Origin of the sequence: Citrobacter meridianamericanus (assembly GCF_041320245.1) — a bacterium.
Classification (GTDB): Bacteria; Pseudomonadota; Gammaproteobacteria; order Enterobacterales; family Enterobacteriaceae; genus Citrobacter; species Citrobacter meridianamericanus.
The window spans coordinates 2,471,592-2,586,934 of record NZ_CP101036.1 but is presented as its reverse complement, the minus strand read 5'-3'; the positions used below and the strand labels follow the sequence as shown (position 1 = coordinate 2,586,934).

Genomic DNA, 115,343 nt, shown 5'->3' with positions numbered 1-115,343 from the left:
CAGAGCAATGACAAAATAGCCCAGGTTGGCCAGCGTCACGTGCCAGGACTTCAGCATATCCACTACATCAAAGTTGGCCTCTGCTGCATGTGGCATAACGATGCCAAATGCAATCCACGGGTTACCCCGGTTGTACATCATTACCAGGCCAATAATCGGCAGCACAATAAACAACAGATAGATAACCAGATGCCCGAGATGCGCCATCCCGGTCATCATCGGCTTCGGTTTTGGCACAATCGGCGGTGCTGGATATTTGAGCCTGACCAGCAAGCGCGCCACCATCAGCGTTAAAATGGTGATACCGCAGGAGACGTGCACCATATTGAACACGGGGCGATAGCTGCGCGGGAAAAATCCGCGAAACTCCATGGCGCTGTAGGCCACAATGACCAACAAAAAGACCAGCCAGTGAATACCAATTTGCAGGCCAGAATACTTATTCCCCATAACATTTCCTGAATAAAAACAATAATGCGTCAACATAACGGGCTTTTGTTAAAAATTCATTAAGTTTTGTTCACCTATTTTCAGTCAGTTGCGTTTAACCTCAAAACAGCTATTGGCGCGGATGCACCGCCAGGTGTAGAGTAAAACTCAGGACTGCAGATAGACCACCTGCGTTTGCAGATATTCACTCAGACCATGTTTACCGTCTGCCCCACCAATCCCGGACTTGCGCCAGCCCGCATGGAACCCCTGCATCGCCTCGAAGTTTTCACGATTAATGTAGGTTTCGCCAAACTTCAGCCCTTTAATCGCCTTCATCGCCGTGTTCAGGTTTTGCGTGTAAATCGATGAAGTCAGACCATAGTCACTGTCATTGGCCATTGTCAGCGCTTCTTCCAGCGTATTAAACGCCACCACCGGCAGCACCGGGCCAAACGTCTCCTCGTGCATAATCGCCATCTCCTGGCGCACGTCTAACAGTAACGTCGGCGGATAGTAATAACCTTTGCCGGCAACGGCTTTACCGCCCAACACCAGTCTGGCTCCTTCCTGCACCGCGCGTGCAACTTTCTGCTCAACACGCGCCAACGCAGCAGCGTTAATCAGCGGTCCCATTGCAATGTCATTGCGCTCGGCCGGATTGCCAAACTGCACAGCTTTCATCGCCTCACCCAGACGATTGACGAACTGGTCATAGATGCCTTTCTGCACGTACACACGCTCTGCACAGTTGCATACCTGTCCGGTATTGATCACTCGCGAATCAACAATCGCCTTCACGGCCAGTTCAAGGTCAGCATCATCCATTACTATTGCAGGCGCTTTGCCACCCAGCTCCAGACAAACTTTAGTGATGTTTTTAGCCGCCGCGGCCATAATTTTCTCGCCCGCGCCGACGCTGCCGGTCATACTCACCATCGCTACCTTCGGATTTCCAGCCAACTCCTGACCGACCGTTTCACCGCGTCCGAGCACCAGATTAAATACGCCGCGCGGCAAGCCGATATCATCAACAATTTTGGCAAAGGCGATGGCGTTATTCGGTGTGAATTCACTCGGTTTAATAACAATGGTATTCCCCGTCAGCAATGCGGGAGCCAGCTTGCGGGCAATCAGGAAAAACGGAAAGTTCCACGGCAGAATGCCCGTGGTCACGCCCAGAGCGCGCTTAAACAACAGAATATTCTCGCCCGGACGATCGCTTTGCAGGATCTCGCCTTCATAGCGACGCGCCCATTCCGCCATGTAATCGATATAGTCGGCGGTAAATGAGACTTCAACCTCAGCCAGTTGCTGGATCTTTCCACCTTCCGCCACAATCAACGCACTGATTTCATCGGCTCGCTGGCGGATGCCCGCAGAAATTTTGCGTAACCAGTTCGCCCGTTCAATGGCAGGCAGGGCTTCCCATTGCGGCTGAGCACGCTGCGCGGCATCGATCGCTTTACGCGCATCTTCGGCACGTCCATCGGGAATACGTGAGATTACCTCTTCCGTGGCCGGATTGACGACATCAATCCAGGCGTCATCGTGCCAGGTCACAAACTGCCCATCGATATACATAGGATGTTGTACGGGTACTGACATGCGGTTCTCCTGTGATTGATTTGTTTTTAACAAGTGAAACTATTGTTAATTAATATCAATCATGCATGTCAGATTATGGCTGTCATCGCTGTTCTGTGAGCGGCTTCATAAAAGCGTTTGGTAAAGTGATGATAAAGGGAAAAAAACAGTCGGGATTTCTGCCCGTTTGCCGCAAAACGCCGACAAACGGGCAGCAGGCGTTACAGAGAGCGGCTCTCCAGTAAGTCAGTCAACGCAGTGTCATTTCGCAACTGCTGCCAGGCTTGCTCAATATTCTGAGGAATATCAACATGGGCGATAAAATCGCGGCCGCAAGGCCCATAACCATCGGCATCGTCACGCAGGCGCGGAAGCTCACCGGTAATGAGAGACAGATAGCGATCCACCGACCAAAGGCCTTCTGCGGCGGGTACAAAATCCACGCCGTTTTGCTGTTGGACCAGTTCGGGGCTGAAACCAGGGAAACTCAGCCAGCGCGGCGCATGCAGATCATCACGGGTTACGCGCTGAAACGTCGCCATCGTGCGACGTTGCATAGTAGGATCCTGCACCACAATAACGGTATGAATGTTTTCTGCCGCCTGATTCAACAATGCACAGCTAAACCGGGCATTCTCACCGCAATTTGTTGACTGGTCTTCCACCCAAATCTTCTCACCCGGAATCAGCCAGAACTGGTGAGCGATATCGGCAAGAATCGCGGCTTCAGCACGTCCGGTAGTGCGAATGATGTTATAGCGAGGATGCTGAGCAATCGCGTCATACAGAAAGCGCGTAGAATGACCGATGCCACCGCTAATCAATAAGGGAACCTGTTGTTCTTTCGCGATCCGACAAGCAGCGTCGATGGTCGGAATAACCGCGTTGCCCGCCAGAATCACGCAGTCTGACTGAACGGTGACATTTTCCATAAAATCATTCTGCGCCAACCATTGCCCTACGGTATTTATAGCCGCAAGGGTGGCTGCGGAAAGTATCGGAAACTGACTCATACTCATACTCCTGGTGTTTATTCTTTACCGGGTACAGATGCCGGATGGCGACTATGCCTTATCCGGCCTAAGGTCCAGCACCGTGTCACCCCGTAATCTGCTCCATCGCTTGCAGAATACGTTTATCGGAGATCGGATACGGCGTACCAAGCTGCTGGGCAAAATAGCTGACGCGCAGCTCTTCTATCATCCAGCGGATCTCTTTGACATCATCATCTTCACGCCGCGCGGGAGGTAGTTTATTGAACCACTGCTGCCAGGTCTGCTGCACGCTATCTACTTTCAGCATCTGTGCGCGATCGCGATGCGGATCGATAGCCAGCTTTTCCAGACGTTTTTCAATAGCCTGCAAATAACGCAACGTATCGCCCAGACGTTTGAAACCGTTGCCAGTAACAAACCCACGGTACACCAGCCCACCCATCTGTGATTTGATATCCGCAAGTCCCAGCGCCATGGTCATATCCACGCGCCCTTTCAGACGTTTATTGATATTAAACACTGCAGTCAGGATCTGTTCGACCTGCTTCGCAATATCCACCACCGTATCGTTCAGTTCAGCCCGAACTTTTTCATGCAGTGCCGCAAACCCCTCTTCGGTCCACACCGGACCGCCGTTAGCGTCAATCAGTTGATCCACACCGCAGGAGATACAGTCGTCAATCAAATCCAGCACTTTACCGTACGGGTTAAAATACAGCCCCAGCTTAGCTTTATTAGGCAGCTTCTCATGCAAATATTTGATTGGAGATGGAATATTCAACAACAACAGGCGGCGTAAACCGCACCACATCGCCTGCTGTTGCTCCAGCGGATTATCAAACAGTTTGATAGCAACGCTGTCACGCTCATCTACCAGCGCTGGCCACGCTTTTACCTTATAGTTACCGCGTTTTTGCTCGTAACTTTCCGGAAGGTGGCCGAAGCTCCAGATGTGCAATCCGCTCTGCTCGATACCGTCATCTGCCACCGCAGACAATGTTTCCTGAACTTTACCCTTTAGCGCATCTTTCAAATCCTGCAGCGAACGCCCTTCCTGCAGCTTCTTGTTCTTATCATCCACTACCCGGAAGGTGATTTTTAGGTGATCGGGCACCTGATCCCAATGCCAGTCTTCACGGTCAACGGTAACGCCCGTCATTCGGCGCAATTCACGCTCCAACGAGTCCAGTAACGGCAATTCCAGCGGCGTCACTCGGCCTAAAAACGCTTCCGCATAGTTCGGTGCAGGCACGAAGTTGCGTCGAACGGGTTTCGGCAGCGATTTAATCAGGGCGATCACCAGCTCGCGGCGCAGCCCCGGAATTTGCCATTCAAAACCGCTCTCTTCGATCTGGTTAAGCAGCGGCAACGGAATATGTACGGTCACGCCGTCCGCATCGGCTCCGGGTTCGAACTGATAACTCAGGCGCAGTTTGAGATTGCCCTGATGCCAGAAGTTCGGGTAATCCAGCTTACTGATCTTTTCCGCGCCCTCTTTGATGAGCATACTTTTTTCAAAGTTGAGCAGATCGGGCGTTTCACGGCTGACCTTTTTCCACCAGCTGTCAAAGTGACGAGCGGAGACCACATCATGGCTGATGCGTTGGTCGTAAAACTCAAACAGCGTCTCATCATCGACCAGAATGTCGCGACGGCGTGATTTGTGTTCTAACTCTTCCACCTCAGCCCGTAGCTTCAGATTGTCACGGAAAAACGCATGGCGCGTTTGCCAGTCGCCTTCCACCAACGCATGGCGGATGAACAGTTCACGCGACAGCACTGGATCAATCTGGCTGTAGTTCACCTTACGGGCGGCCACAATCGGTAAGCCGTAAACGGTGACTTTTTCTGTCGCCATCACTGCGCCCTGCGCGCGTTCCCAGTGAGGTTCACTGTATGAACGTTTGATCAGATGCTGGGCAACCGGCTCCACCCACTCGGGATCGATACGTGCGGCAATACGTCCCCACAGGCGGCTGGTTTCCACCAGCTCGGCAACCATCGTCCATTTCGGTGGTTTTTTAAACAAACCAGAACCAGGGAAGATCGAGAAGCGTGCGTTACGCGCCCCGGTAAATTCTTGTTTATCGGCATCTTTCATCCCGATATGTGAGAGTAATCCGGTCAACAGCGCAACGTGAACTTCCCGATACTCAGCAGGTTCGCTGTTAACCGGAATACCCAACTCTTTCACTACCTGGCGCAGTTGCGTGTAGATATCCTGCCACTCTCGCACGCGCAGGTAGTTCAGAAAATCAAGTTTGCACTGGCGACGGAACTGGTTTGACGACAGCGCTTTTTGCTGCTCGCCGAGATAGTTCCACAGGTTTACAAACGCAAGGAAATCAGACTCTTTGTCGTGGAAACGGCGGTGCTTCTCGTCGGAAGCCTGCTGCTTATCCATTGGACGCTCGCGCGGATCCTGAATCGACAGCGCCGAGGTAATGATCATCGCCTCACGTACGCAGCCATGCTTTTGCGCTTCCAGCACCATGCGCGCCAGACGCGGGTCCACCGGCAGTTGCGACAGCTGACGCCCCAACGGCGTTAACTTATACGCGGTTGCCTGTTCATCGGTGGTTATCGCCCCCAACTCTTCTAGCAGGCGTACCCCGTCCTGAATATTGCGTTTATCCGGTGCTTCAACGAACGGGAATGCCGCGATATCACCCAGCCCCAGCGCAGTCATCTGCAAAATAACGGATGCCAGGTTGGTACGCAGGATCTCCGGGTCGGTAAACTCCGGGCGTGACAGGAAATCGTCTTCGGAATACAGACGAATACAGATCCCTTCCGAAACACGACCGCAGCGGCCTTTACGCTGGTTGGCAGAAGCCTGCGATACCGGCTCAATCGGCAAACGCTGAACTTTAGTACGGTAGCTGTAACGGCTGATACGCGCAGTGCCCGGGTCGATCACATATTTGATCCCCGGCACGGTTAGCGAGGTTTCCGCCACGTTGGTCGCCAGCACGATACGGCGGCCGCTGTGCGACTGGAATACGCGGTTCTGCTCACTGTTGGAAAGACGCGCATATAGCGGTAGCACTTCGGTATGGCGCAAATCCAGCTTATTCAGCGCATCGGCAGTATCGCGAATTTCGCGCTCGCCGCTCATGAAGATCAGAATATCGCCCTGGCTTTCACGGCCTAACTCATCTACAGCATCAAAAATTGCCTGCAGTTGGTCACGTTCCGTGTCATCTGCATCTTCAACAATCGGGCGATAACGCACTTCTACCGGGTACGTTCGACCGGAGACTTCGATAATCGGCGCGTTATTGAAATGCGTTGAAAAACGCTCCGGGTCGATGGTCGCCGAAGTGATAATAATTTTTAGATCCGGACGGCGCGGAAGGAGTTCTTTCAAATAGCCGAGCAGAAAATCGATATTCAGACTGCGTTCATGTGCTTCATCGATGATGATGGTGTCGTACTGCATCAGCAGCCGATCCTGCTGGATTTCCGCCAGCAGGATACCGTCGGTCATCAGCTTAACCATGGTGTTGTCACTGACATGATCGCTGAAACGGACTTTATACCCGATACAGCCGCCCGGCTCAGTTTGCAACTCTTCCGCAATGCGGTTCGCCACGGTGCGCGCCGCCAGACGACGCGGTTGGGTGTGGCCAATCAGCCCTTTCACCCCGCGCCCCAGCTCCATACAGATTTTCGGCAACTGAGTGGTTTTACCAGAGCCGGTTTCCCCGGCAACAATCACCACCTGATGGTCGCGAATGGCTTCCAGAATATCCTGCTTTTTCTGACTAACAGGCAGGTTTTCCGGATAGGTAATCTTCGGACGAGCCGCTTCGCGCAGCACGACTTTACCTGCTGCCTGCGCGATCTCTTTTGCCATCTCCTGGTAAATGGCCTGTTGTGCATCAGGATTTTTAACCTTCTTCACGCCGTGGAGGCGGCGAGCAAAACGCTGTCTGTCGCGCAGCATCAGTGAGTCCAGCTGTTGCTGCAGCATGTTGAAGGTTAATTTTTGTTGTTCTGTCATAGCGTTAAAAGGCAGTGTTCTGCCGGGTTAAATCTCTTGTAGATGATAGGTATAGAGTACCACATCGGCGCTTTTCATGTGTTGTTCAATAATTTCGAACATAGAATTCGATATATTGCGCTATCACTGCGACAGGATTGTGAATAAAGTGTCAACAAGCAACGGGGCCTCCCCCTTCAAACACATAAAAGGAAACACCCATGAGCAAGGTATTAGTTCTTAAATCCAGTATTCTGGCAGGGTACTCTCAGTCTGGTCAGTTGTCTGATTATTTTGTTGAGCAGTGGCGTGAAAAGCATTCCGCTGATGAAATCACCGTCCGTGACCTGGCTGCAAATCCTGTTCCGGTGCTGGATGGCGAACTGGTGGGTGCGATGCGCCCGAGCGATACGCCGCTGACGCCACGCCAGCAAGAAGCGCTCGCGCTGTCCGATGAGCTGATTGCAGAACTGAAAGCGCATGATGTGATTGTTATCGCCGCGCCGATGTATAACTTCAACATCCCAACGCAGCTGAAAAACTATTTCGACCTGATTGCCCGTGCTGGCGTGACTTTCCGTTATACGGAGAAAGGTCCGGAAGGTCTGGTGACCGGCAAACGTGCGGTGATCCTCTCCAGTCGCGGCGGTATTCATAAAGATACCCCAACCGATCTGATCGCTCCGTATCTGAAAGTTTTCCTCGGCTTCATCGGGATTACCGATGTGAACTTCGTGTTCGCCGAAGGGATTGCTTATGGCCCGGAAGTGGCATCCAAAGCACAATCCGATGCGAAAGCCGCTATCGACAGCGTCGTCACTGCCTGATAACTCACCCTCTCACCATGCGGTGGGAGGGTTTTCATCTGTAGTTACTTCTTTACCTGCACTCGAACCTGCTTGCCGTGAATGCGGTTAATATCACGCCAGATGGTTGCATAATCCCTGCACTTTGCCAGATTCTCTTCCCAGCAATGGCGCAAAAACTGTTCCGGTTCAGCGACATCCCGGCTTAACAGCTTGAATACCCAACGATTCCAGACATACCACTTGAAAAGCCACATGATGTCACTCCGCGACGCGATCGGTGTTGAACTATATCAGCCTCAGTTTGATGCCGTGTGGCAACTATTGCGATGTCGATGAATAATCCTGACAAACGCTACATCAATAGCGCCAACCAGACAGCCCACAGAACCACAACCAGAAACAGTGTTTTTCGACATTGCTGCAATGCGCCAGACTGGCGTTCAGCCAGCGTTAACGTTTTCAACCGTTCGCGTCGCCAGATAAAACACAGCGCGCTTCCGGCCAGCTCATTGTTTTGCGTATTAATCAGCGAAAAATAACGCTCATCGAGCCACAGTCGCCAACAACCAAACCAGACTACAGCACATAGCAACGCTATGATGGCACGCAGTACACCTGATGGAGCAACAAACAGCACCCACACCATCGGCGGGAGGGAAAACAGCAGAATAAACCGCCAGCTTGCCAGCGTATGTCGGAGCAAACCATGCTGAAGTGCTTCACTATTTGTTACGTTGTCACTTTCCGTTGCCACTGTTGCAGCATCTCCAGATGTTTATCAGTCAGTACCACTTGCGGTCGACTCGTCCGAATCTGCGCTACTGCCTGCTCTACCGTTGTCGAATGACCATAGTGTAACAGCCACGCCGCTATCACCATTGCGCTGCGCGACAGTCCTAACGCACAGTGAACCAATACCGTGCCCTGTGCCTCACGCAGAGTCTCCAGAGTGCCTACCGCCTGCTGAAGTTCAGCTTCATCCGGGATCACTAAATCCAGCATCGGTACACAGTGATACATACGCGAGGCCGTCGCCCGCCCACGCGAAAACTCAAAAGTCACGTCGAGCACCGCTTTTTGCGCGGGCACAAAGCGCGGAAAACTACCAAGATAGACGCCATGTGCTACCGAACATGCCGCGGGCAAATGGCGGGTAAACCAGCGCATTGACAGCCACATTCCTGCACGCCACGGTAATGACAGCCAGTAAACGGTACAAGGCAGTCGGCCCTGCGAATTTTTAGCCATCACGGCCGCGCCGAATCCAGCGTAACCACAGCCGACCATCAAGAGGGCCAGTGCAGGCCATAACAACCATGCCGTCAGCGACACTGCGGCAATAGAACATAATGCCGAGCCCAACAGGTACCGGCGCATCAGCCTCAGACGCGCGGCATCCGGCTTACACCAGCGCCAGCGACGCTGTTCCGGTACCAGCCAGTCAATCAGCATTCCTGCCGCCAGCCCGGTGATAACGTCAATAAAATGGTGCTGCCAGGTGGTCAGCACCGATATCGCGATCAGTAAAGACCAGCCATCACACAGTCTGCGCCAGCCGCCGGTCAGGTGGCGATTGAAATGCCGCCACAGTAGCCAACAGAGAATGATATGTAGCGACGGCGACTGGTTATAGGGCAAATCGAACTGTTCAAGCTGTGCAAATAACCACCCCGCCGCCCCCGTCACTTCGGGGCGGGTAAAGCTAAACTGTAGCGGGAACAGTAAAAACCCCGCGCAGGCAATCACCGATGCCAGTACCAGCCTGAGCACCAGCCGACGCTGCTCGAAACGCGTGGTGCAAATAAACAGGGATAACCCGTAAAACAGATCCAGACTCCAGTAAGGGAGAATAGTCCACGGAATAAACGGAATGGCAGACTCCCAGCTGAAAACGATACTGCCAACGTTCTGATACTGAGCGTCCTGCCAGGCGGTAAACTCATTCACCTGGCCGTACGTAAGGAAAAAAAAAGGTGCCAGCAGCAATAACCAACCCACGGCCTGCACCATGACTTTACGCTGTTCAGGAAGCACGACGCACCGCCATGGAAACGGTGAAAATACCCCACTCATCAATCAATTGTGTGCACTTATCAAAGCCCGCTTCTCGGACCAACGCATCCATTTCGCCCTGCGTACGCACGCGCATCACCCACGCTTTGCCATCTTTATGACTGGTCAGCGACCAGGCAATCGTTTTAAGCTGCGGATGCCACGGCTGACCGGTGTAAATCAATATGCCCCCAGGCGCTATCGCATCAGCCAGCCCGGCCAGAGAGTTTTTAACCAGCGAATTCTCAGGAAAGAGCTCGTACAAACCGGATACAATCCCCAAACCGGGACGAGGTTCCAGCGCAGCCAGTTGTTCACGGTTGAAGGCATCGCCCTGTTCAAAACGCGCGATGTCAGTCATACCTCTGCTGGCGATCATTTCGCGCCCCTTAATCACGTTCAGCTCGCTGTAATCACGCAGTAAAATTGAACGTACAGCCTTTTCACCTTCCAACGCATCAAGCACATATCGTCCATGTCCGGCAGCAATATCCACTACATGTACCGGCGTGCCCTGCTCCGCCAGTTGCGCGACCGCCTGACCGATCAGCATCTGCAGATGGATCTTACGCTGACGGATCCCTTTCCAGCCCACGCTATTAAGGTAGTTTTTGTCAATCAAACGTCCCAGCGCGCTGCTGCCCTGCGGCTGATTACGATAGACGTAATCCAGCGTGCTACCGGAATCAAAACCGGTTTCGAATCCCAAACGAACGCCCGTCGATTGTGTGCCCAGGAGCTTCATTCCATAGCGCAAGCCACGGTATGCAATGTCGTCGAGAGAATACGGCGCGGGTCCCCCGCTGAGCATCCGCCAGGTATCAGCACCAGGGCTCCAGCGATCTTCATTGCTATAATCAAAACGCTGTGGCGCCATAGCGTAAAGCGTGGTGATAAAATCACGCATTTTATCGAACGCCAGATGCCGGTCTTTTTCTCCCAACGTATCGTGGTAAAACCCTGGCAACACGTGCAGCTCTTTGAGCGGATTCCTCAAGCGCTGATAAAAATCAATTTGCGGCTGGCGATGCACAACAAAATCATCTCCGGATACCAACAACTGCACAGGCATCGTAATGGCGGCGGCATCACTGACAATGCGTTCTGCCGTTTTGTAGAGATCCAGCAGAATGTTCACCGCAATGGCCCGGGTAATCTGAGTATCAAGATTAAAGCTCGCCACACGCTCGGCATCGTGCGTCAGGTATTTTCCCTTAACATAAGAGTTAACAAAAAACAGGCCGCGCAATCGGTGCATTAACGCCAACCCTTGGCGCGCAAACGGCACATACAATTTTACTTTAAACGCCGGTGACGCCAGCACTAACCCGCGAATGGTGGGCGCATAGTCGTGAGCCCAGGTCGCAGCCAATACCGCGCCTACGCTCTGAGCTACCACCACCACATCTTCCATTGCTGCATGACTGTCAGCGGCGGCAAAACGCACAAACTCTTCAACATCCTGCACCGAACGCGCCAGCGAAGGACTGTAGCCACGCTGGCCCGGAGAGTGGCCGTGACCGCGCGCATCCCAGGCATAGAATGCGGTGTCAGGCATCGCCAGCTCATCGACGATATGTTGCAGTCGTCCGGAGTGTTCGTGACCGCGATGGAACATGACAATCACTTTCGGTGTCGCACCCGGCGCAGTTGCCGGCCAGTGACGGTAAAACAGCTCGGTGCTGTCGCTGGTTACAAATTGTTGTTCCTCAGGTACTCGAATATCACTCATGAGAATGCATTCCTTTAGTTTGTTGCTCCAACAGCAACAGTTGTTGCTTTAGTTCATCCATGAAGAGGTGTTTATCACCATGAAAATTCAACGTGCAGCCAATATTGACGTCTATAAACAGCGGCAGCGGTATGCGATTCCCTTTCGCCATGACAGATTCAGTGCCACGTAGCCAGACGGGAATGATCGGTACCTCCGGCACACGCTGACTGAGATGCCACAATCCAGATTTCAACGGCGACAATATTCCTGGCTCGCCCCGCGTACCTTCAGGAAAGAGGATCAGGATCTTACCGTTGCGTAATGCCTGTTCACACTGCGCCAGCGGATTGATTTCTCCGCCCTTTCGCGAAATGGGAATAATGTTGAGAATATTTAGCGCAAACCAGGCCATTGCTTTATTACGCAGAAAATAGTCTGCGGCAGCCACTGGATGAACTGACGACTGACGGCACAGCGGAAAGAGCGAAAGCAACGCAAAAACATCCATATGGCTGTTGTGATTGGCGACAATAATTGCCGGGCCTCGTGTGGGCAAACGCTCTTTATGCCTGATACGCAGCCCAAGCCACAGCCAAATCACCGGCCAGACGATGCATAACGTAAACAGCATTCTCAGAATTGAGTTCAGCATAAGTTAATAGCAAAAGTAGCGAATGAAATGGAAAAATACCGGCGCGGTGAAGATCAGAGAATCCAGCCGATCAAGGATCCCGCCATGACCTGGCAGCAATGTTCCGCTATCCTTCACGCCGATATCGCGCTTGATTGCCGACATCACCACATCGCCACAAAAACCACTGATGCCGATAATCAAACCCGCTAACAGCGACAGCGGAATGCTTAGTGGTGTCATCAACGGCCCAAGCAGCGACGCCACCAGCGTGGTAGTCGCTACGCCGCCAACCAATCCCGCCAGCGTCTTATTAGGACTGACTCTGGGCGTTATTTTGATGCGCCCAATCGATTTACCCCACAGATACTGCGCAATATCGTTGAATTCCGTTAAGCCAACCAGAAACAGCACCAGCAATGCGCCAGTTTGCATGCCATCATCAGGCAGAACCAGTAAAAAAGCGACATGACTGAAGGCAAAAACGGTGGTCATCAGGCTCCAGTGATGCTGCGAAGCATAGCGCAAGAAACCCTGGGTATCGCCCGCAATGACCATCCGCACGGGTAAGAATAAAAATGCGTAGACCGGGATAAACACCACAAACATGCCATACCAATTGATGCCAATCAGCCAGTAGTTAATCGGAATAGCAATGAACATCCACAGCAGAGGCATGCGATCGGTCTGACGCGACGGCGCCAGCGTCAAAAACTCCTTTAACGCCATAAAGCTCACCAACGCAAAAAAGGTCAGTGCCAGCCAGTGTGGACTTAAAATAGCCAGAGAAAACAGGATGATGATGATCCACCAGGTACGAATACGTAACGTCAGTTCCCGCCAGTCTTTGTCCGGTCGTCGCCACACCAGTAATCCATTCACTGCCGTTGCAACCAGCAGCAATGCAAAAATGACTGCGAGCGACTTCTCCAGCAGCATCATTTCCCCTCCGCTTCGCGTAATGCACTTTTACAGCGATTAATTACCGTCCATAGCAGCAGGAGCGTAGCAACGCCCCACACCAGATTGTTCCATTGCACAAGCTGCGGCCACAGAACCAACGCCAGACCCCAAGCGCCAAATACCAGCGCTCGATCACTTTTACCCAACGGCCCGGCATAGCTGCGAACGCCATTAATCGTTTGTGCCAGGACGCCGCAAAACTCAGTCATTACTGCAGAGAACAACATCACCATAACCAGTATTACGTTACTGTCTGGGAGCAGCATAAACGGCAGATAAAGCGCCAGATCGGACAGAATATCCCCACTCTCGTTCAGAATAGCCCCAAGGCGTGATTGTTGGTGACATTCACGTGCCAGCATGCCATCGAGTGCATTAAGCGCCATTCGAATAAACAATACGATTGGCAGGAGAACAAAAAATTCAGGTTGGGAGAAAATCGCCAGTACGACACCGGTCACAATAGAAAGCGCCATCGCGGCGAGGGTAACGTGATTTGCTGTGACGCCTTTCTTATGGAGCCAAAACATCAATGGACGTAACAGCGCTTGAAAGGCGGGTTTGATCTGATAAAGCGTCATCATCATTCCTTGATAATATGTCTGTTTGACTATAGTAGATTAATCACTCCCCGCCTGCCTGATAGTTTTTTCGACTGAACTCAAAATCAGACTTTACTAACAAGTCAGGTTATTCTTTCCGTAACCACTTACCATTGATGCCCTGGACGTACTCTCCCGGTTTAGCGCGGGCAACCAGCTTTTGTCCGGCCATTTTCGCCACTTCATCAGCCGGAATGTTGTTGCTCTCAGCCAGTTGCTGATAGCTGGCGCTTCGCGCTTTATTAATTTCACTCACCAGCGCCTGCGTTTCGGCATCGGTTTTCAATGCCACCAGATAACCATTAAGCGTTTCGCCAACCCGCCCCTGAGTTCTGGCTTCATTCAGAGTTAAGGCCCACACATTGCCGCTGAGTAAACTCAGAGCCACCAGGATCACTGCAAGCTGTTTTTTCATCGTAACCTCAGAACAGATCGCTGCGCGATTTCAACAAGCTCTCAACGTCTTTATCGACTTTGATATGGATCTCGTGTTCGATTTTGACGTTCATATTAATCGTGATCGGTTCTTTTGGCGCAGCCACTTCGATTCTGGGTGTGCACCCGACCAGCAGAGATGACGCCAGCAAACCCAGCATCGCAGCTATCGTTTTCATTGTTGCTCCTCACATTCCTTGCCTTCCGTGCAATGGTTTTTCGGCAGCGCTGCATTTTGTTCAAGCCATGCCTGTAAATTGTCGCCAAAACGCAAACTGCGCCATAGCGTAAAGACATTTTCCTCGTGGGTGTAATTCAAATTAACCGTTCCCACTTTGCCATCCACCCGACTGTTGCCGGTCACCGTTGCCTGCATAGTTAAAACACCGAGGTTATCCAGATTTATTTTCGTCCAGGAATGGCTTATTTCCATATAACGCAGCCAGTTAATGGCCGCACCCGCCGTCATATTATCTTTGACGACGGCATCCGCCGTGTCCTTGTCAATACGCAGCGTCATGGGGCCGGGGTTGGTCAGCCAGCCGTCTTTGATGATCCACTTTTCGTTATCCAGCCATAACGGCAACGCGCCGCTGACTGGGCCAGACATGGCGAATTGTTTGGGATTAACCGCGCTGATAAGCTCGCTGGAGGATATATTCTGCACCCGCAATAATGCCGGATCGTGCTGCGGCATTCGCAGTTGTTGCATGATGACTTTGCCCCCCAGCAGTTCAGCGCTGACATCGCTTAACAGCAACGGATTGTCTTCACTCCAGGGATACGCCCCCTGCAGATCGGCGGCAATATTTTTCACCGTCACCTGATTCACCACTTCCGCGATACGCAGTGAAATAGGTCCACGGGTGCCAAGTTGCCACGCGCTTTCACTAAATCGAAACGGCAACACAAAATCGACGCCATTGATTTGGTTATCGGGCATCCAGGCGCTACCGCCTTTTAATACCCCATGACCACCCGCTTCAAAACCCTGCTCCGGAGCCGCTGAAAATGCGACCTGAGCATACAGCTCACCTTCGCGCAGCTTCATTTTCCAGTCAGGTGGGATGAGCGGTTGGAAAACGGTGAGCGATTGTTTTGGCCACCAGGCCTGACCGCGCAGGCGGATCCCGTCCCAGCGGCCATTAAGTTGTACGGGTCCAATCGCCCCCGCGTGAAGCTGGCCTTTGAACTGGAAAACTGTCGGGTCGGTACCTTCCACGCTAAATTTCAGAGTTGATGGCGGTAATACGCTTCCTCCAGTGAAGGTGGTGTTCCCTGCATCCAGCGACAGCGCGCCACTGAATGTCGGTTTGCTGGCATCTCGTACCCACACGATCGGTTCATCCATCACCAGACGCGGATTTTCCACCTGCATGGTGCCGTATTGCAGATGGTCAAAGCCGGTGGAGAGATCAAACAGCTTCAGGGTGTTGTCATGCCATTCCCCTTTACCCGCCACATCCCAGCGGGCATGCATCGGCGTAAAACTGCCTTCGCCCCAGTATCGCCACTGCCAGCGCCCCGCGTCAGGAAGAAAATCATTGGCCAGACCATCCAGATGCAGCTCAAAACCGCCCATCTGATTTTCATGCGCGCGCAAAATAGCCTGCAGACGGCCATCCACACCGCGTTGCGTTACTTTTACGCCCGCCAGCGGCCAGCGAATTTCGTCAATATCCAGCGAGTCAATCACACGTCCACTCGAACGCAGCAATGCTCCTGGCTCGAAAGCCAGCTGCGGATCGCTCAGGCTTCCGGTGAGTCTGGCAGGTAACTTGGCGTAGAAGATCAGGTCATCCTGTTTCGCCTCGCCGATCAGCTGCAACGGCATGTCGCTACTATCCACACCGAGCTTACCCGGTCCCAGAGTTAATACGGCGTTTCCTTTACCAGCATCGCCTTGCGTCAGAATGTTCAGTCGCCCGCTCACCATCGCATTTTCCAGCCCGGCCTGCCAGTTTTCAACTTTCATTCCCAACCGTCCACTGAGCGGGAATCCTTGATAAGGCCAGTTCCAGCGACCGTCGCTAATGGTGAGTTGCTGACGGGTTATTTCCCACGGAAGATCGAGCAGCGGATCGGCATTATCGCGGGCCATGACGATCAATTGCCCGCTGTTTTCTTGCCACTCCAGTTCGACGTCAACCAACGAAGGTTCCTGCGGCAAACTCAGAGAAGCAACCGCATGACCGCTCACCGGTAGTCCATCAGGAACCAGCGGCATAGTAAATTCACCGACCAGTTTTACCGGCGGCTGGCCTTCAAATGCTGCGATATCCAGCGCATTTACCGTGAGATTTTGCCCGTGCAGACGCCCCTGAAATTTAACTTTTTCACCCTGATAGCGTAGTTGCTGGGTCGAAGGCGTAAGCGAGAGAGACAGTTTCCCCTGCCACTCCTGCCAGGGAGAAAGAATAACGTTGTCGATGTTAATCCAGGTATTAGGTAGCATCGATTGCCATTCTGCCAGCGTTTTTGGCGCAACCGGAGAAGGCTCAGCCTGCGGCAATTTGGCCAGGCAAGCCGAGTCGAGCTCAATTGTCCCGACATTAAGCAACCAGCGGCTGGGATGAGAAAGATCCGCCTGAGTAACACGCGCTAGTGGGCAATCATCGACCAAATAGCGAAGCTCCGGGATATGCAGCCCATGCCGTGTCAGCCGTGGGCTCTCATCCAGCGCGATGCGCGTGCCGACAGGCAACCAGACGCCCACCAGCGTGGGAACCCACAGGCCAAGCGTCATGACCAGCGTCAACGGCACGAGAATCAATAATAAGAGAAGTGCCAGAACGGCTTTATATTTACCCTTCATGGGTAGTTAATATCCTGATTTAGCAAAAATTTAAGCCGGTTTAGGCCAGTATTGTGGCATGTTTACCTGGATATGCCCACATTAAGAATAGATGCCTAAGAGACATATGTATTATCTATGACTTTTTGGATCGCTAAGGAAATTAATAATTATTCAATAAGATAGACTATTATTTCATATGGCACGCTGTCACACGTGCCGTCTGACAGATAAAGATTCGGACTTAATGAGACCTCATTTGTCCATCGCTATGTTTAGGTCCTATACGGCCCGCTTCGATCAGAATTTCCTCAATAAGTTCTTCCAGGCACTCCCTACCGTGATGATCGCAGACCAGATGTACCTGTCGGGAAATCTCGTCAGGTTTCATACCATCACATAATGCCGCCTTCAGCATTAAGGTGGCCCATCGTTTTGCTTCAGAGTGAGTTAACATGACTCCTCCCGATATTTGCTACCTGTATAAGCGTAGCTGCCTGGATGTGATTCGGCTGGCTTTTTAACCACGTTGTATTGACCGTCATGAGCTGGATGAAAATTCTCCAGTTGTTGAAAACGCGTAATCTGCCCACACTAACCAGATATGCGTTGGAATTATTCATTACGTCCATGACTATCAATAATTTTTTATATTTTGTAAAATAATTTTAATTGAATTAATGTGACGTCAAAATCACTGGAGAAAGTCTTATGAAACTCGCCATCTATAGTACAAAACAGTACGACAAGAAGTATCTGCAGCAGGTTAACGAGACTTTTGGTTTTGAACTTGAATTCTTTGACTTTCTGCTGACGGAAAAAACAGCTAAAACCGCCCATGGCTGTGAAGCCGTGTGCATTTTCGTCAACGATGATGGCAGCCGCCCTGTTTTGGAAGAGCTGAAAAAGCATGGCGTGAAATATATCGCGCTGCGTTGTGCCGGGTTCAACAACGTCGATCTCGACGCGGCAAAAGAGCTGGGTCTGCAGGTAGTACGTGTACCAGCCTATTCACCGGAAGCCGTCGCTGAGCATGCGATTGGCATGATGATGACGCTGAATCGCCGTATTCACCGTGCCTATCAACGCACCCGTGATGCCAACTTCTCTCTTGAGGGGCTGACCGGTTTTACCATGTATGGCAAAACGGCTGGGGTGATCGGTACCGGTAAAATCGGTATTGCGGCCCTGCGGATCCTGAAAGGTTTTGGTATGCGCCTGCTGGCGTTTGATCCCTATCCAAGCGCTGCTGCGCTGGAGTTAGGCGTTGAATATGTCGATCTGAAAACGCTGTTTGCGGCGTCCGATGTTATCTCCCTGCACTGTCCATTAACGCCGGAGAATTATCATTTGCTCAATCACGAAGCCTTTGAGCAAATGAAAAATGGCGTGATGGTTATCAACACCAGTCGCGGGGCGTTGATCGATTCGCAAGCCGCTATCGATGCGCTGAAAAACCAGAAAATTGGGTCTCTGGGTATGGACGTGTATGAAAACGAACGTGATCTGTTCTTTGAAGATAAATCCAATGACGTGATTCAGGATGATGTGTTCCGTCGCCTGTCGGCCTGTCATAACGTGCTGTTCACCGGGCATCAGGCGTTCCTGACAGCCGAAGCTCTAACCAGTATTTCTGAGACTACGCTACAGAATCTGGCACAAATCTCCAAAGGCGAAACCTGTCCAAACGCCCTCTCCTGATTTCCGTGCTCCCCTGGCTTCAGGGGAGCATTTTCAGACAATCACCGATGATAAAACACACAGTATCATTATTATATTGAATGTTTCCCCGTCACAAACCCAGAGAAATACAATGAAGAAAGTTGTCACGTTGATTGCGCTCAGCATGCTGATGGCTGGCTGTGTGAGCAATGGAAAAGTTTCCGTCAATCGCGAACAGTTGCAGCACCACCGCTTCGTTTTGCAGAGCGTGAATGGTAAAGCCGTCACCATCGCTAATAATCCACCCGAATTAAGTTTTGGCGAAAACATGACGGTATCGGGAAAGATGTGTAATCAATTCCACGGTCAGGGCAAGCTGTCCGACGGCGAGTTGAAGGTCAAAGATATGGCAATGACCCGCATGATGTGCGCCGATCCACAGCTTAACGCGCTCGACGGGATCGTCAGCGACATGTTTAAGCAAGGCGCACAGGTCGATCTGACAGCTGACCAATTAACGCTGGCGACAGCGGAACAAACGCTGACGTATAAACTTGCGGATTTAATGTAGGAAACGCGGTGGCTTAATAGTTGCCACAGCTTCCGGCGGCAAGCGACTGCTCACTACAGCGTTTGCCGTTGGGTAACGCACACATGCCGATGGCTGAACCATCCAGTTGGCGTGCAACGGAGAGCGAACCTCCAATCATGGCGCAATTTGCCTCTCCAGAACTGGACATTGCGGCCTTCATTCCCGGTGCGACATGAGCGGCGGTCGCCTGTTGAACAGGTTCATTGCTACAAGCCGATAATAATAACGCGGCACACCCTACCCAAAACGCTGCGCGCATTTTACTCCCCTCTGAATATTAACCAAACGACACAGCCATAAATAATAGGCAGCGGAAACACTGCCGTCGAGAGGCAAAATGCGCATTTATGCGCGTTGTTTACATTTTCTGGCAATTTTTTGGCTGCTCCTTTGATCAAACCATTCATTCTGATTATTCCCAGGACACAAAAGCGAAAATCTGTCTTTAGCGCTTTTGCTAAAATAGAAAGATATAACTACAGGATTCGCCGCGGTTATGCGGGTCCCTCTTTTTGCGCAATGTAAGGGTGTCAGTATGATCACAATTGACGGTAATGGTGCGGTTGCTTCGGTCGCATTTCGTACCAGCGAAGTTATCGCCATCTACCCGATTACGCCCAGTTCGACGATGGCTGAACAAGCGGATGCCTGGGCCGGGAACGGGCTTAAAAACGTCTGGGGGGATACTCCTCGCGTCGTAGAAATGCAGTCGGAAGGCGGTGCGATCGCGACCGTTCACGGCGCATTGCAGACCGGCGCGCTCTCTACATCGTTTACTTCATCGCAGGGCCTGTTGCTGATGATCCCGACGCTGTACAAACTGGCCGGTCAGTTGACCCCGTTTGTACTGCACGTGGCGGCACGTACGATTGCCACTCACGCGTTGTCGATCTTTGGCGATCATTCCGATGTAATGGCGGTGCGCCAGACGGGTTGTGCGATGCTGTGTGCCAGTAGCGTGCAGGAAGCACAGGACTTTGCGCTCATTTCGCAAATGGCCACCCTGAAAAGTCGGGTTCCGTTCATTCATTTCTTTGATGGTTTCCGTACTTCGCATGAAATCAATAAAATTGTGCCGCTGGCCGATGACACGATCCTCGGACTGATGCCGCAGGCGGAAATCGATGCTCACCGCGCCCGCGCGCTTAATCCGGAGCATCCGGTTATTCGCGGTACATCTGCAAACCCGGATACCTACTTCCAGTCGCGCGAAGCGACAAACCCCTGGTACAACGCGGTTTACGAAAACGTCGAACAGGCGATGAACGACTTCGCCGCGGCGACGGGCCGCCAGTATCACCCCTTTGAATATTACGGTCATCCGCAGGCAGAACTCGTCATTATTTTGATGGGCTCGGCAATTGGCACCTGCGAAGAAGTCGTCGAAGAGTTGCAGGCTCGCGGCGAGAAAGTCGGCGTACTGAAAGTGCGTCTGTTCCGCCCATTTTCTGCCAGACATCTACTGCGCGCCCTGCCGGAAACCGTACGGAGCATCGCCGTTCTGGATCGCACCAAAGAGCCGGGTGCCCAGGCAGAACCACTGTATCTGGATGTGATGACCGCGCTGGCGGAAGCCTTTAATTGCGGCGAGCGGGAAACCCTACCACGCGTGATTGGCGGACGTTATGGACTTTCTTCCAAAGAGTTTGGACCGGACTGCGTCATGGCGGTCTTTAATGAGCTGACTAGCGCGAAGCCGAAACCTCGCTTTACGGTCGGTATCTATGATGATGTCACCAACCTGTCACTACCACTACCGGAAAACACCCTACCCGGTACCGCGAAGCTTGAAGCACTGTTTTATGGGCTGGGCAGTGACGGTAGCGTGTCGGCCACCAAAAACAATATCAAGATTATCGGTAACTCGACACCGTGGTATGCGCAGGGTTATTTCGTCTATGACTCGAAAAAAGCAGGCGGTCTGACAGTTTCTCACCTGCGCGTCAGCGAGCAACCTATTCGCTCTGCTTATCTTGTGTCACAGGCCGATTTTGTTGGCTGTCATCAGTTGCAATTTATCGATAAGTATCAGATGGTCGAGCGCCTGAAACCGGGCGGTATTTTCCTGCTAAATACGCCGTACAACGTGGATGAAGTCTGGGCGCGTCTGCCACAGGAAGTTCAGGCGGTTCTGAATCAAAAGAAAGCGCGTTTCTACGTTATTAATGCGGCGAAAATCGCCCGCGAGTGCGGTCTGGCTGCGCGTATTAACACCGTGATGCAGATGGCATTCTTCCATCTGACGCAAATCTTACCAGGTGACAGCGCGCTGATTGAATTGCAGGGGGCGATTGCCAAAAGCTATAGCAGTAAAGGTCAGGACCTGGTTGAACGTAACTGGCAGGCGCTGGCCCTGGCGCGTGAGTCGGTCGCCGAAGTGGCGCTGCAGCCGGTTGATCCACATAGCGCTAACCGCCCACCGGTGGTTTCTGATGCCGCGCCTGATTTCGTGAAAACCGTCACCGCTGCAATGCTCGCCGGCCTGGGCGATGCCCTCCCCGTTTCAGCGCTGCCGCCAGACGGCACCTGGCCGATGGGCACCACGCGTTGGGAAAAACGCAATATCGCCGAAGAGATCCCCATCTGGAAAGAAGATCTGTGTACTCAGTGTAACCACTGCGTTGCCGCCTGTCCGCACTCGGCTATCCGCGCCAAGGTCGTCTCACCAGAAGCGATGGAAAACGCCCCTGCCAGCCTGCACTCTCTGGATGTGAAATCACGCGATATGCGCGGTCAGAAATATGTTCTGCAGGTTGCGCCAGAGGATTGCACCGGCTGTAATTTGTGCGTCGAAGTGTGCCCGGCGAAAGACAGGCAAAACCCGGAGATCAAGGCCATCAATATGATGTCGCGGCTTGAGCATGTTGAAGAAGAAAAAGTTAACTATGACTTCTTCCTTGATCTGCCTGAGATTGATCGCACTAAACTGGAACGCATTGATATTCGTACCTCGCAGTTGATAACGCCGCTGTTTGAATATTCTGGTGCCTGCTCCGGTTGTGGTGAAACGCCGTATATCAAACTGCTTACGCAGCTTTACGGCGACCGCATGCTGATCGCCAATGCGACCGGCTGTTCATCGATTTATGGTGGCAACCTGCCCTCAACACCGTATACCACCGACGCCAACGGCCGTGGACCCGCGTGGGCAAACTCACTGTTTGAGGATAACGCCGAATTCGGTCTGGGCTTCCGTCTGACGGTGGATCAACACCGTGTGCGCGTTATGCGCTTACTGGAACAGTTTGCCGATAACATTCCGGCTGAACTGAATGACGCCCTGCACGCCGAAGCAACGCCAGAAGTACGTCGTGAACAAGTTGCCGCGCTGCGCCAGCATCTGAAAGATGTCGAAGGCGCGCAGCAACTGTTAACCGATGCCGACGCACTGGTCGAGAAATCCATCTGGCTGATTGGCGGCGATGGCTGGGCTTACGATATTGGTTTTGGCGGCCTGGATCACGTCCTGAGCCTGACCGAGAACGTCAATATTTTGGTACTGGACACCCAGTGCTACTCCAACACGGGTGGACAAGCGTCGAAAGCCACACCGCTCGGAGCCGTCACCAAATTTGGTGAACACGGCAAGCGCAAGGCACGTAAAGATCTTGGCGTCAGTATGATGATGTACGGGCACGTGTATGTTGCACAGATTTCTCTGGGGGCGCAGTTGAATCAGACGGTGAAAGCGATTCAGGAAGCGGAAGCCTATCCAGGTCCGTCGCTGATTATCGCCTATAGCCCATGTGAGGAACATGGCTACGACCTCGCGTTAAGCCACGATCAGATGCGCCAGCTCACGGCAACCGGATTCTGGCCACTGTATCGCTTTGATCCGCGCCGTGCAGACGAAGGTAAACTGCCGCTGGCGCTGGACTCTCGCCCGCCGTCAGACGCGCTGGCTGAGACATTGATGAACGAGCAGCGCTTCCGCCGTCTGAATGCACAGCAACCGGAAGTGGCCGAGCAATTGTGGAAGGATGCGACCGCTGATTTGCAAAAACGCTATGACTTCCTGGCCCAACTGGCAGGGAAAGCGGAAAAAAGCAGCACCGATTAATACGTGTCGTTAAGTATTAGTCGAGGATAAAAAAAGCCCGAACAGTTTGTTCGGGCTTGTCAATTTATTCGCTGGCTAATCAGTCCTGAGACAAATCCCCCAACGAAAAACAAGAAGTGACAATAAAGGCATATAACCCGCGCAGAATAACTCAACACAATTCACTTGTATAATTTTTATTTTATATATATCCATTTTATATATTCATCGTAATTATCACCATTTCTGTAGAATTATTTATTTAAGGTTATACTTAAGGCGTAACAATTCATATTTATCCCTTTACGGAACTTATCCTTTAGCATGCTTTTACTCCCCGTATGGGTAGTCACAGGTAAATAAAAAAACTAAAGGATTATTTCAATGAACAGAAAAGTACTGGCTCTCGTCATTCCTGCCCTGCTGGCTGCAGGCGCAACTCACGCTGCTGAAGTTTATAATAAAGACGGCAACAAATTAGATCTCTACGGTAAAGTAGATGGTCTGCGTTATTTCTCTGATGACGCCAACAAAGATGGCGATCAGACCTATGTTCGTGGCGGTTTCAAAGGCGAAACTCAGATCAACGATATGCTCACCGGCTACGGTCAATGGGAATATCAGGTCAATGCCAACACCACTGAAAGCAACCGCAACAACAACTTCACACGTCTGGCCTTTGCAGGTCTGAAATTCGGCGACTACGGTTCATTCGATTACGGTCGTAATTATGGCGTACTGTACGACGTAGAAGGCTGGACCGATATGCTGCCAGAGTTTGGCGGCGACTCCTACACCTATGCTGATAACTTTATGACTGGCCGTGCTAACGGCGTAGCAACTTATCGTAACACTGACTTCTTCGGTCTGGTGAACGGCCTGAACTTTGCATTGCAGTATCAGGGTGCGAACGAACAAGCGGGTGATGAACAGGAAGGCACCGGTAACGGCAGCGATCGTAACGTTCAGAACTCTAACGGTGATGGCTTCGGTATCTCCTCTACTTACGATCTGGGTATGGGTGTAAGCTTCGGTGCGGCATACTCTACTTCTGACCGTACTAACGATCAGGTTAACGCAGGTAAAGCTGGTGGCAACGTTGCCGGCGGGGATACAGCTGACGCGTGGACGACCGGCCTGAAATACGATGCCAACAACATCTACCTGGCAACCATGTACTCCGAAACCCGTAACATGACACCGTACGGCGACAGCGGCGTAGCCAATAAAACCCAGAACTTCGAAGTCACTGCACAATACCAGTTCGACTTCGGTCTGCGTCCGGCTGTATCTTTCCTGATGTCTAAAGGGAAAGACCTGAACGCTACCGACGGTGACAAAGACCTGGTTAAATATGCTGATATCGGCGCTACCTACTACTTCAACAAAAACATGTCCACCTATGTTGATTATAAAATCAACCTGCTGGACGAAGATGACAGCTTCTACACTCGTAACAACATCTCTACTGATGATGTTGTCGCATTAGGTCTGGTTTACCAGTTCTAATCCGTCAGCCCGCTGGCAACAGCGGGCTATTCTTTCTTTGGTAACCAATCTGTTTTATTCAGATCGAAATATTATATCTATTGTATTAAAACACCTCTTTGATAGATGATATCTTCATTAAGACCTGTAGTAGAGGATACCTGCAATGAATCATCATCCTGTAAAATCATCCCGTATTGCATCCGTCGGCTATGACGAATCCTCTCACACGCTGGAAATTCGCTTTCACCAATTGGCTACCCTGCAATATCAGCATGTCCCTGCGCGTATTTTTCGTGATTTCCTGAGCGTGGTCTCTAAAGGTCGATTTTACGACGGCGTAATAAGAGGCAAGTTTCCTGAAATCAAAATAAAGTGATGCCAAAATGTGATCTTTGTCATTGTACATAAAGTGCCATTACGCGGTAAGCTTTAGGTGGATGCTTAAACAGGAGGTTTTATGAACAGAACGATTCTTGTACCCATCGATATTTCAGACTCAGAATTAACTCAACGCGTTATTGCCCATGTTGAAGCGGAGGCCAAAATTGACGATGCGCAGGTCCATTTTCTGACCGTTATTCCGTCACTGCCCTATTACGCTTCCCTGGGTTTGGCCTACTCAGCAGAGTTACCGGCCATGGACGATCTGAAAGCCGAGGCAAAATCTCAACTGGAAGAGATTATCAAGAAATTCAATATCCCAACGGACAGAGTGCACATTCATGTCGCAGAAGGTGCACCGAAAGATAAGATTCTGGAGATTGCTAAAAAATTACCGGCTGATATGGTCATTATTGCCTCACACCGACCTGACATCACCACCTACCTGCTGGGCTCTAACGCCGCAGCGGTGGTACGTCACGCGGAGTGTTCGGTACTGGTAGTCCGCTAAGCTGTCTGGCCCGCACATCGCTGCGGGCTTTTTATTTCTACCACTTATACCTCACGATTCCTGCCCTAAATGTGCTGACATTTTTCCCGCTTATCCGTACCATACACGCCACTGTTTTCATATCAGACTTTTTTTGCCGGACTATCCGGCGTGATGCATACTCTTCTGATGCCACACTATGAATTGAGCCTCTATTAAATGTCGCAAAATCAAGATATTAGCAAGAAAGAACAATACAACCTGAACAAGTTGCAAAAACGTCTGCGTCGTAACGTGGGCGAAGCCATTGCCGACTTCAATATGATCGAAGACGGCGATCGCATTATGGTGTGCCTTTCCGGAGGGAAAGACAGCTATACCATGCTGGAGATCCTGCGCAATTTGCAGCAAAGTGCCCCAATCAGTTTTTCCTTAGTTGCGGTTAATCTCGATCAGAAACAACCTGGTTTCCCGGAGCACATCCTGCCAGAGTATCTGGAACAGCTGGGCGTTGAGTATAAGATTGTCGAAGAAAATACTTACGGGATTGTCAAAGATAAAATCCCTGAAGGCAAAACGACCTGCTCACTCTGCTCTCGCCTGCGTCGCGGTATTCTGTATCGCACGGCAACTGAGTTAGGCGCCACCAAGATCGCGCTCGGGCACCATCGTGACGACATCCTGCAAACGCTGTTTTTAAACATGTTCTACGGCGGGAAAATGAAAGGCATGCCGCCGAAGCTGATGAGCGATGACGGTAAGCATATCGTTATTCGTCCACTGGCTTACTGCCGCGAGAAAGATATCGAGCGCTTCTCCGAAGCGAAGGGTTTCCCGATTATTCCGTGCAACCTGTGCGGCTCACAGCCGAACCTTCAGCGTCAGGTCATTGCCGACATGCTGCGCGACTGGGACAAACGCTATCCAGGGCGCATTGAAACCATGTTCAGCGCGATGCAGAACGTTGTACCTTCACATCTAAGCGATATCAATCTGTTCGATTTTAAAGGCATCAGGCACGGTTCAGAGGTTGTGGACGGTGGTGATTTAGCGTTCGATCGTGAAGAGATCCCGCTGCAGCCTGCGGGCTGGCAACCAGAAGAAGATGATGCTCAACTGGATGAGTTGCGTCTGAACGTGGTGGAAGTGAAGTAAGTCGAGAATGCCAGATGGCGGCATAAACGTCTCATCCGGCCTACAATGTGCATACGCGCCTGTAGGCCTGATGAGCAAAGCGCCACCAGACATTTCAGTGGGCGTTTATTTCAATAAACGAACCCGGCAGGTTTTGCCTTTAATTTTACCATTTTGCAATTGCTTCCATGCCTTATGCGCTACAGTCTGACGAACAGCGACATAAACATGCGCCGGATGAACGGCAATCTTACCGATATCGGCACCATCCAGTCCAATATCACCCGTCAGTGCACCCAGAACATCGCCGGGACGCATTTTAGCTTTTTTACCGCCATCAATGCATAACGTCGCCATCTCTGCTTCAAGAGGCAGAACCGAGACGTTAGCGGGCGCAGGCAGCCAGTTCAGCTTCAGTTGCAGCATTTCTGAAAGAATATTGGCTCGCTGGGCTTCTTCTGGCGCACAGAAGCTAATCGCCAGACCGCTGTTGCCGGCACGCGCGGTACGTCCGATACGATGGACATGAACTTCCGGATCCCACGCCAGTTCGAAGTTAACCACCAGCTCGAGTGATTTAATATCCAGGCCACGCGCAGCGACATCGGTGGCAACCAGAACGCGTGCGCTGCCGTTGGCAAAACGCACCAGCGTCTGGTCGCGATCGCGCTGTTCCAGATCGCCATGCAGTGAAAGAGCACTTTGCCCCGCCGCATTCAGTGCGTCACACACGGCCTGACAGTCTTTTTTGGTGTTGCAAAAAACGACACATGAAGCAGGCTGATGCTGGCTGAGCAATTTTTGCAGCAGCGGAATTTTGCCGTGGCTGGAGGTTTCGAAAAACTGCTGCTCAATCGCCGGTAGCGAATCAACGGTATCAATTTCAATGGTTAATGGATTTTGTTGCACCCGGCCACTGATGGCGGCAATGGCCTCCGGCCAGGTCGCAGAAAACAGCAAGGTCTGGCGAGAAGCAGGCGCAAAGCGGATAACATCATCAATCGCATCGCTAAAACCCATATCCAACATACGGTCGGCTTCATCCATGACCAGTGTATTCAAAGCATCCAGAGAAACGGTGCCTTTTTGCAGGTGGTCGAGTAAACGCCCCGGCGTGGCGACAATAATATGAGGCGCATGCTGCAGAGAATCACGCTGTGCACCAAAAGGCTGCCCACCGCACAACGTTAAGATCTTGGTGTTTGGCAGAAAGCGGGCTAAGCGACGCAGCTCACCCGCCACCTGGTCGGCAAGCTCACGCGTCGGACACAGCACCAGCGATTGTGTCTGAAACAGTATGGCATCAATATGCTGTAATAATCCGAGACCAAAAGCCGCCGTTTTGCCACTGCCGGTTTTAGCCTGCACGCGAACATCTTTACCTGCCAGGATTGCCGGTAATGCAGCAGCCTGAACAGGCGTCATTTCAAGATAACCCAGCTCGTTAAGATTCTCGAGTTGGGTAGCAGGTAGAACATTCAGGGTTGAAAAAGCAGTCACAATTTAATCTCGCGATAAAAACTTACATTCAGCAGGCGCGTATCCTCGCAGATCTGCGCCCACGATGCGACAATTTAATCGGCTCTTCGTCCGGTGGCGGATCCGGCATTGGCTGCGGACGAGGAATGGGATCGGGAATGGGAACCGGATCGGTCGGTAGTGAATCAGTGTGTGGCGATACAATCAGACAACTCATATACCCCTCCAGTTATTGAGACTGACTCTTTTAGGGTAGACGTTGATTTCCTGCAGGCAAAAAAAAGCCGACTAATCTAAGTCGGCGTCGTACGAATCAATTGTGCTATGCAGTAATTCAAAAAAGGAAGTAAGACAATATGGAGCGCAACGCCCATCGCTTGACGTTGCATTCACCTGCGAGAGAGATATTGCCCCGAATAGGTAGATGGTTTATTGACTTCGCTCAAAAACCAGCACGTTTTCATGCGCAAAAGTCACTAAAAAACGTTGTTGTTACAACCATTTACTACGATGCAACCATAAAGTAACACCACCAATCAGGACCACTAACAGAATACAAAAAAGTGAGAAGCCAAATTGCCAGCCACCACCAGGGATACCGCCGAGGTTAACGCCAAACAACCCGGTTAAAAAAGTGCTGGGAAGAAAAACCATTGCCATCAATGACATTGTATAAGTTCGGCGAGCCAGAGACTCCTGCATCACCTGCGCAATTTCATCTGCCATAATACCGGTCCTGGCAATACAGGCATCGATTTCATCCAGCCCTCTCCCCAGCCTGTCAGCAATATCCTGCATCCGTCGCCGATGGTCGTCAGTCATCCAGGACAACCGTTCGCTCGCCAGACGGGCATAGACATCACGCTGTGGTGCCATATAACGGCGCATCACAATTAACTGCTTACGCAGTAATGCCAAGAAGCCACGCGGCGGGATCTGCTGATCGAGCAGGTTATCTTCCAGATCGATAATTTTGTCGTGCAACTGTTCGATAAATTCGCTGGCATGATCGGTCAGTGCATCACAGACATCCACCAGCCAACCGCCACAATCAGCTGGCCCTGTACCTTCCTGGAGGTCGCTGACTACGTCATCCAGTGCCAGCACTTTGCGCTGACGCGTTGAGACAATCAGACGTTCATCCATATATAAACGCATCGCTACCAGTTGGTCAGGCCGCTCGTCTGTACTGCCATTGATACACCGCAGCGTGATTAACGTACCTTCTCCTACTCTGCTGACGCGCGGACGCGTGCTTTCACCCGCCAGCGCATCACGCACGTTATTGGGAAGTAAAGGCGTTGTCGCCAGCCATTGCGCACTTTCAGGATGAGTATAATTAAGATGCAGCCAGCAGGCATGCTGAGTGTCGATAACATCGTTATCTTCCAGTGGTTTCACCCCACCACGGCCATCCAACAGCCATGCAAATACGGCATCCGGCACATTAACATCCGTTCCCTTAATGGCTTCCACAGCGCCTCCACAAACATTCAGCTTTTTTCGTTAGTCTAGCCGTCAGAATATGTTAAGCAATATCTCATTGTCCCATTGTGCTGAAATGACTCATAAAAGTATCTGATAATAAGTAAAGCGCCGACAAATGCGGCGCTTGTTGCGAGGCGATTCTGTTAAGCCCGTTGGCGTCTCTCAGAATCAAAAGCGTGACTTAAGCGAAACTTGTGCGTTCGAGACTGGAGGTCTGTCACTTGATTTTTCAGAATATCCGAAGAGTCTGACAGTTCATCCACCATAATGGCGTTACTCTGAGTCACGTTTTCCAGTTCCGCGAGAGCATGAGTAATACTGATGATCCCTTTCTCTTGCTCCTGCGTAGTGGTTAATATCTCGCTCATCAGTTGGTTTAATTGCCCGGCACCACCAACAATATCCTGCATATTTTTTTCAGCTTCACGCACAATAGCCGCACCTTGCTGAACGTTTTCATGAGTTTGGGCAATCAGATGTTTAATATTCTTCGCGGCATCTGCGCTACGATGCGCGAGCATTCGCACCTCTGCGGCTACCACGGAAAAACCTTTGCCATGCTCTCCCGCTCTCGCCGCTTCTACAGCGGCATTCAATGCCAGAATATTTGTCTGGAATGCAATACCATCTATCATGGTAATAATTTCTGTCATCTGCTGCGCACATTCGGTGATCGACTGCATATTGGTTGCGACCTGCACCATTAAATCCCCCCCCTGCTGGGCAGATAGCGTTGCAATATTGGCCTTAGCACTCGCCATTTGCGTATTCTCTGCATTGTTACGCGTGCTGACCGCTATTTCATCCATGTTAGCAGCCGTTTGCATTAATGCACCGGATTGCTGCTCTGTCTTTACTGATAACTCAGCGCTGCGTTCCGCGAGCTGTTCAGAAAGCGCCATAGCCGTTTGCGAGGATGTTCTGATCTCATTAACCAGTGTTGAAATATTACTTGATAAACTATTAATGCCGGGTATTAATCTCCCCGCACAGTTATTGCCAAACTCTGGAATACTGATCGCCAGATTCCCGGACGTCACTTCCTCAATGCTTCTTTTAACCGTATTAATTGGCATGACCAAATATTTCGTCATGTACCACCATAGACATAATATAGAAATTAAGCTTACTGAGTTAGTCCCAATGATAATCTCTGGGGGGGCCGAAAGAAATATTTCAACGACATTTAGAAAAAACGCCGTAATGAGCAGAAATAAAATAATAAAGGTTCTGACACTAATATCATTTAACATTTTAGTCCTGTGTGCCAAGAAATAACATGGATATTATTTTTTATAGCATCTGCAATCAAGATTTCCATAGCGCTGAGACGAAAGACGAACTTTCAATGAGAGTTTGTAATCCTTTCACTTAAGGCAGGCAATTATACTGGTAGTTTTTATTAATTAAGTATTTTACCCTACAAAAAATGAGGCTGAAGCTTGTCGTTAGATTATTGTGATGGCAAGCACGCCGTGCGCACAAAATGCACAGAATCATAAACCCGATGAATATTTGTATAAGTAAAGGACTGTCATTTTCAATGTTCGCCCCTTCCCTCTAATAGTCATTGTAAAAATACAAGGACATTCCCGGTTTTATCAGGTTAACTGGACAAAACCTGCTAAATTTATCATCACGTCTTTTTTTCGATAGGTAGTAAGATGTTGCACGTGTCGTGGGACCCTGTATTGATTGGGATTTCCTTTGTGGTCGCGTTTATTGCCTCCTTTATTGCTCTCGACAGTGCGGGCAAAGTGGCAATTTCCAGCAGACGTGAATCTACCTTCTGGCGACTCTCTGGCGGCGCTACGCTGGGTATGGGGATCTGGTCGATGCATTTTATTGGTATGCTGGCCATGAAAATGAGTATGCCAATAAATTATCATTTATCCCTCACAGCGTTTTCGTTCTTTATTGCGCTCATTTCTGCGACAGTCGCCATCAATATCGCTATTTCTGGTAATACACTATCAACAAAACGCCTGATCATTGCTACCAGTATATTAAGCGCTGGTGTTGTCACAATGCACTATGTTGGCATGTATGCCATTATCGAACATGTGGCTATAACCTGGGATCGCTCACTAATCCTGCTCTCCGTGATTATTGCCGTCGCTGCATCTGGCGTCGGTTTGTGGCTGGCCTTTCATTTACGCCAAAATAACCGTCGAGCGCTAATAAATCGGCTTATTGCTGCTTTTATTATGGCGGTGGCAATAGCCTCTATGCATTACACCGGTATGGGAGCTGCTACGTTCACCCACTTTGGACACACTGCGCACGATGGTCTCAGCACGCTAGAGCTTTCTATCTGGGTCTGCGCCGTCACGCTTGTTATATTGGGGATCATGCTGGTGGTTTCGATGGTGGATTCGCAACTCCGTACCTCCCGACTGGCTGACAACCTGCATCAGTTGAACTGCCAGCTTGAGCATCAGGTTCACTTCGACGCGCTGACCGGTCTCGCTAATCGTACGCAAATAGACACCTGTTTAGTGGCCTGCCTTCGGCATTCTAAACTGCATCAACAGCATTTCGCGTTGGTATTTATCGACCTCGATCGTTTTAAAGTCGTTAACGATACCTGGGGACATCACATTGGCGATCAGCTACTGATTGCCAGTACACAGCGAATCTTCAGCTGCCTTGATGACTCAATGACGCTGGCAAGACTGGGGGGAGATGAATTTATCTTGCTGGTCCCTGACTGCAACCTGCAGGTTATCTCCACCCTGCTGACGCGGATTGCCGATGTGATCGGTGAGCCCTTTAGCTTGTTCGGGCATACCATTCGGGTTTCGCTAAGTGCTGGGAGCAGCATTTATCCTGAACATGGCTCAACGCTGCATGAGCTAAAAGTGAAGGCCGATATGGCGATGTATCATGTCAAACAGACGGGCAGAAACGGCTGGGCTATTTATCATCCTGAAATGGAAGCTATCGCGGATACGCCGCCGACATTTTTACAGGAACTGTCACAAGCGCTTGAACGCAACCAGTTTGAGCTATGGTATCAGCCCAAATATACCGCTGGAGATCATTCCCTGACCGGTTTTGAAGCATTATTACGCTGGCATCATCCGGAGCGCGGCATGCTGCTGCCAGCCGAATTTCTTCCTGCGTTGGAAGATACGGGCCTGATTATTCCCGTCGGGAAATGGGTTATCCAGCAGGCATGCTTGCAGTTGTATCAATGGAAATTACAAGGGAATACAGAATGGACGCTCGCCGTTAACCTCTCACCCGCCCAATTTGAACAGCATGATATTATTGATGTTGTTTGTAATGCCCTGGCACAATATCAGCTACCACCAGCCTGTCTCACGCTGGAACTCACTGAAAGCACCGCCCTTAAAAATTTAAAACACAGCGTTGAAGTCCTGAATGCTTTCTCTACTTTGGGGATCACCGTTTCTATTGATGATTTCGGTACGGGTTATTCAAATATATTGATGCTGAAGTCTCTTCCAGCGCGCGAATTAAAAATTGACAGGATATTTGTCAAAGATATTAGTGAGAACAGCAAAAACACAAAAATTGTGTCTACCATTATTGACATAGCTCACTCCATGAATATGCGTGTGGTGGCAGAAGGAATAGAAACCCAGGAACAGGAAATACTCCTTACACAGATGGGTTGTTGCATGCTGCAAGGTTTCTTGTTTGCAAAACCGCTACCAGCACATAAGATTCATGAACTGATACAACCAGAAACCAGCATCAAACAAATGCCAGTCGTACAACCCTTGTCTCACCGACAATCAATAACATTGTGAGACGCAATATCTAAAATATTCGCCTTTTAACGGGCAACACAGCAGATAAAGATAACGGGATTATCGATGAGCACAACCGAGCTGCATTCACTGGATTTATTAACCTTTCCGGTATGGATTGTTTTGCCACATACCGAAGAGCTGGTATTCGCTAATAACGTTGCACGGGAGCTAATGCATGATCTCTGTTTTTCCCCGCTCCGCATGGGAACATTTTCAGCGCATGTTCAAAATGATTTAACCATGTATCTCAGCGACTTGCGAAATCTTCACCATATTGTGGAAATTCTCACGGTTTATCGCGAGGGTGAGGAGGCCGCGATGGCAAGTCGCCTCTCCATTAAAGCCCTGCCGGGTATGGGTGAAGTCATCCTTTTCGAAGGTATTGAAACACCTACTGCGCAGGGTCTGAAGGCGAGTCGTTCAGCAACCTACCAGCGGAAAAAACAGGGATTTTATGCACGTTTTTTCCAGACCAACTCCGCGCCAATGTTACTTATTGATCCGTCCCGCGATGGGTTGATCGTTGATGCGAATCTCAGTGCGCTCAATTTTTATGGATACACTCATGATGTGATGTGTCAGAAACATACATGGGAAATCAATATGCTGGGCCGCCGTATACTTCCGGTGATGCATGAGATCGCCCATCTACCCGGTGGTCATAAGCCTTTGCATTTTGTCCATAAACTGGCTGATGGGACTTCCCGTCATGTACAAACTTACGCCGGACCGATCGAAATATACGGTAATAAACTCATGTTGTGCATTATTCATGACATTACCGAGCAAAAGCGGCTGGAACAGGAGCTTGAGCGTGCGGCCATGCGAGATATTTTAACGGGATTATTTAACCGCCGACATTTTTATCAGGTAACCGAGCCGGAGCAAACGCATGCGATATCATTGACGCAGGACTACAGCCTGCTGTTGATCGATACTGATCGCTTTAAAAGCATTAACGATCTGTTTGGCCATTTGAAAGGCGATGAAGTACTTTGCGCGCTGGCACGCACACTGGAATCCTGTGCACGAAAAGACGATCTTATTTTTCGCTGGGGTGGTGAAGAATTTGTGCTGCTTCTGCCGCGAACGTCTCTGGATGTTGCTCTCAACCTTGCAGAAGTGATCCGCGCGACGGTCGCAAAGGTGACTCTCCCTGGCCTTCCCCGCTTTACCGTCAGCATTGGCGTTGCCCGACATGAAACGAACGAAAGTATTGATGAATTATTCAAACGCGTTGACGACGCGCTATACAAGGCCAAGCACGAAGGCAGAAACAGAGTCTTGGCCGCCTGATGTATACGTTGATTAGCGACTGCGCTTCGCGTGACGCTCCCAGTTTTCCTGTTTTGCCTGCGCTGTTTTACGTAATGCCACATAGCATGCCCCGCTGCCGCCGTGATGCGGCAATGCGGTGCAGTAGGCCTGCACATCGTCAAATTCTGTCAGCCAGCGCGCCACATAACTGCGAATAATATTGGCATGAGCGTTATCGTCACGCCCCTTGCCATGTATCACTAACACGTTACGTAACCCATCCTGCCGTGCCTGCAAAATAAAACTGAAGAGCATCTGACGGCATGTTTCAACGGGTTGGCGGATGAGATTAAGGCTCGCCTGCTGCGGATATTTTCCGGTTCGCAGTTTATCTGTCACACCGTGCTGCAAACCTTCGCGCCGAAAAGCCAGCGGCTCGCTCAACGGAACAATATCGAGAAACCCCGTAGAGAGAAAGTTATCCAGTTGAAGCGTGTCGATACGCGCCGTGGTGCGAATATTACGCGTTGGCTGCCAATGTACATCGGCGGAGCCCTTCAGCGGTTGAACATCCCCCATCGCATCAAGAAACAGCGAATTATCATCCAGGTTCATGTTTCATCCTCCAGCGAATTACGACGAACGTTATCATAACCGCGCACTATTATACCGACAACGGTTTACGATTATTTCCAGTAATTCACCCGCTTGACTCCACTGAAAAGATCTACTCATAACATGCAGATATCCGTTTTTAGGGGTATAGCTGCAACGGTCAATGGCGTGATAATGTGTCACCTCGCCTGAACGCTGTAATGAGAGATACGGATGCTTAACTTACTGGAAGACATCATCGACACACCGCTTGGCCCGCTATGGGTTATTTGTGATGAGCAATTTCGCCTGCGCGCGGTGGAATGGGACCAACACAGCGATCGCATGGAACAATTGCTGGATATTCATTACCGCACAGAAGGCTATCAGCGTATGGCAGTCAAAAATCCTGGCGGACTAAGCGATAAGCTGTCGGAGTATTTTGCCGGGAACCTCAGCATTATTGATTCGTTGGAAACAGCAACCGCTGGCACGCTTTTCCAACGCGAAGTCTGGCAAGCATTGCGCACTATCCCCTGTGGACAGGTCATGCACTACGGTCAACTTGCCGAACAACTGGGACGTCCAGGCGCAGCCAGAGCTGTCGGAGCGGCTAATGGTTCAAACCCGGTGAGCATTGTGGTCCCCTGTCATCGCGTCATTGGACGTAACGGCACCATGACCGGATATGCCGGCGGCGTGCAACGAAAAGAGTGGTTATTACGTCACGAAGGCTATTTGTTACTCTAGATCCCAGGCAATTAATGCCTTATTCATCACACTTCCGTACAATGCGATCCTAAATTAAGTGTTTTTAATCAATAGGATACAATCATTTACCTCAGTTATGCCTGAATTATTCTCTCTTGGGAGTAGCTCAGACTTACGCGCTCACCAAAAAGATGTTAAAATTGACAAATATCAATTACGGCTTGAGCAGACCTATGATCCCGGAAAAGCGAATTATACGGCGCATTCAGTCTGGCGGTTGTGCTATCCATTGCCAGGATTGCAGCATCAGCCAGCTTTGCATCCCGTTCACACTTAACGAGCATGAGCTTGACCAGCTCGATAACATCATCGAGCGCAAAAAGCCTATCCAAAAGGGGCAGACGCTCTTTAAAGCAGGTGATGAGCTAAAATCACTCTATGCTATCCGCTCCGGAACGATTAAAAGCTATACCATTACCGAGCAAGGTGATGAGCAAATTACCGGTTTTCATCTGGCAGGCGACCTGGTTGGCTTTGATGCGATTGGCAGCGGCCATCACCCGAGCTTTGCCCAGGCGCTGGAAACCTCAATGGTATGCGAAATTCCTTTCGAAACCCTTGATGACCTGTCCGGTAAAATGCCGAACCTGCGTCAGCAAATGATGCGTCTGATGAGCGGCGAGATCAAAGGTGACCAGGATATGATCCTGCTGTTGTCAAAGAAGAACGCAGAAGAACGCTTAGCGGCCTTCATCTATAACTTGTCCCGTCGTTTCGCCCAACGCGGATTCTCCCCGCGCGAATTCCGTCTGACGATGACCCGTGGCGATATTGGTAACTACCTCGGTCTGACGGTTGAAACCATCAGCCGACTACTAGGACGTTTCCAGAAAAGTGGCATGCTCGCAGTGAAAGGTAAATACATCACTATTGAGAATAGCGATGCACTGGCCGTTCTTGCTGGCCACACGCGTAACGTTGCGTAATCTTTTCGCAAGCATCGCAATTATCCTTCTGTCAAATCGCTAAATTTCCTGATTTACCGATCTGGCAGAAGGTTCTCCCCTCTTTCAATGATTTACCGATTATTTGATACACATAAATTTCGATGGGCTCAGACAATAGTGCTATTGTTTCGCCCAAAACCCGCCCCTACGTCTCAAAATGCACCCAAAAGTACCGTTAATTATTTCCTGTCAGCTTGACGTAATATCTTGCAGTTAAAGCACCGAAATCATGACTACCCATTTACAGAATGTACTTCCGCATAAATACATTCTGTTTATTCGGGTTCTACACATTATTGTCGCGGTATTGGATTCAATTACCAGGTTCATGCTCAACTTAATGTTAACATAATGTTGACTCGCCATACTGATAAGACGCTAAAAGAGGTCTTCCTATGCGAATCTTATCTCCTTATACGTTGCGCTGGCTTCCTGGTGAACGTGAGCAGAATGATATTTCAGTGTTTATTCGTGAAAGTTATTCTCAGTTTTATCATGCATCTCTTCCGCGTTGCATGCCATGGTTACTTGGAATGTTCGATGCCAACGGAGAATTAAAAGCAGCATGTGGCGTCCAGCCAGCCTCAATGGGTACGCTATACCTCGAACATTATCTTGATGTCCCGGTTGAAGCCGTGCTGTCTGCACGATTGTTACATCCCGTTTCACGTGACTCAATGGTTGAAATTGGTAATTTTGCCGCGAGCGACGGGGCTAGCGCCCGAATAATGTATGCGGCGCTATGCCTGCTTCTCAATCAATACTGCTATTCGTGGATTGTCTTTACCGGAACTAAAAAAATACGCAATACCTTTTTCCGTCTGAATCTTCAGCCAGTCACATTGATGCCTGCTGACCCGACAAGGCTTGGCGAAGCTGCGCGTGAATGGGGGAGCTATTACGAACATGACCCACAAATTATGGCGGGAGAGTTACATGGTGGGCAAACCACACTGAGTCAGACCAGCCTGTTGCTGGGAATGTTTGCTGATCCGCCTGCTGCTCCCTGGATAACCCCTTCCGGAGGATCTTATGTTTCTGAACATGCTTGAGAAACAGGTTACGCTTCAGCCAAATGCCCTCGCCCTGCAGGGAGACTCTCGCTCGTGGAGCTGGCAGCAATACCATGAAGCCGTTAAGGCAGTGGCCGAACAATTATCTTCCCTCAAGGTAAAACGGCTGGCACTTGAAATGGATAACAGCCCTGAATGGGCGATCATCGATCTCGCATGCCTGGTAAGTGGAGTGGTAATCATCCCTGTCCCCTCCTTTTTCAGCGGGCAACAGAAAGCCTGGGTACGATCATCAGCCTCTGTGGATGCACAAATCGGTGGGGAAATCCTGGCGGATTGGCAGGAACACGATTTTGTACTCGGAAGACTGCAAATCCGTGCAGTAAAGGACCCCGTGACTCTGCCGGCAGGAACGGCAAAGATAACGTATACCTCCGGTACAACCGGAGAGCCAAAAGGCGTCTGTCTGAGTCTGGATGGTATGGTATGGATGGCTCAAACGTTAGCAGGCGCACTGCAACCCCTGAATCTGGAAAAACACCTGGTGACACTGCCCCTCAGTATCCTGCTGGAGAATCTGTGCGGCGTTTACATCCCTCTGCTACTTGGTGTTGAGACGGTGATTATCCCGCCCTCCCGGATTGGGTTTGAAGGTTCCAGCCGCTTTAATCCAGTCCAGTTTCTTCAGGCGCTGACCACCTGGAACCCACAAAGCCTGGTGCTGGTACCGGAGTTGCTACGGGTGTTACTGCATCTGCACAAGCAGGTACCGGGCAGTACGCAATCTTTACGTTTTGTCGCCGCAGGTGGCGGCAAGGTTCCGGCTTCATTGCTGACAATGGCGATATCGAGTGGCTTACCAGTATATGAAGGGTATGGCCTCTCCGAATGTGGCTCTGTCGTTGCCCTCAATCTTCCCGACGCCATAAAAGAGAACAGCGTCGGTCGGCCATTGCCTGGTATCCAGATCCATGTTGATGACCAGCAACAATTGTGTGTCACCAGCCCGGCCAACGCGTTGGGGTATCTGGGAGCCGCGCCCGCCTCCCCCACAGTTGCTACCGGCGATCTTGGCAGTGTTGATGACCACGGGTTTGTTAGTATTCAGGGACGCCTGAAGAACGTGCAGATAAACGCCTTTGGTCGTAATTTTTCACCTGAATGGCCTGAGGCAGAGGCCATGACCTGCCCGGCTGTACGCCGAATCGTGATTTTTGGCGAAGGCTTAAGGCATAACGTTGCACTCGTCGATGCCGTCGACGGGCAAGAGACGCAGGCCCGCGAGCAACTACTGGCCGTTTCTGCTCAACTGCCTGATTATGCGCAGTTCCATCGTTTGTTATTCACTTCAGCTATTTCAGAGCCTGGCATGCTCACTGCAAATGGCCGCCCACGCCGGGAACTCATCCGGCAATCCCTCTGGCAACATATTCTCACCTGTAGTGAAGAGGAGTCATCATGAGCTTTTATAACAAATTACAACAACAGACTGAGGCCGAACGCCGAAGTTTACTCTCCTCGCCTGTCATCGCGCGCTGCCAGGCTGGTGATATCTCGCGCGACCTGTATATCGCTTTTCTGACACAGGCTTACTATCACGTCAGCCATACCGTCCCCCTGTTGATGAGTGCTGGCAGCCGCTTGCCAGCCTCACATGAAGCTGTTCGGGGCGCGATTGCTGAATATATTGACGAAGAGTACGGGCATCAGGAATGGATCCTGAACGATATTCAGGCTTGCGGCGGTGATGCGCAAAGCGTTCGCAATGGCACTCCAGGGATACCGATAGAAATGATGGTTGCCTGGCTCTACTACCGCATTGAACGGATCAATCCTATGAGTATTTTTGGCATGGTACAGGTACTGGAGGGAACCAGCGTATCTATTGCTACCGCGATTGCAGCCCAGGTGGAACGAACACTGGGGCTGCCAGAACAGGCGACAACCTACCTGCGTTCACACGGTGAACTTGATCAGGGGCATCTTAAGTTTTTCGCCTCACTTATGGATACCGTGACTGACGAAGCCGATCAGGCAGCCATTATCTATGCTGCTCGTCGTGTCTATCACCTGTACACAGAGATGCTTAATCAACTGGGGCAGACCACGCATGAACCTGCATGATAAAACCGTTCTGCTGACTGGCGCCAGCGGTGGTATCGGACAAGCGCTGGCGCAAAGGCTGGCGCACAAAGGAGCCAGACTGTACCTGGTAGGACGAAATGCGCAGGCAATGATGCTTCTGAAAGAAACGCTTCCCAATCCGGAACGGCATCATATTGCGCTGATGAACAGTTATACTGACGAGGAAATCGTCGCGCTGGCCAGCAGATTCAAAGATGAGAACAAACTGGATATCCTGATCAACAATGCCGGAACCAGTCGTTTTGCACTGTTTGAACAACAGTCTTTTGAGGATATTCGGGAACAGATTAGAACCAATATCGAAATCCCCACCCTGTTAACCCGCGCCATGCTGGATAAGTTTAATCCGCAGGGCATCGTCCTGAACATTGGTTCGATATTTGGTGAAATTGGTCACCCTGCCTGGAGCGTGTATAGCGCCACCAAGGCAGCCACGCATCGTTTCTCGGAAGCGCTGGGGCGCGAATTAAAGGGGAATGGTATCTGCGTACTGTATGCCGCGCCGCGCACCACCGAAACTACGCTCAACAGTGACGAGGTTTACGCGCTTAACCGCAAACTGGGTAATGGCAGTGATTCCCCGCAATTTGTCGCCATACGTCTGGTGCATCTCCTTGAGACAGAGCAGAAACTCTACCGCTTCGGCGTGATGGAGCGTCTGTTCGTAAAAATCAATGCCTGGTTTCCCGGTATAGTAGACAACGCGTTGGGTAAAAAATTACCCGTGATCCAATCCTATACCCAGGGCTTATTCAAAGGTGAAGACAAATGAAAATTTTGAAAACGTTGCTGCTGACGGCAGCTTTTCCCGTCTCTGCCATGGCGACTACCACACTGGAAAATCTCCAGCACGACTGGTCAGTTTGCCAATATCAAACCCTTGAAGCGAAAAAAGAGAGCTGCTTTACCGCACTGAGTCAGCGGGCCCATAGTGCGAGTCAGGCGAAAAATAATGCTGATGCATCATTGCTTATCTGGTCGGCGATTATCGACAGTAGCTGGGCGGGGGCTAAAGGAGGGCTGGGTGCATTGAGTCTGGTCAAACAGGCACGTAGCGATTTGGAAAAAGCGATCAGCATCGACCCCAATGCTTTACAGGGATCTGCCTGGACCAGCCTTGGGGCGCTGTATTATCAGGTTCCCGGCTGGCCGATTGGGTTTGGTGATAAAAACAAAGCCGACGAAATGCTGAAAAAAGCACTGGCGATCAATCCTGATGGCATCGATCCAAACTATTTTTATGGCGACTTTTTGCTAAAAGAGAAAAAGACTGACGAAGGAAAACGCTATCTGGAAAAAGCGCTTAAAGCACCGCCTCGCCAGGGGCGTGAGATTGCCGACCAGGGACGCCATCGTGATATAGCAAAAGACCTGGAAAGTATTCAGTAAATATACAAACCCTTGCCTTCTATATCCTCCGGCGGACTACGCTACAACAGAAGGATCAGATCATTATGCTAAATAACCGTATGCCGACAGCGCTACACCAGGATGCCTAAAACGGACACAAATTCGGAGGAAAGTCGTTTAGTTTTAGCAAGATGTGAATAAAATATATAAATTTTCCCAATTTATTGATCTGGCAGGAGGTTATCCCCTGTTTCAATCCACATTATTGGGTTACTCTTTTAGTTACAAACTGCGATGACAGTTGTAAGGAGACCCTGTATGGCTATGTACAAAAATATGCTGGTCGTCATCGATCCAAACCAGGACGATCAACCAGCATTAAGGCGAGCTGTTTATCTGCATCAACGGATTGGTGGCAAAATTAAGGCCTTTTTGCCGATCTATGACTTTTCCTATGAGATGACTACGCTGCTGTCGCCCGATGAACGTACGGCAATGCGTCAGGGAGTTATCAGCCAACGAACGGCATGGATACGTGAACAAGCGAAATACTATATCGAAGCAGGGATCCCTCTTGAGATAAAAGTGGTCTGGCACAACCGTCCCTTTGAAGCCATCATCCAGGAAGTTATCAGTGCTCAGCATGACCTGGTCCTCAAAATGGCGCACCAACACGACCGCCTCGAAGCCGTAATTTTCACCCCCACAGACTGGCATTTATTGCGTAAATGTCCAAGCCCGGTATGGATGGTCAAAGACCAGCCATGGCCTGAAGGGGGTAAAGCTCTGGTTGCGGTCAACCTCGCCAGTGAAGAGGCTTATCACAACGCGCTCAATGAAAAACTGGTCAAAGAGACGCTGCAACTGGCAGAACAGGTTAACCATACCGAAGTACATCTGGTGGGGGCCTATCCCGTGACGCCAATCAACATCGCGATTGAACTGCCTGAGTTTGACCCCAGTGTTTACAACGATGCGATCCGCGGACAGCACCTGCTGGCGATGAAGGCGTTACGTCAGAAATTCAGTATCGATGAGAAAATGACGCATGTTGAAAAAGGTTTACCTGAAGAAGTTATTCCTGATTTAGCCGAGCACTTGCAGGCAGGTATTGTCGTGCTGGGTACTGTCGGTCGTACCGGTATTTCGGCCGCGTTCCTTGGTAACACCGCGGAACAGGTTATCGATCACCTACGCTGCGACCTGTTGGTTATCAAGCCGGATGAGTATCAAACACCTGTTGAACTGGACGACGAAGAAGACGACTAACCGCGCAACACATGCCGGATGACGATATCATCCGGCATTTCAACACCTAGTGCTGCTCCTCACCGCCGAGGAAATAAATACCAAGCGGGATAGCCAACAAAATCGTAAACACCATACTGTAGACACAAATCATTGCAGATTGAATGGCGTACATTGAGGCGGTCCAGTCGGATAGCGGAATGTCATACTGTTCAATAACGCCGCCGATCGTCGCTCGCGTCACGACCGACGCTGCGATAATAAACACCCCAAGCAGGCACAACAGAAACTTCCGCCCCTTTGCTGTCTTCAGCTTAGCCATGATCATAGTACTGTCCTTTTGCAGATGAAAACCTTGTTACTTTGCGCTAACAATACCATGACATCAACTGACTGTCTGCTACATAAACCATACACAGGGTTGACGCCAGCGCGATTTCGCCGAAAATAGCGCTAATTGCATTATTTTTCTATCCTGGAGAATAATGCTCTGATCGCCTGAACTGAGTAAAATATTCAAGGATTAGGATATCAGATGATATTTCGCTAACACGGAGCTGCCTGGAAGAATCATGATCGCTGAACTGTTTATAAATAACGCGTTTAATTTGACAGTAATTCTCAGCTGCTGTGCCGCACTGATCCTGATGAGTGTCTGGTATCATCGAGGAGAGCGACGCTGCAAAGGATTCATATTTCATGCCGCGCAATTTTTTATCTATGCCGTTATCATTGGGACGTTTGGCAGTATTGCCAATAACATTATCGAAAGTTACAGCCTGAAATTTATCTCCTCCAGCGTGGTCGATTTTATCTGCACCTCGTTGATTGCGCTGATCCTGACCACCAAACTCTTTTTGATGATTAATCAGTTTGAAAAAACGCAGATTAATAAAGGCAGAGATATCACCAGTGCGAGGATCCTGTCGCGTATCATTAAGATTACCATCGTGGTCGCTATCATTTTGCTGTACGGCGAGCATTTCGGCATGAGCTTATCCGGCCTGTTAACCTTCGGCGGTATTGGCGGCATCGCTGTAGGTATGGCGGGTAAAGACGTTCTGAGCAATTTTTTCTCTGGCATTATGCTCTATTTCGACAGACCGTTTAGCATCGGCGACTGGATCCGCTCCCCGGACCGTAATATTGAAGGCACGGTAACAGAAATCGGCTGGCGAATGACCAAAATAAAAACCTTCGATCATCGCCCGCTATATGTACCAAACTCGGTTTTCTCTTCCATCAGCGTAGAGAACCCGGGGAGGATGACTAACCGACGCATCAAAACGGTGATCGGGTTACGATATGAGGATGCTGATAAAGTCGGTAACGTTGTTGAATCAGTCAGACAAATGTTGCAAAACCATCCTGGAATAGACCAGAAACAAACTCTGTTGGTTTATTTTAATGAATTTGCTGATTCATCATTGAATATCATGGTGTATTGCTTCACGAAAACCACCGTCTGGCAGGAGTGGCTCGCAGTACAACAAGACGTTTATTTGAAGATAATTTCGATAGTCCAGGCAAACGGCGCCGACTTTGCATTCCCCAGCCAGACGCTCTATATGGAAAACTCCACCACACAAGCGTCTGCCAATTAAAATGATGATACGGATCCTGCACCAAATTTTTTAAGGGATTAGGCTACTATCTCAATTAAATTTCCATCAGGATCCTGTATCACTGCTTCGTAATATCCGTCACCAGTAGTACGTGGGTCAGAGACTAATATCCCCTGTTCTTTTGCCAGTGTTGCCATAACATCAACATTTTCTCTCCCCCCCACTGACATGGCGAGATGCGCCCATCCTGAAGTGTTATTGTCAGGAGTTCGTTGTGTCAATCCAGGCTTCGTCATTAACTCAATCGCAATATCCTCACCAATAGTGACAAAATAAGATTCAAATCCAGGATTGGTTTTACTGCAGTATTTTTCGTTGATCTTTGCGTCAAAAAACGTAACCCAGAACTGCGCTTGCTGTTCAAGATCCCGTGTCCATAACGCCATATGCGCAACTTTCATAGCGAACCTCTCTCATAATATCTACTACAGGACGCCCCTTTAAGGGGTGTTGACATCGTGAACCATAATGCACGATTATGCTTGTTATTGCTCGATGTTTATTTTTTCTGGAGTACACATGCTCGATTACGCCGCATTTCCGGAACAGCGCCAGGCGCTCATTTATCAGATCCTGCAGGAAAACGGCAGGGTCATCTGTTCCGAACTCGCCAGCAGGTTGGGCGTTTCAGAACACACAATCCGCCGCGACCTGCATGAGCTGAGTAAAGATGGCGTATGTAAAAAAGTCTATGGCGGCGCAGTCATTGCCCTCCCTGAATCCGAAGACATCAGCGTGCGTAAGCGTATTAATGTGGCGAAAAAGAGCAATATCGCGCAGAGATGCGCCCGGCTGGTTAAATCAGGAAGCTGCATTTTTATCGATACGGGCAGTACCAATATGGCAATGGCTGAAGCCCTGCCCGCCGAGCTGGCGCTAACCGTGGTGACAAATTCACCGGAGATTGCCGCCGTTTTACTAAAAAAACCGCTGTTTGACGTCATTATACTGGGCGGTGCAGTACAGCGATCTTCAGGAGGATGTGTGGGGGCCGCCGCTATTGCACAGGTGCAGGGTATTTTATTCGATCAGGGATTTATTGGCGGTTGTGCAATGTCGCCTGAACCCGGCTTAACGGGATTTGATTACGCGGATTGTGAGTTCAAAAAAGCAGTGATCAAGCAGTGCAATGAAACTATCGTCGCGCTGACAGCGGAGAAGATCCCGGCTGTCGCCCGTTATGTCGTCACCGAAAGCAGCAATATCGATGTGATTGTTGTCGAGGATAATATTAGCAAAGAGTATGCCACGGCTTTCCAGGCGCACGATATTCGTATTTATACCGTATAACATCTGTACTACAGTTCTTTCTTTATGGCTCGCTGAAAACTCACCGTGCTAAATAGCGCCCCGGGCGTCAGCGCAGTGATCGTTGACAGGTGATCCAGACGAATTGTTTGCTGGTCTTCATCGTGCTCCACCAGCAGAAATTCTTCTTTATCCGTTGTGGTACACGTCGTCAACGCTTTGGCATCAAAACATCTGCTATCCGTTAGCTCAATGCGTAACCAATAGTGGTACAGGCAAGCGATTTCCAGATAATCATGAAGATCGCAATCTATCGGATAATATTTTTCCGTCGCTTTCATCACTCCACCTTGCCTTGTCTGTTCGGGAAATGGCTAACACCACGTCCCGAACGTGCCTGCAATATTAGTGTTTCAAAATATACATTGTGCGACTGTATGCCACATCTTCAGGGTTAGTAATCGGATACCCTTTCAGCCAGGGTTTGATTAAACGCCCGTTGGTATACTGATAGATAGGCGCAATAGGTGCTTGTTCCATCAGAATTTTCTCTGCTGCGTTATAATCGGCATTCCGCGCTTTTTCTGTATTCTCCAGAGTAGCCTGGGTCAACACTTTATCGTACGCCGGATTATTAAAGCGTGAGATATTACCCGTATGGGTCGATGTTAATAATGACAAGAAGGTAGAAGGCTCATTATAGTCACCCACCCAGGAGGCACGGATCACATCAAAATTACCGGTATTGCGGCTATCAATGTAAGTTTTCCACTCCTGATTTTGCAGTTTTACGTCAACGCCGAGGTTTTTCTTCCACATAGACGCGACTGCGATAGCAATCTTCTGATGGTTTTCAGAGGTGTTGTACAGCAGTGTAAGTTTAAGCGGTTTCTGTGGACCATAGCCCGCTGCACGCAGCAGCGTTTTCGCCTGGGCATTAAGCTCTTCCTGACTCATTTGTTCAAAGGGTGACGGTTCTGGCATAAATCCTGCTGTGACATCCGGCGTAAAATGCCAGGCGGGTTTTTCACCAGTCCCCAGGACTTTTTCCGCCATCAGGCGACGATCGATCGTCATGCTGAGCGCCAGACGCACGCGGGAATCAGCAGTCGGTCCCTTCTGGGTATTGAAGGCATAATAGTAAGTGCCAAGCTGAGGCGGGGTATAAACCTGGCCCGGAATATCCTTCAACAGTTTCTGATACATGTTTTTCGGAAAGGATTCAGTGATATCAATATCACCCGCAAGGTAGCGCTTGGTGGCTGCCGACTCCTGATTAATTGGCAGAAAGGTCACTTTTTGCAGCACCGTTTTGGCGTTATCCCAATAATGCGTGTTTGGCACAACTTCCAGTTTTTCGTTCACGACGCGATCTTTGAGCACATAAGCGCCGTTACCAATCAGATTGCCGGGTTTGGTCCACTCTTTGCCGCTCTCAACATTGGCTTTCTGTACCGGATAAAACGCAAAACTCGCCGTCAGATTGGCAAACCAGGGCAGTGGTTTATCCAGTTGAACCTTCAACGTACGCGCATCAATCGCGCTAACGCCAAGCTTATCCGGCGTGGCTTTTCCATCGATGATGGCCTGTGCATTGTTAATGCCTGCCAGCGCAGCAAACCAGGCAAACGGCGACAGCGTTTTCGGATCAACCAGACGCTGCCAGCTATAGACAAAATCCTGTGCCGTTACCGGCGTACCATCAGCCCATTGCGCATTGTCGCGTAGCGTAAACGTCCAGATACGGTTATCGTTGCTTTTCCATTGAGTGGCAACGCCAGGCACAATCTCGCCCTTCTCATTCTGGTTGACCAGTCCTTCAAATAAATCACGGATAACCTGGATTTCAGGAAGCCCGACGGCCTTTGCCGGATCCAGTGACGCCGGTTCATCTTTTATATGACGCACCAGTTCTTGTTTTTCTGCCAGCACCGTTCCGCTGGGAACATCAGCAGCCCAGGATAATGAAATGCTGCTAACCAACAGCGCACAACAGGTTACTGAAACAGAATACTGCATAAGATACCCTCAATTCCGGCTACTAGGTGAATGTGTAATTATTTGTATCGCCAGCAGGAAATGCAATTAACTTCCGACAAGAAAGTGATATTACACCTGAAAAGTTAAGTGTGTGAAAACGATTTGATTATCCATAAATTTTGCACAACACTGCGAGTAACTATCCCAGCATTCAGAGATGACTATGACTGTTACCCGCCCCCGTGCCGAGCGCGGCGCATTTCCGCCAGGTACCGAACATTACGGACGTTCATTGCTCGGCGCACCGCTGATCTGGTTTCCCGCAATGGCTGCCGATCGTGAAAGCGGTCTGATACTGGCAGGAACGCACGGCGACGAGAACTCATCGGTCGTCACCCTTTCCTGCGCACTGCGTACGCTTAACCCTTCCTTGCGTCGTCACCATGTCGTGCTGGCGGTTAACCCTGACGGTTGTCAGCTCGGACTGCGTGCCAATGCGAACGGCGTGGACCTTAACCGTAACTTTCCCGCCGCAAACTGGAAAGCGGGTGAAACGGTGTATCGTTGGAACAGCAGCGCAGAGGAGCGCGATGTGGTGTTGTTGACCGGCGAAAACCCAGGTTCAGAACCAGAAACCCAGGCACTGTGTCAGCTCATTCACCGAATTCACCCTGCGTGGGTGGTCTCTTTTCACGATCCGCTGGCCTGTATTGAAGATCCCAGACGCAGCGAATTAGGCGCGTGGCTGGCGCAGTCGTTTGAATTGCCGCTTGTCACCAGCGTAGGTTATGAAACGCCCGGCTCTTTTGGAAGCTGGTGCGCAGACCTGAACTTACACTGTATCACCGCCGAATTCCCCCCTATTTCATCAGATGAAGCGAGCGAGAAATATCTGCTGGCCATGTCCAATCTCCTGCGCTGGCACCCTAGAGATGAAGCTGTCCGGTCGTAAAATGCAAGGCTGGTTCCGCATCGGTTGCAAGCCAGGTTGGGCCATCAAGATCGGCAAAACTAACCAGTGGCGTAAGGGGTAACGCCGCGCTAATCGCCCGGGAGGTACACAGCATACAGCCCAGCATTAGCGCAAATCCCTGCTCTCGTGCTTCAGTTGCCAGCGCGAGCGCTTCTGTCAGACCACCGGTTTTGTCGAGTTTGATATTGACCATTTCATAGCGTCCATGCAACGCTTTCAGACTGCTACGGGTGTGGCAGCTTTCATCTGCGCAGATGGGCAGCGGATGCACAAAATTTTCCAGTGCGGCATCGTCCTGTGCCGGCAGTGGCTGCTCCAGCATCGCAACCCCTAAATCAGCCAGCAGTTGACAGCGAGCCGCCAGGCCTTCTGCCCGCCAGGACTCATTAGCGTCGACAATAATCGTGGCATCGGGTACAGCGGCACGAATGGCAACCATCCGCTCGCTAATTAAGCGCTCATCCAGTTTCACTTTCAGCAGTTTTGCGCCATTACCCCATAGCGCAGCCGCGCTCGCCGCCATTTGCTCCGGCGTGCCAATCACCACGGTTTGCGCCGTCGTCACTATCTCAGCCAGTTTACTTCCTGCTAATTCTGCCAGCGACTGCTGCTGTTGACGCGCACTCAAATCCCACAACGCGCAGTCCACGGCATTACGCGCCGCTCCCGCTGGCAGCAGTTTTTGCAGATCTTCACGCGTCAGACCGTTTTCCAGTTGTGGCGCAATGCTCATAATTTGCGCCAGCACAGAGGCATCGCTTTCGCCGTAGCGTGGGTACGGCGTACACTCGCCAATACCTGTGACGCCGTTTTCTGCCACTTCGACCACCACCACATGCGCTTCAGTTCGACTCCCACGGGCAATGACAAAGGGAGTGTGCAGCGGCCAGGCTTCCTCATATACCTTAACTGTTCTCATTTGTTTTCCTTAATACAGTCCCTGAAGCGGATATCCGCAAATAGCGTTTGCCGTGTTAACTGTTGATGGCATAAACTAGCCTCGACGTTAACTATATGTAAACAGGAAGATAACCATGTCACAAACCGTTCATTTCCAGGGCAACCCGGTTGCAGTTGCCGGCTCTATTCCTCAGACTGGAAGCAAAGCTCAGGCTTTTACCCTTGTGGCTAAAGACCTGTCTGACGTTACGCTGGGCCAGTTCGCAGGCAAGCGCAAAGTGCTGAATATTTTCCCAAGCATCGATACCGGCGTTTGCGCGGCATCGGTACGTAAGTTTAACCAACTGGCGACAGAAATCGACAATACCGTCGTACTGTGCATCTCAGCCGACCTGCCATTCGCCCATTCTCGCTTTTGCGGCGCGGAAGGTCTGAGCAACGTTATCACACTGTCCACCCTGCGGAATGCAGAATTCCTGAAAAACTACGGCGTTGAAATCGCTGAAGGTCCGCTGAAAGGCCTGGCCGCACGCGCCGTGGTTGTTATCGATGAAAATGACAACGTCGTTTTCAGCCAACTGGTCAATGAAATCACCAACGAGCCAGACTACACCGCTGCGCTGGACGTTCTGAAAGCTTAAGCCAGCCTACATACAAAAATGCCTCCGGATGGAGGCATTTTCATTTATGGCATTACTCTTCGCTTTTTTTCTGCTGACTCAGTCCATACTCTCGCAATTTGTTAGCAATCGCGGTATGCGAAACACCGAGGCGTTTGGCGAGTTTGCGCGTGCTGGGATAATTCATATAAAGCTGCGTCAGCACTGAGCGTTCAAAGCGGCTGGTAATTTCATCCAGCGATCCTTCCATCACTTCTTCTCCGACCGCTACCGTAGCCGCATCATAATCCGGCAGTAAAATATCCTGCGGACGCAACTCATAGCCTTCAAGCTGGGTCAGCGCCCGATAGATAGCATTTTTAAGCTGGCGCACGTTACCCGGCCAACCATAGCGGGTTAACACCGTGCTAAGATCGGCGGACAACTTCGGACGCGGTACGCCCTGCTCGTCGGCAAAACGTGCCACAAACAGTTCGGTAAGCGGCATAATATCTTGCGGGCAATCGCGCAGCGGCGGTAGGTTTAGCGTCAGTACATTCAGACGATAATAGAGATCTTCACGGAAAAGCCCTTTTTGCACCAGCTCCAAAAGGTTCTTTTGCGTCGCGCAAATCACGCGAACATCAACATGAACTTCATGATCTTCTCCCACGCGACGGAACGTGCCGTCATTGAGAAAACGCAGCAGTTTGGTCTGCATACGCGGCGACATTTCGCCAATTTCATCCAACAGAACCGAACCGCCATTCGCCTGCTCAAAGAAGCCTTTTTTGCCTTCCGGCGCATGACCAAATAGTTCGCTTTCGACCGCATCTTCAGGAATCGATGCGCAATTGAGCGCCAGATACGGCTTCGACGCACGTGGACTCGCCAGATGGCAGGCATGGGCAAAGAGATCTTTGCCAGTGCCGGTATTACCGGTAATCAGCAGCGGCGCACTCAGCGTTGCCAGCTTACGCGCCTGTTCCACAACGTGTTTCATTTTGGCGCTGACGGCAATAATCTGGCTGAACGCGCTTAGATCTTGCGTGGTCATATTTTGCAACTGACGTCCCATCCGGAGGGTGGAACGTAGCATAACAACGGCACCGGTCAGCATCTGCTCCTGATTTTCTCCCTGCAAATGGACTGGCGTAATTTCCATCAGGAAGTTCTGTCCGTTAATCACCACATGCTCGCTATGCGAATCCTGCGGATTGCTTTCGAGCCAGCGCTGGAAATTGAACCCGTTGATTAACTGGGCCGCGGTATGATTGCGCATACGATCCTGCGTGTGAGTGAAAAGCTGACAGCTCGCAGGATTCGCCATCTCAATTTTGCTTTTCATATCCAGAGAAAGGACCGGTTCTGGTAGCGCCTCAAGCAGCGCACTCAGCGCAAGATGTTCACGCTCTGAAGGCATCCAGGGTACGGTACGTACATCCGTAACGCCAGAAATACGGCGGATTTCAGCCATCAGGCTACTGAAATTGGTGAACTCCAGTTCCGCAAAATTGAGGTAAATTCGCCCGATGGGGTCAATCTCGATACCGCGCAAATCAATGCTTCTCAGCACCAGTAAATCGAGCAATTCGCGGGTCAGACCAAGTCGGTCTTCACAAAAGACTTCCAAACGCATAGGAACCTTCACCTGGACAAGGGATTATGTATTAAATGATAAGACAGTATTGGGTTTGCAGGAAGAACTCTGTCAACAAATATTGACAGCTCGTTGGAAAAACGGGCACCTGGACGTAAAGCTGTACGATCGGTGCCCGATTATTGGCTAGCTTTCGCGCGGAGATTTATTCTTTTGTAAGGTCTCTTTCACCTGACCAATCAGTTGGCGGCGAAAATCGCCCAGTCGAGGCTTATCGTCATCGATCCACGGTAGCGGTCGGCATAGTTCCATGGCTTTGATACCCAGACGCGCCGTTAATAAGCCCGCGCCAATGCCCTGAGCGGCACGTGTCGATAAGCGGGCGGCTAAATCCTGCGACATCCAGTCCATTCCCACTTCCCGCACCAGTTCACTGGCTCCGGCAAAAGCAATATTCAGCAGCACCAGACGGAACAAGCGCAGGCGGCTGTAATAACCAAGTTCAATACCATACAGCGATGCGATGCGATTAATCAGCCGCAGATTGCGCCAGGCGATAAACGCCATATCCACTAGCGCCAGCGGGCTGACGGCAATCATCAGCGTGGACTCCGCCGCTGAACGGCTAATCTCACGCCGGGCTTGCGCATCCAGAACCGGCTGCACAAGATGCGCATACAGGCTAACTACTTCACGATCGTTCTGCGTTTCATGAATTGAGGCATACCAGCGCTGAAGCGCCGGGTGGGACTGATCGATACCCGCCTGCTGCGCCAGCTTTTCACAAAATGCGCGTCCTTTCCCGGTTCCGTGGCTATGGAGCAGATCTCGCGCTTCATCGCGCTCGTGCGCGCGCTGGCGCAAACGCCATAACCGACGCCACTCTGTCGCAACCGACCCCACACCCGCGCCAATAATCAATGCGCCAGCAGCACATCCTCCCAGCGCAACCCAGTCCTGAGTCTGCCAGGCATTCATGGTCCACTGCACTCCCTGAGCGACAACGCTCACGCCAAACAGTGCCAGCCCACCCATCACCATCTTGCGCCACAGACTGCGTTTAGGGCGAAGGGCCGCATCAATGACGGCTTCTGCCTGACCTTCATCTTCCAGTGGTTCATCCACTGTCGCCGGAGAAAAAGTCTGCGCTTCCGTTTCGTTAAACATCTGCTGTGCTTTAAACGCCGCATTTTGTTCCACATCCAGCGGACCTGAGAAATCGATACGCGGTTTTAATGGCTCGCTCATCGCAATTTATCTCCTATTAAAAACTCCAGCGCGGCATCAAGACGGATATGCGGTAAGGGCTTATCTACATCCATCACCTGCGGGCGAAATGCCTCAAACTGGAACCCCTGGCTGTCCCAAAACGCTTGTCCAGGTAAACGCGCGGGTACTTCACCAGGATAGACCGTCAGCGGTTCGCCATCGCTCAGGCGATTACCACGCAGCGCGGGGATCTTCTCACCCTTCACATCGATCAGGCCGCTGGTGGTTGCCTGCACCGATGCCAGACCCAGACAATCCATGCTGATGCCTTCGAATGCGGCGTTTTGCCAGGCATCCTGGATCAACTGCTGCAGTAGCGACACCATATTAGCGTGCTGATCGACGGTGACATGGTCCGCTTTGGTGGCGGCAAACAGCAGTTTGTCGATCACCGGTGAAAACAGCCGACGAAACAGCGTGCGCTGTCCGTAATGGAAGCTTTGCATCAGTTGGGTCAGCGCCAGACGCATGTCGTTAAACGCCTGTGGCCCACTGTTGAGCGGTTGCAGGCAATCAACTAGCACAATCTGACGGTCAAAGCGCAGGAAGTGATTCTTATAAAATCCCTTCACGACTTTTTCACAGTAGTAATTAAATCTGTCGCGCAGCATACCCGCATTGGTGTGTTTATCTGCCTGCGCCAGCTTCGATTCTCCCCAGGCATCAACGTCCGGCCACGGGAAAAACTGCAACGCAGGCGCGCCCGCCATATCACCTGGCAGGACAAAACGGCCCGGCTGAATAAAGTGCAGCCCCTGCTGCTTGCATTGATGCAGATACTCCGTCCAGGCAGCAGCGATTTCTGCGAGGCGGTTTTCATCAGCAGGTGCCAGTGGATCAAGCCCGTGGCTTAACTGCCGCCATTTTGCCGACCATTCACCACGCTGCCCTTGTAATAATCCGGTCATTTGACGCGACCAGCTCAAATAGTCCTGTGCCAGCATCGGTAAATCAAGCAGCCACTCTCCCGGATAATCGACGATTTCCAGATACAGCGTGGAGGTGTCTTTAAAGTGGCGCAGTAACGAGTCATTGGACTTGTAGCGCAGCGCCAGACGTATTTCACTCACACCACGTGTCGGTGTTGGCCAGGTCGGCGGAGAGCCATACAGCTGAGCCAGTCCTTCATCATAGATAAAGCGCGGAATGCCAAAGTCGCGTTGTGGAACCCGCTTAACGCCGAGCAGACGCTCTTCGCGTACGCAACTGAGCAACGGCAGACGCGCACCAGCATGAATATTGAGTAGCTGGTTTACCATCGCGGTGATAAATGCTGTCTTACCGCTACGGCTAAGTCCGGTGACAGCCAGCCGCAAATGCCGGTCTACGCCGCGATTAACCAGCGAATTGAGTTCATTTTTAAGTCGCTTCATCGCCATCCCGTTTTGCTGAAGGAACCGAATAAATTATAACAAACAGGAAGTAAAGATAGGGGGCAATTCTTACTTATCAACTACCTGAGCGATATCAGGCGGTATAATTCTTACCGCCTGTAGCAGAAGAAATGCGAGCGGTTTACTTATTTTCTACTTTTGGCAGCGCAATCTGATTGATGCCACCTTCGTTAGTCACCTGCGTGTAGCCCATTTCAGTCAGCATGTCCTTCGCCTGCCCTGATTGACGCCCGGAGTTGCAGTAGAGCTTCACGGTATCGTTCTTATCAGGAACTTCAGTTACGATACGCGCCTTGAGCTCTTTTAACGGGATGTTGACAGCCCCCTGAATATGCTGCTGTTGATACTGTTCAGGAACGCGAACATCAATCCAGTGCTCGGCAGCATAAACCGGCATGCCGATGACCAGTGCCAACGCGAATACGCTTTTCTTCAACATAATATCTTCCTGGCTGATAGTTGGATTTAACCCCTACACTATACGCCAGTTCTTAAGAAAATATTGCGATCGTATTATCACCGTCTGCGTCCGTGGACGATTGTTCATCAGCACACACATAGTGCGGTTAGCCTTTTGATTTTTCTAACCGTATTCCGAGATTGTTGTCATTCGCCAATTAACTCCATAATATGTCCGCCATTGACTCTCGGACGGAGCCTGGGAACTATGTCTCCTACCATTTATGATATTGCACGAGCCGCTGGCGTATCAAAATCCACGGTATCGCGCGTGCTTAATAAGCAAACCAACATCTCGCCAGAAGCGCTTGAAAAAGTGCAGCGCGCTATTGATGAGTTACAGTATCAGCCCAATAAACTTGCCCGCGCCCTCACCTCTTCCGGGTTTGATGCAATAATGGTGATATCTACCCGTTCTGCAAAAACAACCGCCGGGAATCCGTTTTTCTCTGAAGTGCTGCATGCAATTACTGCTAAGGCTGAAGAGGTCGGTTTTGATGTCATATTACAGACGTCGCGAAGCACTGAAGATGACCTGCAAAAATGCGAGAGCAAAATTAAGCAGAAATTGATCAAAGGGATCATTATGCTGAGTTCTCCCGCCGATGAATCATTTTTTGCAAGGCTGGATAAATACAATGTTCCGGTCGTAGTTATTGGTAAAGTCGAAGGTGACTATTCCAATGTTTATTCTGTAGATACCGATAACTATCGCGACAGTATTACGTTAACCAATGCGCTAATTGAGAGTGGACACCGCAATATAGCCTGTTTACATGCACCGCTTGACGTTCATGTTTCTATTGATCGCGTTAATGGTTATAAAGCCAGTCTTGAAGCGCATAATATTAAAATGCATGACGAGTGGGTTATTGACGGGGGATATACCCATGAAACCGCCCTGCTCGCATCACGAAAATTACTAAGCCAACAGCCGTTACCCGACGCTGTATTTGCCACCGACAGCTTAAAGTTAATGAGTTTATATCGCGTAGCGGCCGAGCAAAACATTACTATCCCGCAACAACTTGCCGTTGTCGGTTACAGTAATGAACTGCTGTCTTTTATGCTGACCCCAGTTCCTGGCGGAATTGATGTACCCACCCAACAACTGGGTGAGCAAAGCTGCAATTTGTTATTTAAGCTGATTGCCGGTGAGAAAGGATTACAGAATATCACGGTAAGCACGCAAATATCATTGGCCGATTCACTGGTGTAAAAACTGGGGCATTATATGCCCCAGTACATTTTAGAATGCGTAATTCACACCTACACCAGCATAATGGAATCTGTCACTTTCACCTTCGTCATGATCTTCCCACTCATAAGCATATTCCAGTGACATGGATAAACCGTTCTGGAAATCATAGGCATACAATAAACCAAGACGATTAAAATCATGACCTTCGCGTTCCGGATCGTCCTGCCAGTCCCAGTTTGACCAGCGATCAAGCCCTATACGAGTATACGGTGTCAGAGTCGTATTGCCGAAAGACAGCGGCAAATAAGCACGAATTTCCTGGGTTGAGAACTCACCATTATTACGTGAATCAGCCAGATTGAAACCGCGTTCAAGATAATAGTTAACCGTTAAGCCCACCGTTTCGTTAAACGTATAATTCAGCCCAGTCTCACTCTCGACACGACTATCGGCGTAACCCGTAGTGCTCAAATCATTGACGAATTGATACATCGCCAGCCAGCCACTAAAACGCAGATCGTCGGTCAATTTAACATCCCAGTCCGGCTGAACTTTCCAACGCTGCATATTGGCGGTATCTTTTCCCGGTTCATTGACATAGTGATAACCGTAATTACGGAAACCACCGGTCAAACCGAAATTAACATCGTCGCTTTCGAGGAACTGATAACGGACTTCGAGTTCCGGGCGATCAAACCATGTCCCACGTTTGCCCTCGCTGTAATCAACCGGTCCTTCCTGATAATAGGCCAGCGATATTTTCCACGGTCCATTGGACGCATTGAAATAGACGGACGGCTCAGCAAGTCCATCCATATCTTCGCCCTGACCTTCAACGTTTTCTATTTCGTACATAGCACCGATATTAAAGTGCCAGTCATTCTTTTCAGCAGCCTGCGCGCAGGCCATTCCTGCGCTGATTATCAGCGCAGTCGCGGACAGTAGGGTTTTCATTATTATTCCTTGTTAAAATACTCGCAAAAATGCCCCAAGGGTTGGGGGATTTTTATCCCCCCGGAATTTTATTGAATAGCCACTTCAGTTTCAGCATCAAAGAAATGGCATTTCGCCATATCAAAATGAATTGTGATGTTTTCTCCTGCGTGATAATCATTAACTGCACCGGCACGGACCACCAACTCATGCCCCCCAACAACGGTATAAAGCATAAATTCAGCGCCGGTGAGTTCTGCAACGCTAATTTTTGCCAATATACTATTTTCATTTTCAACCTGCGGATGTATATCCTCAGGGCGAATACCCAGCGTGACCGCCTGATGCTCATAGCCCTGTGCTTTTAATTTTGCCAATTTAATTTCTGGAATCGTTAACTTCAATGTTTCAGTAACAAACTTATTTCCGTCAATCGCACCACGAATAAAGTTCATGGCCGGTGAGCCAATAAAACCAGCGACAAACATATTTGCTGGGTGGTTATAAACCGTTTTTGGTGCACCAACCTGTTGAACTATGCCATCCTTCATAATCACAATACGCGTCGCCATGGTCATGGCTTCGGTTTGATCGTGGGTAACATATATCATGGTGGTATTGAGTTTCTGATGCAGTTTGCTAATTTCTGCCCGCATCTGAACGCGAAGTTTGGCATCGAGATTCGATAAGGGTTCATCCATCAGGAAAACCCCCGCCTCGCGAACAATTGCACGCCCCAGTGCCACGCGCTGACGCTGGCCACCAGATAATGCACCGGGTTTACGCTGCAGATAATCGCGAAGACCAAGGATTTGCGCCGCCCAATTGACGCGTTCCTCAATTACGGCAGGCGAAATTTTCTGCATTTTAAGGCCAAACGCCATGTTGTCATACACGGTCATGTGCGGGTACAACGCGTAGTTCTGAAAAACCATTGCTATGTTGCGTGATTTGGCCGGCACATCGTTCATCCGCTTACCGTCAATCAGCAGATCGCCACCGCTGATCTCCTCCAGACCGGCGATCATACGCAGCGTTGTTGACTTCCCACATCCGGAAGGGCCAACAAAAACAATGAATTCTTTATCTTCAATTTCCAGATTAAAGTCTTTAACGATATGCACCTGGTTATCGTATATTTTTTGGATGTGTTGCAACGAAAGCTGTGCCATGTTGAATCCTTTACTTGTCGTGTTGCCAGAAAGCCGATAAGCACGGCCACGTCAGAAATTCGGTTGCAGGAAGCTGCAAGCCTGCCTCGTTCAGCCCTGTACCGATGCCAACAGAAAGCATGCCGCAAGCATTGATCGCCTCAATTCCCGCTTGAGCATCTTCTATGCCAATACACTGCCGCGGGTCAACGCCAAGCCCCGCACAGGCTGCCAGAAAAATTTCCGGATCCGGTTTTGAGCGGGTGATCAGCGCCGCATCCGCACAAAAATCAAAATAAGAGCTAAGATCAAGCGCGTGTAAAATAGCGGGAGCATTAAGCGATACAGAAGCTAGTCCCACCGGAATCTGCTGTTCACGCAACGTCATCAACAGCTCACGAATTCCCGGTAATACTGAGTTAACCGTTAGCTGGCGCAAAGAATGGACGTAGAGTCTGTTTTTTCTCTCGGCCAATTGTGCGCAGGCTTCAGGAGAAAACGCCCCCGCTTTCCCGCCATATTGCAAAATACGCTGTAGCGATTCGCCGCGACTAATCCCTTTCAGGCTGGCATTAAATGCTTCGTCGATCTCAATTCCTATTTCATCAGCTACCTGTCGCCAGGCGAGAAAATGCAGATGTGCAGTGTCGGTAATCACGCCATCTAAATCAAAAATGATGGCCTGTGGTTTGAAGATCATTCATCGCCCCCTTCTGTGGTAGGGGTCCCATGCGTAGGCGAAATGATGCCGCTATTGCTGAATACGGTCTCTCCTTGCAACGAGACTTTTTCGCCATTGACCCAAAGGGTAATCTGCTCAGTGCTGTGAATACGGATTTCGGCATCATTGATAGTTATCTGCAGAGTGGAGCCCTGCCAACGCAGCGGAAAAGAGAGCCTCTGCCAGTGAGCAGGTAATACTGGCGCAAGATGTAACTCCCCGTAACGCACGTTCACACCAGCAAATCCCTGGATTGCCCCCAGCCAGATGGCCCCCGTCGCTGCTGCATGAATACCGTCATCGCAGCTATGTGGTGCCTCTCCGAGATCGATCAGCGATCCTTCTCGCCAGAACCGATACCCCTGAGCCGAATCACCACAACGCGCAGCCACAATCCCATGGATCGCCTTACTCAAAGAGGAGTCATGAATTGTGCGCGGCTCGTAAAAACGCAGATTTGCCAGACACGTTTGCAGACTAAATTGCTCTGGCAACATGTAGGTCAGCATCACGACATCGGCCTGTTTGAGAATTTGCATCTCATTGACTTCCGCGCGGGAGTAATCGAGCAAAATTGTCTGCTTGCCCGCCTGGGCTTTGTACTGCGACAGATCGATAACCGGTTTGTTCAGGAAGGTATCATCCTGAGGAAGCACGCCATCGGGCTGCACTTCCGGTCGCCACAGATGCTGTAAAAAATGTTCTGCACGATAAATAAACGTTTCATCGCTATACCCGAATCTACGGGCAAAACCCAGCGCCTGCTCTACGTTGTACCAGGCCATGTAGTTGGTGAACGCATTGTTGTTCACATGCTCAGTGTATTCATCCGGGCCAATCACATCGTGGATCTCTAAACGACCATTAATCATGACAGCCCTGCTAATCCAGAACTTCGCCGTTTCCATCAGCAGCGTCATGCCCTCACGTGTCATGAAGTTTAGATCCCCGGTGGCATGCCAGTAATGGATTACCGCCCAGGCCACATCCGCCACGAGGTGATGTTCAGCCTGTGCGGAGGCCACTTTTTGCCGCAACCCGGTACGAATGTTGATCGCCGCGAATTCAGGCGTTTCCTCATCACCGCTGCGAGCGCTCTCCCACGGGAACAGCGCGCCCTGCCAACCGTTGCGACGGGCTTTCTCACGCGCCCCCGGCAGATTATGCCAGCGGTAACGCAATAGACTTCTCGCGGTTTTCGGTTCGGTAAACAGGTGAAATGGTAACAAAAAGACCTCAGTATCCCAGAAGATATGCCCTTTATACCCTTCGCCCGTCAGACCTTTGGCCGCGATACTGCTGCGCTCATCGTGGTCTGGGGTCATCACACGCAGATGATAGAGCGCATAGTCCAGTGCCTGCTGATCGCTGATATCAGTACTGGTAATCTGAACACGACGGCTTTGCCACCAGGCATGCCAGTTGGTGCTCGACTCAGCCAACAGAGCGTCATATCCCTGTTGCGCGCATTCTTCAATGTTACGCAACGACTGGCGTCCCCAGGTCTCAAGCGACAGGTTGCGTTCGCTCGTCCAGTCAACCCAACTCATTTTCGTCAGCGTGACGCGCTGCCCGGCTTGCGCCTGCACGGTGTTGTGTTGTAATAAGTGACGTTCTTTCGCAGTGAAGCAACGCTGCGCTGCGCCATCTACATCGCAATATGTGGTGATAGCGATGTCATTACGATTATCCTGGGTGGTGTAAATCCCTTGCATAAGATGCTGTCCAAAGACCCGGACCTGCGTTTCATCCAGATGCTGGCGACCATGATTGGTGATCGTGGCATCAATACCGGTCGAGATACCAATGCAGGCATCGGCATCCAGAGGCGTAATGACGATTTCCATCGCCAACAATGGCAGTTTCTGGGCCGAGGCAAAACGCCGGCTCTCAATGGCAAAACGCCCCCCATCAGATGCACACCAGATAAGCTCACGGCGAACTTCCCCGCAGGAAAAATCCAGTTCACGATGCCAGCTTTCGATAACACCGCTGGTAAGCGAGAAAATCTCACCATTGAGTGAAATCTCTACCCCCACCACATCCGGAAGATTAACCAGTTCATTAATTTCGCCTTTACCTGCCCGGTGATAAAGACCTGCAAGGTACATACCGCGAGTCTGTAAAGTGTAAGCTTCCTCGTGGCTGGCGCGGATCCCCATATAGCCATTACCGATCGTCATAAGTGACGCATATTTATTCAGATTGTGTGGGCAAAAAACTGGTTCAGTTAACTTTACTGGCTTCGTCATAAGTCTACATAGGTCCCTGTTTCAGCCGATTGATACAGTGCGGCAACCAGTTGTTGAATAACGACGCCCTGCTCTGCGTCAGCAATAGTGACAGGCTCGCCCTGGACATGGTTAACGAAGGCTTCCATGCTGCGATAATGACGGTTGTCATCAGCCATCTCGCGCGCAAGCAGCACGTCAAGCGTACCATCACGGTCGGTGTAAACCTGGGCCGGGAATAACGTCGCCCCCGCCAAATCGCCGCAGAAATTAACGTTCATAATCGATTGTTCAGGAATATTCAGCGCGAAAGAGGTTTCCAGGCGCAGGATACCGCCGTTATGAAATTCAATCGTGCCGAACAAAGAATCCTCCACGGTATATGTAGTGGGATCCCATTTCCCAAACTGCCCACTGTTTTTACGCGTGCCAATGCGTTGATAGCTGTGCGCGTTAACTCGCTTTACTGCCGGATAGCCCAGCACATACATGGCGGCATCCAACATATGGATACCGAGATCAATCAGCGGTCCACCGCCCTGCAGTTCTTTATTGGTGAACACTCCCCAGCCGGGCACGCCGCAGCGGCGCAAAGCGCGGACATTGGTGACATAGATTTCACCCAGAATACCGGCCATCACCTGCTCACGAAGTAGTTGCGTATCCAGCGCAAAACGATGATGAAAATCATAAGCCAGTACTTTTCCCACCCGACGCGCCGTTTTACACATTTCCAACGCCTCGTCTGGCGTCATTGCCGGAGGTTTCTCGCACATCACATGGCATCCAGCGTTCAATGCCAACATGGTATGTTCATAATGAAAGCGATTAGGCGAGCAAATGCTGACGATATCTGGCTTAGCTTCACGTAACATCGTCTCTGGATCGTCCCAAACCTGCGGATTCCCGTATTTCTCTGCAAACAGCCGCGCCTGTGCCAGGCGGCTGTCACAGACAGCCACCAGTTCCAGATCGTTGCGGGTGCAGTAGTACGAAGCATGAACTTTATCCGCCACCTGCCCGGCGCCGATAATGGCGACACGAAGCGGAGAGCTTGTCAGTGCACTTTTCACGGAAATCCTCTTAGCAGGTACGCAGCCAGGCCAGTGACTGACGATACGCTTCCGGCAGATTCTCTGCTCGTACGCGCCCTTCGTACACAACGTAACCCTGATAATTATCTTCACGTAACTGGTCAAACAGTGCAGTGAAATCCAGCGTACCGCTTCCCGGCTGATAACGATGGTTATCCGCAATATGGACGTGACCCAGCAGATCGCGATTGTCATGTAGCGCCTGTGCCATATCGTCTTCTTCGATATTCATATGGTAAAAATCACCAATGATTTGCACATGCTTCAGATTATTTTCCACGATATAGCGACGGGCATCCGCCAGAGTGTTGATCATATGATCCTGATAGCGGTTGAGCGGCTCCAGATACACCACCGTCCCCGTACGCCCGGCAACGTTATCGAGGTAAATCAATGAATCACTGACGGCTTTACGATCGCCCGCAAGGCTACGCGGTGAGGTCATCGGCGGTAAGCGGAAGGTAAACATGCCCCATGCAGCCGGGACAATAATGCCTTGCCCACCGACTTCGGCCAGTGCTTCGAGAATGTGAGTGATCTGCTGTAAACCGTTCAAGCGACGCTCTTCGATAAAATCACCAATCCAGCCGTCATAACCTCCACAGGCTGTGGTGACGGGAAGACCCGTTTCTTTGATCGCCGCTTTTACTTCCGCAAGGTTATTAACCAGCAATTTGCCGTCAATTTCAAAACCGTCAAACCCCATCTCTTTGATGTAACGGAATTTCTCGAGAATATTTTCCGGAAAAAAAGCCTGATTCTGTGTTCCAATTTTCATTTTCTGCATTCCTTAATTAAAACGTCACACCCATTTTGATGCTCTTTTCCGGATGGCGATCGACATACTGCATATAGCTTTCCGGGCTGCTGGCAAAAGTCACAACCGGGTCGATCAGTTCTTCACAGTTCAGGTAACCGTTCATCAACAGTTCCCAACAGGTTTCCTCGATGCGCTTGCGGCTCCAGCGCGGATAATCTGGATTCGGTTCACTGCAGGCGCGGGAGAAGACAATTTTGGCGTTGTTAAAGTGCGCTTCACGGCCAAGGTTGAAGCCTTCTGCAAAAGGCTTGGCAAAAGCGACATAAGAAATGGTGCCGCCATAGGCCAGACCGCGTAACGCCGACTGCAACGCATCCGCATAGCCGCTGGTTTCGATGATCACATCCGCGCCTTGCTTGCCGGTCAGCGTTTTAATCTCTTTACCTACGTCGGTACCGATCGGGTTCAGGCAGAAGTCCGCGCCATGACGACGCGCGATATCGCAGCGATGTTCAATAGGATCAACGCCGATCACTACCGATGCGCCCGCTTTTTTGGCCAGTTGCACGGCTATTTGACCAATTGCCCCTAAGCCCACGATGACCACAAAGTCACCAACGCGCACATTGGCGTCGCGCACACCGCTCATGGCGAACTGGGCCGGGTCATAGCAGACGGCGTTTTTCCACGAGCTGCCCTGCGGCATTTTACGCAGCTTATAGTTATTCACCGCGTTGATGATGACTGTTTCCGACAGCGGACCGTAGCCGCAAACTGAATCGCCAACGGCGTATTCGGTCACATCGCTGCCACACTCAATAACATCGCCCACCACCATATTGCCAAGCTGGAATTTACCGAATTCGATCCCGCGCGGTGCCCCTTCCGGACGCGGCATAAACATTTGCCATTCACCGTTAAAATCTTCGTCAATAAACGGGCTGGCTGCGCGAAAATCGACCACTTCCGTGCCATGTTTCGGCGCGCCAAATTTAACGCGAACTTTAACTTCATTGGCGGATACCGCTCTGTCTTCATATTCCACCAGCGCTGCAACGCGCGGTTCTGTGGCAACTAACTTCTTCATTTACAACTCCTTAATTAAACTGGCCGCTTAACCTTTCACGCCGCCAGCGGTCAAACCACTTTTAATAAAACGTTCGGAAAGCGCATACATAATGACCACCGGCAATGCAGTGACTAACGATGCAGCCATCATGCGTCCCCAGATATAGTCAGGTGTACTGAACAGCGCGTTCAGACCGACCGGTAAGGTAAAATTGCTGGCGCTGGAAAGGAAAATCGAAGCAAACAGGTAGTCATTCCACGCCACCATAAAGCAGTACACAAAGACCGAAACCAGACCAGACATTGCCAACGGCACGGTAATACGAAAGATGATCTGCAGACGGTTCAACCCATCCATCATCGCGGCCTCTTCTATCTCATCCGGAATGGTGTCGAAGTAGCTTTTCAGCATGAATACCGCTGTCGGCAACGTCTGGGTAACCATAGTGATAATTAGCGCCATTTCAGTGTCATAGATGCCAAGAGCCGTAATGATTTTGAATAGCGGCACTACCAGCAGGATCCCTGAAAACATGTACACCGTGTAAAAGCTGGCATTGATGGTCATCCGTCCCTTAAAACGCAGGCGGGAAAGCGCATACGCGCCAAGCACGCCGAGAAACACCGCCACCACAGAAGAAGTCACCGATACCACCAGGCTATTACGGAAGTAGTCAACAAACGGGAAAATCATCGGGTTGAAGATGTCGATGTAATGTTCCAGCGTCCATTGCTGCGGTAACAGCGTTGGATGCAGCGAGATCGCCTCTTTTGCGCTTTTAAATGAAGTCATCAGCATCACAAAAAATGGAAATAACGTGATGCCCAGGAAGACAATTAATCCACAGTAAAAGCCAATGCGGCCAAGCGTGCGCTTATTTGTTGCCATTGAGGTTCACCCGTTTTCTGGTCAGCAGGATAACAGCGAAAATGATGACGAATAGGACAACAGAGATCGCGGCCGCTTTACCTAAGTCATTAAATGCAAACGCTGTTTTATAGAGATAGACCCCGAGAATATCGACTTTCGTGGTCAGCAGATAAACATCGGCGAACATGTAGAACATCCAGATCGTGCGCAGCGTCACCACGGTCGCCAGCACGGGCATAATCGCTGGTAACGTGACGATACGAAACCGTTGCCAGGCGTTCGCGCCATCCATTTCCGCTGCCTCATATAACGATTTATCGATAGTCTGCAAAATCGCCAGAAACGAAATAAAGGCATACGGAAAATAGCGCCAGATAGCGAACAGTACGACCAGCGCAAAGCTGCTACCGGGATTGTCGAACCACAGCGGCGCCTGATCGTAAAGATGCAACAGATCCACGCCGAGGTAGTTCACAATGCCGTAGCCGTTGTTGAACATGTATTTCCAGGCAAACACCAGCGATATTGATGGCGTTACGTAAGAGAGGATGACCAGTGAGCGCGCCGTTTTCCGCAGACGAAACTCACGGTTAAAGAACATCGCCACGCCCAGTCCCAGTATCGTGCTCCCTGCCACGACCAGCGCGGTATACCAGACCGTCATCCACAGTGAATGCCAGAATCCAGGATCGGATAAGATACGGATATAGTTGCTCAGGCCGACAAACGTTGACTCGATTTGCGGATTCAGCGGCAGACGCATAAAGCTGATTTCGATGTTAGATATCATCGGCCACGCCACTAAACCGCCCAGCAACAGCAAGCCAGGGGCCAGCAGCAGCATGGCGAATGGCATATCGGATCGGCCTGAAAAGAACTTATTCATCACGGCTTTCCATTTCCCCATTAGCGCTGTTCAATAAGGTCATCCAGTTTTGTCTGGCTTGCCTTGATAGTCGATGAAAGGTCAGCTTTTCCTACCGTCACGTTGTGCACCATGGTACTCACGACACCCGAGCCGGTTACGTCGCCCATGCGGGTAAAGTTCTTATCACCCACGGCGCCAAAGACCTGAATATTTGGCAGTTCGGCAATCAGTTGATCGGGTAATTCACCCAGCGCTTTGATGACAGTGTTATCTTTCCATGTCGGGGTATTCACCACCGCTTTGTTGACCGGCAGCGCGGCCCCTGGCGACATCATGACCCAGTCCGCAATGTTGTCGGCCTGTTCCATAAAGATGACAAATTTCTCTGCTGCTTCTGTTTCTTCAGATTTTTGGCCCGCGGTAATGGTTAGCGACGTCAACATGCCGTAAACAGCGGAAGTTTTTTCTGTCGGGACCATAAAGCCGACATTTTTAGGATCGCCCTCTTTAATCACCGCCGGAAGGATATAGGTAGAGTAAATCGCCATCGGCGCCGTGCCGTTCATGAAAGCGTCTTTAACTTCCATGATGTCGTTAGAGCCCGGCATAGTGTTCATGGCAAGTTGGCGGTAATACTGCAGCGCCTGGGTCATCTCAGGCGTGTCGAGCGTTATCTTTCCCTGCCCATCAAAAACGTTGGCCTGGTTAGAAAGCGCGAACTGGGAGAATGACTGTTCGGTCAAAACGCTTTCCGCCGTAGGCAGCGCAATACCGTATTTCTTACTGCCAGGATTATTGAGCTTCTGCGCCGCTTCCAGTAGTTGCTGCCAGTCTTTGGGTTCCTGAAGTCCGGCTTTAGCCAGCACATCTTTGCGATACCAGATCCCGCCAATCCAGGCGCTGACCGGAACTCCGGTCCATGCAGTTCCGTCTTCAGTGCGCACTATACGCAGAACGCCATCATAAAAAGCATCTTCACCTACGCCGTTGATGACTTGCGCCACCGCTTTACGATCGATAAGGGATTCTTTATCCATAACTTTCGCGTAGTCATGGCTGGTTTCAATCACTTCAGGCAATGAACCGCTGCGCGCCAGGGTAATGACTTTGGTGTTGTAAGCATCTTCTTCCACTGGAACCTGTTTGACACTGATGCCCGGGTTCTCTTTTTCAAAACGCTCAATCAGTTTCGCAATAACCGCCTGACGCTCCTGCTCTACAGAGGAGTGCATAAATTCAATCGCGACAGAGGACTTTTTATCATCCTTGCACCCGGAAACCAGGGCGCAGGAAACCAGTGCTGAAATCAGCACAATTTTAGCTTTAAACATGAAATGTTCCTTTTTATTACTTAACCCACATGACCTGCCAGGCGTGCAACGTTAATTCCTTACCCGAAATAGCTTTATCGCTAATCAAATCAAATCCATTTTCAATATCAATACTAATGGTTTGAGTATGATCGCTGACATTAAATACCCCGGTAATTTTTTCGCCTGTATCTGCCGTACGTTTAATTAGCATTACTGCCGATGTAACACTACTAATTTGAAAATCACTATCAGGATGAAAGGCTTTATTATTACGACGAATGACGATTAATCTGGATAATTCATGATAAACAGCATGGCGCAAACTGGTTTCATCTTTCAACTCTGCTTCTATTTGTCTTACCGAATATTTTTTACGATTAATCGCACGGTTGTACCCTAATATTTCCACCCCTTCATAGTCATTTCGTGATCCAAGAATGCTTTGAATATAAACCGCAGGTATGCCCGGAAAACTCAGCAAAATGGCATGTGCGAGAATAAATCGGGAGAACCGTTCGGCATCACTGCAATTACCAGGCGTTAGCGCATCCAGATATGTCACGTTAATTTCATACGGACTGCGGCTACCATCAGGATTATTTTTCCAGTTAACCAGCGCGCCTTCCTGCTGTAATTTTGTCACCAGTTGCGTGATTTCATCTTCAGGTAACAGACCCCGTAATGGGTTGAGACCAATACCATCATGTGATGCAAGGAAATTAAACCAGGTCGTCTCCCTGGAGGGGAGTTCCAGTGATTGTGCCCACTGACATAAAGTTGTCGTATCCTGGCGTTGTACCGCATGCAGCACCAGCGGAGGCAGCGAGAATTGGTACACCATGTGCGCCTCATCATGACCGTTACCGTAGTAAGACACGTTATCCTTATGCGGAACGTTCGTTTCAGTAATGATCGCCGTACCCGGTGCAGCAACTTCTGCAATCGCGCGGAACAGTTTAATAAGCTGATGCGTTTTATCCAGATGAATACAGGTCGTCCCCGGCTCTTTCCACATAAAACCAACCGCATCCAGGCGGACATAATCCGCGCCCTGCTCAAGATAACTCAGCAGCACATCGACCATCGCCAATAACACCAACGGATTGGCATAGTTGAGATCGATCTGGTCGTCGCTGAACGTCGTCCATAAATGGCGCACGGTATTATCTTTCAGCGTAAAAGGTGTCAGTAACGGTAATGCGCGTGGACGCGTTACGTTGCTCAGGTCCATTTCAGGATCCATTGCAATAAAGAAATCCTCATAACCGTCAAGCTGTTGCAAATAGTTATTAAACCATTCACTTTTGGCTGACATATGGTTACAAACAAAATCAAACATCAGTCGACTGGATTCATCCAGTTGCTTAATATCATTCCAGTCACCGGTCTCTTCAGCAACCTGATGATAATTAATCACCGAAAAGCCATCGTCCGAAGACCACGGATAGAATGGCAACAAATGCACATGAGAAAATGTCGACTTAAGCCATTTATTATAAAACTGATTAAACGTCGGCAGCGGTTTCTGATCAGCCCCGTGGAATTGATCGGCATAGGTAATAAGAACAACATCACCCTCGTCCCAATGCGTTTTACGCTTTTTTTTAATTAATTTCTGTGATTTTTCTAAACGTGCAACCAGCGCTTGATAGTGACATGAAGTCAATGCATCACCATAAACTTCAGTCAGGCATTTTTGGATCTTTTGATTCACTTTTGATTTCCGTGGTAGCGGTCCCATGAATCAAGAGACTACTCTGACGAAAATAAGCTGTCAATCAGCCGAGGTACTCCTGAGGGGGGTATAAAAGAAATTTGGCAGCCAAAAAATCGTATTTGTGAGCTGCCGCAAATTAACTGAGGGGATGTTGATTAGTTGTTGCTTGCTTTTGCTGATTCAGATATCAGGTTTGATTACCTGAATAGCGTTTCGACAATTTTGCCGCAGCCCGACTCAATACCGGCTCCAGAATCAGCGCCAGCAGCATTTTTAGCGGGCGTCGGGCGACGGATTTCACCGCCCACCCTGCTACCCCCGCCGGGCCGTAGCGCAGCGCAGTCAGAAGCCCCAGCTTACCTGCTATTTTGAAGCCCGGCTTAACCCTTTGCCCGGCACGTTGCCAGCGATTGTTCATTTCTAACCTCACAGTTGGCGGAAGCGGCTGCGTAATGAAAAGGTATCAGACGTCACATAACGCTCCATTTCACGCAAACGCTTTTCACTTGCGGCCAGCTCACGATCGACAGCGTCCAATAGTTCACCGCTTGAAGGCTGCTGCTCGCCGGAAACCACATTGTCCGGCATCGGGTCCAACACAAACGTCAGCACGATGTAGGCGACGAAGGTAAAAAAAGCCAGACCAAAAAAGACTGACAACACCACCAGGATCCGTACCAGCTTCACAGGCACATCGAGATAATGCGCAATCCCAGCACAAACCCCCTTCACCATGCCCCGCTGCGGAATACGCCACAGTTTTTTGTTCAGGTTAACGCCTCCCATTAGCGGTCCCTCCAGTTTGGATGTTCAGCATCAAGGATGTCTTCCAGCGCCTGAATGCGCTCGCGCATCCGCAGTGCGTCATCGTTGAGTTCGACCAGACGTTGCTGTTCACTTTGCGACAGTTCGCCACGACTGGAACGGTTGCTGTAATGCAGCCAGAGCCAAATCGGTAAAACAAACAACACAAAGATGGTTAACGGGATAGCCAGAAATAGCGCGCTCATGAGTACTCCTTACAGGTGATGAGCGGCGGCGCGTTCGGGCGCCGCCAGATGTTATTATTGCTTGTCTTGCTGCATTTTGGCTTTAAGTTGCGCCAGCTGCTCGCTGATTTCATCATCTGCTTTCAGGTCAGCAAATTGCTGATCCAGAGACTTCTGTTTGCCGAAGTTATGACTTTCAGCCTCAGCCTCCATATGATCGATACGTCGCTCGAAAGATTCAAAGCGCGCCATCGCTTCATCCAGCTTGCCGCTGTCCAGTTGACGACGAACATCGCGGGAAGAACTCGCCGCCTGATGGCGCAGCATTAACGCCTGCTGACGAGCCCGGGTTTCACTGAGTTTATTTTCCAGCTCACCGATCTCTTTTTTCATACGCGTCAGCGTATCGTCAACCAGCGTCACCTCATGCTCGAGAGAAGCAATCAGGTCGGTCAGTTTCTGCTTTTCGATTAACGCAGAACGCGCCAAATCTTCTTTCTCTTTGCGCAGCGCCAGCTCGGCTTTTTCCTGCCACTCTGCCTGTTGTGCACTCGCCTGTTCGATACGGCGAGATAATTGTTTCTTTTCTGCCAGTGCGCGGGCGGAGTTTGACCGCACCTCAACCAAGGTATCTTCCATTTCCTGGATCATTAACCGCACCAGCTTCTGCGGATCTTCAGCCTTTTCCAGCAACGCATTAATGTTGGCGTTCACGATGTCGGCAAAACGAGAAAAAATACCCATAATGTAATCCTCACTTACTGTTCTGATATCGGGCGATGCCCTGGCTGTTTACGTATTGCACTTGGCGTGCCAACTTTTTAAGATATTGATTTTAATAATTATATCTAATTTTACCTGACGAGATAATTAGGGTAAATTGGTGAATAACACTAACAAATGGTGAATTTCATCATGGCAGGATACAAAGACAATCTACTGGGCGAAGCAAACAGCTTTATTGAAGTACTGGAGCAGGTTTCTCATCTGGCACCGCTGGATAAACCTGTACTGGTTATTGGTGAGCGAGGTACTGGGAAAGAGCTTATCGCCAACCGCCTGCACTATCTCTCCACCCGTTGGCAAGGCCCGTTTATCTCGCTTAACTGCGCGGCCCTCAACGAGAACTTGCTGGATTCCGAACTGTTTGGTCACGAAGCAGGGGCTTTTACCGGGGCGCAAAAACGCCATCCAGGGCGTTTCGAACGTGCTGATGGCGGTACGCTGTTTCTTGATGAACTGGCGACCGCACCAATGCTGGTGCAGGAAAAACTGCTGCGCGTAATTGAATATGGCGAGCTGGAGCGTGTCGGCGGCAGCCAGCCCTTGCAGGTTAACGTTCGCCTTGTTTGTGCGACCAATGAAGACCTGCCACGTATGGTCAGCGAAGGCACTTTCCGCGCAGATCTGCTGGATCGTCTGGCCTTTGACGTGGTGCAACTGCCCCCGTTACGCGAGCGTCAAAGCGACATCATGTTAATGGCCGAGCATTTCGCTATTCAGATGTGCCGCGAGATCGGGTTACCCCTGTTTCCTGGGTTTAGCGCTGAGGCCAGAGAAACCCTCCTCCACTACCGCTGGCCGGGCAATATTCGTGAACTGAAAAACGTTGTTGAGCGCTCCGTATACCGGCACGGTACCAGCGATTTCCCATTGGATGAGATAATCATTGACCCCTTCTGCCGTCACGTTTCGCAGCCGCAGGTAGCGGAAACAACACCGGCATCTGTTGCATTACCGCTGGATCTGCGTGAGTTCCAGCGGCTGCAGGAAAAAGACTTGTTACAGACCAGCTTACAGCAGGCAAAATTTAATCAGAAAAAAGCCGCTGAATTATTAGGTTTGACTTATCATCAGCTACGCGCTTTGCTGAAGAAACACCAGATTTAATCTACTTTTTTCTACGTGATATTGGATGGTTTGACGCATAACGTTAAAACAGCTTAACATGCCATTCCACTGTATAAAAAGACAGGCACCAGATTATGACGTTGTCATTAATTAGCGAAAAAATTGACAGAAACCGCTTCACCGGTGAAAAAGTTGAAAATAGCACTTTTTTAAACTGTGATTTTTCGGGCGTCGACCTTAGCGGTACTGAATTTATCGGCTGTCAGTTCTATGATCGAGAAAACCAGAAAGGGTGCAATTTCAGTCGCGCAATGCTGAAAGATGCCATTTTTAAAAGCTGTGATTTATCAATGGCGGATTTTCGCAACGCCAGTGCGCTGGGCATTGAAATTCGTCACTGCCGCGCACAGGGTGCAGATTTTCGCAGTGCAAGCTTTATGAATATGATCACCACGCGCACCTGGTTTTGCAGCGCATATATCACTAATACCAATCTAAGCTACGCCAACTTTTCGAAGGCCGTGCTTGAAAAGTGCGAATTGTGGGAAAACCGATGGATGGGAACTCAGGTGCTGGGTGCGACCTTCAGTGGTTCAGATCTCTCCGGCGGCGAGTTTTCGTCGTTCGACTGGCGGACTGCAAATTTTACGCATTGTGATTTGACCAATTCCGAACTGGGTAATTTAGATATTCGGGGCGTCGATTTACAAGGTGTCAAATTGGACAGCTACCAGGCCGCGTTGCTGATGGAGCGGCTTGGTATCGCTGTGATTGGTTAACATTCAGGGAGCGGTAAGTACCGCTCCCGCCCTTATACGAGGGTGTCCGCACTCACCTTAAAAGTGACTTTAAACGCAGAGCGCATGAGCGTCAAAGAGTTCCTGTCCCCCCATCAGAGCACCAGACCTGGCCGGATGTATAGCTGTTCTCTTCAGCGGCCAAAGTGACATAAAGCGGCGCAATCTCCACCGGTTGACCAGGGCGACCCAGCGGCGCATTTGCACCAAATTTCTCCACTTTTTCCTGGGGTTGACCACCACAGCACTGCAGCACAGTCCAGTATGGTCCCGGCGCTACAGCATTTACCCGTATCCCTTTCGGGGCCAGTTGTTTCGCCAGCGATTTAGTAAATGCCACGATCGCTGCCTTGGTCTGAGCATAATCAAGCAGGATTTCACTCGGCTCATAAGCCTGTACCGAGGAGGTATTAATTATCACGCTGTCTGGTGAAAAATGGGGTATAGCCGCTTTGGTTATCCAAAACATAGCGTAGACATTGGTCTTGAATGTTGCATCAAAATCTTCTGTGGTGAGTTCCTCAATTGACTCGCAAAATTGCTGACGCCCCGCATTATTGACGAGGATATCCAACCCTCCCAGTCCTTTTACCGCCTGTTTTACCAGATTGCCGCAAAAAGTTTCATCACGGATATCTCCGGGGATAGCCAAAACATTTCTGCCTGCTTTTTTTATCAGGTCGACTACTTCACGCGCATCGTCTTCTTCTTCAGGTAAATAGTTGATCGCAACATCAGCACCTTCACGAGCATAGGCAATAGCAACAGCACGACCAATTCCCGAATCCCCACCGGTAATTAATACCTTGCGCCCATTCAAGCGACCGCTTCCCTGATAGCTGTCTTCTCCATGGTCGGGACGCGGTTGCATTTTCCCCGCCAGCCCAGGAAAGGATTGTTGCTGCCGTGGAAAAGGCGGCGTCGGAAAACGCGCAGAATTAGTTTTATTGATGGTCTTTTTTTCCTTATTTAAGTTAGTCATTCAATTACCTCTCATTAATTATCACAAAGACTAATAAGCGTAGACCAAAATGAGTGACATGACCTATATTACTCACCTGAACCTAATTCCTCATAATATTAATTCTCGCTCCCACACACCGCTGCATTTATAGCCGAATCACGACTTCAATGTACACAATGAGATTAATCAGGTTTAATATCAAAAATAATAAATAGATATAAATCATAGCTTTATATAAAAATCACCATTTTAATCTCAGCGCACCTATCAGCGTTAGATTTAATTTGCACGTAATCATTTGAGACTTATCCAGTTCGCTTTATTAATAAATAGCAACCATAATTAATATCTCAACCCTCTCAAAATGGAGAACGTATGAAATTATCCATAGCGCCATTATTGTGTTGTTTTTTATTGTCGCCAGCGCTTGCTGATGATATCGGCGGGTTGAAAAAGGATACTGCTCCACCGCCACCCCACGCTCTGGATGAAGGTTATCGTGGGACTGAAGATGCAAGAATCATGACTGTCGAACAGGCCAAAACTATGCATGATGGTGCGACCATTTCTCTGCGAGGTAATCTCATCGAGGATCAAGGCGGAGACAAATTTATCTTTCGTGATAAAACCGGCAGTATCCATACTTTAATTCCACTCGCGGTTTTCGATGGTCGAACGGTTAAACCCGATCAAATGATCAGTATTAACGGTAGTCTCGACGCGAAAATGCAACCACCAGTAATACGAGTAAATAAACTCCAGAAGTAACGCAATAACCGGGAAAGAAGCCACTCTTCCCGGTAGATTTTCATTATTCTCACGGTTTTGCTAATGCTCTCTTCTGCCCGTCATGGTCATTTCTCCCCCTCTCTCCCCTAACATTTTTCTGTCTGCCAGCGAATCCCACGTTTAAGCGAGTCAGATGGGTCATGAAAATGCTAAGATAGTTAATAGAGTATATTCAAAGTGGATAATGGGTATGAATTTTGACCATGTTGCGAGGTTGAATTCGCGGTTATCACCCCTGACGTCCCCAAACACAAACGGTAATGGCAAATGTCATTAAGTATTAGTAAGATAGCCTCTTTTAAAATAACCCTTTAAAATTATGCGCCTGGTTTTATCATCTCTGATCGTGATGGCTGGATTTTTGAGTGGTCAGGCTGTTGCTGCGCCTGAGCAGGCCTCGCAAGCTGATATTCGTGACAGCGGCTTCGTCTATTGCGTCAGCGGACAGGTCAATACCTTCAATCCACAAAAAGCGAGCAGCGGCCTGATCGTCGACACGCTGGCGGCTCAATTGTATGACCGACTGCTTGATGTCGACCCGTACACATATCGACTCGTGCCTGAACTGGCTGAAAGCTGGGAGGTACTGGATAACGGCGCAACTTACCGCTTCCATCTGCGTCGCGACGTACAGTTTCAGAAGACCGCATGGTTTACCCCCACCCGCAAACTGAATGCGGACGACGTGGTATTTACCTTCGAGCGAATCTTTGATCGCCAGCATCCGTGGCACAATGTGAACGGTAGCAGTTTCCCCTATTTTGACAGTCTACAGTTTGCCGATAACGTCCAAAGCGTACGCAAACTGGACAACAACACCGTCGAATTCCGCTTAACACAACCTGATGCCTCCTTCTTATGGCATCTCGCCACACATTATGCCTCCGTGATGTCGGCAGAATATGCGGCTAAGCTGGCAAAACAGGATCGCCAGGAACTGCTTGACAGACAACCTGTCGGCACGGGCCCATACCTGCTTTCTGAGAATCGCGCTGGGCAATATATTCGACTGCAACGCCATGAAAAATTCTGGCGTGGTACTCCGCTGATGCCGCAGGTGGTTGTGGACCTTGGCTCCGGCGGCACCGGACGTCTATCGAAACTTCTGACCGGAGAATGCGACGTTCTGGCCTGGCCTGCCGCCAGCCAGCTCAGCATTTTGCGTGATGACCCACGCCTGCGCCTGACGCTGCGCCCAGGCATGAACATTGCCTATCTGGCATTCAACACCAATAAACCGCCGTTGAATAACCCTGATGTGCGGCATGCGCTGGCGCTGGCCATTAACAACCAACGGTTGATGCAGTCCATCTACTATGGAACGGCAGAAACTGCAGCATCTATTTTGCCTCGCGCCTCGTGGGCTTATGACAACGAGGCTAAAATTACAGAGTACAACCCGGCAAAATCGCGCGAACAGTTAAAAGCGCTGGGGCTGGAGAACCTGACGTTAGAGCTTTGGGTTCCCACCAGCTCTCAGGCCTGGAACCCAAGTCCACTGAAAACCGCCGAGCTGATTCAGGCAGACATGGCTCAGGTAGGTGTGAAAGTGAAGATTATTCCGGTAGAAGGTCGTTTTCAGGAGGCGCGATTAATGGATATGAACCATGATCTGACGTTATCCGGTTGGGCGACGGACAGTAACGATCCTGACAGTTTTTTCCGACCGTTGCTAAGTTGCGCCGCCATCAACTCGCAGACCAACTTCGCCCACTGGTGTAATCCGGAGTTTGACCGCATTCTGCGCAAAGCCCTCTCTTCACAGCAGCTATCATCGCGAATCGATGCCTATGACGAAGCGCAAAATATTCTTGCGAAAGAACTACCGATCCTGCCGCTGGCCTCTTCACTGCGTCTACAGGCTTACCGCTACGATATCAAAGGGCTGGTGCTCAGCCCGTTCGGCAATGCCTCTTTTGCCGGGGTTTCCAGGGAAAAGAAGGATGAGGTGAAAAAACCATGATTATCTTCACCCTGCGTCGATTTTTGTTGCTGCTGGTCACCTTGTTCTTTCTGACCTTTATTGGATTCAGCCTGAGCTACTTCACACCTCATGCGCCGTTACAGGGCGCATCGCTGTGGAATGCCTGGGTATTCTGGTTCAATGGCCTCATTCACTGGGATTTTGGAGTGTCCAGTATTAACGGCCAGTTGATCTCGGAACAGTTGAAGGAGGTGTTCCCGGCGACGATGGAATTGTGCATTCTGGCCTTTGGTTTTGCGCTAATGGTCGGCATCCCCGTTGGCATGCTGGCTGGTATCACGCGCAACAAATGGCAGGACCGTTGTATCAGTGCATTAGCGTTGATGGGATTTTCCATTCCAGTTTTTTGGCTGGCATTGTTACTGACGTTGCTCTTCTCACTGACCCTGGGCTGGCTTCCCGTTTCAGGGCGGTTTGATCTGCTCTACGAAGTGAAACCCGTTACCGGATTTGCCATCATCGATGCGTGGATCTCCACCTCTCCCTGGCGTGATGAAATGCTGATCAGCGCAATCCGTCACATGGTGCTTCCGGTGTTAACGCTTTCCGTCGCCCCTACCACGGAAGTGATTCGCCTGATGCGTATCAGCACCATTGAGGTCTTTGATCAAAACTACGTTAAAGCGGCTGCCACGCGCGGTCTGTCGCGGTTCACGATTTTACGTCGCCACGTGTTGCACAATGCCCTTCCGCCGGTGATCCCACGCCTGGGATTACAGTTTTCGACCATGCTGACGCTGGCGATGATCACCGAGATGGTCTTTAGTTGGCCAGGCCTTGGCCGTTGGCTGATTAACGCGATTCGCCAGCAGGATTACGCAGCGATTTCAGCGGGCGTCATGGTGATTGGTTCACTGGTTATCATCGTCAACGTCATCTCTGATATTTTGGGTGCTATGGCTAACCCTCTGAAACATAAGGAATGGTATGCCTTACGATAGCGTCTACAGCGAAAAGCGCCCGCCGGGTACGCTGCGCACCGCCTGGCGCAATTTCTACGGCGATGCGTCGGCGATGATCGGCCTGTATGGCTGCGCGGGATTGGCGATTCTGTGTATTTTTGGTGGTTGGTTTGCGCCTTATGGCATCGACCAGCAGTTTCTCGGTTATCAGCTTTTACCGCCTTCATGGTCGCGCTATGGTGAAGTCTCATTTTTCCTCGGAACTGACGATCTGGGGCGTGACGTACTAAGCCGCCTGCTCAGCGGAGCAGCCCCGACCGTTGGTGGCGCGTTTGTCGTCACCCTCGCCGCCACGCTGTGTGGTCTGCTGCTGGGCGTGGTTGCCGGTGCGACGCACGGTTTGCGCTCAGCGGTGCTAAACCATATTCTGGACACCTTGCTCTCGATCCCTTCGCTGCTGCTGGCGATCATCGTGGTGGCCTTTGCCGGGCCGCATCTGACGCATGCAATGTTTGCCGTCTGGTTGGCATTACTGCCGCGCATGGTCCGCTCCGTCTACAGCATGGTGCATGACGAGCTGGAAAAAGAGTACGTTATTGCCGCGCGTCTGGACGGCGCAACTACGCTCAATATCCTGTGGTTTGCCGTTCTGCCCAACATTACCGCCGGGCTTATTACTGAAATCACCCGTGCGCTGTCGATGGCGATTCTGGACATCGCCGCGCTGGGTTTTCTCGACCTTGGCGCGCAGTTGCCATCACCAGAATGGGGCGCCATGCTTGGCGACGCGCTGGAGTTGATTTATGTCGCACCGTGGACAGTCATGCTGCCAGGCGCGGCGATTATGATAAGCGTGCTGCTGGTTAACCTTCTGGGTGACGGCGTACGCCGCGCAATTATTGCGGGGGTGGAATAATGCCATTACTGGATATCCGCAACCTGACCATTGAATTCAGGACCGGCGACGACTGGGTGAAGGCGGTTGACCGCGTCAGCATGACCCTCAATGAAGGTGAAATTCGCGGCCTGGTCGGCGAGTCTGGATCCGGCAAAAGTCTGATCGCCAAAGCCATTTGTGGCGTTGCTAAAGATAACTGGCGCGTAACCGCAGACCGCATGCGCTTTGATGATATCGATCTGCTGCGTCTTTCCGCCCGTGAACGACGCAAGCTGGTTGGCCACAACGTTTCCATGATCTTTCAGGAACCGCAGTCGTGTCTCGATCCGTCCGAGCGGATCGGACGACAGCTAATGCAAAATATTCCGGCATGGACTTACAAAGGCCGCTGGTGGCAGCGCATCGGCTGGCGCAAACGCCGCGCAATTGAGCTCCTGCACCGCGTCGGAATAAAAGATCATAAAGATGCTATGCGCAGCTTCCCATATGAGCTTACCGACGGCGAATGCCAGAAAGTGATGATCGCAATCGCATTGGCTAATCAGCCGCGCTTGCTGATTGCCGATGAGCCGACGAATGCGATGGAACCCACCACCCAGGCGCAAATTTTCCGCCTGCTGACGCGGCTAAACCAAAACAGCAATACTACCATTTTGTTGATAAGCCATGACCTGCAAATGCTCAGCCAGTGGGCAGACAAAATCAACGTGATGTACTGCGGACAAACGGTGGAAACAGCGCCCAGTAAAGATCTGGTCACCATTCCGCACCATCCTTATACCCAGGCGCTAATTCGCGCCATTCCTGATTTTGGTAGCGCAATGCCGCATAAAAGCCGCCTGAATACCATGCCAGGAGCCATTCCATTGTTAGAACAATTACCCATCGGTTGTCGTCTGGGCCCACGCTGCCCTTATGCTCAGCGCGAATGCATTGAAACCCCAAGACTGACCGGAGCAAAGAATCATCTCTACGCCTGTCATTTCCCGCTGAATATGGAGAGAGAGTGAGATGGTAGAAACCCTGCTCGAAGTGCGTAATCTGAGCAAAACTTTTCGCTACCGGACGGGCTTATTCCGCCGCCAGACTGTTGAGGCCGTTAAGCCACTAAGCTTCACTCTACGCGAGCGCCAGACGCTTGCCATCATTGGTGAAAATGGTTCCGGCAAGTCCACGCTGGCAAAGATGCTGGCAGGTATGATTGAGCCCACCAGTGGTGAGCTACTGATTGACGATCACCCGTTAAAATATGGCGATTATTCATTCCGCAGCCAGCGTATCCGTATGATTTTCCAGGATCCGTCAACGTCGCTCAATCCACGGCAGCGTATCTCGCAAATCCTCGATTTCCCGCTACGTCTGAATACCGACCTTGAACCTGAACAGCGCCGTAAGCAGATCGTTGAAACCATGCGCATGGTTGGGCTACTGCCCGATCACGTAAGCTACTACCCGCATATGCTAGCCCCAGGGCAAAAACAGCGTCTGGGCCTTGCTCGTGCGCTCATTTTGCGTCCAAAAGTCATTATCGCTGACGAAGCCCTGGCCTCTCTGGACATGTCGATGCGTTCACAGCTCATCAACCTGATGCTGGAATTACAGGAAAAACAGGGAATATCGTATATCTATGTAACCCAACACATCGGCATGATGAAACATATCAGCGATCAGGTATTGGTCATGCACCAGGGCGAAGTGGTTGAACGCGGCAGTACAGCGGATGTTCTGGCCTCCCCGCTGCACGAACTTACCCGCCGCCTGATTGCCGGTCATTTCGGCGAAGCGCTTACCGCTGATGCCTGGCGAAAAGATCGCTAGCAAAATTGCAGCCCTCCTCAACCGGAGGGCCAATTTGCAATCAGTGGTAAAGACTGGGTAAGAGCAGTGTATCAACGTCAGTAAACGCAACCGAAGGGAAAAGGGTTCCCTGCATCACCCATACGCCCGCAGCGCCTGCCTCGTCGATAAGACGTGCTGTTTCCACACCCTCTACCGCAATACGGTTGCAGTATTCACGGATGTTTTTAATCAACACCGGGAACATCGGTTTTTCAACCTGTTCCAGGAAAAACCCACGATCCAGTTTCACAACGTCAAACTGGCTGCAAACCAGTGGACTGGCTCCAACGCTGCCGGATCCAAGATCGCCCAGCCATAAGGCGTTTGGGCCATCGCAAAGCGAATTAATCAGCAGATCATTCAGGCACAGGGTATTCGTCAGGAAACGTTCTGAAAGTTCGAGTGCAATAAAAGGCATTGCACGTAGTGCTGATTTGATGATCGGGTCGCCAATCGCCAGCAGCGCCATTTCTTCAATGAGGTTTAGGGTACAGAAAAGGTTGTGGTTCTCAAACCAATCACGCTTTTCAGCAATTAATCGAATTTGCTCGAGCATGAAATTACGCTTTTGTTCGCTATTCCACGCTGAAATGATGAGCTCTGGATATAACGGCAGAACCGTATCTGAAACAAACCGGGCGCTCATCTCTACACCCAGTAACGTATCAGTGGTGTCTCTCATCGGTTCCGCGATGAAATGATAGTGCATAAGACCACTCCAATTGATCATAACTTCCTGATAATGCACTTTTAATCACAATCAATCAATAATATCGATCAATGAATCAATATTGATCGATAAAAGCAATATACAATAACTTACTGAATATTATACGTTTATGTATTTTAAGAATGTTCCAGTATTGCCATAAGCTAAATCATAAGCTAGTGAAGACAGATTGTCTTTTAATACCTGTGTATCGATGCATTTTATTCTTTCTCAACTACTCCGTTGGATCGTGGGTTGGATGAGGCAGACCCCGGCCAGAGTGGTATACTCCACGCCTGTATTGGAGAGCGGAAGGTCACTCAGGACTGATTACCATTCAATAAGAGGCAGGGGTGGAGATAACTTCAGACCAATGCAGGACGTTCACGCAATTCCAATGATGACTTATTGATTAATAAAAGATAAACAATCGCCATAAGGATTAAACTATGGGTTTTCTTTCCGGTAAGCGCATTCTGATAACAGGTCTTGCCAGCAAATTGTCCATTGCCTGGGGAATCGCCCAGGCAATGCATCGCGAAGGCGCAGAACTCGCTTTCACCTGGCAGAACGACAAACTGAAAGGCCGCGTGGAAGAATTTGCAGCTCAACTGGGTTCCAGTATCACACTGCAGTGTGATGTGGCGGAAGACGCCAGTATTGACGCAATGTTTGCTGAGCTGAGCAAAGCCTGGCCTAAATTCGACGGTTTCGTTCATTCCATTGGCTTCGCGCCTGCTGACCAACTGGATGGCGACTATGTGAATGCAGTCACCCGAGAGGGTTTTAAAATTGCTCATGACATCAGCGCTTACAGCTTTGTGGCGATGGCAAAAGCCTGCCGTTCCATGCTGAATCCGGGTTCTGCGCTGCTGACCCTATCCTATCTGGGCGCAGAGCGTGCCATCCCCAACTACAACGTGATGGGTCTGGCGAAAGCCTCTCTGGAAGCGAACGTGCGTTATATGGCCAACGCGATGGGGCCTGAAGGCGTGCGAGTGAACGCCATTTCCGCAGGTCCAATCCGTACACTCGCCGCTTCTGGCATTAAAGATTTTCGTAAAATGCTGGCGCACTGTGAAGCGGTTACGCCGATTCGCCGCACCGTTACCATTGAAGATGTGGGCAACTCCGCAGCATTTCTGTGCTCCGATCTCGCTGCCGGTATCTCTGGTGAAGTAGTTCACGTTGACGGTGGCTTCAGTATCGCCGCAATGAACGAGCTGGAACTTAAATAAGCCTAAGATCTCGATGGGCGGTTTTGTGCCGCCCATGACTCTCCTCTGTCAGCCACCACATATGCCTTTCTGATATTTATTATCACGTAACAATCTTTTATCCCCTCATCCGCTTACGTCAGGATATTGCAGCGCAAACGATCCGGCGTAGTAGTATGACGACGAGTCCGGGTCGCCACTTTTAGACCAAGGAACGCCCATGGAACAACGCCGAATTGAAGGTAAAAGCCACTGGTATCATGAGACGCAATCCAGCACGTATCCGCAAAAAGTTCTGCCGCTGGTGCCGGAAGCCGCTCATGTCGACGACAGCTTTTTACTGGATCTGGCATTACCTGATGACGCTCTTTCGCCCTTTGAATCCTGGTTAACCCCTGCCCGTAAACTTGCCCTGACGCTCTTCCCGGCTCATGAAAACCTGAATCAGATGCATACGTTCAGCGCCTATGAACGGATGAGTACAGCCCTGACCGTCGCTCAGGTGTATGGCGTCCAGCGATTATGTAATCACTATGCCGCGCGTTTAACACCGCTTCCTGGTCCGGACTCCTCGCGGGAAAGTAACCATCGACTGGCGCAAATCACCCAATATGCTCGCCAACTTGCCAGCTCTCCTGCCGTGATAGGCGAACGCGACCGTCAGCATCTGGAGGCGGTCGGACTGACCACCAGCGATAATATTCTGATGAATCAAATCATCGGCTTCGTCGGTTTTCAGGCCCGAACCGTGGCCCTGTTTCAGGCCTGGTCTGGTCATCCTCTACGGCGAATACCAGGGCTGGATATACAGCAGTTCGCTCAGGCTTCATCCTTCAGCGCCACAAACACAACCTGGCATGCTGCACCATTCCCGATCGAAAAATACCTCCCCCATGATGAGAACACTGCCAGAGCGTATCCGGATGAGCTGCAAGCCTTGGTGCCATTACTGATACATGCACCGGTCATTTTGGATTTACTCACGACGTTGATTTCCAGTGCCCGGCGCAGCGCTGTATCAGTACAGGCATTTTCACTGGCGGCGCTGATGACGTCACGAATTAACGGCAGCGTGGCCTGCTTTAACGAGCAGGCGCATACAGCAAATGAATTAGTCGACGTTATCGCCCTGCTTCGCCTGGATGAACGTGAATTACAGCGTTGGGAACAACGACATCCGGTTGAGCGCGCCACCCTGCAAGCGGTACAATGGTTGACACGAGCGCCCGACCGCTTTAGCGCCGCATTGTTAACGCCTTTGTTCGATCAGGGGCTCTCTTCGGAGCAGGCTATTAACCTGCTCACCTGGAGCGGATTGTGCGGATGGTTGAATCGCTTGAAAATCGCGCTGGGCGAGACTTGTTAACCGATCCACTTACTGAAAGAGCGCTTGCCGCAACTGATAGAATCGCGTAAAACTGTCAGCCGCTCTTTTAGCCACGAAAATAGACAATTATGCTTCAGGACAACCCGCTGCTAGCGCAGCTTAAACAGCAACTGCATTCCCAGACGCCACGTGCTGAAGGGGTGGTAAAAGCCACGGAAAAAGGCTTTGGCTTCCTCGAAGTCGATGCACAAAAAAGCTATTTCATTCCGCCGCCGCAGATGAAAAAAGTGATGCATGGCGACCGCATTGTTGCCGTTATCCATACCGAAAAAGATCGTGAATCTGCCGAGCCGGAAGAACTGATTGAGCCCTCCCTGACGCGCTTCGTGGGTAAAGTTCAGGGCAAAAATGACCGTCTCGCCATCGTGCCGGATCATCCGTTACTGAAAGATGCTATCCCTTGCCGTGCCGCCCGCGGTGTTGAGCATGAATTTAAAGAAGGTGACTGGGCCGTCGCTGAAATGCGCCGCCACCCGCTGAAAGGCGATCGCACCTTCTATGCCGAGCTAACCCAATTTATCACGTTTGCTGATGACCACTTTGTTCCGTGGTGGGTGACGCTGGCACGTCATAATCTTGAAAAAGAAGCACCGGACGGTGTGGCAACTGAGATGCTGGATGAGGGTTTGGTACGCCAGGACTTAACCGCCCTCAACTTTGTTACCATCGACAGTGCCAGCACCGAAGATATGGATGATGCGCTATATGCTGAAGAACTGGCCGACGGCAAACTGCAGTTAACCGTCGCCATTGCTGACCCTACAGCATGGATTGCTGAAGACAGCAAGCTGGACAAAACGGCAAAAGTTCGCGCGTTTACTAACTATCTGCCAGGGTTCAATATCCCAATGCTGCCGCGTGAACTGTCTGACGATTTGTGTTCTCTGCGTGCAAATGAAGTGCGTCCGGTTCTGGCCTGTCGTATGACCATCGCCGAAAATGGCGCGATTGAAGACAACATCACCTTCTTCGCCGCAATGATTGAATCGAAAGCGAAGCTGGTCTACGACAACGTCTCCGACTGGCTGGAAGGCGCGGGTAACTGGCAGCCTGAAAATGAGGCGATTGCTGAGCAAATTCGCCTGCTGCATCGTATTTGCCTCAGCCGCGGTGAATGGCGTCATAACCATGCACTGGTATTTAAAGATCGCCCGGATTATCGTTTCGTTCTGGGTGAAAAAGGCGAAGTGCTGGACATCGTCGCTGAGCCGCGCCGCATCGCTAACCGTATTGTGGAAGAGTCCATGATTGCGGCAAACATTTGCGCCGCCCGAGTACTTCGCGACAAGTTGGGCTTCGGGATTTATAACGTCCATATGGGATTCGATCCTGCGAACGCCGACGCGCTGGCTGCGCTGCTGAAAACCCATGGTATGCACGTGGATGCTGAGGAAGTTCTGACGCTGGAAGGTTTCTGCAAACTGCGTCGCGAACTTGATGCTCAGCCTTCCGGTTTCCTCGACAGCCGCATTCGCCGCTTCCAGTCTTACGCTGAAATAAGTATCGAGCCAGGTCCGCACTTTGGACTGGGTCTGGAGGCTTACGCCACCTGGACCTCTCCGATTCGTAAGTATGGCGACATGATCAACCACCGTCTGCTCAAGGCCGTCATCAAAGGCGAATCCATCGCCCGCCCTCAGGATGATACCACCGTGCAAATGGCGGAACGTCGTCGCCTGAACCGAATGGCTGAGCGTGATGTGGGAGACTGGTTATACGCCCGTTTCCTGAGTGACAAAGCCGGTACCGACACCCGCTTTGCGGCTGAGATCATTGACGTCAGCCGCGGTGGCATGCGCGTGCGCTTAGTTGATAATGGCGCTGTTGCATTTATTCCAGCCCCGTTCCTGCACGCCGTTCGTGACGAACTGGTATGCAGCCAGGAAAGCGGCACCGTGCAAATTAAAGGTGAAGTTGTTTACAAAGTCACGGATGTGATTGACGTAACTATCGCTGAAGTACGGATGGAAACCCGCAGCGTTATTGCGCGCCCAGCGGTATAACACACATCAAACCATCGACCTTTCTCATTGTGTGAAAGGTCGTTTTCTTTTTTTCGCCCAAATTTCCACCACGCACTACACTTCTTTCATTCGGCTAATTTTAATTTTTTTACTATTTTCAGTTCCGTTGGCTTTGCTTTTTACGGATTCTGGATTACACATAAATATATAAAAAAAACAATACGTTCAGCCATAATCACCCTGAATGAATCATGGCTACCCATACTTTTGAGGCTCTATGCGCTTTAAACGGGATAGTACACATCATGAAAGACGTCCGGGAGCTGATTACGTTGTATAGCTATGTGGGCACTAATAACCCTTACTGGCGTTTGTCAGAGGATTGCAACATCCTGCATTTCTCTGTCGAAGAAACGTCAGAGGCCGATCAGACCATCGAATTATCCCCGGAACAAGCCGATCGCATTCGCGAGATGACGGTAATTACATCAAGTTTATTAATGACGTTACCAATTGAAGATGACAACATTCCCGTGCATCTGGTCGGCCGAAAAATCAATAAGCGTGAATGGGCCGGTAGCGCATCCGCCTGGGATGACACCCCTTCCGTCGCCCGTGATCTGGCTCACGGCCTCTCTTTTGCCGAACAGGTGGTTTCTGAAGCCAATTCAGTCATTGTCATTCTTGATCGCATGGGCAACATTCAGCGGTTTAATCGACTCTGCGAAGAGTATACCGGACTCAAAGAACGTGAAGTCATTGGCCAAAGTGTATTCACATTATTTATGAGTCGACGTGAAGCGGCCGCGTCACGACGCAATATCGAGGTCTTTTTTCGCGAAGGTAACTCGTATGAAGTTGAACGCTGGGTGAAGACCTGTAAAGGACAGCGTCTGTTTTTATTTCGTAATAAATTTGTGCATAACGGTAGCGGAAAGAACGAAATATTTCTGATCTGTTCCGGGACCGATATCACTGAAGAACGCCGCGCCCAGGAGCGTTTGCGGTTGTTGGCGAATACTGACTCGATCACTGGATTACCCAATCGCAACGCTATTCATGATCTGATCAGCAATGCGATTGAGAACGCGGGCGAAATGCAGGTCGGGATTGTGTACCTCGATCTGGATAACTTCAAAAAGGTAAACGATGCCTACGGGCATATGTTTGGCGATCAGCTATTGCAAAGCGTATCGCTGGCAATCCTCAGTTGCCTTGGCGAAAACCAGTTACTGGCACGATTTGGCGGTGATGAGTTCATTGTCCTTGCCACCGAAACATCCCAGGGTTCACTGGAAGCCACCGCGTCGCGTATTCTGACACGCCTGCGTCAACCCTTTCGCATCGGCCTGATTGAAATCTATACCGGATGCTCTATTGGTATTTCCCTCGCACCACAGCATGGTCAGGACTGCGAGAGCGTTATTCGTAACGCGGATACTGCCATGTACACTGCGAAAGAAGGCGGTCGCGGGCAGTTTTGTGTCTTCTCCCCGGAAATGAATCAGCGGGTATTTGAATATCTGTGGCTGGATACCAATCTGCGTAAGGCACTGGAAAACGATCAACTGGTTATCCACTATCAGCCAAAGATAACCTGGCGCGGCGAAGTACGTAGCCTTGAGGCTCTGGTTCGCTGGCAATCTCCGGAACGCGGCCTCATTCCACCGCTGGAATTTATCTCCTATGCCGAAGAATCGGGGCTTATCGTCCCGCTGGGTCGTTGGGTTATTCTCGATGTTGTGCGCCAGGTCGCGAAATGGCGCGCCAAGGGCATAAACCTACGTGTGGCGGTAAACGTTTCTGCCAGACAGCTCGCCGACCAGACGCTTTTTACCGCGCTTAAGCAAGTACTTCACGAACTTGATTTTGAGTATTGCCCTATCGATGTTGAGTTAACAGAAAGCAGTTTGATTGAAAATGAGCAACTGGCGCTGTCCGTGATTCAGCAGTTTAGCCAGTTAGGTGCGCAAATCCATTTAGATGATTTTGGTACCGGTTATTCGTCGCTGTCCCAACTGGCTCGCTTCCCGCTTGATGCAATAAAACTGGATCAAACCTTTGTCAGAGATGTACACAAACAATCGATTTCACAATCGCTGGTACGGGCCATTGTTGCGGTCGCACAGGCGCTCAACCTACAGGTGATTGCTGAAGGTGTGGAAAGCGCGAAAGAGGATGCGTTTCTGACCAAAAATGGCGTCAATGAGCGTCAGGGTTTTTTATTCGCCAAACCAATGCCGGCCGCCGCATTTGAGCGTTGGTATCGACGACATCTGAATAAAAAAATGCGCTAATGCAGAGAGGTTACACGTAGTGAATAATCATAAGTGGATATGAGATGAGGAACCTATCTGCATGTAATCACAGAATATATAATATTCTTCAATCGTTCTGCTTAATACTATTTTTCCCTTCTCTTTTGCCATGAAATTCTGCATCATGAAATTCAAACTCTATTGCCATTAGGATGACAACCATGTCTGATATCGACGCTCAGCGTCTGGCCGAACGTATTGATACCGTGCTGGATATCCTCGTTGCAGGTGATTACCACTCAGCCATCCACAATCTTGAAATTCTTAAGACTGAGCTGTTAAACACGATCAAAGAAGATGCCGAATCTTTGGCGAAAAAGCATAAGGCTCCGTGGGAGATCTGATGACATTGTTCTTTTGATGTCGCTGCTATCAGCGAACTGCAGGTAATGCAGTTTCCGTTTAAATTCCTATACGATATCGCAATAAAATTAATACTATGAATTCCCGACAACAATCTATTTTGCAGATGGTGACAGATAAAGGTCAGATGAGCGTCGCCGATCTGGCAAAAATCACCGGAGTTTCAGAAGTGACGATTCGACAGGATCTGAACACGCTGGAAAAACAGAGTTATTTACGCCGAGCGCATGGTTTTGCTGTTTCACTGAACAGCGATGACGTTGAAACGCGCATGATGACCAATTTCACCCTGAAGCGTGAACTGGCTGAATTCGCCGCATCGCTGGTCAGCCCTGGTGAATCCGTATTTATTGAGAACGGCAGCAGCAATGCCCTTCTGGCCAGAACGTTGGCAGAGCAAAAAGATGTCACCATCATTACTGTGAGCAGCTACATTGCTCATTTGCTCAAAGAAACGCCTTGCGAAGTGATTCTTCTCGGTGGCATTTATCAGAAAAAAAGCGAGAGTATGGTCGGTCCCTTAACACGCCAGTTTATCCAGCAGGTACACTTCAGCAAGGCCTTTATCGGCATCGATGGCTGGCAAGCTGATACCGGTTTTACCGGACGCGACATGATGCGTTCTGACGTGGTTAACGCGGTGCTGGAAAAAGGAGCAGAAGTTATTGTACTTACCGACAGCTCAAAATTCGAAGCCATTCACCCTTACACGCTGGGTCCGTTAGAGCGATTCAGTCGCGTAGTGACGGACTCTGGACTTAGTGCCAGCGTACAAATGCAGCTCGAGCATTCAGGGTTAACCGTCAATATCATTGATACCCACTCATAATATCTTCAGCAGATGGTTTGTTGACAGGCAAATCATCTGCTCTCTGAGAGTTATCTGACAGTCCAATTAAGACTTTTTACCTGTCGTTAACAGGATAAAGTCGTAAAATTAATGTTAGCGATATAACAGGAACGAACATCCAACTTCAGGATAGTGTTTGTATGCCTTCGCTAAACGGTTTCACGGAAATATCTTCGATAGTCTTAATTTAGCGCTATTCTTAAAGAACACAGGATTCCGTGAATCAATAATTCAGGAGAAAGTATTATGTTAGTAACGAGCAAAAAAATGACCGCTGCCATTCTGGCGATTACTCTGGCAATGTCGCTGAGCGCCTGCTCTAACTGGTCCAAACGCGATCGTAACACCGCAATCGGTGCTGGTGCAGGTGCAATAGGTGGTGCAGTCCTGACTGACGGTAGCACGCTTGGTACGCTGGGTGGTGCTGCAGTAGGTGGTATTATTGGCCACCAGGTGGGTAAATAATCTACGGTTGACTGGCTCGGTATAATAATACGTTTACTTTTTTCAGGTCATTACGATTAAAATCGTTATTCTTAAAAAGCCACGGATCAATACCGTGGCTTTTTTTATTAACCGCCTGCCAGCTTAACTTTCATTCCTTTGGCTTCCAGCAGCGATTTAATCAGGTCGCGTTTATCACCCTGTATCTCAATCACGCCATCCTTTACTGCTCCGCCGCAACCACACTTTTTCTTCAGTTCCGCCGCTAATTTGGCCAGTTCGGCATCATCTTGATCAACACCGGTGATCAAACACACCCCCTTGCCTTTGCGCCCACTGGTCTGACGTTGGATACGCACAATGCCATCGCCTTTTGGACGCTCAGGCGCCGTTTTCGGTTCATCAATACGCCCGGAATCGGTTGAGTAGACCAGGCGAGAGTTTGAATCATTCATTTATACACCTCGTTTCAGGGAGGCATTGATCGTCTTCAGCGTCTGAGCTGGGTCGACCGACTGCGTGACCGGACGACCAATCACCATGTAATCCACACCGGCTAACTGCGCCTGTTCTGGCGTCATAATACGGCGCTGATCGCCCGCCTCGCTACCTTCAGGACGAATTCCCGGCGTCACCAGCTTAAATGCCTGACCAAAGGCCTGCTTGAATCGCACCGCTTCTTGCGCTGAGCATACGACCCCATCCAGGCCACAGTTTTGAGTGAGACGAGCCAGTCTTTCAGCATGCTCGGCAGGTGACAACGTCACGCCAAGGTCGGCAAGATCGCTGGCTTCCATACTGGTCAGAACCGTCACCGCAATTAGCAGCGGCGCATCCTTACCAAACGGCGCTAAAGCTTCACGGGCTGCAGTCATCATACGCGCCCCACCAGAGGCATGAACGTTAACCATCCACACACCAAGATCGGCCGCAGCTGCAACCGCATGGGCGGTGGTATTGGGAATATCATGGAATTTCAAATCAAGAAAGACGTCAAAACCACGCTGCTGAAGATCGCGGACCAGCTGAGGTCCAAAAAGCGTGAACATCTCTTTGCCCACTTTCAAACGGCAATCACGAGGATCAATTCTGTCGACAAAAGCTAATGCTTTATCACGATTAGCATAATCGAGAGCGACAACGACAGGAGAATCAGTAACAGCACGAGAAGAAGATGAAGCAGTAAACGTCATGACCAGACCTTCTTGAAGATGGGCGCCGGCAGTGGCGCAAAATGGGTAAACGGCGTGCATTCTACCTGCGGTAATAGAAAATTAACAGGCGCGATTACATTTCTGCCAGGCGAATAGGCAGCGGAGGTTGAGGATGGATCGATCATACCTCAATTAGTATGTTGTAACTAAAGTGAGGTTTTTTTAAAAACTACAGCCCATCAAGTCCGCGAATAGGCTTAATGGTTGACCATGAACGGCAAGACGGGCAGTGCCAGTACAGCGTATATGCAGTAAATCCGCATTTCTGACAGCGGTAGCGTGGTTTGCTGCGCACCTGCTCCCCAACCATATCACGCAAAACCATCAGGCTCTCTTTGGCACGCCCTTCTTCTGCTTCGTTGAGATGATAATCCATCAGCTTGTGGAACACGCGCATTGTAGGATGGCGTTGAAGCTGACGCGTGATGTAAACCTGTGCGGTATCAGTCCCTTCACGTGCTTCAAGGATATCGGCCAACATTAGCTCAGCAGCGGCGCCAGTATTCTCCTCAACGGCCCGACGTAAGAACTCTGCCCACTCATCGTTTTTCCCCAGATGCTGGTAGCAGCTTTGTAGCATTTCCAGCGTTTCGCTGACCAGCTCTTTATCCTGGGAAATCACCCGCTGCAGGCTTTCAACCGCCTTGGCGTAATCGCCTTTCACCATATACACGCGGCCCATCATGATGGATACCCGTGCACTGTTTTTGTCTGCCGCGGCCCCTTTTTTCAACAACGTCATGGCACGATCCATATCGTCGTTACCCATTTGCTGTAAGGCCAGTTCGCAGTAAAAATGCGCTATCTCAATGCGCTGCTTATCTTTACCAAGCTTCACCAGACGTTCCGCCACATCAATGGCTTTTTGCCATTCGCTGGTTGCCTGATAAATTTGCAGTAGTTGCTGCAATGCGCCAACGCGAAAGTCTGTTTCATCGGTAAGCTGATTGAACATGTCTTCAGCTCGGTCGTACAGACCCGCGGCCATGTAGTCGCGCCCCAACTGCTGTACGGCCAGCAAACGCTGCTCGTAGGTCAGTGAGGCACTTTCCATCAGCGTTTGATGGATGCGGATTGCACGATCGACTTCACCGCGAGAGCGGAACAGGTTTCCGAGGGTGAGATGAGCCTCAACGGTGCCTGTATCCTCTTTTAGCATATCGAGGAACAAATCCACCGCTTTATCTTGTTGGTTGCTCAGAAGGAAGTTAACCCCAGCGACATAGTCGCGGGAGAGACGGTTAGCTTCATCCTGCCGGGTTTGTTGCGCACTTCTGCGACCCATATACCACCCATAGGCAGCGGCTACAGGTAAAAGCAGAAACAACAACTCCAACATAAATAATTATTCCTTCACAACCGACGAATCGGCAGATACCGCAACGTCGGTCGCAGGCGCAAGCTGGTTTTCCAGTCGTTTGATTTTACGTTCGGCGCGTGCAAGAGATACACGAACCTTCAGCCAGAACAGGCCGCAAATTAACCAACCAATGGCAAAACCTGCGGCAAACAATACAGCAAGCAGCGTAGAGATACGATACTCACCCTGAGCCAACAGGTAATTAAACGTAACCTGTTGATCGTTTTGCGCACCTAATGTCACCGAGATAACAAAAATCGCCAACACCAGTAAGAAAATGAGTAAATATTTCACATTACTTCCCGTTATGTGGTTTAAGCGAATAAATCGTGTACAACTTACCGCGTTGAGCCCTTTAAATTACCATTTTCACAACGAGTGCGAAATGGAAAAGCGCTTTCCGCATTCTGATTTAAGGGCAAAATTTGAAAAATCAATCATAGCTAGCTTTCTTGCTCACGTTGCGCGATTTCTTTTGCCTCCTGCACAGGCGGCGTTAATGGTCCGCATACTCGCTGCGCGAGCCATGTTGCCAGCGTCACCAGCAGCCACGAAATCAGCGTTGCAACGACCAAATCACGCGGCCAGTGCATGCCCAACAGCAAACGGCTACCCATAACACCCGTCGCCCAGATAAGCAAAAACACAATCGTCAGCGTACGTTTGCGCGGCCATAACAGTCCTACGGCCAGTAAAGCCCAACTGGCGGCAAACATCGTATGCCCGGACGGAAAGGCAAAGCCCGTTTCTTTCTGCCAGTGCTTGCGTAAAAACGTTGGAATATCCTGTTGTTCAGCCAATTGTTCTTTAACTAAGTGCCCGCGATCTTTACGATTTAAAGTGTAGAACTCATCAACCGGAATATGGTGCGTTTTTTCCAGCCACACAACAAAGGGTCTTGGCTCTTGCACTCTGTCTTTTACCCAGGACTTCACGCCCTGCCCCACTAAAATTGCCGCCGCCAGGATAGCAAACAGCATTATCGCGGCTTTAAGACGAAAACGCAGGCACCAGAGAAACCATACACAGAGCGCAACGTGAGTGATAATTCCCCACGGCTGCGTCACCGTTTCTGTTATCCAGTACAGGGTTTTTAACCACCAGACATTGTGTCCCGGCTGCCAGTTCCAGCCTGATACCCATACGGTAACCGGCATGATCAGTAGCAGTCCGGCGCCAACTGCCGTACGCTTTGCAATTGAAAGCATTGCCTCTCCTTTTGTCGATAAGTCTCACAATCATAACTGAAAAATACGTATGCTGGGAAAATTGACAATTTTGTGCCATTCCAAAAATGAATCCGTTGCCACGATTAGGTGAACGTCGCTGCCTTATGGCAAAATAGTGCAATACAGAACAGAAGCCGACAGGCGACGGCACGACGAGTGCCAGCATAATCTGGAGAATTACATGCAGCTTAAACGTGTGGCAGAAGCCAAACTGCCAACCCCCTGGGGTGATTTCCTGATGGTGGGATTTGAAGAACTGGCAACCGGACACGATCATGTCGCCCTGGTTTTTGGCGATATTACAGGCCAAACGCCTGTCCTGGCTCGCGTCCACTCCGAATGTCTGACCGGCGATGCGTTGTTTAGTCTGCGTTGCGATTGTGGTTTCCAGCTTGAAGCAGCACTCACCCACATTGCTGAAGAAGGGCGTGGTATTCTGCTTTATCACCGTCAGGAAGGGCGCAACATTGGCCTGCTCAACAAAATTCGCGCTTACGCGTTGCAGGACCAAGGTTATGATACCGTTGAAGCGAATCATCAGTTGGGATTTGCAGCAGACGAGCGCGATTTCACGCTGTGTGCAGATATGTTCAAACTGCTGGGTGTGGACGAAGTACGTTTACTGACCAATAACCCGAAGAAAGTGGAGATTCTGACCGAAGCGGGAATCAATATCGTTGAACGCGTACCGCTAATTGTAGGCCGTAACCCAAACAATGAACATTATCTGGACACTAAAGCCGCCAAGATGGGACATTTGCTGGGCAAGTAAGCGTTGTCACCGCCTGTAAAAAAGCCTGCTCTCGCAGGCTTTTTATCTTTTAATTTAACATGTTACGAATCACATAGTGCAAAATACCATCGTTCTGGTAATACGTTAGCTCTGTCGCGGTATCAATACGACAGCGGCACTGAATCACCTCTTTGCGCCCATCTGCGCGTACTATATTCACTGGAACTGCCGCGCCTGGTTTAATATTTTGTAGCTCCGTGATATCAATCGCTTCCTCACCGGTTAATCCCAGCGTCTTACGCGTGACGCCCTGCGTAAATTCCAGCGGCAATATCCCCATGCCAATCAGGTTAGAACGGTGAATTCGCTCAAAAGACTCAGCGATAACCACGCGGACCCCCAGCAAGCGCGGGCCTTTCGCCGCCCAGTCGCGACTGGAGCCGGAGCCGTACTCTTTACCGGCAATGACCGCCAGCGGAATGTTCTCCTGCTGATATTGCATCGCCGCATCATAGATAGCCACCACCTCTGTTCCAGGTAAATGACGCGTCATGCCGCCTTCTACACCGGGAACCATCTCATTGCGAATGCGAATATTAGCAAACGTACCGCGCATCATCACTTCATGGTTCCCACGTCGTGAACCGTAGGAGTTAAAATCTTTACGCTCAACGCCGTGGCTTTGCAGATAGCGACCCGCCGGGCTGTCCGGCTTAATACTACCGGCTGGTGAAATATGGTCGGTGGTGACGGAATCGCCGAGCATAGCCAGAATACGTGCGCCATGGATGTCCTGAACCGGATCCGGCGTAGCCTGCATACCATCAAAGAACGGCGACAAGCGAATGTAAGTTGAATCGGACTGCCAGCCATAGGTATCAGCTCTATCAACATCAATAGCTTTCCATTCCGGTGTGCCCTCAAAAACTTCAGCATATTCTTTATGGAACATGGCGGTAGAGACCTGCTCAACGGCACGGGCGATTTCCTGGGCAGTCGGCCAGATATCTTTCAGATACACGGGGTCACCTTTTCGGTCATGACCCAGCGGATCTTTCGTCAGATTGATGTTCATATTCCCCGCCAGGGCGTAGGCCACCACCAGTGGCGGAGACGCCAACCAGTTGGTCTTCACGAGCGGATGAATACGGCCTTCAAAGTTACGGTTGCCGGAAAGCACCGCCCCAACGGTAAGATCGCCTTTTTTGATGGCTGTCTCAATAGGGTCGGGTAACGGCCCTGAGTTACCAATGCAGGTGGTGCAACCATAACCCACAAGGTTAAATCCCAGCTCATCAAGGTACGGTGTAAATCCGGCCTGTGCCAGATAGTCAGAAACCACCTTTGATCCTGGTGCCAGCGAGGCTTTCACCCACGGCTGACGTTTCAGACCAAGCGTCACTGCTTTTTTCGCCAGTAGCCCCGCCGCCATCAATACACTGGGGTTAGAGGTGTTCGTACAGGAGGTGATTGCCGCTATCACCACTGCGCCATCAGGCAGTTTATACTGCTGACCGCTCATGGTGTACTCCACCGGCTGACGGTCTTTCAGCGAGCTATTTACCTCAAGTTCATTACTCGCCGAAAATGCTTTCGGTACATCCGCCAGCGCAACACGATCCTGCGGACGCTTCGGTCCGGCAAGGCTTGCTTCTACACTGCCCATATCCAGTTCCAGCGAGCTGGTAAATACGGGTTCATCGCCAGGGTTTCGCCACATGCCCTGCGCTTTAGCATAGGCACTGACCAGATCAACCTGCTCCTCACTGCGTCCACTCAGACGCATATATTCAAGGGTGATGTCATCGATCGGGAAGAAGCCGCAGGTTGCACCGTATTCGGGTGACATGTTCGCAATGGTCGCTCGATCGGCCAGCGGTAAGGTGTCCAGACCATCACCGTAAAACTCAACAAATTTTCCGACCACGCCGTGCTTACGCAGCATCTGGGTGACGGTCAGAACCAGGTCGGTCGCGGTGATGCCTTCCCGCAGTTTGCCCACCAGCTTGAAGCCCACAACATCCGGGATAAGCATTGAGACAGGTTGACCCAGCATTGCCGCTTCCGCTTCAATGCCTCCCACCCCCCAGCCCAGCACACCGAGACCATTAATCATTGTCGTATGGGAGTCAGTACCGACCAGCGTATCGGGGTAAGCCACCCATTCACCGTCCTGTAATTCGCTCCAGACGGCTTTACCGAGGTATTCAAGGTTAACCTGGTGGCAAATCCCCGTCCCCGGTGGCACAACGCTGAAGCGACTAAATGCCTGTTGTCCCCATTTCAGGAACACATAACGCTCATGGTTTCGTTCCATTTCCAGACGAACGTTTTCTTCGAAAGCGTCGTCATCACCAAAACGATCCACCGTTACCGAGTGGTCAATAACAAGGTCCACTGGCGAAAGCGGATTCACTTTTGCCGTATCCCCGCCCAGACGTTTCACCGCTTCGCGCATGGCGGCCAGATCGACCACTGCCGGCACGCCGGTAAAATCCTGCATCAGAACGCGAGCAGGTCGATAGGCAATTTCGCGATCCGCATGGGCAGTTTTCAGCCAATGCGCAAGCGCATGAATATCGTCTTCAGTAACTGAATTTTCGTCCTGCCAGCGCAGCAGGTTTTCCAGCAAAACTTTTAGCGATTTGGGGAGACGGGTGATATCACCCAGTGATTTCGCGGCCAGCGGCAGACTGTAGTAGCGGTAGGTTTTATCTTTAACCTGCAATGTGTCCTTACTGGCTTCTCGTAGGGTCGACGACATAGCTCCTCCTTAAATGACAGGGTTGGATCCCCTGATTTTCCTCAGGGTTAGTATTAAAGATAACACAAACAAAATGTAACGCTTTGATAACAACTCAAATTGATAAAAAGCGGAAACAATCTAAAGTGGCAAGTGAAGTAAATGGCGAGAAGAAGAGTTTAAACGATGAAAGTTAATACGGTGATTGTGTAGCAGGTAATGACCAATCGATAATACGCTGATTAGCGTGGCTCACGCATGTTTTAGGAATAAATTATTAGATATACAAACGACAAAATAATAATAGTTATAAAACAGATATCAATTATTGTTCCTGTTCATCATCTTCCGTAAACAGGTCGATAAACGCCCGTTGTTCAGGAGTGAGTTCCCAGGACGCAGGAATATTCGGTTTATTCTCTGCGCCGCGATGGCTCTCCTGCTCATGGTCATCAGGAGATGGCGTCACGATAGAATGCTGTTCCGCTGCGGACATGACCTACCCCCACACGTTCCACGCCACGAGCGCGACAATAATCCAAAACACGGTAGAGCCAAGAAACACAGCGAACCAGGCTTTACGTTTCATCGCGGGATCCCGGCGTGCCGGCTGGTTTCCTGAAGGCATCGCTAACCTCATACTATCGAAATCACTTATCATTTAGGCACCAAACAATCGGTACAATTAATCATTAGATAAGAGGAATCCTAATAAAAAAGGTAAAAAAAAGCCAGTTAATTTTAGTACTCGACCTGATAAATAAATCAATTGTTTGATCGGTTATAAATATTTGACAGGTATTTTTGGCACGCTGAGTAATTTGAAACTACTTTAGGAAATATTTTCCATAAATAAACTATGGTTAATATAGGGAGCGGAAATAATGAATAAATTCAGAGTATCCCGTCGGTATCGCTTTACGCTTAAGGATACCGACGGGGTAACAGCAGTTATTATTTCTCAGGCAATTTAATATCTTTAAACATGGCTTCAATATCATCGTTGGAACGCAGCGCCACCGCCGTATCCACCACATCGCGGGTCAGATGCGGCGCGAAACGTTGAATAAAATCATACATATAACTGCGTAAAAATGTGCTGCGACGAAAACCAATTTTAGTGGTGCTATGGCTAAAGATATCGTGCGCATCCACGCGCACAAGGTCTGGGTCTGAGACGGGATCTACTGCCATACTGGCAATCACACCGACGCCGAGCCCCAGGCGGACATAGGTCTTAATAACATCGGCATCAGTCGCGGTAAAGACAATACGCGGCTCCAGACCCGCACGGTTAAACGCGGTATCCAGCTCCGAGCGTCCTGTAAACCCAAACGTGTAAGTCACCAGCGGATACTGCGCCAGTTCCTCAATGGATACCGAGGATTTGCCCGCCAACGGATGCTCAGGTGTGACGACGATCGAACGATTCCAGTGGTAGCAAGGTAGCATCACCAGATCGTCGTACAGATGCAGAGCTTCCGTCGCAATAGCAAAATCTGCATTTCCTTTCGAGACGGCTTCGGCGATTTGCGTCGGCGATCCCTGATGCATATGTAATGAGACGCGAGGATAGCGCTCGATAAAACCTTTAATCACGTTCGGTAAAGCGTAACGCGCCTGGGTGTGCGTGGTGGCGATATATAACGAGCCTTTGTCCGGCCAGGTATGTTCGCCCGCAACGGACTTAATGGCATCCACCTTCGACAGAACTTCTCGCGCAATACGAATGACTTCTTGCCCCGCTGGCGTAACCTGCGTCAGGTGCTTACCGCTACGAGCAAAAATCTGGATACCCAGTTCATCTTCCAGCATACGAACTTGCTTACTGATACCGGGCTGGGAGGTATAAAGCCCTTCCGCCGTTGAGGAGACATTAAGGTTGTGGTTCACCACCTCAACAATGTAGCGAAGCTGCTGTAATTTCATATTAAGCCATCCCGATTTGCGCCATCAAATCATCGTTTCAAAGCAAGCTGCTAAGCGCTGCTAATACGATTTAATAATAAAAAGTCTGTTAACTATAACCACTATATCATTTCTATGTGATCTGTATAGGCATGATAAAAAATAATAGGGCCTAAACAAAAAGGGCCGCTTATGCGACCCTTTAAGGAGAAATTCAGCCAAAATACTGTTATTTCTTCCCTTCTACCCATTTACCGTCAACGAAGAACGCGGACCAGCCGGTCGCCTTACCATCTTTCTCAGCGGCGACGTACTGCTGCTTGGTTTTACGGCTGAAGCGAACCATGGACTTGTTGCCGTCCGGATCTGTCTGCGGTGCATCTGCCAAATAGCGCAGTTTTTCCGGTAGACGATCGCGGAAACGGTACAACTCTTCCACCAGCGGCGCACGGGTCTCACGTGATTTCGGGAACGTATTTGCCGCGAGGAAGATACCTGCAGCACCATCACGTAACACGAAATACGCGTCAGATTTTTCACACGGCAGTTCCGGCAACGGAACCGGATCTTCTTTCGGCGGAGCGACTTCACCGTTGCGCAGGATCTTACGGGTATTTTTGCACTCGTCGTTGGTACACGCCATGTACTTGCCAAAACGCCCCATTTTCAGGTGCATCTCAGAGCCACATTTCTCACACTCAACGATAGGACCGTCATAACCCTTGATGCGGAATTCGCCCTCTTCAATCTCATAGCCATCGCAGGTAGGGTTATTACCACATACATGCAGCTTGCGCTTAGGATCGATAAGGTAGCTGTCCATCGCCGTGCCGCATTTCTGGCAGCGACGTTTGGCGCGCAGAGCATTCGTTTCCGCATCGTCGCCTTCCAGCACGTTCAGTACTTCGTTTTCCGGCACCAGATTAATGGTAGTTTTGCAACGCTCTTTCGGGGAAAGCGCGTAACCGGAACAACCAAGGAAAACGCCGGTACTGGCGGTACGAATCCCCATCTTGCGTCCGCAGGTCGGACAATCAATGCTGGTCAGCACCATCTGGTTCGGACGCATACCGCCCTCTTCAGGATCTTTCTCGGCTTTATCCAGTTGCTGAGTAAAATCAGTGAAGAAGTTGTCGAGCACGCCCTTCCATTCGGCTTCGTGATTCGCGACCTGATCGAGGCTGTCTTCCATCTGCGCGGTAAAATCGTAGTTCATCAGTTCACGGAAGTTTTCTTCCAGACGATCGGTGACGATTTCACCCATTTTTTCTGCGTAGAAACGACGGTTTTCCACGCGAACATAACCGCGATCCTGAATCGTAGAAATGATCGACGCATACGTTGATGGACGACCAATGCCACGCTTTTCAAGCTCTTTAACCAGCGAGGCTTCACTGAAACGTGCAGGCGGTTTAGTAAAGTGCTGTGCTGGCGTCAGTTCGATAAGCGTCAGCGTATCGCCTTTTTCTACCGCCGGTAAAATGCGGTCTTCATCGCCCTTACGCAGCGCTGGCATTACCTTTGTCCAGCCATCGAAGCGCAGAATACGACCGCGCGCCTTCAGACGGAAATCACCCGCGTCTACGGTCAACGTGGTTGAGTCGTATTTAGCTGGCGTCATCTGACAGGCAACAAACTGGCGCCAAATCAGTTGATACAGTTTTTGCGCATCGGCTTCCATGTCTTTCAGCGATTCCGCCTGTACGGCGACATCGGAAGGACGAATAGCTTCATGCGCTTCTTGCGAGTTCTCTTTGCTGGCGTACTGGTTCGCGCTATCCGGCAAATATTTTTTGCCAAAATTATCGCTGATGTAATCGCGGACCATGTTCACCGCGTCCTGGCTCAGGTTAGTTGAGTCAGTACGCATGTAAGTGATATAGCCCGCTTCATACAAGCGTTGCGCCATCATCATGGTTTTCTTCACACCGAAACCCAGACGCGTGCTGGCGGCCTGCTGTAGCGTAGAGGTGATAAACGGCGCGCCCGGCTTGCTGCTGGTCGGCTTATCTTCACGTTCCAGAACGCTGTAGCGCGCTTTTTCCAACAGACTAACGGCGGCAAGCGTTTGTTCCCGGTTGACCGGACGGAACGGTTTATCATTCTGATGCGTCACCTCGAGCGGTAACGCGTCACCGCCTGGCGTGGTTGTGTTGGCATCAATCTCCCAGAACTCTTCTGGAACAAATGCTTTGATTTCGCGTTCACGCTCAACCACCAGACGCACAGCAACTGACTGTACGCGACCAGCTGACAGACCACGTGCAATTTTTTTCCACAGCAGCGGCGACACCATATAGCCCACAACACGGTCCATAAAGCGGCGCGCCTGTTGCGCATTTACACGGTCGATGTTCAGTTCGCCAGGTTTTTCAAATGCCTGACGAATAGCGTTTTTGGTAATTTCGTTAAACACCACGCGGCTGTAGCGGGTGTCATCGCCACCGATCACTTCCCGCAGGTGCCACGCAATGGCTTCCCCTTCGCGGTCAAGGTCGGTTGCGAGATAGATGTGGTCGGCTTTTTCAGCCAGTTGCTTCAGTTCAGAAACCACTTTCTCTTTACCGGGCAGCACTTCATAGCGCGCATCCCAGTTGTGCCACGGGTCAACACCCATACGGTTGACGAGAGCGCCACGTTCATCCTTTTTGGGCTTTTTAGCCGTTTTGGTGGAGGTTGAGTCGGCGCTCTTTTTAGTTGCTGAGCCACTGGTCGGCAAATCACGGATATGACCGACGCTGGATTTCACCACGTAGTCATTACCCAGATACTTGTTGATCGTTTTGGCTTTTGCCGGGGACTCAACGATGACAAGAGCTTTACCCATATTCACCTTTACCTAATTTGATTCTTCCAGAATGCGTCGCACGTTGATTCACCTTCCACTGGCGACGAGACATCGATATGGTCTCTGCGTCGGCGGATATCAACCCCTTAAACTGATTCGCGCTTGCAATGTAACTCTCATATAACTGAGTTAACAGGCTTTTTTGCTCACAAACGCTATAGCACGACGAAGTATTGGTCGAATGTCAAGCAAATCTGTTGCCAGATTGACGAAAGCGTCACACTGTACCTGATAAAATGCGTTACGCAACTTTATTAGCATGCAAAAACAAATATCGCCAGTTGTAACACCGCCGTAAAACCTTCATTTATGTCAGGGAATATTTGCCCATAAGCTGGGCTCAGCGTAGACTAATGTCCTTGTTTAAGGAGTAAATCATGCATAAAGACACTCAACCCATCGATCGCGAAACACTGCTGATTGAAGCCAACAAAATCATTCGTGAGCATGAGGACACGCTGGCGGGGATTGTCGCCACCGGAGTTACACAGCGAAATGGTGTACTGGTTTTCAGCGGAGATTACTTTTTAGACGAGCAAGGGCTACCGACGCCCAAAAGTACGGCTGTGTTTAATATGTTTAAACACCTGGCGCACGTACTTTCTGAAAAGTATCACTTGATCGATTAACGCGAGAAATCATTTGCCGGATGGCGACTGAGCTTAATCCTGCCTACGTTAGTGCATATCTGTAGGTCGGGTAAGACGCGTTTGCATCGCCACCCGGCAATGAAGATTTACATCAGAGGTTTCTGTCCCCGCTGCCACCAGCGCATCAGCAAACGGTCAGCGCTCTCTGCCGCACTACCGGTGAAACGATCCATCAGTTTTTTACGCTGCAGGTAACGTACGTTTAATACCTCGCGGCCTTCCATCAACCCGAGGATCACCTCATCGCTGGTATTGATCTCATCCACTAACCCATTTGCCAGTGCTTGTTGACCAAACCAATGTTCCCCTGTGGCAACCTGCTCAATGTCCAGAGTCGGACGCATGCGCTGCACAAAATCTTTAAACAGATGATGCGTTTCGTTCAGATCTTCGCGGAATTTCTGCCGCCCTTCTTCCGTGTTTTCACCGAGTAAAGTCAGCGTACGTTTATACTGTCCGGCGGTATGCAGCTCGATATCAATATCTTTCCCTTTCAGGAAACGGTTAAAGTTCGGGATCTGCGCGACGACGCCAATAGAGCCGACGATAGCAAACGGCGCCGAGACAATTTTATCCGCCACGCAGGCCATCATATATCCGCCGCTGGCAGCGACTTTATCTACCGTGACGGTTAGCGGGATCTGCTTATCGCGCAAGCGTTGTAACTGCGAGGCGGCCAGACCATAGCCATGTACCACGCCGCCCGGACTTTCAAGACGAACCACCACCTGGTCCTGAGGTTTAACGACCGCCAGCACCGCTGTAACCTCTTCGCGTAATGCGCTGACCTCATGGGCATCCATACTGCCTTTAAAATCGAGAACCCATACCCGAGGCTTATCAGATAACGTGCTGTCTCCCTGTTTCGCTTTAGCCTTAGCCGCTTTCGCCTCCAACTTATGTTTCTTTTTCTGCGCCTTGTGCCAAAGTTTTTGCTGATGCCCATCTAACAGGGCCAGCGACAGGTCTTCCTTCATCTCTTTATATTGATCGCTGAGATTAATAACCCGTAATTCTCCACGCTGACGTTTGCGTTGTGTCGCATTTACAATCAGCATCACCACCACCGCGATAGCCACTACGACAGTGACAATTTTTGCCAAAAACAGCCCATATTCAGACAACAATTCCACAAGACCCACCTTGGTTAAACAACGCTACTTTTGCTCAGTGTACAACAGCCTTGTTAACCCGTCTTGCTTCTCCATCCAGTGAGGAACCAGCAAAAAGCATGACAACGCGTTCATTTTGCGGTGTTATTGCCTTTGGCTGATTGAAAAAGAACAGGGTTTAAGGCATAAAGCCCAAAAGTTATCGCGAACGAGATGGCCAGACGTCGCCGAGGAGTAGCCGTGCATTATCAACCTAAACAAGACCTTCTACAGGACCGCATTATTCTGGTCACCGGAGCCAGCGACGGCATCGGGCGTGAGGCCGCTCAGACCTATGCGCGTTACGGCGCGACCGTTATTCTGCTTGGACGCAACGAAGAGAAACTGCGCCGGGTTGCCCGCACCATCGCCGATGAAAACGGTACGCAACCACACTGGTTTACGCTGGATCTGCTCAACTGCACATCCACTGAATGCCACCAGCTCGCACAACGCATTGCCGCGCATTTCCCGCGTCTGGATGGTGTACTGCATAATGCCGGGTTGCTCGGCGATATTTGCCCGATGAGCGAACAAAACCCGCAGGTCTGGCAGGACGTGATGCAAGTAAACGTCAATGCGACCTTTATGCTGACACAGGCATTGCTGCCGTTGTTGCTCAAATCTGATGCCGGCTCGCTGGTCTTCACCTCCTCCAGCGTCGGTCGCCAGGGGCGCGCCAACTGGGGGGCATATGCCGTCTCCAAATTTGCTACCGAAGGAATGATGCAGGTTCTGGCAGATGAATATCAGAACCGCCACCTGCGCGTAAACTGTATCAATCCTGGCGGTACACGTACCGACATGCGAGCCAGCGCATTCCCGACCGAAGATCCGCAAAAATTGAAAACGCCCGCCGATATCATGCCGCTCTATCTGTGGCTGATGGGCGATGACAGCCGCCGTAAAACCGGTATGACTTTCGATGCCCAGCCGGGCCGTAAACCAGGAATAGCCCAATGAGTGAAGAACGCTATCAACAGCGCCAGCAGCGCGTAAAAGACCGGGTTGATGCCCGTGTTGCCGCAGCGAAAGATGAGCGCGGGATTATCATCGTGTTCACCGGTAATGGTAAGGGAAAAACCACCGCCGCGTTCGGTACCGCCACCCGCGCAGTAGGTCACGGTAAAAAAGTCGGCGTGGTGCAATTTATTAAGGGCACATGGCCAAACGGGGAACGTAACTTACTCGAACCTCACGGCGTAGAGTTTCAGGTCATGGCAACAGGATTTACCTGGGAAACGCAGAACCGCGAGTCCGACACCGCTGCCTGTATGGCCGTGTGGGAACACGGTAAGCGGATGCTGGCCGATGCAGAGCTGGATATGGTGATACTGGACGAACTGACCTACATGGTGGCTTACGACTACCTGCCGCTTGAAGAGGTCATCAATGCCCTGAACGCGCGCCCAGCCCATCAAACGGTCATTATCACTGGGCGAGGATGTCATCGCGATATTCTGGAGTTAGCTGACACGGTCAGCGAGCTGCGCCCGGTCAAGCATGCGTTTGAAGCGGGCGTGAAAGCCCAGCCAGGGATCGATTACTAAAAAAGGGCCCACTGGGCCCTTTTGATCTCTACGACAGCAAAATTAACCGTTGTTGCTGCGACCGCCCGGACGACGGCTGCTGCCGACCTGAGAGTGACGCTTTACCGCACGACGGATCTGGTTTGCCTTCATGCGGCGACGATCTTTCTCGACGGCCACTTTGGAGGTCGTTTCTGGTTTCAGCTCCACCAGTTCACGCAGATAGTTGGTCTGAGCAAGATCAAGCTCTGTCCAGCCACCACGCGGCAGGCCTTTCGGCAGCGGGATATCACCGTAACGGACACGGATCAAACGGCTTACCTGCACACCTACGGCTTCCCACAGGCGACGGACTTCACGGTTACGCCCTTCGGTCAGCGTGACGTTATACCACTGGTTGATCCCTTCACCGCCGCTGAACTTGATCGTTTTAAACGCAGCCGGACCATCTTCCAGCTGCACGCCACGACTCAGATCGCGCAGTTTCGCGTCATCAACCTGGCCAAACACACGCACCGCATATTCACGTTCAACTTCGCGGCTTGGATGCATCAAACGGTTCGCGAGCTCACCGTCGGTGGTGAACAACAGTAAACCACAGGTATTCACGTCCAGGCGCCCCACTGCAATCCAGCGCGCGTCGCGCAGTTTTGGCAGACGATCAAATACGGTCGGACGACCTTCCGGATCGTTACGGGTACACAGTTCACCTTCTGGTTTGTAGTAGGCCAGAACGCGGCAGATTTGCTCCGCAGGCTCTTTAACCGAAATCAGATGACCGTCGATACGGATTTTCAGACCCGGCGTGACTTCAACGCGATCGCCGAGCGTGGCAATTTTGCCATCAACGCTCACGCGACCCGCGGCAATAATAGATTCAATTTCACGGCGAGAACCGTGGCCAGCGCGCGCCAGCACTTTTTGTAACTTTTCGCTCATAGAGCTTCCTTTAGATGTCGCCTTCACAGGCGTCGAACAGGAGAATCAACGGCGCCAGTCAGCGCCATTTTAAGGCCGCGTAGTATAGCGGTTCGCGCCCTTATAAGAAAGGTTTAACATCGCCGACGCCTTCCCGCAGCACCACCGGAGAATCGTCGGTTAAATCGATGACCGTGGTCGGCTGCTGGCCAAGATAACCACCGTGGATAATCAAATCCACCTGTTTCTCCAGACGGTCTTTTATTTCTTCCGGATCTGACTCGGTAAATTCACTGCCCGGCAGCATCAGTGACGTGGATAGCATCGGCTCGCCCAGCGCTTCAAGCAGCGCCAGTGCTATCGGGTTCGAGGGCACACGCAGGCCAATAGTTTTACGCTTTTCCTGCAACAAACGGCGCGGAACCTCTTTCGTCCCTTTCAGAATGAAGGTGTAGTTGCCCGGCGTGTTGTTTTTGATCAAACGAAAGGCCACGTTGTCGACAAAGGAATAGGTCGACAATTCAGACAGGTCACGGCACATCAGCGTAAAGTTGTGCCCGTCCGGCAGGTGGCGGATACGGCAAATGCGCTCCATTGCACCTTTATCTTCAATTTTACAACCCAACGCGTAGCCGGAATCAGTTGGATAGACGATCACCCCACCTTTCCGCACGATATCAACGGCCTGATTGATCAGTCGCTGCTGCGGGTTATCAGGATGAATATAAAAAAACTGGCTCATACTTTCCTCTCTGTGGTCTCGGGCTGCTCCCAAAGTTCCCAGACGCCTTCTACGCCTGCGGGCAACCAGAGTTTACGCCCCAGTTCAATCCACGGGCAGGGTAGATGAAAATCCGACCCTTGCGATGCCCACAGTTGATGCTGACGCGCAAGCGTTGCCAGATGGGTTCGTTCATTGGGAGACTGCTGGCACTGTGCCACCTCCATCGCGTCGCCGCGGTGTTCAGCAAAATGCGCAACCAGTCTTTTCAGCCACTTAGCGCTAAGATCGTACCGACCTGGATGAGCCAGAACTGCCTTACCGCCAGAATGATGAATGACATCAATAGCTTGTTCTATTGTACACCACTGTGGCGGAACGTAACCGGTTTTCCCACGGGCAAGATATTTTTTAAAGACATCCGCCATGGTTGCGGCTTTGCCACATTCCACCAGGTAACGCGCAAAATGCCCCCGTGTAACCGCCCCGCCATCAGCCAGTCGCAGCGCCCCTTCCCATGCACCGGGAATGTTCGCTTTGCCGAGCCGCTCAGCAATCAGGCGCGCGCGCTGCTGGCGACGTTCCGTCTGTTGCGCCAGAAACTCGCGCATCATCGGATGAGCGATATCAATGTTCAGACCCACTATATGGATCTCATGGTTTTCCCAGACCGTTGATATCTCAACGCCAGAAATCAAATTTAACGCTAAACCTGAACGTGAAATTTCTTCTCTTGCCGCCGCAATGCCCGCCGTGGTGTCATGATCGGTGATCGCCAGTGTACCGACTCGCATCTCTACCGCACGGTGTACTAAGGCTTCTGGCGTTAACCGCCCATCAGAAGCCGTAGTATGGCTGTGCAGGTCATAAATCACTGCGTAATTCGTGTCGCTCAAGGCGGCTCCCGTTTCAATAAATGTCGTAACACGCCCATCATAACGGTTTCGACAAATATACTGAAATCAGGTGTTGACTTTACTCCATCGAACTAGTTAACTAGTACGCAAGTTCACATGAAGAAGGTATCTGAGATGAAAGCAACATTTATCCTGCACGGTTGGTGGCACACTTCCTGATTTCGGGCAGTGTCTTACGTCTGCAATATGCAACCAGATACCCGGCCCGCCAAATGAGCGGGCTTTTTTTTGAACAAAATTAATGAGAATAACGATGCAAACACAAAAACCGACGCTCGAATTGCTTGCCTGCGATGCCGCCTACCGTGAGAATCCAACAGCACTGTTTCATCAGGTTTGCGGCGCACGTCCGGCAACGCTGTTGTTGGAATCTGCAGATATCGACAGCAAAGACGATCTGAAGAGTCTGCTGCTGGTCGACAGCGCATTGCGTATTACTGCCATCGGTGACACTGTCACTATTCAGGCATTATCCGCCAACGGCGCATCGCTGCTGCCCCTGCTGGATGCGGCCCTGCCAGCTGGCGTTGACAACGAACAACAGCCGAATGGACGTCATCTGCGATTCCCTGCCGTCAGCCCACTGCTGGATGAAGACGCCCGTTTATGTTCCCTTTCTGTATTTGATGCGTTCCGTTTATTGCAAGGGCTGGTTAATGTTCCTGCGCAAGAACGTGAAGCGATGTTCTTCGGCGGTCTGTTTTCCTACGATCTGGTTGCCGGTTTCGAAGATTTACCTCAGCTTGAAGCGGGCAACCGTTGCCCTGACTACTGCTTCTATCTGGCAGAAACGCTGATGGTCATCGACCACCAGAAAAAAAGCACCCGCATTCAGGCCAGCGTTTTTACCCCCAACGATGCAGAAAGACAGCGTCTTAATGCCCGTCTGGCGCAACTGAGCCAACAGCTTACCGAACCTGCGCCGCCGCTGCCCGTCACTGAAGTCCCGCAGATGCGCTGCGAATGCAATCAGAGTGATGAAGAGTTTGGTGCAGTGGTCCGTGGGATGCAAAAGGCCATTCGCGCGGGTGAAATTTTCCAGGTGGTACCATCCCGCCGTTTCTCGCTACCCTGCCCTTCGCCGCTGGCTGCCTACTATGTACTGAAGAAAAGTAACCCCAGCCCGTATATGTTTTTCATGCAGGACGACGAGTTCACGCTGTTTGGTGCTTCACCAGAAAGCTCGTTGAAATACGATGCCTCCAGCCGCCAGATTGAAATCTATCCTATTGCCGGGACTCGCCCACGCGGCCGTCGGGCGGACGGTTCGCTTGACCGCGATCTCGACAGTCGTATTGAGCTGGAGATGCGTACCGATCATAAAGAGCTTTCAGAGCATCTGATGTTGGTTGACCTGGCGCGTAACGATCTGGCGCGCATCTGTACGCCGGGCAGCCGCTACGTTGCTGATCTGACCAAAGTGGATCGGTACTCCTTCGTGATGCACCTGGTTTCTCGCGTTGTCGGCGAACTGCGTAGCGATCTGGATGTGCTGCATGCGTACCGCGCCTGTATGAATATGGGCACGCTAAGCGGCGCGCCGAAAGTTCGCGCCATGCAACTTATCGCCGAGGCAGAAGGTCGACGCCGTGGCAGCTATGGCGGCGCCGTAGGTTACTTCACCGCCCATGGCGATCTGGATACCTGCATTGTGATTCGTTCCGCCCTCGTGGAAGACGGTATTGCCACCGTACAAGCCGGTGCCGGGATTGTTCTGGATTCTGTTCCGCAGTCTGAAGCCGATGAAACCCGTAATAAAGCGCGTGCGGTTCTGCGTGCTATCGCCACCGCACACCACGCACAGGAGACTTTCTGATGGCTGACATTCTGCTGCTCGATAATATCGACTCTTTTACCTATAACCTGGCAGATCAGTTGCGGACTAACGGTCACAACGTGGTGATTTATCGTAACCATATTCCGGCACAGACGTTAATTGACCGCTTAGCGACTATGAAAAATCCGGTGCTGATGCTCTCTCCAGGTCCTGGTGCGCCAAGCGAAGCGGGCTGCATGCCGGAGCTGTTAACCCGCCTGCGCGGCAAGCTGCCAATCATCGGTATTTGTCTGGGGCATCAGGCCATTGTTGAGGCCTATGGCGGCTATGTGGGCCAGGCTGGGGAAATTCTGCATGGCAAAGCGTCCAACATTGAACACGACGGCCAGGCGATGTTCGCCGGTCTGGCAAATCCGCTACCGGTAGCACGCTATCACTCTCTGGTTGGTAGCAACGTTCCGGCCGGTTTGACCATCAACGCCCATTTTAACGGCATGGTGATGGCGGTGCGTCACGATACCGATCGCGTGTGCGGCTTCCAGTTCCATCCGGAGTCCATTCTGACCACCCAGGGTGCGCGTCTGCTGGAGCAAACGCTGGCCTGGGCGCAACAGAAGCTTGAACAGACCAATACGCTGCAACCTATTCTGGAGAAACTGTATCAGGCGCAGACGCTGTCTCAGCAGGAAAGCCACCAGCTGTTCTCCGCCGTGGTCCGCGGTGAACTGAAACCCGAACAACTGGCAGCGGCGCTGGTGAGCATGAAAATTCGTGGCGAGCATCCGCATGAAATTGCCGGTGCGGCAACCGCGCTGCTGGAAAATGCTGCCCCGTTCCCACGACCTGATTATCTGTTTGCCGATATTGTCGGTACCGGCGGCGACGGCAGCAACAGTATCAATATTTCCACCGCCAGCGCCTTTGTTGCAGCGGCTTGCGGGCTGAAAGTGGCCAAACACGGTAACCGCAGTGTCTCCAGCAAATCGGGATCTTCGGATCTGTTAGCGGCATTTGGCATCAATCTGGATATGAACGCCGATAAATCCCGCCAGGCGCTTGACGATCTCGGCGTGTGTTTCCTGTTTGCACCGAAATACCACACCGGTTTTCGCCATGCCATGCCGGTACGCCAACAGTTGAAAACCCGCACGCTGTTTAACGTACTCGGCCCGTTGATTAACCCGGCGCATCCGCCGCTGGCGCTGATTGGCGTTTACAGTCCGGAACTGGTGCTGCCGATTGCCGAAACGCTACGCGTGCTCGGATATCAGCGAGCAGCCGTGGTGCACAGCGGTGGAATGGATGAAGTTTCATTGCATGCGCCGACCATTGTGGCAGAGCTGCATGATGGCGAAATTAAGAGCTATCAACTGACGGCGGAAGACTTTGGCCTGACGCCTTACCACCAGGAACAGCTGGCTGGCGGCACGCCGGAAGAAAACCGTGACATTCTTAGTCGCTTGTTACAAGGTAAAGGTGAAGCCGCTCATGAAGCTGCTGTGGCCGCGAATGTCGCCATGTTAATGCGCTTGCACGGTGAAGAAGATTTAAAAGCCAATGCGCAAACCGTGATTAATGTACTGCGTAGCGGTGCGGCCTATGACCGTGTCACTGCACTGGCAGCAAGAGGGTAAATGATGCAAACCGTTTTAGCGAAAATTGTCGCAGACAAGGCGATTTGGGTAGAAGCCCGCAAACAGCAACAACCGCTGACCAGCTTTCAAAATGATGTTCAACCCAGCTCTCGTGATTTCTACGATGCGCTGCAAGGTGCGCGCACCGCCTTTATTCTGGAATGCAAAAAAGCATCGCCATCAAAAGGCGTGATCCGTGATGACTTCGATCCGGCACAGATTGCGGGCGTATATAAACATTATGCTTCCGCGATTTCCGTGCTGACCGATGAGAAATATTTCCAGGGCAGCTTTGATTTCCTGCCTATCGTCAGCCGCATCGCGCCACAACCTATTCTGTGTAAGGACTTTATTATCGATCCTTACCAGATTTACCTGGCGCGTTTCAACCAGGCGGACGCCTGTCTGCTGATGTTGTCGGTACTTGATGATGAGCAATACCGTCAACTTGCCGCCGTCGCCCACAGTCTGAAAATGGGCGTACTGACCGAAGTCAGTAACGAAGAAGAGTTGGAGCGCGCTATCGCACTGGGCGCCAAAGTCGTCGGCATCAATAACCGTGATTTACGCGACTTGTCGATTGATCTGAATCGTACCCGCCAGTTGGCGCCGCGCCTGGGCCACGGCGTTACCGTCATCAGCGAGTCAGGCATCAATACCTATGGACAGGTGCGCGAACTCAGCCACTTCGCTAACGGTTTTCTGATTGGCTCCGCGCTGATGTCGCATGATGATCTGCATGCCGCCGTGCGTCGCGTACTGCTCGGCGAGAATAAAGTCTGCGGTTTAACCCGGGCTCAGGATGCCAACGCGGCGTATAAATCCGGCGCGATTTATGGCGGACTGATTTTTGTACCCACATCGCCACGCGCGGTCAGCGTTGATCAGGCGCGAGAGGTCATGACCGGCGCGCCGCTGCAATACGTCGGGGTGTTTCGCAACACAGAAATTAGCGACGTGCGTGATACAGCGGCTGCTCTGGGACTCACTGCAGTGCAACTGCATGGTAGTGAAGACCAGGCCTACATAGACGCGCTACGCAATGCGCTACCCGCACAGGTACAAATCTGGAAGGCGCTGAGCGTCAGCGAGACGTTGCCAGCCCGTGATTATCAGCATGTCGATAAATACGTATTCGACAACGGTCAGGGCGGCAGCGGACAACGCTTCGACTGGTCTCTCTTAGGCGGACAATCGCTAGATAACGTATTACTGGCTGGCGGACTTGGCGCAGATAACTGCGTTGACGCGGCAAAAGCCGGCTGTGCCGGTCTCGATTTCAATTCTGGCGTAGAGTCACAGCCGGGCATCAAGGATGCACGTCTTTTGGCTTCGGTATTTCAGACGCTGCGCGCATATTAAGGAAAAGGACATGACAACATTACTCAATCCGTACTTTGGTGAATTTGGCGGTATGTATGTGCCACAGATTCTGATGCCTGCCCTGCGCCAACTGGAAGAAGCTTTTGTTAGCGCACAAAAGGATCCTGAATTTCAGGCGCAGTTTACAGACCTGCTAAAAAACTATGCTGGCCGCCCAACGGCGCTGACCAAATGCCAGAACATTACTCAAGGCACCAACACCACGTTGTACCTTAAACGTGAAGATTTACTGCACGGCGGCGCGCACAAAACCAACCAGGTTCTGGGTCAGGCGTTGCTGGCGAAGCGTATGGGTAAAACCGAGATCATCGCCGAAACCGGTGCGGGTCAGCACGGCGTGGCGTCTGCCCTTGCCAGCGCCCTGTTGGGACTGAAATGCCGTATTTATATGGGTGCGAAAGACGTTGAACGTCAGTCGCCTAACGTTTTCCGTATGCGTCTGATGGGCGCTGAAGTGATCCCGGTTCACAGCGGTTCCGCAACGCTGAAAGATGCCTGTAATGAAGCGCTGCGCGACTGGTCTGGCAGCTACGATACTGCGCACTATATGCTCGGGACTGCGGCAGGTCCGCACCCCTTCCCGACCATTGTGCGTGAATTCCAGCGCATGATCGGTGAAGAAACCAAAGCACAAATCCTTGAAAAAGAGGGGCGCCTGCCGGATGCCGTTATCGCCTGCGTGGGCGGTGGTTCTAACGCTATCGGTATGTTCGCCGACTTTATTAATGAAACCAGCGTCGGGCTGATCGGCGTAGAGCCTGGCGGTCACGGGATTGAGTCTGGGGAACATGGCGCGCCGTTGAAACATGGTCGTGTTGGGATTTACTTCGGCATGAAGTCCCCGATGATGCAGACCGATGAAGGACAGATTGAAGAGTCTTACTCTATTTCCGCCGGGCTGGACTTCCCATCGGTCGGGCCACAGCATGCGTATCTGAACAGCATTGGTCGTGCCGATTATGTTTCGATCACCGACGATGAAGCGCTGGAAGCCTTCAAAACACTGTGTCTGCACGAGGGGATAATTCCGGCACTAGAGTCCTCTCACGCCCTGGCGCACGCGTTGAAAATGATGCGTGAAACCCCTGAAAAAGAGCAGCTACTGGTGGTTAATCTCTCCGGTCGCGGCGACAAAGACATTTTCACCGTACACGATATTCTGAAAGCGCGAGGGGAAATCTGATGGAACGTTACGAAAACCTGTTTGCACAGCTGAAGGACCGCAAGGAAGGTGCTTTTGTCCCCTTCGTCACCCTGGGCGATCCGTCTGTTGAACAGTCACTGAAAATCATAGATACGCTGATTGAAGCCGGTGCCGACGCACTTGAGCTCGGCATTCCATTCTCCGATCCGCTGGCTGATGGTCCAACCATTCAGGAGGCTACACTGCGTGCGTTTGCCGCAGGCGTTACGCCGTCACAATGCTTTGAAATGCTGGCCCTGATTCGCCAGAAGCACCCGACGATTCCCATTGGCTTGCTGATGTATGCCAACCTGGTGTTTAGCAAGGGCATTGACGAGTTTTACGCTCAGTGTGAAAAAGTGGGTGTAGATTCTGTATTAGTGGCCGATGTTCCCGTTGAGGAGTCCGCGCCATTCAGAACGGCGGCACTACGTCATAGCATCGCACCCATTTTCATTTGCCCACCGAATGCCGATGAAGAGCTACTGCGTCAGATTGCCTCTTATGGCCGAGGTTATACCTACCTGCTTTCACGAGCAGGAGTGACCGGTGCAGAAAACCGTGCGGCACTACCCCTGCATCATTTAGTCGAAAAGCTGAAAGAATATAATGCTCCGCCTTCTTTACAAGGCTTCGGTATTTCTGCGCCTGAACAGGTAGCCGGTGCAATTGAAGCTGGCGCTGCTGGCGCGATTTCCGGCTCGGCGATTGTGAAAATCATTGAGAAGAATGTTGCGGCACCAGAACAGATGCTGGCTGAGCTGAAAGCGTTTGTCAGCGCGATGAAAGCCGCTACCCTACAGTAAGTTAATTAAACCGCCAGAGGCTTCTGGCGGTTTTACTCCCTGGCCTGCTTCATTTTGTACATGGCCGTATCCGCATTCTGGATTGCCGCATCCAGATCACCCTTCACCTCTGCAATCCCCCACGACACTGACAAGGGTATAGTATTGCCTTCCACCACAAATACATGGCTGGTCACCTGTCCACTTATACGCTCCGCAATTGCGACCGCATCACTGGCCTGAGAGCGAAACAGCAGGATCATAAATTCATCTCCGCCGGTGCGAATCACAAGATCGTGGCTGGTACGGGTGTTAGACAACATTCTGTTGGCGATAATTTGCAGCGCACGATCCCCTGCTGCGTGCCCCCAGGTATCATTGACGGCCTTAAACTTATTGCAATCCAGTAACACTACCGAGCAATGTGATAAATCCCGGCGTTTGATAATGTCGAGAATTCGGCGATTAAAACAGCCGGTCAGCGTATCAATATAAACTTTCAGGTCGCTTTCATTCAGCCATGATTTTAGCGAGAAAGTAATGATGATGAAAAAGAACGGCGCCAGCAGAATAACAATACCGGCTTGCGTATCGCGCGCCATGAAACGGCCTAATGATATCGAATAGTGCAGCGCATATTTTTCTGAAAAATTGCGCACCAAATAGCTGGATTGTCCCGCACATTTGCCGGATAAGCAGAGGCTCTCTTTGTTGGTCAGATTCACCAACTCAACGTTCAATCCGGGAAGAATTTGATTATCAAACGCCTCTGCCAACGCTTCCTCCAGCTCGGGTTTCGAATGATCATAGACCAGATAGGCCACGATTTGATCTGATATCTCTTTACCAGAAAGATCGTAAATATAGCTCACCACGCTGTAGGCTTTTTCACCAGTAATTTTATCGGTATAGAAGTTTGTTGAACTTAGGGCTTTATTTTTGACGTTTTTTTGCAACAACCGGGTATAGAAATCGACGGGAGGATAGAAAAAATGAGTAATATCCATCGCCATTTCGGAGTCAGAAAAACTAAAATTGCGCGAGTCGGAAGCCATAAACCAGTAAAAATAATCTGAATTGCTGGCGATAATGTAACGGTGCGCATCGAAACTGCCTGGATTTAGCTCATTAACCATTCCACGAATGAACTCCGCTGCAGCATACATACACAGCGCATTATGGCTGGGTTGCTGAGCAATAATCGTCCCTGTTGCAGAATGAACCCGCTTTGGGTCGGCGTTAATTCCCCATTCATCTTTATTTCGTGGAACAAACTGTGCCATAACACCACACTGTTCGCCGGTTTTGATGTGGTAGTAACGCTCGCCAATCGCATCGGCAATCAGTTCATTATCGTTAAAAATATCCAACATGTGAGCTTGCAGGCGGCTAACGCCTTCACTGGCGGCCGCCATACGCTGTTCATAAATGATAAACAGAAACAACGAAGTAAAAACCAACGTAATGAGCCCAGATACCAGCAGAGCCTGCCTGTTTCGGAGCTTATCCTGCACAATCTTCACGAGTCCCCCCGATAGTTAACAGTATTACCAAACCGGTT

Annotated in this window: 110 protein-coding genes and 1 other annotated feature (1 of these 111 only partly in view); of the genes, 48 read left to right on the top strand and 62 right to left on the bottom strand. The window is 50.7% G+C overall.

The genetic code is table 11. From position 1 onward, the window contains the following. The 4 genes from cybB to hrpA form a co-directional block, all read right to left on the bottom strand. On the bottom strand, positions 1-450 hold the 5' portion of the coding sequence (cybB, locus tag NMD08_RS12430; RefSeq protein ID WP_151219299.1) for a cytochrome b561. 81 nt of this gene lie to the left of the window's left edge; only the first 450 of its 531 coding nucleotides appear in the window; the start codon lies at positions 448-450; its stop codon lies off the left edge, out of view. A 147-nt stretch (positions 451-597) separates the two neighbouring features. After that, positions 598-2,037, bottom strand: a complete 1,440-nt coding sequence (aldA, locus tag NMD08_RS12425) for an aldehyde dehydrogenase (RefSeq protein ID WP_151225488.1) — start codon at positions 2,035-2,037, stop codon at positions 598-600. 200 nt (positions 2,038-2,237) lie between these two features. Next, positions 2,238-3,035: a YdcF family protein gene (locus NMD08_RS12420; protein ID WP_286540528.1), complete on the bottom strand. Its 798-nt coding sequence runs from the start codon at positions 3,033-3,035 to the stop codon at positions 2,238-2,240. Between the two features lie 79 nt (positions 3,036-3,114). Beyond that, positions 3,115-7,017, bottom strand: a complete 3,903-nt coding sequence (hrpA, locus tag NMD08_RS12415) for an ATP-dependent RNA helicase HrpA (RefSeq protein ID WP_370620181.1) — start codon at positions 7,015-7,017, stop codon at positions 3,115-3,117. A 200-nt stretch (positions 7,018-7,217) separates the two neighbouring features. Between hrpA and azoR the strand changes: the two genes are divergently transcribed. Next, positions 7,218-7,823 carry an FMN-dependent NADH-azoreductase gene (gene azoR, locus NMD08_RS12410; RefSeq protein ID WP_151225490.1) on the top strand — a complete coding sequence of 202 codons (606 nt, stop codon included), beginning with the start codon at positions 7,218-7,220 and terminating at the stop codon, positions 7,821-7,823. Positions 7,824-7,867: 44 nt separating this feature from the next. On the opposite strand, the gene NMD08_RS12405 is transcribed toward azoR, so the two are convergent. The 11 genes from NMD08_RS12405 to NMD08_RS12355 all read right to left on the bottom strand — a co-directional run bounded on the left by NMD08_RS12405 (position 7,868) and on the right by NMD08_RS12355 (position 17,453). Further along, complete coding sequence (locus NMD08_RS12405; protein WP_151219303.1) at positions 7,868-8,059, bottom strand: hypothetical protein; 192 nt, start codon at positions 8,057-8,059, stop codon at positions 7,868-7,870. 98 nt (positions 8,060-8,157) lie between these two features. Further along, entirely contained in the window at positions 8,158-8,559 is a 402-nt protein-coding gene (locus tag NMD08_RS12400; protein ID WP_370620180.1) for a hypothetical protein, read from the bottom strand. Continuing rightward, the gene (locus tag NMD08_RS12395; RefSeq protein ID WP_278237972.1) at positions 8,535-9,839 is read right to left on the bottom strand and encodes a phosphatase PAP2/dual specificity phosphatase family protein; all 1,305 of its coding nucleotides are present in this window, start codon (positions 9,837-9,839) and stop codon (positions 8,535-8,537) included. The genes NMD08_RS12400 and NMD08_RS12395 overlap by 25 nt, the downstream gene beginning before the upstream one ends. Continuing rightward, on the bottom strand, positions 9,829-11,589 hold the full coding sequence (locus NMD08_RS12390) for a bifunctional alpha/beta hydrolase/class I SAM-dependent methyltransferase (protein WP_286540521.1): 1,761 nt from the start codon (positions 11,587-11,589) through the stop codon (positions 9,829-9,831). Before NMD08_RS12390 ends, NMD08_RS12395 begins: the two co-directional genes overlap by 11 nt. Continuing rightward, on the bottom strand, positions 11,582-12,223 hold the full coding sequence (locus tag NMD08_RS12385; protein ID WP_370620179.1) for a lysophospholipid acyltransferase family protein: 642 nt from the start codon (positions 12,221-12,223) through the stop codon (positions 11,582-11,584). The genes NMD08_RS12390 and NMD08_RS12385 overlap by 8 nt, the downstream gene beginning before the upstream one ends. A 3-nt stretch (positions 12,224-12,226) precedes the next feature. Then, positions 12,227-13,144: a phosphatidate cytidylyltransferase gene (locus tag NMD08_RS12380; RefSeq protein WP_187259612.1), complete on the bottom strand. Its 918-nt coding sequence runs from the start codon at positions 13,142-13,144 to the stop codon at positions 12,227-12,229. Then, positions 13,141-13,746 (bottom strand): CDP-alcohol phosphatidyltransferase family protein, encoded by a 606-nt coding sequence (locus NMD08_RS12375; RefSeq protein ID WP_210905131.1) that lies wholly within the window; start codon positions 13,744-13,746, stop codon positions 13,141-13,143. Before NMD08_RS12375 ends, NMD08_RS12380 begins: the two co-directional genes overlap by 4 nt. 109 nt (positions 13,747-13,855) lie before the next feature. Continuing rightward, entirely contained in the window at positions 13,856-14,182 is a 327-nt protein-coding gene (locus NMD08_RS12370; protein ID WP_151219308.1) for a YdbL family protein, read from the bottom strand. A gap of 7 nt (positions 14,183-14,189) precedes the next feature. Then, positions 14,190-14,381, bottom strand: a complete 192-nt coding sequence (locus tag NMD08_RS12365) for a YnbE family lipoprotein (protein ID WP_003020350.1) — start codon at positions 14,379-14,381, stop codon at positions 14,190-14,192. After that, entirely contained in the window at positions 14,378-17,017 is a 2,640-nt protein-coding gene (locus NMD08_RS12360; protein ID WP_151219309.1) for a YdbH family protein, read from the bottom strand. The genes NMD08_RS12365 and NMD08_RS12360 overlap by 4 nt, the downstream gene beginning before the upstream one ends. Before the next feature lie 223 nt (positions 17,018-17,240). After that, positions 17,241-17,453 (bottom strand): hypothetical protein, encoded by a 213-nt coding sequence (locus tag NMD08_RS12355; protein WP_151225491.1) that lies wholly within the window; start codon positions 17,451-17,453, stop codon positions 17,241-17,243. Positions 17,454-17,707: 254 nt separating this feature from the next. On the opposite strand from NMD08_RS12355, the gene NMD08_RS12350 reads away from it, so the two are divergent. Further along, positions 17,708-18,697, top strand: a complete 990-nt coding sequence (locus NMD08_RS12350; protein ID WP_210905133.1) for a 2-hydroxyacid dehydrogenase — start codon at positions 17,708-17,710, stop codon at positions 18,695-18,697. Positions 18,698-18,809: 112 nt separating this feature from the next. Continuing rightward, on the top strand, positions 18,810-19,229 hold the full coding sequence (gene hslJ / locus NMD08_RS12345; RefSeq protein WP_210905134.1) for a heat shock protein HslJ: 420 nt from the start codon (positions 18,810-18,812) through the stop codon (positions 19,227-19,229). A 13-nt stretch (positions 19,230-19,242) separates the two neighbouring features. On the opposite strand, the gene NMD08_RS12340 is transcribed toward hslJ, so the two are convergent. Continuing rightward, positions 19,243-19,509: a DUF333 domain-containing protein gene (locus NMD08_RS12340; protein ID WP_151219313.1), complete on the bottom strand. Its 267-nt coding sequence runs from the start codon at positions 19,507-19,509 to the stop codon at positions 19,243-19,245. 276 nt (positions 19,510-19,785) lie between these two features. On the opposite strand from NMD08_RS12340, the gene nifJ reads away from it, so the two are divergent. From nifJ to ttcA, 5 genes are all read left to right on the top strand, one after another. Beyond that, entirely contained in the window at positions 19,786-23,310 is a 3,525-nt protein-coding gene (nifJ, locus tag NMD08_RS12335; protein WP_370620178.1) for a pyruvate:ferredoxin (flavodoxin) oxidoreductase, read from the top strand. A gap of 363 nt (positions 23,311-23,673) precedes the next feature. Next, positions 23,674-24,798 (top strand): porin OmpC, encoded by a 1,125-nt coding sequence (gene ompC / locus NMD08_RS12330; RefSeq protein WP_151219315.1) that lies wholly within the window; start codon positions 23,674-23,676, stop codon positions 24,796-24,798. Between the two features lie 145 nt (positions 24,799-24,943). After that, on the top strand, positions 24,944-25,156 hold the full coding sequence (locus tag NMD08_RS12325; RefSeq protein WP_005126657.1) for a KTSC domain-containing protein: 213 nt from the start codon (positions 24,944-24,946) through the stop codon (positions 25,154-25,156). Between the two features lie 81 nt (positions 25,157-25,237). Then, positions 25,238-25,672 (top strand): universal stress protein UspF, encoded by a 435-nt coding sequence (gene uspF, locus NMD08_RS12320; RefSeq protein ID WP_003020369.1) that lies wholly within the window; start codon positions 25,238-25,240, stop codon positions 25,670-25,672. A gap of 198 nt (positions 25,673-25,870) precedes the next feature. Next, positions 25,871-26,806: a tRNA 2-thiocytidine(32) synthetase TtcA gene (gene ttcA / locus NMD08_RS12315; protein ID WP_016156617.1), complete on the top strand. Its 936-nt coding sequence runs from the start codon at positions 25,871-25,873 to the stop codon at positions 26,804-26,806. 105 nt (positions 26,807-26,911) lie between these two features. On the opposite strand, the gene dbpA is transcribed toward ttcA, so the two are convergent. The 4 genes from dbpA to NMD08_RS12295 all read right to left on the bottom strand — a co-directional run bounded on the left by dbpA (position 26,912) and on the right by NMD08_RS12295 (position 31,005). Then, a complete protein-coding gene (dbpA, locus tag NMD08_RS12310) occupies positions 26,912-28,285 on the bottom strand; it encodes an ATP-dependent RNA helicase DbpA (RefSeq protein WP_370620177.1) in 1,374 nt (457 codons plus the stop codon). A 28-nt stretch (positions 28,286-28,313) separates the two neighbouring features. Beyond that, on the bottom strand, positions 28,314-28,481 hold the full coding sequence (locus NMD08_RS12305) for a hypothetical protein (protein ID WP_187252367.1): 168 nt from the start codon (positions 28,479-28,481) through the stop codon (positions 28,314-28,316). Positions 28,482-28,756: 275 nt separating this feature from the next. Then, the gene (gene zntB, locus NMD08_RS12300) at positions 28,757-29,740 is read right to left on the bottom strand and encodes a zinc transporter ZntB (RefSeq protein WP_151219316.1); all 984 of its coding nucleotides are present in this window, start codon (positions 29,738-29,740) and stop codon (positions 28,757-28,759) included. A 155-nt stretch (positions 29,741-29,895) separates the two neighbouring features. Further along, the gene (locus NMD08_RS12295) at positions 29,896-31,005 is read right to left on the bottom strand and encodes a methyl-accepting chemotaxis protein (RefSeq protein ID WP_187252366.1); all 1,110 of its coding nucleotides are present in this window, start codon (positions 31,003-31,005) and stop codon (positions 29,896-29,898) included. A gap of 411 nt (positions 31,006-31,416) precedes the next feature. Between NMD08_RS12295 and NMD08_RS12290 the strand changes: the two genes are divergently transcribed. Next, on the top strand, positions 31,417-33,531 hold the full coding sequence (locus NMD08_RS12290) for a putative bifunctional diguanylate cyclase/phosphodiesterase (protein ID WP_370620176.1): 2,115 nt from the start codon (positions 31,417-31,419) through the stop codon (positions 33,529-33,531). Positions 33,532-33,597: 66 nt separating this feature from the next. After that, complete coding sequence (locus tag NMD08_RS12285; protein ID WP_370620175.1) at positions 33,598-34,830, top strand: GGDEF domain-containing protein; 1,233 nt, start codon at positions 33,598-33,600, stop codon at positions 34,828-34,830. Between the two features lie 12 nt (positions 34,831-34,842). Here the strand turns inward: NMD08_RS12285 and smrA are convergent, their stop codons facing one another. Next, positions 34,843-35,406, bottom strand: a complete 564-nt coding sequence (smrA, locus tag NMD08_RS12280; RefSeq protein WP_370620174.1) for a DNA endonuclease SmrA — start codon at positions 35,404-35,406, stop codon at positions 34,843-34,845. A gap of 213 nt (positions 35,407-35,619) precedes the next feature. Here smrA and ogt point away from each other — a divergent pair, with 213 nt between their 5' ends. The 8 genes from ogt to uspE all read left to right on the top strand — a co-directional run bounded on the left by ogt (position 35,620) and on the right by uspE (position 42,880). Then, positions 35,620-36,135 (top strand): methylated-DNA--[protein]-cysteine S-methyltransferase, encoded by a 516-nt coding sequence (ogt, locus tag NMD08_RS12275; protein ID WP_151219319.1) that lies wholly within the window; start codon positions 35,620-35,622, stop codon positions 36,133-36,135. Between the two features lie 194 nt (positions 36,136-36,329). Next, positions 36,330-37,082, top strand: a complete 753-nt coding sequence (gene fnr / locus NMD08_RS12270) for a fumarate/nitrate reduction transcriptional regulator Fnr (protein ID WP_003020397.1) — start codon at positions 36,330-36,332, stop codon at positions 37,080-37,082. Positions 37,083-37,498: 416 nt separating this feature from the next. Next, positions 37,499-38,155, top strand: coding sequence for a thermostable hemolysin (locus NMD08_RS12265; RefSeq protein ID WP_151219320.1), 657 nt, complete (start codon positions 37,499-37,501; stop codon positions 38,153-38,155). Then, a complete protein-coding gene (locus NMD08_RS12260; RefSeq protein ID WP_370620173.1) occupies positions 38,136-39,578 on the top strand; it encodes an AMP-dependent synthetase/ligase in 1,443 nt (480 codons plus the stop codon). The genes NMD08_RS12265 and NMD08_RS12260 overlap by 20 nt, the downstream gene beginning before the upstream one ends. Continuing rightward, complete coding sequence (locus NMD08_RS12255) at positions 39,575-40,240, top strand: TenA family transcriptional regulator (protein WP_187252362.1); 666 nt, start codon at positions 39,575-39,577, stop codon at positions 40,238-40,240. The genes NMD08_RS12260 and NMD08_RS12255 overlap by 4 nt, the downstream gene beginning before the upstream one ends. Further along, on the top strand, positions 40,227-41,033 hold the full coding sequence (locus NMD08_RS12250) for an SDR family oxidoreductase (protein WP_151225499.1): 807 nt from the start codon (positions 40,227-40,229) through the stop codon (positions 41,031-41,033). The genes NMD08_RS12255 and NMD08_RS12250 overlap by 14 nt, the downstream gene beginning before the upstream one ends. Continuing rightward, a complete protein-coding gene (locus NMD08_RS12245) occupies positions 41,030-41,650 on the top strand; it encodes a hypothetical protein (protein ID WP_151219324.1) in 621 nt (206 codons plus the stop codon). The genes NMD08_RS12250 and NMD08_RS12245 overlap by 4 nt, the downstream gene beginning before the upstream one ends. Positions 41,651-41,929: 279 nt before the next feature. Then, positions 41,930-42,880 carry a universal stress protein UspE gene (uspE, locus tag NMD08_RS12240; protein WP_151219325.1) on the top strand — a complete coding sequence of 317 codons (951 nt, stop codon included), beginning with the start codon at positions 41,930-41,932 and terminating at the stop codon, positions 42,878-42,880. Between the two features lie 46 nt (positions 42,881-42,926). Here uspE and NMD08_RS12235 read toward each other — a convergent pair whose 3' ends face one another. Then, positions 42,927-43,187 (bottom strand): DUF2534 family protein, encoded by a 261-nt coding sequence (locus NMD08_RS12235; RefSeq protein WP_003020403.1) that lies wholly within the window; start codon positions 43,185-43,187, stop codon positions 42,927-42,929. 244 nt (positions 43,188-43,431) lie between these two features. Here NMD08_RS12235 and NMD08_RS12230 point away from each other — a divergent pair, with 244 nt between their 5' ends. Beyond that, on the top strand, positions 43,432-44,463 hold the full coding sequence (locus NMD08_RS12230) for a mechanosensitive ion channel family protein (protein WP_187252360.1): 1,032 nt from the start codon (positions 43,432-43,434) through the stop codon (positions 44,461-44,463). Positions 44,464-44,501: 38 nt separating this feature from the next. On the opposite strand, the gene NMD08_RS12225 is transcribed toward NMD08_RS12230, so the two are convergent. Beyond that, positions 44,502-44,885: a VOC family protein gene (locus tag NMD08_RS12225; RefSeq protein ID WP_252838814.1), complete on the bottom strand. Its 384-nt coding sequence runs from the start codon at positions 44,883-44,885 to the stop codon at positions 44,502-44,504. 118 nt (positions 44,886-45,003) lie between these two features. On the opposite strand from NMD08_RS12225, the gene NMD08_RS12220 reads away from it, so the two are divergent. Further along, positions 45,004-45,774, top strand: coding sequence for a DeoR/GlpR family DNA-binding transcription regulator (locus NMD08_RS12220; RefSeq protein ID WP_151219327.1), 771 nt, complete (start codon positions 45,004-45,006; stop codon positions 45,772-45,774). 8 nt (positions 45,775-45,782) lie between these two features. Here NMD08_RS12220 and NMD08_RS12215 read toward each other — a convergent pair whose 3' ends face one another. Both NMD08_RS12215 and mppA read right to left on the bottom strand, forming a co-directional pair. Continuing rightward, positions 45,783-46,073 carry a Rho-binding antiterminator gene (locus NMD08_RS12215; RefSeq protein WP_187252359.1) on the bottom strand — a complete coding sequence of 97 codons (291 nt, stop codon included), beginning with the start codon at positions 46,071-46,073 and terminating at the stop codon, positions 45,783-45,785. A 64-nt stretch (positions 46,074-46,137) separates the two neighbouring features. Beyond that, positions 46,138-47,751 carry a murein tripeptide ABC transporter substrate-binding protein MppA gene (gene mppA / locus NMD08_RS12210; protein WP_252838815.1) on the bottom strand — a complete coding sequence of 538 codons (1,614 nt, stop codon included), beginning with the start codon at positions 47,749-47,751 and terminating at the stop codon, positions 46,138-46,140. A gap of 184 nt (positions 47,752-47,935) precedes the next feature. Between mppA and mpaA the strand changes: the two genes are divergently transcribed. Continuing rightward, positions 47,936-48,664, top strand: a complete 729-nt coding sequence (gene mpaA / locus NMD08_RS12205) for a murein tripeptide amidase MpaA (RefSeq protein ID WP_151219328.1) — start codon at positions 47,936-47,938, stop codon at positions 48,662-48,664. Here the strand turns inward: mpaA and ycjG are convergent. Further along, entirely contained in the window at positions 48,639-49,604 is a 966-nt protein-coding gene (ycjG, locus tag NMD08_RS12200; RefSeq protein ID WP_151219329.1) for an L-Ala-D/L-Glu epimerase, read from the bottom strand. The genes mpaA and ycjG overlap by 26 nt on opposite strands. A 115-nt stretch (positions 49,605-49,719) precedes the next feature. Here ycjG and tpx point away from each other — a divergent pair, with 115 nt between their 5' ends. Then, positions 49,720-50,226 carry a thiol peroxidase gene (gene tpx, locus NMD08_RS12195; RefSeq protein ID WP_151219330.1) on the top strand — a complete coding sequence of 169 codons (507 nt, stop codon included), beginning with the start codon at positions 49,720-49,722 and terminating at the stop codon, positions 50,224-50,226. Between the two features lie 52 nt (positions 50,227-50,278). Here tpx and tyrR read toward each other — a convergent pair whose 3' ends face one another. From tyrR to pspE, 4 genes are all read right to left on the bottom strand, one after another. Next, positions 50,279-51,823, bottom strand: coding sequence for a transcriptional regulator TyrR (gene tyrR / locus NMD08_RS12190; protein WP_187259604.1), 1,545 nt, complete (start codon positions 51,821-51,823; stop codon positions 50,279-50,281). A gap of 147 nt (positions 51,824-51,970) precedes the next feature. Next, positions 51,971-53,032, bottom strand: a complete 1,062-nt coding sequence (locus NMD08_RS12185) for a YcjF family protein (protein WP_008322369.1) — start codon at positions 53,030-53,032, stop codon at positions 51,971-51,973. Beyond that, complete coding sequence (locus NMD08_RS12180) at positions 53,029-54,426, bottom strand: YcjX family protein (protein WP_370620172.1); 1,398 nt, start codon at positions 54,424-54,426, stop codon at positions 53,029-53,031. The genes NMD08_RS12185 and NMD08_RS12180 overlap by 4 nt, the downstream gene beginning before the upstream one ends. Before the next feature lie 142 nt (positions 54,427-54,568). Next, positions 54,569-54,886, bottom strand: a complete 318-nt coding sequence (pspE, locus tag NMD08_RS12175) for a thiosulfate sulfurtransferase PspE (protein WP_151219334.1) — start codon at positions 54,884-54,886, stop codon at positions 54,569-54,571. Positions 54,887-55,114: 228 nt separating this feature from the next. Between pspE and NMD08_RS12170 the strand changes: the two genes are divergently transcribed. Next, on the top strand, positions 55,115-56,125 hold the full coding sequence (locus NMD08_RS12170; protein WP_187252355.1) for a LacI family DNA-binding transcriptional regulator: 1,011 nt from the start codon (positions 55,115-55,117) through the stop codon (positions 56,123-56,125). Between the two features lie 30 nt (positions 56,126-56,155). On the opposite strand, the gene NMD08_RS12165 is transcribed toward NMD08_RS12170, so the two are convergent. The 15 genes from NMD08_RS12165 to pspA all read right to left on the bottom strand — a co-directional run bounded on the left by NMD08_RS12165 (position 56,156) and on the right by pspA (position 70,567). After that, positions 56,156-57,061 (bottom strand): OmpG family monomeric porin, encoded by a 906-nt coding sequence (locus tag NMD08_RS12165; protein ID WP_151219336.1) that lies wholly within the window; start codon positions 57,059-57,061, stop codon positions 56,156-56,158. A 68-nt stretch (positions 57,062-57,129) separates the two neighbouring features. Beyond that, positions 57,130-58,212: an ABC transporter ATP-binding protein gene (locus NMD08_RS12160; RefSeq protein ID WP_370620171.1), complete on the bottom strand. Its 1,083-nt coding sequence runs from the start codon at positions 58,210-58,212 to the stop codon at positions 57,130-57,132. Positions 58,213-58,222: 10 nt separating this feature from the next. After that, positions 58,223-58,891, bottom strand: coding sequence for a beta-phosphoglucomutase (pgmB, locus tag NMD08_RS12155; RefSeq protein ID WP_151219338.1), 669 nt, complete (start codon positions 58,889-58,891; stop codon positions 58,223-58,225). Continuing rightward, positions 58,888-61,164 carry a glycoside hydrolase family 65 protein gene (locus NMD08_RS12150; RefSeq protein WP_370620170.1) on the bottom strand — a complete coding sequence of 759 codons (2,277 nt, stop codon included), beginning with the start codon at positions 61,162-61,164 and terminating at the stop codon, positions 58,888-58,890. The genes pgmB and NMD08_RS12150 overlap by 4 nt, the downstream gene beginning before the upstream one ends. Then, a complete protein-coding gene (locus NMD08_RS12145) occupies positions 61,161-62,216 on the bottom strand; it encodes a Gfo/Idh/MocA family protein (RefSeq protein ID WP_370620169.1) in 1,056 nt (351 codons plus the stop codon). The genes NMD08_RS12150 and NMD08_RS12145 overlap by 4 nt, the downstream gene beginning before the upstream one ends. 10 nt (positions 62,217-62,226) lie before the next feature. Beyond that, positions 62,227-63,015, bottom strand: a complete 789-nt coding sequence (locus tag NMD08_RS12140) for a sugar phosphate isomerase/epimerase (protein WP_151225507.1) — start codon at positions 63,013-63,015, stop codon at positions 62,227-62,229. 16 nt (positions 63,016-63,031) lie between these two features. Then, the gene (locus NMD08_RS12135) at positions 63,032-64,084 is read right to left on the bottom strand and encodes a zinc-binding alcohol dehydrogenase (RefSeq protein WP_151219341.1); all 1,053 of its coding nucleotides are present in this window, start codon (positions 64,082-64,084) and stop codon (positions 63,032-63,034) included. Between the two features lie 27 nt (positions 64,085-64,111). Beyond that, entirely contained in the window at positions 64,112-64,954 is an 843-nt protein-coding gene (locus NMD08_RS12130; RefSeq protein WP_003020474.1) for a carbohydrate ABC transporter permease, read from the bottom strand. After that, on the bottom strand, positions 64,941-65,822 hold the full coding sequence (locus tag NMD08_RS12125; protein WP_252838821.1) for a carbohydrate ABC transporter permease: 882 nt from the start codon (positions 65,820-65,822) through the stop codon (positions 64,941-64,943). The genes NMD08_RS12130 and NMD08_RS12125 overlap by 14 nt, the downstream gene beginning before the upstream one ends. Positions 65,823-65,842: 20 nt before the next feature. Further along, a complete protein-coding gene (locus NMD08_RS12120) occupies positions 65,843-67,135 on the bottom strand; it encodes an ABC transporter substrate-binding protein (protein WP_187252351.1) in 1,293 nt (430 codons plus the stop codon). Positions 67,136-67,151: 16 nt separating this feature from the next. After that, positions 67,152-68,831, bottom strand: coding sequence for a sugar phosphorylase (locus tag NMD08_RS12115; protein ID WP_370620168.1), 1,680 nt, complete (start codon positions 68,829-68,831; stop codon positions 67,152-67,154). Between the two features lie 190 nt (positions 68,832-69,021). After that, the gene (pspD, locus tag NMD08_RS12110) at positions 69,022-69,252 is read right to left on the bottom strand and encodes a phage shock protein PspD (RefSeq protein ID WP_370620167.1); all 231 of its coding nucleotides are present in this window, start codon (positions 69,250-69,252) and stop codon (positions 69,022-69,024) included. Between the two features lie 8 nt (positions 69,253-69,260). Continuing rightward, the gene (gene pspC, locus NMD08_RS12105; protein ID WP_151219345.1) at positions 69,261-69,620 is read right to left on the bottom strand and encodes an envelope stress response membrane protein PspC; all 360 of its coding nucleotides are present in this window, start codon (positions 69,618-69,620) and stop codon (positions 69,261-69,263) included. Further along, positions 69,620-69,844, bottom strand: coding sequence for an envelope stress response membrane protein PspB (gene pspB / locus NMD08_RS12100; protein WP_151219346.1), 225 nt, complete (start codon positions 69,842-69,844; stop codon positions 69,620-69,622). Before pspB ends, pspC begins: the two co-directional genes overlap by 1 nt. A gap of 54 nt (positions 69,845-69,898) precedes the next feature. Then, complete coding sequence (pspA, locus tag NMD08_RS12095; RefSeq protein WP_151219347.1) at positions 69,899-70,567, bottom strand: phage shock protein PspA; 669 nt, start codon at positions 70,565-70,567, stop codon at positions 69,899-69,901. Positions 70,568-70,723: 156 nt separating this feature from the next. Between pspA and pspF the strand changes: the two genes are divergently transcribed. Further along, entirely contained in the window at positions 70,724-71,713 is a 990-nt protein-coding gene (gene pspF, locus NMD08_RS12090) for a phage shock protein operon transcriptional activator (RefSeq protein ID WP_187252349.1), read from the top strand. Positions 71,714-71,808: 95 nt separating this feature from the next. Further along, entirely contained in the window at positions 71,809-72,453 is a 645-nt protein-coding gene (locus NMD08_RS12085) for a QnrB family quinolone resistance pentapeptide repeat protein (protein WP_370620166.1), read from the top strand. Between the two features lie 91 nt (positions 72,454-72,544). Here the strand turns inward: NMD08_RS12085 and NMD08_RS12080 are convergent, their stop codons facing one another. Then, the gene (locus NMD08_RS12080) at positions 72,545-73,453 is read right to left on the bottom strand and encodes an SDR family oxidoreductase (RefSeq protein ID WP_370620165.1); all 909 of its coding nucleotides are present in this window, start codon (positions 73,451-73,453) and stop codon (positions 72,545-72,547) included. A 357-nt stretch (positions 73,454-73,810) separates the two neighbouring features. Between NMD08_RS12080 and NMD08_RS12075 the strand changes: the two genes are divergently transcribed. The 6 genes from NMD08_RS12075 to sapF all read left to right on the top strand — a co-directional run bounded on the left by NMD08_RS12075 (position 73,811) and on the right by sapF (position 79,826). Further along, the gene (locus NMD08_RS12075; RefSeq protein WP_187259596.1) at positions 73,811-74,203 is read left to right on the top strand and encodes a YdeI family stress tolerance OB fold protein; all 393 of its coding nucleotides are present in this window, start codon (positions 73,811-73,813) and stop codon (positions 74,201-74,203) included. A 340-nt stretch (positions 74,204-74,543) separates the two neighbouring features. Then, positions 74,544-76,187, top strand: a complete 1,644-nt coding sequence (sapA, locus tag NMD08_RS12070) for an ABC transporter substrate-binding protein SapA (protein ID WP_151219351.1) — start codon at positions 74,544-74,546, stop codon at positions 76,185-76,187. Further along, the gene (gene sapB, locus NMD08_RS12065) at positions 76,184-77,149 is read left to right on the top strand and encodes a peptide ABC transporter permease SapB (RefSeq protein WP_151219352.1); all 966 of its coding nucleotides are present in this window, start codon (positions 76,184-76,186) and stop codon (positions 77,147-77,149) included. Before sapA ends, sapB begins: the two co-directional genes overlap by 4 nt. After that, positions 77,136-78,026: a peptide ABC transporter permease SapC gene (gene sapC / locus NMD08_RS12060; RefSeq protein ID WP_151219353.1), complete on the top strand. Its 891-nt coding sequence runs from the start codon at positions 77,136-77,138 to the stop codon at positions 78,024-78,026. The genes sapB and sapC overlap by 14 nt, the downstream gene beginning before the upstream one ends. Further along, complete coding sequence (gene sapD, locus NMD08_RS12055; protein ID WP_003020556.1) at positions 78,026-79,018, top strand: peptide ABC transporter ATP-binding protein SapD; 993 nt, start codon at positions 78,026-78,028, stop codon at positions 79,016-79,018. The genes sapC and sapD overlap by 1 nt, the downstream gene beginning before the upstream one ends. A gap of 1 nt (position 79,019) precedes the next feature. Beyond that, positions 79,020-79,826 carry a peptide ABC transporter ATP-binding protein SapF gene (gene sapF / locus NMD08_RS12050; protein WP_151219354.1) on the top strand — a complete coding sequence of 269 codons (807 nt, stop codon included), beginning with the start codon at positions 79,020-79,022 and terminating at the stop codon, positions 79,824-79,826. Positions 79,827-79,866: 40 nt separating this feature from the next. Here the strand turns inward: sapF and NMD08_RS12045 are convergent, their stop codons facing one another. Next, complete coding sequence (locus tag NMD08_RS12045) at positions 79,867-80,556, bottom strand: EAL domain-containing protein (protein WP_151219507.1); 690 nt, start codon at positions 80,554-80,556, stop codon at positions 79,867-79,869. Positions 80,557-81,005: 449 nt separating this feature from the next. Here NMD08_RS12045 and fabI point away from each other — a divergent pair, with 449 nt between their 5' ends. The 7 genes from fabI to osmB all read left to right on the top strand — a co-directional run bounded on the left by fabI (position 81,006) and on the right by osmB (position 89,120). Then, on the top strand, positions 81,006-81,794 hold the full coding sequence (gene fabI / locus NMD08_RS12040; protein ID WP_187252345.1) for an enoyl-ACP reductase FabI: 789 nt from the start codon (positions 81,006-81,008) through the stop codon (positions 81,792-81,794). Positions 81,795-81,993: 199 nt separating this feature from the next. Next, entirely contained in the window at positions 81,994-83,139 is a 1,146-nt protein-coding gene (locus tag NMD08_RS12035) for a CMD domain-containing protein (RefSeq protein WP_370620164.1), read from the top strand. A gap of 89 nt (positions 83,140-83,228) precedes the next feature. Further along, positions 83,229-85,163, top strand: coding sequence for an exoribonuclease II (locus NMD08_RS12030; protein ID WP_370620163.1), 1,935 nt, complete (start codon positions 83,229-83,231; stop codon positions 85,161-85,163). 266 nt (positions 85,164-85,429) lie between these two features. After that, the gene (pdeR, locus tag NMD08_RS12025; RefSeq protein ID WP_187252344.1) at positions 85,430-87,421 is read left to right on the top strand and encodes a cyclic di-GMP phosphodiesterase; all 1,992 of its coding nucleotides are present in this window, start codon (positions 85,430-85,432) and stop codon (positions 87,419-87,421) included. 182 nt (positions 87,422-87,603) lie between these two features. Then, positions 87,604-87,786 (top strand): hypothetical protein, encoded by a 183-nt coding sequence (locus NMD08_RS12020; protein ID WP_151219358.1) that lies wholly within the window; start codon positions 87,604-87,606, stop codon positions 87,784-87,786. 95 nt (positions 87,787-87,881) lie between these two features. After that, complete coding sequence (locus NMD08_RS12015) at positions 87,882-88,634, top strand: DNA-binding transcriptional regulator YciT (RefSeq protein ID WP_151219359.1); 753 nt, start codon at positions 87,882-87,884, stop codon at positions 88,632-88,634. A 267-nt stretch (positions 88,635-88,901) separates the two neighbouring features. Continuing rightward, positions 88,902-89,120: an osmotically-inducible lipoprotein OsmB gene (gene osmB, locus NMD08_RS12010; protein ID WP_003020583.1), complete on the top strand. Its 219-nt coding sequence runs from the start codon at positions 88,902-88,904 to the stop codon at positions 89,118-89,120. 107 nt (positions 89,121-89,227) lie between these two features. On the opposite strand, the gene yciH is transcribed toward osmB, so the two are convergent. The 5 genes from yciH to pgpB all read right to left on the bottom strand — a co-directional run bounded on the left by yciH (position 89,228) and on the right by pgpB (position 92,881). Next, entirely contained in the window at positions 89,228-89,554 is a 327-nt protein-coding gene (yciH, locus tag NMD08_RS12005) for a stress response translation initiation inhibitor YciH (RefSeq protein ID WP_151219360.1), read from the bottom strand. After that, positions 89,555-90,292, bottom strand: a complete 738-nt coding sequence (gene pyrF, locus NMD08_RS12000) for an orotidine-5'-phosphate decarboxylase (protein ID WP_151219361.1) — start codon at positions 90,290-90,292, stop codon at positions 89,555-89,557. 190 nt (positions 90,293-90,482) lie between these two features. Next, positions 90,483-91,652, bottom strand: a complete 1,170-nt coding sequence (lapB, locus tag NMD08_RS11995; RefSeq protein ID WP_151219362.1) for a lipopolysaccharide assembly protein LapB — start codon at positions 91,650-91,652, stop codon at positions 90,483-90,485. A gap of 6 nt (positions 91,653-91,658) precedes the next feature. Beyond that, a complete protein-coding gene (locus NMD08_RS11990; RefSeq protein ID WP_006684318.1) occupies positions 91,659-91,967 on the bottom strand; it encodes a LapA family protein in 309 nt (102 codons plus the stop codon). Between the two features lie 149 nt (positions 91,968-92,116). Further along, a complete protein-coding gene (pgpB, locus tag NMD08_RS11985) occupies positions 92,117-92,881 on the bottom strand; it encodes a phosphatidylglycerophosphatase B (RefSeq protein WP_370620162.1) in 765 nt (254 codons plus the stop codon). Positions 92,882-93,083: 202 nt separating this feature from the next. Between pgpB and ribA the strand changes: the two genes are divergently transcribed. Then, complete coding sequence (ribA, locus tag NMD08_RS11980; RefSeq protein ID WP_003020601.1) at positions 93,084-93,674, top strand: GTP cyclohydrolase II; 591 nt, start codon at positions 93,084-93,086, stop codon at positions 93,672-93,674. A 49-nt stretch (positions 93,675-93,723) separates the two neighbouring features. On the opposite strand, the gene acnA is transcribed toward ribA, so the two are convergent. The 5 genes from acnA to topA all read right to left on the bottom strand — a co-directional run bounded on the left by acnA (position 93,724) and on the right by topA (position 101,113). Beyond that, positions 93,724-96,399 (bottom strand): aconitate hydratase AcnA, encoded by a 2,676-nt coding sequence (gene acnA, locus NMD08_RS11975; RefSeq protein ID WP_370620161.1) that lies wholly within the window; start codon positions 96,397-96,399, stop codon positions 93,724-93,726. Positions 96,400-96,703: 304 nt separating this feature from the next. Continuing rightward, on the bottom strand, positions 96,704-96,874 hold the full coding sequence (locus NMD08_RS11970; protein ID WP_187252339.1) for a hypothetical protein: 171 nt from the start codon (positions 96,872-96,874) through the stop codon (positions 96,704-96,706). A gap of 3 nt (positions 96,875-96,877) precedes the next feature. Further along, positions 96,878-97,039, bottom strand: coding sequence for a YmiA family putative membrane protein (locus tag NMD08_RS11965; RefSeq protein WP_247605000.1), 162 nt, complete (start codon positions 97,037-97,039; stop codon positions 96,878-96,880). A 293-nt stretch (positions 97,040-97,332) separates the two neighbouring features. Then, positions 97,333-98,307 (bottom strand): HTH-type transcriptional regulator CysB, encoded by a 975-nt coding sequence (cysB, locus tag NMD08_RS11960; protein WP_151219365.1) that lies wholly within the window; start codon positions 98,305-98,307, stop codon positions 97,333-97,335. Between the two features lie 208 nt (positions 98,308-98,515). Continuing rightward, the gene (topA, locus tag NMD08_RS11955; protein ID WP_151219366.1) at positions 98,516-101,113 is read right to left on the bottom strand and encodes a type I DNA topoisomerase; all 2,598 of its coding nucleotides are present in this window, start codon (positions 101,111-101,113) and stop codon (positions 98,516-98,518) included. A gap of 398 nt (positions 101,114-101,511) precedes the next feature. On the opposite strand from topA, the gene NMD08_RS11950 reads away from it, so the two are divergent. Beyond that, positions 101,512-101,763, top strand: a complete 252-nt coding sequence (locus NMD08_RS11950) for a YciN family protein (protein WP_003020616.1) — start codon at positions 101,512-101,514, stop codon at positions 101,761-101,763. A 107-nt stretch (positions 101,764-101,870) separates the two neighbouring features. Here the strand turns inward: NMD08_RS11950 and sohB are convergent, their stop codons facing one another. After that, on the bottom strand, positions 101,871-102,917 hold the full coding sequence (gene sohB / locus NMD08_RS11945) for a protease SohB (RefSeq protein WP_151219367.1): 1,047 nt from the start codon (positions 102,915-102,917) through the stop codon (positions 101,871-101,873). A 219-nt stretch (positions 102,918-103,136) separates the two neighbouring features. On the opposite strand from sohB, the gene NMD08_RS11940 reads away from it, so the two are divergent. Further along, positions 103,137-103,898 carry a YciK family oxidoreductase gene (locus tag NMD08_RS11940; protein ID WP_151219368.1) on the top strand — a complete coding sequence of 254 codons (762 nt, stop codon included), beginning with the start codon at positions 103,137-103,139 and terminating at the stop codon, positions 103,896-103,898. Next, positions 103,895-104,485, top strand: coding sequence for a cob(I)yrinic acid a,c-diamide adenosyltransferase (gene cobO / locus NMD08_RS11935; RefSeq protein ID WP_187252337.1), 591 nt, complete (start codon positions 103,895-103,897; stop codon positions 104,483-104,485). The genes NMD08_RS11940 and cobO overlap by 4 nt, the downstream gene beginning before the upstream one ends. A 42-nt stretch (positions 104,486-104,527) precedes the next feature. On the opposite strand, the gene rluB is transcribed toward cobO, so the two are convergent. The 3 genes from rluB to rnm all read right to left on the bottom strand — a co-directional run bounded on the left by rluB (position 104,528) and on the right by rnm (position 106,999). Next, positions 104,528-105,403 (bottom strand): 23S rRNA pseudouridine(2605) synthase RluB, encoded by an 876-nt coding sequence (rluB, locus tag NMD08_RS11930; protein WP_187252336.1) that lies wholly within the window; start codon positions 105,401-105,403, stop codon positions 104,528-104,530. A 100-nt stretch (positions 105,404-105,503) separates the two neighbouring features. Then, a complete protein-coding gene (locus NMD08_RS11925) occupies positions 105,504-106,124 on the bottom strand; it encodes an L-threonylcarbamoyladenylate synthase (RefSeq protein ID WP_187252335.1) in 621 nt (206 codons plus the stop codon). Further along, positions 106,121-106,999, bottom strand: coding sequence for an RNase AM (rnm, locus tag NMD08_RS11920; RefSeq protein WP_187252334.1), 879 nt, complete (start codon positions 106,997-106,999; stop codon positions 106,121-106,123). Before rnm ends, NMD08_RS11925 begins: the two co-directional genes overlap by 4 nt. A gap of 117 nt (positions 107,000-107,116) precedes the next feature. Here rnm and trpL point away from each other — a divergent pair, with 117 nt between their 5' ends. The 6 genes from trpL (at position 107,117) to trpA (ending at position 113,803) form a co-directional block, all read left to right on the top strand. After that, positions 107,117-107,179, top strand: coding sequence for a trp operon leader peptide (trpL, locus tag NMD08_RS11915; protein ID WP_370620208.1), 63 nt, complete (start codon positions 107,117-107,119; stop codon positions 107,177-107,179). Beyond that, positions 107,156-107,250: a sequence feature (Trp leader region), on the top strand. Its footprint overlaps the gene before it by 24 nt. A gap of 23 nt (positions 107,251-107,273) precedes the next feature. After that, positions 107,274-108,836 (top strand): anthranilate synthase component 1, encoded by a 1,563-nt coding sequence (locus tag NMD08_RS11910; RefSeq protein ID WP_187252333.1) that lies wholly within the window; start codon positions 107,274-107,276, stop codon positions 108,834-108,836. Further along, a complete protein-coding gene (trpD, locus tag NMD08_RS11905; protein ID WP_370620160.1) occupies positions 108,836-110,431 on the top strand; it encodes a bifunctional anthranilate synthase glutamate amidotransferase component TrpG/anthranilate phosphoribosyltransferase TrpD in 1,596 nt (531 codons plus the stop codon). Before NMD08_RS11910 ends, trpD begins: the two co-directional genes overlap by 1 nt. A gap of 3 nt (positions 110,432-110,434) precedes the next feature. Continuing rightward, positions 110,435-111,793 carry a bifunctional indole-3-glycerol-phosphate synthase TrpC/phosphoribosylanthranilate isomerase TrpF gene (gene trpCF, locus NMD08_RS11900; RefSeq protein WP_370620207.1) on the top strand — a complete coding sequence of 453 codons (1,359 nt, stop codon included), beginning with the start codon at positions 110,435-110,437 and terminating at the stop codon, positions 111,791-111,793. 10 nt (positions 111,794-111,803) lie between these two features. Further along, complete coding sequence (gene trpB, locus NMD08_RS11895; protein WP_151225521.1) at positions 111,804-112,997, top strand: tryptophan synthase subunit beta; 1,194 nt, start codon at positions 111,804-111,806, stop codon at positions 112,995-112,997. Beyond that, positions 112,997-113,803: a tryptophan synthase subunit alpha gene (gene trpA / locus NMD08_RS11890; protein WP_151219372.1), complete on the top strand. Its 807-nt coding sequence runs from the start codon at positions 112,997-112,999 to the stop codon at positions 113,801-113,803. Before trpB ends, trpA begins: the two co-directional genes overlap by 1 nt. 32 nt (positions 113,804-113,835) lie before the next feature. On the opposite strand, the gene NMD08_RS11885 is transcribed toward trpA, so the two are convergent. After that, the gene (locus tag NMD08_RS11885) at positions 113,836-115,305 is read right to left on the bottom strand and encodes a GGDEF domain-containing protein (RefSeq protein ID WP_187252331.1); all 1,470 of its coding nucleotides are present in this window, start codon (positions 115,303-115,305) and stop codon (positions 113,836-113,838) included. Positions 115,306-115,343: the final 38 nt, after the last annotated feature.

Bases quoted from the DNA above. Each gene is read 5' to 3' on its own strand.
- NMD08_RS12285 (WP_370620175.1), top strand. From the start codon at position 33,598: ATGAGCACAACCGAGCTGCATTCACTGGATTTATTAACCTTTCCGGTA.
- NMD08_RS12170 (WP_187252355.1), top strand. From the start codon at position 55,115: ATGTCTCCTACCATTTATGATATTGCACGAGCCGCTGGCGTATCAAAA.
- NMD08_RS11970 (WP_187252339.1), bottom strand. From the start codon at position 96,874: ATGTCCGCAGCGGAACAGCATTCTATCGTGACGCCATCTCCTGATGAC.
- pyrF (WP_151219361.1), bottom strand. From the start codon at position 90,292: ATGACGTTTACTGCTTCATCTTCTTCTCGTGCTGTTACTGATTCTCCT.
- NMD08_RS12140 (WP_151225507.1), bottom strand. From the start codon at position 63,015: ATGAAAATTGGAACACAGAATCAGGCTTTTTTTCCGGAAAATATTCTC.
- smrA (WP_370620174.1), bottom strand. From the start codon at position 35,406: ATGAACCTGGATGATAATTCGCTGTTTCTTGATGCGATGGGGGATGTT.
- fnr (WP_003020397.1), top strand. From the start codon at position 36,330: ATGATCCCGGAAAAGCGAATTATACGGCGCATTCAGTCTGGCGGTTGT.
- NMD08_RS12030 (WP_370620163.1), top strand. From the start codon at position 83,229: ATGCTTCAGGACAACCCGCTGCTAGCGCAGCTTAAACAGCAACTGCAT.
- aldA (WP_151225488.1), bottom strand. From the start codon at position 2,037: ATGTCAGTACCCGTACAACATCCTATGTATATCGATGGGCAGTTTGTG.
- cobO (WP_187252337.1), top strand. From the start codon at position 103,895: ATGAGTGAAGAACGCTATCAACAGCGCCAGCAGCGCGTAAAAGACCGG.
- ogt (WP_151219319.1), top strand. From the start codon at position 35,620: ATGCTTAACTTACTGGAAGACATCATCGACACACCGCTTGGCCCGCTA.
- trpD (WP_370620160.1), top strand. From the start codon at position 108,836: ATGGCTGACATTCTGCTGCTCGATAATATCGACTCTTTTACCTATAAC.
- ompC (WP_151219315.1), top strand. From the start codon at position 23,674: ATGAACAGAAAAGTACTGGCTCTCGTCATTCCTGCCCTGCTGGCTGCA.
- NMD08_RS12075 (WP_187259596.1), top strand. From the start codon at position 73,811: ATGAAATTATCCATAGCGCCATTATTGTGTTGTTTTTTATTGTCGCCA.
- NMD08_RS12340 (WP_151219313.1), bottom strand. From the start codon at position 19,509: ATGCGCGCAGCGTTTTGGGTAGGGTGTGCCGCGTTATTATTATCGGCT.
- yciH (WP_151219360.1), bottom strand. From the start codon at position 89,554: ATGAATGATTCAAACTCTCGCCTGGTCTACTCAACCGATTCCGGGCGT.
- sapB (WP_151219352.1), top strand. From the start codon at position 76,184: ATGATTATCTTCACCCTGCGTCGATTTTTGTTGCTGCTGGTCACCTTG.
- NMD08_RS12220 (WP_151219327.1), top strand. From the start codon at position 45,004: ATGCTCGATTACGCCGCATTTCCGGAACAGCGCCAGGCGCTCATTTAT.
- acnA (WP_370620161.1), bottom strand. From the start codon at position 96,399: ATGTCGTCGACCCTACGAGAAGCCAGTAAGGACACATTGCAGGTTAAA.
- NMD08_RS12405 (WP_151219303.1), bottom strand. From the start codon at position 8,059: ATGTGGCTTTTCAAGTGGTATGTCTGGAATCGTTGGGTATTCAAGCTG.
- NMD08_RS12180 (WP_370620172.1), bottom strand. From the start codon at position 54,426: ATGAAGCGACTTAAAAATGAACTCAATTCGCTGGTTAATCGCGGCGTA.
- mppA (WP_252838815.1), bottom strand. From the start codon at position 47,751: ATGCAGTATTCTGTTTCAGTAACCTGTTGTGCGCTGTTGGTTAGCAGC.
- NMD08_RS11925 (WP_187252335.1), bottom strand. From the start codon at position 106,124: ATGAGCCAGTTTTTTTATATTCATCCTGATAACCCGCAGCAGCGACTG.
- uspE (WP_151219325.1), top strand. From the start codon at position 41,930: ATGGCTATGTACAAAAATATGCTGGTCGTCATCGATCCAAACCAGGAC.
- sapC (WP_151219353.1), top strand. From the start codon at position 77,136: ATGCCTTACGATAGCGTCTACAGCGAAAAGCGCCCGCCGGGTACGCTG.
- NMD08_RS12035 (WP_370620164.1), top strand. From the start codon at position 81,994: ATGGAACAACGCCGAATTGAAGGTAAAAGCCACTGGTATCATGAGACG.
- NMD08_RS12015 (WP_151219359.1), top strand. From the start codon at position 87,882: ATGAATTCCCGACAACAATCTATTTTGCAGATGGTGACAGATAAAGGT.
- NMD08_RS12125 (WP_252838821.1), bottom strand. From the start codon at position 65,822: ATGAATAAGTTCTTTTCAGGCCGATCCGATATGCCATTCGCCATGCTG.
- NMD08_RS12185 (WP_008322369.1), bottom strand. From the start codon at position 53,032: ATGAGCGAGCCATTAAAACCGCGTATCGATTTCTCAGGTCCGCTGGAT.
- NMD08_RS11950 (WP_003020616.1), top strand. From the start codon at position 101,512: ATGCATAAAGACACTCAACCCATCGATCGCGAAACACTGCTGATTGAA.
- pspF (WP_187252349.1), top strand. From the start codon at position 70,724: ATGGTGAATTTCATCATGGCAGGATACAAAGACAATCTACTGGGCGAA.
- sapA (WP_151219351.1), top strand. From the start codon at position 74,544: ATGCGCCTGGTTTTATCATCTCTGATCGTGATGGCTGGATTTTTGAGT.
- fabI (WP_187252345.1), top strand. From the start codon at position 81,006: ATGGGTTTTCTTTCCGGTAAGCGCATTCTGATAACAGGTCTTGCCAGC.
- NMD08_RS11965 (WP_247605000.1), bottom strand. From the start codon at position 97,039: ATGATAAGTGATTTCGATAGTATGAGGTTAGCGATGCCTTCAGGAAAC.
- NMD08_RS12135 (WP_151219341.1), bottom strand. From the start codon at position 64,084: ATGAAGAAGTTAGTTGCCACAGAACCGCGCGTTGCAGCGCTGGTGGAA.
- pspE (WP_151219334.1), bottom strand. From the start codon at position 54,886: ATGTTGAAGAAAAGCGTATTCGCGTTGGCACTGGTCATCGGCATGCCG.
- mpaA (WP_151219328.1), top strand. From the start codon at position 47,936: ATGACTGTTACCCGCCCCCGTGCCGAGCGCGGCGCATTTCCGCCAGGT.
- NMD08_RS12380 (WP_187259612.1), bottom strand. From the start codon at position 13,144: ATGATGCTGCTGGAGAAGTCGCTCGCAGTCATTTTTGCATTGCTGCTG.
- pspD (WP_370620167.1), bottom strand. From the start codon at position 69,252: ATGAACAATCGCTGGCAACGTGCCGGGCAAAGGGTTAAGCCGGGCTTC.
- uspF (WP_003020369.1), top strand. From the start codon at position 25,238: ATGAACAGAACGATTCTTGTACCCATCGATATTTCAGACTCAGAATTA.
- ttcA (WP_016156617.1), top strand. From the start codon at position 25,871: ATGTCGCAAAATCAAGATATTAGCAAGAAAGAACAATACAACCTGAAC.
- NMD08_RS12235 (WP_003020403.1), bottom strand. From the start codon at position 43,187: ATGATCATGGCTAAGCTGAAGACAGCAAAGGGGCGGAAGTTTCTGTTG.
- NMD08_RS12225 (WP_252838814.1), bottom strand. From the start codon at position 44,885: ATGAAAGTTGCGCATATGGCGTTATGGACACGGGATCTTGAACAGCAA.
- sapD (WP_003020556.1), top strand. From the start codon at position 78,026: ATGCCATTACTGGATATCCGCAACCTGACCATTGAATTCAGGACCGGC.
- hrpA (WP_370620181.1), bottom strand. From the start codon at position 7,017: ATGACAGAACAACAAAAATTAACCTTCAACATGCTGCAGCAACAGCTG.
- ribA (WP_003020601.1), top strand. From the start codon at position 93,084: ATGCAGCTTAAACGTGTGGCAGAAGCCAAACTGCCAACCCCCTGGGGT.
- topA (WP_151219366.1), bottom strand. From the start codon at position 101,113: ATGGGTAAAGCTCTTGTCATCGTTGAGTCCCCGGCAAAAGCCAAAACG.
- cysB (WP_151219365.1), bottom strand. From the start codon at position 98,307: ATGAAATTACAGCAGCTTCGCTACATTGTTGAGGTGGTGAACCACAAC.
- NMD08_RS12390 (WP_286540521.1), bottom strand. From the start codon at position 11,589: ATGAGTGATATTCGAGTACCTGAGGAACAACAATTTGTAACCAGCGAC.
- pdeR (WP_187252344.1), top strand. From the start codon at position 85,430: ATGAAAGACGTCCGGGAGCTGATTACGTTGTATAGCTATGTGGGCACT.
- NMD08_RS12305 (WP_187252367.1), bottom strand. From the start codon at position 28,481: ATGAGTTGTCTGATTGTATCGCCACACACTGATTCACTACCGACCGAT.
- NMD08_RS12370 (WP_151219308.1), bottom strand. From the start codon at position 14,182: ATGAAAAAACAGCTTGCAGTGATCCTGGTGGCTCTGAGTTTACTCAGC.
- NMD08_RS12290 (WP_370620176.1), top strand. From the start codon at position 31,417: ATGTTGCACGTGTCGTGGGACCCTGTATTGATTGGGATTTCCTTTGTG.
- NMD08_RS12215 (WP_187252359.1), bottom strand. From the start codon at position 46,073: ATGAAAGCGACGGAAAAATATTATCCGATAGATTGCGATCTTCATGAT.
- NMD08_RS12020 (WP_151219358.1), top strand. From the start codon at position 87,604: ATGTCTGATATCGACGCTCAGCGTCTGGCCGAACGTATTGATACCGTG.
- NMD08_RS12365 (WP_003020350.1), bottom strand. From the start codon at position 14,381: ATGAAAACGATAGCTGCGATGCTGGGTTTGCTGGCGTCATCTCTGCTG.
- pspC (WP_151219345.1), bottom strand. From the start codon at position 69,620: ATGGGAGGCGTTAACCTGAACAAAAAACTGTGGCGTATTCCGCAGCGG.
- NMD08_RS12420 (WP_286540528.1), bottom strand. From the start codon at position 3,035: ATGAGTATGAGTCAGTTTCCGATACTTTCCGCAGCCACCCTTGCGGCT.
- tpx (WP_151219330.1), top strand. From the start codon at position 49,720: ATGTCACAAACCGTTCATTTCCAGGGCAACCCGGTTGCAGTTGCCGGC.
- NMD08_RS12255 (WP_187252362.1), top strand. From the start codon at position 39,575: ATGAGCTTTTATAACAAATTACAACAACAGACTGAGGCCGAACGCCGA.
- tyrR (WP_187259604.1), bottom strand. From the start codon at position 51,823: ATGCGTTTGGAAGTCTTTTGTGAAGACCGACTTGGTCTGACCCGCGAA.
- NMD08_RS12385 (WP_370620179.1), bottom strand. From the start codon at position 12,223: ATGCTGAACTCAATTCTGAGAATGCTGTTTACGTTATGCATCGTCTGG.
- osmB (WP_003020583.1), top strand. From the start codon at position 88,902: ATGTTAGTAACGAGCAAAAAAATGACCGCTGCCATTCTGGCGATTACT.
- trpCF (WP_370620207.1), top strand. From the start codon at position 110,435: ATGCAAACCGTTTTAGCGAAAATTGTCGCAGACAAGGCGATTTGGGTA.
- NMD08_RS11910 (WP_187252333.1), top strand. From the start codon at position 107,274: ATGCAAACACAAAAACCGACGCTCGAATTGCTTGCCTGCGATGCCGCC.
- NMD08_RS12150 (WP_370620170.1), bottom strand. From the start codon at position 61,164: ATGACGAAGCCAGTAAAGTTAACTGAACCAGTTTTTTGCCCACACAAT.
- NMD08_RS12245 (WP_151219324.1), top strand. From the start codon at position 41,030: ATGAAAATTTTGAAAACGTTGCTGCTGACGGCAGCTTTTCCCGTCTCT.
- nifJ (WP_370620178.1), top strand. From the start codon at position 19,786: ATGATCACAATTGACGGTAATGGTGCGGTTGCTTCGGTCGCATTTCGT.
- pspA (WP_151219347.1), bottom strand. From the start codon at position 70,567: ATGGGTATTTTTTCTCGTTTTGCCGACATCGTGAACGCCAACATTAAT.
- NMD08_RS12265 (WP_151219320.1), top strand. From the start codon at position 37,499: ATGCGAATCTTATCTCCTTATACGTTGCGCTGGCTTCCTGGTGAACGT.
- NMD08_RS12325 (WP_005126657.1), top strand. From the start codon at position 24,944: ATGAATCATCATCCTGTAAAATCATCCCGTATTGCATCCGTCGGCTAT.
- sapF (WP_151219354.1), top strand. From the start codon at position 79,020: ATGGTAGAAACCCTGCTCGAAGTGCGTAATCTGAGCAAAACTTTTCGC.
- hslJ (WP_210905134.1), top strand. From the start codon at position 18,810: ATGAAGAAAGTTGTCACGTTGATTGCGCTCAGCATGCTGATGGCTGGC.
- NMD08_RS12160 (WP_370620171.1), bottom strand. From the start codon at position 58,212: ATGGCACAGCTTTCGTTGCAACACATCCAAAAAATATACGATAACCAG.
- NMD08_RS12295 (WP_187252366.1), bottom strand. From the start codon at position 31,005: ATGTTAAATGATATTAGTGTCAGAACCTTTATTATTTTATTTCTGCTC.
- NMD08_RS12250 (WP_151225499.1), top strand. From the start codon at position 40,227: ATGAACCTGCATGATAAAACCGTTCTGCTGACTGGCGCCAGCGGTGGT.
- pgpB (WP_370620162.1), bottom strand. From the start codon at position 92,881: ATGCTTTCAATTGCAAAGCGTACGGCAGTTGGCGCCGGACTGCTACTG.
- NMD08_RS12045 (WP_151219507.1), bottom strand. From the start codon at position 80,556: ATGCACTATCATTTCATCGCGGAACCGATGAGAGACACCACTGATACG.
- NMD08_RS12355 (WP_151225491.1), bottom strand. From the start codon at position 17,453: ATGTTAACTCACTCTGAAGCAAAACGATGGGCCACCTTAATGCTGAAG.
- rluB (WP_187252336.1), bottom strand. From the start codon at position 105,403: ATGAGCGAAAAGTTACAAAAAGTGCTGGCGCGCGCTGGCCACGGTTCT.
- NMD08_RS12130 (WP_003020474.1), bottom strand. From the start codon at position 64,954: ATGGCAACAAATAAGCGCACGCTTGGCCGCATTGGCTTTTACTGTGGA.
- ycjG (WP_151219329.1), bottom strand. From the start codon at position 49,604: ATGAGAACAGTTAAGGTATATGAGGAAGCCTGGCCGCTGCACACTCCC.
- NMD08_RS12165 (WP_151219336.1), bottom strand. From the start codon at position 57,061: ATGAAAACCCTACTGTCCGCGACTGCGCTGATAATCAGCGCAGGAATG.
- trpA (WP_151219372.1), top strand. From the start codon at position 112,997: ATGGAACGTTACGAAAACCTGTTTGCACAGCTGAAGGACCGCAAGGAA.
- NMD08_RS12375 (WP_210905131.1), bottom strand. From the start codon at position 13,746: ATGACGCTTTATCAGATCAAACCCGCCTTTCAAGCGCTGTTACGTCCA.
- lapB (WP_151219362.1), bottom strand. From the start codon at position 91,652: ATGTTGGAGTTGTTGTTTCTGCTTTTACCTGTAGCCGCTGCCTATGGG.
- NMD08_RS12080 (WP_370620165.1), bottom strand. From the start codon at position 73,453: ATGACTAACTTAAATAAGGAAAAAAAGACCATCAATAAAACTAATTCT.
- pgmB (WP_151219338.1), bottom strand. From the start codon at position 58,891: ATGATCTTCAAACCACAGGCCATCATTTTTGATTTAGATGGCGTGATT.
- NMD08_RS12260 (WP_370620173.1), top strand. From the start codon at position 38,136: ATGTTTCTGAACATGCTTGAGAAACAGGTTACGCTTCAGCCAAATGCC.
- NMD08_RS12360 (WP_151219309.1), bottom strand. From the start codon at position 17,017: ATGAAGGGTAAATATAAAGCCGTTCTGGCACTTCTCTTATTATTGATT.
- NMD08_RS12230 (WP_187252360.1), top strand. From the start codon at position 43,432: ATGATCGCTGAACTGTTTATAAATAACGCGTTTAATTTGACAGTAATT.
- azoR (WP_151225490.1), top strand. From the start codon at position 7,218: ATGAGCAAGGTATTAGTTCTTAAATCCAGTATTCTGGCAGGGTACTCT.
- NMD08_RS12085 (WP_370620166.1), top strand. From the start codon at position 71,809: ATGACGTTGTCATTAATTAGCGAAAAAATTGACAGAAACCGCTTCACC.
- trpB (WP_151225521.1), top strand. From the start codon at position 111,804: ATGACAACATTACTCAATCCGTACTTTGGTGAATTTGGCGGTATGTAT.
- NMD08_RS12350 (WP_210905133.1), top strand. From the start codon at position 17,708: ATGAAACTCGCCATCTATAGTACAAAACAGTACGACAAGAAGTATCTG.
- NMD08_RS12120 (WP_187252351.1), bottom strand. From the start codon at position 67,135: ATGTTTAAAGCTAAAATTGTGCTGATTTCAGCACTGGTTTCCTGCGCC.
- pspB (WP_151219346.1), bottom strand. From the start codon at position 69,844: ATGAGCGCGCTATTTCTGGCTATCCCGTTAACCATCTTTGTGTTGTTT.